A 110,580-nucleotide genomic window follows, 5' to 3' on the forward strand; every position below is an offset into this window, starting at 1 on the left:
GCGGCGCTCACACGGCTTAGGGGTGCCTTGGCCGATGCGCGTTCGGCCGCGCGGGACCATTATTTCGAGCCTGTGCTGCGTGAGCTGCGCCCGTTGCTGGGCCTGCTGTTCGAGGAGGCCCATGTGGCCTTCGACGAAGATACGCTGCTGCCGTGCACCGTTCAGCGCAACGGCCTAGTAGAGGAGATCGAGCGGCTCAGCGGCGGCATGCGCGAGCAGCTCTCGGTGCTGACACGGCTGGCCTTCGCCCGGCTTCTGGCGAGCGACGGCCGCCCCGCTCCGGTGATCCTCGACGACGCTTTAGTCTATTCCGACGATGACCGAATTGAGCGCATGTTCACAGCGCTCCACCGGCAGTCGCGAGACCAGCAGATCATCGTGTTCTCCTGCCGCCAGCGTGCCTTCTCCAGGCTTGGAGGAAATGTCCTGACGGCGACCGACTGGCTGCCCGCATCCACATAGTGTTGGCTGGCATACTGGATCGAATTAGAGGGTGTCGCGTATTGGGCTAATCTCAGAGTCGGGCTGAGATCGAAGGGACAAAACGACCATAGCCGACGTCTGAAACGGACGCTCTCAGGCGATTCCGAGAGCGACGGGCCAAGACCGTGTCTGACCAATTATGGTCTTTAGACAATCCGCGAACTCCTGGACAGTGGTCCGAGGTCGCTTCAGTTCGATGCGCGTGTGCATTGCAACGCGCGGATTGGGGTATGGGGCAAAGACGCGCGAATTGCAGGAGGAGCTGGCGGATCACAGGCTGTGCCTTTACCTTAGACGAGAACCTGGCTTGAGACTGATGGCTGAAGATTTTTTAAGCGCGGCGCATCGCCATTTCGAAGATGCCGAACTCTTGCGGGACCAGGCACGGCTAGACAATGCTGGCCATCACTACGGGATAGCCGGCGAGTGCGCTGTGAAGGCCGTCTGCATGGAGGAAATCGGCAGCCGGCCCTCCAAGCACTTCGATTCGGACGTCAAGAGAGACCTTCGAGATGCGGCGATCGCCAATCTGTCGGGTCTCAAGGGGCAGCGCATCCTGGCGGTGCTGCCCGGACTGTTTGCCGGCTGGTCGGTGCACGACCGCTATACGGCCCCAGGGTACACGCCCTCCGTTCAGGTTGACCAATGGCGTATCGACGCGGAGCAGGTGCTAAAACTCATGCAGGGGCTTTGACGATGGCTGATCCGGTCTTCTACGACGACAGCCTGCCCATCGCGATCAAAGTGGTCCAAGACTTTCTGGGTTCCGATGCGGACGTCACCTACCTCCGCGACGGTCAGGGCCAGTTGCATGTCTTTGTCCCCGAGACGGCCGACGAAGCTCGGGTGGAGGCCCTCGATAAAGCGCTACGCGAGCATCTCGGTCGTTATGCGCCAAGGTTCGGACGGCTAGTTCACCTAGATCAGCCAAGTTCTGAGCCCGTACTCCTGGTGGTGGGACATCAAAGAATCAAATATGTAGAGCGTCGGTTCTCCGGCGTGGACTGGACTTTGAGCCCCGCGCCGGTCGCTGTGGAGCCGCCACGACTGGTGTTCTACAGCATCAAAGGCGGGGTGGGGCGAACCACGGCGCTCTCAGTCCTCGCAACGCAGATCGCGATGCGCGGGGGCTCGGTGCTTTGTCTCGATCTCGACTTGGAGGCGCCGGGTCTGGGCCAAGCGATGTTGCCCGACGAGTTGACGCCGGAGTTTGGTGCACTCGACTGGCTGGCCGAACGCGCGATCCAGGGCCTCAACGCCGAACTGCCCAAGCTCCGCGATCTGATCGGAACCAGTCCGGTCGCCCGAGACTCAGGCCGGATCGATGTTATTCCCGCCTTCGGAGTGCGATGCTTCCAGTCGCCCGGCACCGTCCTGGGCAAGCTTTCGCGATCTTTGCTGGAATCTCCGGAAGACGGCAGGATCACCACCTTCGGGAAGCGCGTTTCGGAGCTGATCGAACGCGCTTGCGAGACACGGCGATACGACGCTGTACTCATCGATGCGCGCGCCGGCCTGTCCGAGATCTCGGCTGCGCCCCTCCTCGCGCTAGGCGCGGACGTGTTGCTCTTCATGGCGGACAGCAACCAGTCGTTCGTCACCTATTCGGCTCTACTAACGTACCTCCAGCGGTTCGCGCCGACCAACCCCGAGGCGGATGACTGGAGACTTCGGTTCAAGACCATTCGCGGACGGGTCGCCAATCCGGGTGACGTCGTGGCCTCGGACCGCTTCCTTGATCGGATCGCCACCGTCTTCGCGGAGGGACTCTATGACGAGGCATCCGATGCAGGCGATCTTGATGCGTTCAACTTCGCGCCCAATGACAGCGACGCGCCGCACTATCCGGTGTTGATCGCCTTCGATCCGCGGTATCAGACATACGAACCGCTGGAATTCGCTGAGCAGACGAATCCGGAGGTAGCGGAGGCGGCTTTTGGCGCGTTCACGCGCTGGTGCATCGAACGGCTGGGGCTAGATCAGAAACCATGACCGCCCGAACAGACGCTGTCTCCGAAGTCCGCGCCGCGATCCGGGGTTTGCCGACGATCGCGCAGTGGTCGGCGACCGAGGAACCCGATCTCAACCTGCTGATCACTCCACGATCGCACGCGCAGGCGATTGATCCCGATGAAATGGTCGTTGAAGGGGACCGCGGCGTCGGCAAGTCCTTCTGGAGCGCCATCCTGACGTTCGACGATGCTCGTCGTCGCGCCGCCCTATCTTACCCCAATCTTCGCCTGGATCAGCTGAGGGTCGAGCTGGGCTTCGCTCAGGCTCGAGGGCGGGAAGAGTACCCTTCTGCGAAAATTCTGACGTCCAGCCTCAAGGATGTTTCGGCCAAGACCATCTGGCGGCTCGTGACCTTGCGAGCCGCCGCACGATCGCTCGACGCGCCGCTTCCACCGGAGATCGTACCTGACAAAGATTGGGCCGACGCCTGTCATTGGTTGGATGCACATGCAGAGGAGGAAGAGCGTCTTCTCGCGAAGTTCAACACCGCACTGAGTCGCGATGGGGCCAAGTTGCTCATCGTCTTTGACGCGCTCGACCGGATCGCCGGCACGGACTGGGGGGCCATTCGTCGCCTGGTCCGCGGCATTCTCGAAGTTGGCCTCGAACTTCGCGACTCCTATTCTTCAATCCGATTCAAGGTATTTTTGCGTAGCGACTTCTTCAACGACGAGGAAATTTGGCGCTTCCCGGATGCGTCCAAGATCAAGGGTAGCGCAGCGCGCTTGAAATGGGCTGCAGTAGATCTCTATGCCCTGTTGTTTCGTTATTTGGACACGGCGAAGGCCGAAGACGCACTGTCGATCCTAGTACCTAAAGTCGACCAATCCGCTCTGTATTCGGATCCCTCTGCCCAGCAGCGCGCCTTCGAGGCTTTGGCCGGAGAGCATATGGGCGGCGTGCGCCGCGGTCGGACCTACACTTGGCTTCCGAGCCACCTATCCGATGCCCGCGGCGAAGCGAGCCCGAGAAGTTTTCTCATGGCGCTGAAGCGGGCTGCTGAGCGGACGAACGATGGCGCGTCTCTGCCACTATCCTACCTGGAAATCCGCGACAGCGTGCAGGACGCCTCCGCTAACCGGGTGAACGAACTGGCCGAGGATCACCCTTGGCTAGGCGAGGTGATGAAGTCGCTCGACGGGTTGATCGTGCCCGCCGAGCGGGCCGAGGTTTTCAGAAAGTTCAAGGGCGCGAAGCTCGAGAAGATGCTGACCGCTCAACTTGATACTGATGGCAGCGACGTTCCAAGAATTCCGACAGAGATCGCCAGTCCTACACTCAACATTCGTGATTTCTACGAACGCCTGCTGCTCGCCCTAAAGCGTCTACATGTCGTCGAGGAGCGGCCGGATCGGCGGATCAATGTGCCGGACCTCTTCCGCGTTGCCGCTCGGATCAAGCGCAAGGGCGGAGTTCCTGTACCGCGCTAGCAGCGGAACAAAACCACATTGCGTGCAAATACTGGCAGCGCTCCGTCGCAGCGCTGCCAGCGCCTCACGTCGGAAGGTCTATGCGGTTCCTTCCAATGCCTCGCCTCGATCCGTACCGACGAACCCAAGGGCAACGAGTTGCACCTCGACAGGCGCTTCCTCGGGTTTGCGGTCCAGCGGCTCACTCGCGAGCCGCTGGAGCTCGGCTAGGGCATGCGCCACGCCACGAAGATTGGTCGGATGCCACCCCGGTCCCGCGTGCCCCGAGACAGGAGGCAAGCGCAAGTCGAACAGCAACCGTGTCGGCACCTCAGCGACGCGACTGGGCTGCATTTCAATCCGTCGGAATTTCCGCTTCTCAAACTCCTCCGTTCGAAGAACCTGGCTGTGGCCCGGACCCGACGCTGCGGTCCGAGTGCCCTTCTTGCCCGAGGTGGCACGGATCTCGGCTGCGATCTCCTCGGGAACAGGTGTGTCGCTCCCCGGCCGGCACCAGAGCTCGACGACCTTTTCCCGCAGCACCGTGCTCGGCGCGCCGGGAACGCCACGGACCTGCGCGTCGGGAGACACCAACGGATCGATGCCTTCCGGCAAGTCCCGGTTGGCGCGCTCGATCGCCACTTCGGCTTCCGCCAACGCCAGGAGAAGAGACAACCCCTTGCGCACCAGGTCGGGATATTCTTTCGACAGGCGCGCCGCGGCGCCGTCCGACTTCGCTTTGGCATCCGCATACACCGCCATCCGGCGATCGTTGGTCACACGCGCTTCCGCCTGGACCAGCTTCTCTTCGAGGCTCTCCAGATAGAGGCCGGCATCGGTGAGCGTGTCCGCGGCAGCGGCCAGCGCCTGCTTATGGCGCGCGCGGGTCGCGTCGTCTGCGACCAACAGCGCGCGGCTCTGACCTGCGAGGGCCGCGTGGTCCGCCTGCGCCGCGTCGCGTGCCTGGCGCGCGGCTTCCACCGCTTTGGCGAGGTCCTCGGGGCGAGGGGCCTTCGAGACAAGTAGGCTCCTGAATGCGGCGAATGCTTTCATGGGGATGATATCCGTGTTGTGGGTGGAACATCGGCGCGGGTGCGCCTGTTCGATGCCGCCGGGGCGGCGACCTCGATCCGGGAATGGCCAACGCTTCGGGCGCAGGAATGCCCCCGCGGGATGCAGGTTGGCCGCTTCGATCATGTGAGGGGGCTGTGCGGGCTGCGCGGATGGGGCGGCCGTGTTGATCAGGGCAGGGGGGCGGTCAAAAGCTCGGAGAGTTTCACGAGGCCCTTGGACGTCACCAGCGCGCGGGTGGAAACGCGCTCTCGGCCCTGGTCGTCGGAATACAGGTGCTCAGCGTGCTCAAGGTAGCCCGCCTGGATCTTGTCCTGATAGGCGATCCAATTTCGATTGCCGGGCCGCTTGTGGATCCACCGCCGGCTGCTCAGCAACGACGTGAGATCGATGGGCCGGATGCCCAGCGTCTTGGCCGCATCCCGCAAGCACATGCTGCCGGTCGCCGCCTCGATCCGCTCCAGCTTCTTCACCTGCGCCCCCTGCGCGGCGAGGAGCGCATCCTTTTCGGCGACCTGCTTTTGTAGATGCCCGAAGACCGCGAGCATCACTTTCGGGTCTGACGGGTCCACGACCAGGCGAGGCGCCGCGTGGGCGATCTCCAACGCCATCCAGCGATCGATGATCTTGGCCCGCATCCCGACGTCGTAGCCGGAGATGAGGATCGTGCATTCCCGCCTCGGGAGGTTGAAGCACGAAAGGGTCCGCCCGCGGGCATCCTTGTAGCTGCCCTCAAAACTGAGGCCAGCACCACCGCCCAACGCCTCCAGCATATTGCGGATGTCCCGCATCACGTTGTCATGGCGCTTCTCGGTGAGCTCCGCGATCTCCAGGCTCGACATGGTGAGCTCGGGTCGGTTCGGTTCCGGGCCCGCCACCGCCGGGAGCATGTGGTCTGCTGTCATGGCTAGGGGTCCTCGCTCTCGGGATGGGAGGGTTCAACACGGGTGCTCGACAGCGCGGTGAGCACTTCGGTGATGCCGGCGCGCAACTGCGCCTCGATCTGCGGCACGTTCTTCTGGAACAGGAGCGGCGCCAGGTCCGGGGGCATCGCCAGCAGCGCCCGTTTGATCTCGGTGCCGATCTGCTCCCAGGCGGACGCCACCGCGACCGTTGGAATGAGCTCGCCGCGCGCCGTGGCGTTCTTCATCGCCTGCGCGTCGGCCTGCTCTTTGGCCAGGCGCGCACGCTCGGCAATCAGATCAGGGGCGCCATCGCCAGAGGCCCGGGCCGCCGCCTGTTCGCGAAGGTGCGTGATGTAGCTGATGCGGCAGGCATCCAGATCGTACTTCCCCGATGCGGCATGCGGAATGACGCCGCGCCGGACCAACTGGGAAATGCGCGACTGCTCGCACCCAAGATGCGTTGCGACTTCACGCTGTGACGCCATGGTGTGCCTCGCTGATTTGATAAGGCCCTAGGGAAACCCTCTGGCTAGGGATGCATCGAGACTAGGAAACACCCGTTGCCCTACCCCCGCCGGAGGGACCCAGAGCAATATTCGTGCGCCATGATTGCAGGGGCGCAATCATCTTGCGCGTGCTGGGAGTGGCCGGCCAAGGTGATGGGCAACACGGTGAGCACGCTCTTAGGTTCGGCGGGACCATCAGCGATAAGGCTGGTCTTCTGCCGGTCGCCCAAGCGTGGGTGTGGCAGGGGATGCCTGTCACTCATTGAGCGAGTGACCGCGATACTTTCCCTGGCGCACCGAGGCGGCCAGCGTCTCTTGTTCAGCCATCCATGCCGTGAGCGTGGATTTCCTGGCGCAGATTGTCCGGCCCATTCGGAAGATCGGGAGGGCACAGGTGGCAATCCGATGTTTTGCCTGGCGGGGGGTGATGGACAGATGCTGTGCTATGGCCGCTATCCCACTCAGAAGATCCGATCCGTCCATCGTTGAGGCCTCCTTGTGCGCAAGTCATGCGAAAGCCGTTGCGAAACGGCCGTGCCGTCCTCAGCTGTCTTCTGCTGTCTTTTCATGGCTTTAGCCGTATTTCCCCGTCTCATGCCTATTCGTTGCGCATGAACAAAAAAGGCCCCCATCAAGGGGGCCTAAGCTATTGTTATTGAATGATTTTGTGTCTCTATTTTCCGTTTTGCATTAGGATGGATGTCGGATCCTGGTGCATGAAATAGCCGACGACGTTGTTGATGACCTCCGTCCACCCGAACTGGCTCGGCTTCAGGGCCCAGGCCTCGACCACGTTGGGGTCCGTGATGGCGTCCATGATGTCGCCAAGCAGGGGCTGGCGCTCGGTCCGCCAACGGCCCGGCCGAGCCGAAGTCTCTCGCGATAGCTTGCGGAAGCGGTCCGACCATTCGGTCAGGCCCAGCGTCGGCGGCGGGCGCAGCGTCGAGAAAAACTCGGAGACCGCCTGCAGCAAACCGGGATGATCGACAACCTTAATCGCCGGCGTCGTCGCCCGGTTCTGCATCGACCCGTGTTCCCGTCAACGCCTCAAGAGCTTCCTCGACCCGCGACCTCACGATGGCCTCTCGCTGGGCGGTGGTTTTCTTGCCGTCCAGCAGCGGCGCAACGTCCGCTGGAATGGACAGGAGCACGCGCTTCACCTCGGTCCCGATCTGTTCCCAGGTGGCGGCGACGTCCGACGCCTTGACCAGCTCGCCGCGGGTGACGGCGTTTTCCATCGCCTTGGCGTCGGCTTGCTCTTTCGCCAGCCGTGCCCTCTCGGCTTCGAGAGTTCCGACACCGCCGGCGGCGGCCTGGCGCCCGGCGGCCTGCGCCCGCAGGTGCTGGATGTAGGCGACGCGGCAGGCGGCGAGGTCATATCGGCCCCGCGCCTCGGCCTTGATGATCCCATCTTTGACCATCCGGGAGACGGAAGGTTGAGACAGATCAAGGTGTTCAGCGATCTCGGCCTGCGTCGCCCACCCCTCATGATGGGCCGCCGATCCTGTGTTCTGCATGCCGACCGCTCAGGCCGCCAACATCTCGTTGGTCCTGGCAAATTCGCCGTGCAGCTTCAGCGCCTCGGCGTCATAGGCCGCTGCGGCCAGTTCCGCTGTGTCGAAATAGCCTACGTGCTTCCGCCGGCCATCGATGCGCAGCTCTGCCCGCCAGCGTCCGCTGCAACGGTCGAAATATATGCCCTTGTAGCCCGAGGTATTGCTTCGCATGAGCCCGCGGTTGCGCAGGTTTTGCGCATGAGTACAGGCCCTCAGGTTGGGCCGCCGATTGTGCAGCCCATTTCCGTCGATGTGGTCAACGTCAATCCCATCCATCTCGCGGAGGGTTAGCAGGTAACGGTGCAGCCGGAGCGCCGTCGGGCGTCCATCCGGTCGGCGGACACCGGTCACCGCATATGCCGTCCATCCTGGCCGCTCATAGGCGGCCCAATTCAATGCGGCAACGAGGGGAGCGTCTTCGACGTCCACAGTTGCTTCCAAGCTCTTGGATAGCTGAACGAAAGCGACACCGTCGCGGATCTGCACAGGCTTCGGGCGCCGCGCCGTCGGTACGAAGCCAAGCTCCGAAAGCCGCGCGTTGGCGGCGCTATGGTCAGGAAGAACAAACATCACAGATATTTATACCCCCCTACAAAATCCCTGTGGCTAGGGATGTCCCCCGCCTCAGAAACACCCATCGGGCCAACCCGTCAGGAGGGACCCAACGAAATAATCTTACAATCCAATGATTATGACGTAATATTATTCCGATAGGTCCGGATGTATCATCAACATTTGTGATGTGTCATCCGCGCTCGGCGAACCGGGAAATCACCCGCTGCACTGCCTCGCCTATCTTGACGGGCATCTGCTCTCGCACCGTCCGCTCAAAGATCCCTTCGAAGTCCAAGCGCTTGGTGTAGGCCATGGTCGGCTGGAACAGGGCGAGAAGGCGGATGCTGGTGTTCTTGCCGGTCCGGCGCCACAGGCCGGCGGGACGGTCGCCACCGCGCGGCTTACCAGAGAAGACGTTCTTGCTTTTCGCCAGCGCCTTGAGCGAGCCACGTGCCACGTTGCCGAAGGCGTTGCGGCGAATGAACGGGGTGGCCAGGGTCTTGGCTCTCTCAGGCGAGCGCGTGCCCCCGCGCACGTTGATGCCGAGGTAGCGCGACTGGACATCCTTGATGAACACCTCGAAGCGAAGGGTGCTCTTGGTGGCCGGGGTGTAGCCCACCGCCTTCATGGTGAAGGGCGTGGGGCGATCCAAGGAGGCCGGGAGCGCGGCCGTCTCGGCAGCCACCGCTTCCCGCATGGTCCACGTCATGCCGGTGGCCAGCGCGTACGGCATCTGCTTCTCGGTTGCGCCAAGCTCCCGCGCCTTACGCTCGAAGTCGCCGAGGTTAAACGTGATTTGCATTCGCAACTATCCGAGCTTGGCCCTTACGAGGCAGTCTTTCGCCTCCAAGAGCTTACGCAGCCCAGCCGACTTCTCGGCACCGTCGGGCAGATTATCGTCCATCGCCCGCGCGAGGTCGCCGATGGGCTTGCTCACCTCCTGCAGATGCGCAGGAAGGTGAGCGTAGGCGAAATGCTTCATGATGGGGTTCGGCATGGTGTCCATATCTCGCTAAAATATCTCAATTAGCTATTGCATGTAATATCTCTATATGAGATATTACTCACATGAAGACGGTCACTTACACCCCCACCGCAGCCCGCGCCCTTCGCAAGCACGCGAACCGCGCGGTGCAGATCCGGGCCAAGATCGAGCAATATGCTTCCGATCCGGCCTCGCTGGCGGCCAACGTGAAGCAGCTCCAGGGCGTCCATGCCCTCCGGCTGCGGGTCGGTGACTTCCGGGTCATCCTTCAGGAGACCGCCTCGGAAGTGACCGTTCTGGACATCGGGCCGCGTGGCGGCATCTATGAGTGAGGAGGCGAACATGGCCATCATGACCAAGACCCCCGGCGGCGAGGAAATCGTGATCCTCTCCCGCGCGGAATATGACAAGCTCATCGCCACCGCCGAAGACCGTGAGGACGTGGCCACTGCAAAGGCTGTTATCGGGCGCATGGAGCGGGGCGAGGAAGAGACCCTCAGCAGCGAGGAAATGGACGCGCTGCTGGCGGCACCCACCCCGCTGGCCTTCTGGCGCAAAAAGCGCGGCCTCACACAGGCGGCTCTCTCGAAGGAGGCCGAGGTATCTCAAGGATTCTTGAGCGAAATCGAGGCCGGGAAGAAGACCGGGGACATCACCACGCTTAAGCGTGTTGCGGTCGCGCTTCGGGTGTCTCTGGATGATCTTGCGGACTGACTGGCAAGGCTTCGCCAGGGGTGCGGATCGCGAGTTGCGTCCGCCGGATCGGGTTATGCGTCGAGCGCAGGGAGCCCCGGTCGTCCTGAAGACTGAACGCTGAAGTGATTTGCGACTTAAGTCAAGCCGCAGGTTCCAGTATTTCAGATGGAATATCCATCTCTCTCATTACCCCGAAGAGGTCCATCAGTATCCGTGCCATCTTTCCATGGATTTCGATGACGGGCACGACGTGGTCGGTGAAGGGGCCCTCGGCAATGCGCACACGGTCCCCCGTCTTGAACTCAGCGTGCGTCCGCATGAACTTCTCACCGTCCGGCCTGGATAGCCCGTTGCGATAGACCTTAATCATCCGTTCCATCGCTGTTGCCCTGATCCTGGCCGGCACGCCGTCGATGCCTACGCAGCCGAGCACGATGGGAATCGCGAACAGCTCGAACCAGCGGCCAGCGCCGGGAGGAAAGCCGGCGAAGACATAGCCGGGGACCAGCGGAAACGACTGAAGCTCCTTTTCGCGCACATAACGACTCACCTTTCGCCACCTCCGGTCCGAGGGGCAATAGGTGGTCACGCCCTTGCGAAGGAGGATTTCCTGCACGGCGAATTCCTTCTGCGGCGCGACGCGCAGCGCATACCACTCCAGCCCCTCCACAAGCTCTAACAACCGCCGCGCCGTCGGTTGCTCGGTCGGAAATCGAAGCACACGGCGCCGCTTCTCCCGACGCTCGCGCTGGGCGGCTTTCACCTTGATCGCGATCTTCTGGTGATCCTTGCCCATCACGCTTCCCCCAATTCCGCCGCGAGCATGTCGAGCAGGATGCCGACGGGACCGGAGGCCGAACCGTCCTCCTCCCGCGTCAGGGCACCCCGGATGGTGTTGATGGTCGCGCCATGCTGGAGCGCCAGGGACAGCAGCACCGATGCATCGCGCGCATGGGCGTCGATCTCGGTGCCAGCGCGGCCGGCGCGCAAGAACACCTCGCCCAGGCGGCCATCCTCATAGGTGCCGACGCCGGCGGAATAGGCGATCCGCCCATGCATGAACTCGACCACCTCGTGGGGGCGGCGCGTCGGAAGGCGGTGGCGATCCATGGTCATCCTGCGAAATTGAACGGCTGAGAGTGATCGACGCCCGCCGGGTTCGATGGGCGACGGCGCGACAAGGCCGGGAACACGGCGAGCACCTCAGCCACCACCTGCGCCGCCCGCTCTGGCGATGGCTTCTGCGGTGCCGGTATCACCTTCGCGGCGAGCATCTGGCGCAGCCGAAATACATGCTCGCGAGCGGGCCGTGCGATATCGCGGACCAAGGTGTGCAGGTCCGGCGGCGTTGGCATCCATCGCGTGCTCAGCCCCGCCTCATTGGAGACGATGCGCCGATACGCCTCGTCCAAGGCGAAGGCCGGCGCGCCTTCGAGAGCATCGAGGTAGGCTTGCGCCCGAACCAACGCGGCACTCTCGTCCAGCTCCGGCGCTGACAGGAACGTGTGCAGCTTGGCGATGAGGGTGCCCACCGCATCAACGGGCGCCGGCTCCAACCACCCGTCCAGGCGGGCGGCCATCTCCTGCACCTTGCGGCGCTGGTCTTCCGTCGGCGCTCGCTCCGCCGGCAGGCACGGCGGAAAATCGGCTGTCAGAGCGTCGAGAGAGGACGTCAGCCATTGCGGTGACGCCCTGCGGGGATCCACCAGCGCGGCGCGTATATCCCGCCCCCCGTTCTGTACCACCACCGCCTGACCAGTCATCGTTCCATCTCCCTTGGTTGAGCCACGTCGCCGGATGACAGAAATCCAGATCGGGAGGCTTGAAGCGCTGATAGGCATCCAGGGCCTGGACCATCGTCTCGACGGTGAGCGTGGGGTTTCGCTTCATCACAGCGCCGAAGGTCCGCAGCGCAGCGTCCTTGCCGATCTTCCGGGGGTAGGCCGCCCAAAACCGATCAAACTCCGCCACCGCGACCGATCGCGCTCGCCCGGTGTGTTCCTGAGGCGAAGCCGAAGGGGAGGGGGAAGAGGGTTGAGTTTCTTTAGAGGGGTCTGGGGAGACCTTTCTTTGCTCGGGAGAAGGGGGGGCATCGTCTTGAATGTCTGAAACGTCTTGTTCAGACGACTTAAGACGCTTTTCAGACGCCACCTTCGCGTAATATCGGGCATTGCGTTCCTGCCGCGCGGTGCGGGCCGGCGCCGCTGCGCTCTCCATCGCCGCGACCGCCTGCACCACCGCATCAGCCTCCATGCCAGCGGCGAGCATGTGGCGGATGGCTTCGGCGATCATGCCCATGGGCCACCCCACTCCTCAGGCGTTCTATCGCGCTTCGCCGAGTTGCAGGTGTCGCAAGCCGTGGCCAAATTCTGAAGGGCGGATCGGCCACCGCGCGAAAACGGCATAACGTGGTCGCAATGCAGATTCCCGCCTTGGGCGCCGCAGTAGACGCAGGCAAATCCATCACGTGCGAAGACCAGGGCGCGTAGCCTGATCCACTCTTTTTCGGGACACTCTTCTCTCCGAGCGCGAGATCGCTCGCGATCCGCCTCCCGCCGGCCTTCAAGCGCCGACCGCTCCGCATCGGCGCGGCCGAGCGCCATCGCCACCTCCGCGACCAGATGCGCGGGTGTTCCGGCTTCGATCAGGCGTGCGATGAGGTCCGCGCTCACTCCGCCGCCTCCTTACCATCCGGCACACGGACGCGTGCAAATTGGTCGTGGAACGACGCCAGCGTCTCCAGTGATTTGGTGAGGCCTGAGATGATTCCGGGGACGTCGGACCAGCTCGGCCAGTCAGCGGCTCGGTGAAGGCCGGTCGTCTTCAGCAATCGATACGCCGCCTTGGCCGGGGGAATCGGGGTGTCGTTCATTCCGCTGCCTGTCCGATGGTGAGAAATTGGCGGATCGCGTCGGCGCCGGCCTGATCGGCCGTGACGCCTTTTTCGGCGGCGAAGCGGGTGAGGTCGGCAGCCAGCGTCGGGTCGATCCGGATCAGCTCGCCGTTGAGCCGGGCGGTTTGCCCGGTCAGCCGCAGCACCCGCCGGCGCACGCCCGTTTCCGTCTCGCGCTCCAACAGCCCGCGTTCGATCAGGCCATTGACCAGACGATGCACGCCGGACTTGTTCCGCAGGCCGAGTGCGGCCGCGATCTGGTCATAGGTGGGCGAGCAACCATCGCTGGCGATGGCGGTGCTGATGACGCGGAGGGCGTCGCGCTGCTTAGGGGTCACAAGCTCACGCTCCCCACGTCTGGGACCATTCCGGCCCGAACAGTCCGTCTGACGCCGGGGTCAGTATCTCCGCCGCCTGCTCGGCGGTGCGTGTGCCGATGTTCCGGTTCGACGGATGCAAGAACCAACGAGGCTCGGCAGTGCCGTCCCGCGCTGTGGCGATGCTCTTGCAGAGACGTTGCCCCCCCCCTGCAGGCATCAACGATGCGCTGGACACGCTTCGGGACCTTCCGCTCTTCGGTCATACCGCACCCCTTGCTGCTTCCTTGGAGGTCCGTTCGTCGAGTTGCCGAAGAGTGGAAGCGGCGGCCTCCAACTCCTTCACGCGCATGCGCTTCAGCTTCAGCGCGGCCGGATCGACTCCACCTCGGCCGACCGGCAGCTTCTCCAGCCGTTCGACGCTATTGCGCCATTCGAGAAAGCAGCATTCCACGGCGGAGGCCTGCTGCTGGAGTATGATGGGCTCGCTCACGGCGCCCGCCTTTCCATCCACCGCACACGGGGGAGGGTCACGCATACGTCGCCGATGGTGCGGCTGATGACGTCCTCGCGCACCCGGGCGACCGGGGACATCGGCGCCGACTCGGACGCCAAAAGGTCCACCAGCACGTAGCTGTCGCCTTCGCGACCGATGCCGACCCCGATGCGGGACAACGTCGCGCGCGCGTCGCTGATAATCCTGGTCGTGGCGGCGGCCGAAAACGGGCCACCCGGCCAGATTGCGACGGCGAGGCCTTCCAGCGGGACCGGTGACGGATGAGAGGCGAAGAGTGCCTGCACCGCGGCCCATTGTGCGCGGCGCACCCGGACGGTGAATTTGTCTCCGCGGCACAGGCTGTGATCGGTCGCCAACACGATGCCGAAGGGGAGGGGCCTCTCGCTCATTGTACCGGCCTCCGAAGATCGGAGCCGAGCATCCGGCGCATCGCCAATTCGCCTACCGGCAGAAAGCCGGGGATCTGGCCTTCCGCATCGACAAAAAACCAATCACCGGTGATGCGCTTCTTCGAATGGGCGAACTGAGCAATGGCTTCGTCAATTGGCGTGCCGACGAACCATGCATCGATGCGGTGTTCCTCGCCTGTCTCGGCGTGGAGATCCTTCACCCGCCTTGCGAGGTTGGTGGAAAAGCCGATTTTCACCACGTTCGGAGAGGTCGCGGGCTTGGCGAAATAGACGAAACCCACCGAATTCGGAGGAAGATCAGGAACGATCAGCGGCGGCATCACGCCCGGCCCCGTTGCGCGCCACACCTGCTCTGCCGCAGCCGATCCGCGTCGGGCCACCATGCGCACGATCCGCCGGGCACAGGCCGGTGCACAGCCCAGCAGCCGCCCCGCAGCATAGAAGGCGTTCCGGTCATCCGGCTCGCCGATGGCCAGCATGGGTTTGAGCAGGTCCGTCACATAGTCGATGCGGGCGTCGGTCGGCGTGATCCGATCAACGAGGGCCTGCATCTGATCTTCGGCTGGCAAGGCTGGCGGATGACGCGGCGTGGACATGCACAAGGCTCCTCGTTCAGGCGCGCGAAAGCGCCCGGCGAAATGCGGGTGGACGTGGTGACGGGTCGGGAAAGCCGCGGCGGTCAGCCGTCGCGGTCAGGCGCCCCGGCGCAGCGGGGTGATCGTTCCGGCATCGACAAGGCGTCGGAGATCGGCTTCTGCCTCGGCAAGTTTGGTGTGGGCCTTGGCGATTTTGGGTAGGATGCGCGCCGCCTCGTGCGTATCGACGATGCCATCGGCCTGGGCTTCGGCCAGATCCGCGACCACACCCGAAGAGCTGCGAGCGACGTCGGCAAGGTGCTGAGCGAACTGTGTGCCCTGGCCCTCAGCCATCGCCTTCGGCACCAGCACGTAACCCGCCAACTCGGCGAGCACTCGCGTCACGATGGGCGCGCCCACGTCCTGCTCAAGATCCGCGATGACGTCGATGGGAGCGTGCATCTCCTCGTGGATCGAGCCGTACCGGGAAAGCCGGGGCGCATCGGCGCGCGATACCCGGGCAGCGCGAGTGACGCCGCCCGCATGTTCCACCAGGTCGCGCACCGCGCCCTTCAGAGCAGCATATCCGTTCATGCAAGGACGCCTTTGGTTTTTGCAGTGCGCGGCGATCGCTGGGCCTGCATGGTGAAGCTCAGGAAATGGCGAAAGAGGTCCGGCGGATCGCCCCGCCGCCGGCCGGGTGTGAAACGGGATCCGTGGCACGAAGCGTCACGGCCGCCGCTGCGACTGAAGGGATGCGTGGGATGCCTGGATTGACGGTGAATATGACCGGCGAACCGGTGGACGGGACCAATCCAGGCTTTCATCAACCCGACGCCCACGCGCACCGGGCAAGGCTCCCCGCCCCGAAACGCTGGTTGATGAATTGGGCAGGCGGCGCTCATCGGCACCCCCTAAATCGAAGGCAGAACTGCAGGGCCTCGCATGCGAGATAGGCCAGCGCATAGGCATAGCCAGCGCGATCATGGAGGAGCAGGGAGCGAAGCCGGGTCATGCGGACACCCGTTCGGCATCGGAGGTCAGCACCACTCGAAGGGCGCTGATGTCCGGGCGGCGGACGGGGCGAAACGCCGTCTGATCGTAGCAAAATTCGACGCCATTCCTCGGAGACACCGGGTTGAGGATCTCCTCCAGGCGGAGGCCCACAGTGTTGCCGACTTCCACGACGTCGCGCACCGTGTAGACGACGCCAACGTGCGGAAGAGCCACCCCAAGCCGGTCGGCGTTCCGACGCCAATGCTCGAAGCTGCTGACGCAAACAACGATAGTGCCGGGAGCCAGCTCGCTCATTCGGTCTCTCCCGCGTCCTGGGAAACCGGAAGCTGTGCAAGAATTGATTGGGGACGACTCGCCGGAAACGAGCCGTCCCCGTCCACCACCGCGCGAGGCTCGCGCACGGAGGCAGATCCATGTTCGACGAGAAGGTCACCGTCAAATTTGATTGCAAGGTATGCGGAGGAACCATCCTCACGCTTTCCGATGGCGAAGCCGATGACTCCACCGTCACATGCAAGGCCTGCGGGCAGGTCCTCGGTACTTGGCGAGATATCAAAGCGAAGGCCCAAGACGACGCCAAGGCGATCCTCGCGGATAGGGCGAGGGACGCGCTCAAGGGCTTCAAGGGCTGGAAGGTGTAGCAGGATGCGGTAGATCTCGATCATGCCGCCGCTCCTTCAACAACAGGGGCCGGCGCAAACGACGCCCAGCCGACAAAGGTGACGAAGGTGCTCGTCGCTCATATCAGCGCGCTCGCTCATGCGACCTTGCTCCTCTTGAGAGCGGACGGCGAGTGAGCCTTCACGATGTCATCGAGCGTGATCGGCAGCCCTCGGTTCCGGGCCGCATTCGCAACCTGCGCCCATCGCCGGGCCGGGATTACCCCTCGAACCTTCATAACGTGGACATGGCTTGGCTTCACCCCGATATCCTCGGCGAACTCCCTGACAGATGGCCAGAGACCGACAATCTCGATAGCGCTTTGGGGTGCAGATGCATCGCTCATGACTACATTGCTACATCAAGTAGCAAATTTGGTCAACTACCCATTGTAGCAAATTTATCGCTACCGTCCGGAGCATGAAAACGCGAGGCGAGCGCTTACGATTCTTGCGCGATCGCGCCGGCTACCGGTCGGCGCGGGATGCGGCGATGCATTTCGATATTCCAGTCTCGACGTTCAATGCGCATGAGCGGGCTGGGACGCCTGGCGGCCGCGACTTCGACGAAGACACCGCTGCGAAATATGCTCGCTGGTTCAGGAGCAACATGCTGTGGCTGTTTCACGGGCGAGGATCGCCTGACGCTCACATCGACAGCAGCGTAGTCGCAGAGGATGAGGAGCGGCCAGACCGGCTCGTTGATGAGCCGATGACCGTCGGCTCCGAGACCGGCCGTCGCGGACTTCCAGGCGATGCGTCCGCGCAGATCGATGTAACGGCGGGCATGGGGGGTGGCGGTCTTACCATCATCTCGGATGGCGTGCCCGGCCGGAAAGGAATGACGTTCGCCGCTGAGCATGTGCGGGATTTCTGGCGACTTCCGAAGGAGGTGACCGCCGCTCTCGGACTGCATGCCGCCGACATCGTCGTCATCCCCGTACAAGGCGACAGCATGGCTGAAACCCTCTCAGAGGGGGACTACGTGTTCGTGGACACGCGGCACCGCCTGCCCTCCCCAGACGGCCTCTACGTGCTGACTGACGATTTTGGCGGGCTGGTTGTAAAGCGACTCGAAGTCTCATCGCATCCTCGCGACGAAGAGGCGACTGTGCGGATCATCTCCGACAACCCCAGGCACGCGCCGAAAGAGCGGCAGCTTTCAGACCTTCAGATTATCGGACGGGTGGTGAGACGTTTCGGCGTGGTCGGGTAGGCGCGATATGGGTCAAAAGCGGGCGCCCTGCGGCCATATAACAAATGACAAGTCAAGCATTTTGTGCGATTCATACGCTATGATGGCAAGCAGGCTACGATTTCAATTCGATGAAAAAAAGGGCGTTGAGGCTCTGACTTATGTTGCCTCGAAGTGGCCTGGCGTTACTGCGTTCTTCGCCTCAAAGGTGCTATTTTTCGCAGAGAAACGGCACCTTAATCGATATTCGAGACCGATTGTCGGCGATACCTTCATAGCTATGCCCAATGGTCCCGTTCCGTCGACCCTTTATGATTTCATCAAGGGTCGTCTTGAGCAGGCTGGAGATCCTGACGCAATCATGGCGGCTCTGCTAATCGAGCGCGACCCCTACCCACGCGTGGCGGCTCAGAGGCAGCCGGATCTGGATGTCCTCTCCGACAGCGATATCGAATGCCTGGATGAGGCAATTGCTTTTTGCCGCGGCCGGAGCTTTGGAGTGCTATCCGGGCTCACCCATCAGGAACGAGCATGGGTAGAGGCGCCACTTAACGGCCCAATGGACTATGAACATATGATCGAGGGAGAAGGTGACGAGCGCGAAACTATCGTCGCCGAGGCCAGAGAGTTCGCGGCCTATGGTGTCCTGTGATCGTCGGCCACGTATACGTTGTTCACACGACGCTTGCGCGGCCGCCGAAAGACAAAATCACGATTTGCATCTGCGCCGGTGAAAATCTATTTTTCTGGATTAATACCAAACCTCAGCGGCATGGTCTTGGGCAATTACCGCTTACAGCTGTGGAGCACGCGGCTTTATCTCACGATTGCTTTCTCGACTGCTCGAGGGCAACGACATTTTCGCCCTACGAATTGAACACATCACAACATCGCGGGACAATCTCTGCTGCATTGGCCCTGCGTATCGTAGAGTCCCTAAGGAATGATCCGCCCAAGACGCTGCCGCGACGCTTTGTGCAACTGGCGATCAATAATCTTTCCGCCATGTTCGATGCCTAGATGCGGTGGCAGCTTCGTTCGACAGTCTTTTTTGTGACTTTCGACCTATCGACTCTCTCAAGCTGTAGCGCAACTATAGCGGGAATAGGGAGGAAGCTAATGACAGCTAAAGCGAGTGGATATTCAATCGGCACTCCAGACATGCCGGTGGTTCTTGGCATGGTTGCGCGAGGCGATCGGAAGCACGACATCGCTGCTTGGTTCGGTGTCAATCAGGGCCGCATCAAACAGGCCGAAAATGGGAAATGGGGCAGCCCGCCTCACACTCCAGCGCATCTTCTGCCGCCAAAGGGGGCGCCCGGCATCAAGGGGCGGCGTTTACGGGGAGAGGCAGAGGCCGCCCTCGATGCATTAAAGAAAGGCCACACGGCAATGGCCGAAGCGTTCTTAATGAAAGCGCTCGCCGAATACGACGCTAACGAGGCATAGCCCTAACCGCACGCGGTTGAACACTGTTCTGATAATCGCCAGGTTGTTCGAGGGATCGCCGGCAAGGCGGCACCCACATCAGGCGGGGCGAAAGACTGATGCCCTTCTCCCAGACGAACCACGCATAGCCTGTGGCCGTAGACGCTTTGGCATCGAGGCGACCTTTCACCATTGGCACGCGCTCGACGAACTGTGCAAATTTCGAAGGCGGGCTGTTGAGAAAAATGCCCTCGTATCTGCCTGAACTTTCAAGAAAAACCGTTCGGGCGAGAATGGCCACGCCACGCCTGGCCACCGTCATGGCCCGCTGCACAAACTCTTCGGCCAAACGGAATGGGGGATTTGTGATGACCCAATCGTGCGAAGCCGCCTCATAGGGGAAGGTGAGGAAGTCCCGCACCTTGCCGTAGCCATAGCCAAATGCGTCGGCCGCATCGACGGTCGCGAAATACTCGCCGAGCGGCCGTGCCATATGGCCGGCACCGCAGGCCGGCTCAAGACAGCTCATGCTCCCGAGGCTATGCTCTCCGATAACATATCGGCATAGCGCTCGCGTAGCCCACGGCGGCGTGGGGAAATCATCGGGGCTATCGGCCGGTTCGGTGCGTTGCGCCATGACAGCGTGCGATGTGTTCTGCATCGAATATCCCCTTTGTCATCCATTGCCCCCTGATTTGGTTAACGCGGAGTGAACAGGCCAACGCCGGACCTTCATGCGCCAGGGCAGCGCTGGAGTGAGTGTAGCAATCCCCATTCCATCGTGTCGAGCACGGCTCCGCAAAATTGCTACGATAGGTAGTTGACACTGCTACAGTGTGTAGTAATCTCATCCTCATCGAAGAGCGATGGGGATCGCAGATGACCACCGAGACCGAAACCTTCCAAACCGAACTCGCCGAGTACCTGGACGGGATGATCCCGCTCCCGGCCCACTGGAGCCCCGAGCAGCGGGCCGAGGCCAAGCGGGCATGCCGGGCGGCCAACGAAGCCCAGCGCCAGCACGAGATGGCCGGCTTCCTCTCCGGGATGCGGATGGTCTCCGAGGTCTCCGCCCGGGTCGCCGAGATGGGTCCCGAGGAAGATGAAGAGGAAGCGGCCTGAGATGGTCGCCACCGTCTCCACCCTCATCTGCATCATCACCACCGCCCTGCTGGTGGTCGCAATCTTCGCTGTTGTGCGCGGCCTGTTCCCCGATGGAGGCCCCGATGTCTGACCAGGATCTGGCCCGCCTGCTCGCCGAGGAAGCTCGGCTCAAGGCCGAGACGCTCCGGCTGATCGCTGAGGCGCGTCGGGAAATCGCCATCTGCAACCGCGGCGTGGCCGCTCGCTCGTTCGTCCTTTCGGGACGCCAGCGCCAGAGGAGCGCCGCATGACCATCGCGAATTCGCCGGGGCTGCGATCCCCCTTAGCAAACTCCGGCGAAGGGGAGGCCGGGATTCCCCCCGGCTCGGCCTCCCAACCTCTCATCATGGACATGGCGAGCGCTCCGCGCGACGGCTCCAGATTCTGGGGCATCGTGAACGGCAACGCGATCCGCATGTTCTGGCATTCGGGGTTCGGCGAGTTCGTCACCCGCTTCAACAGGATGGAGCTGGCTCCCGGCTATACCTTCGAGGACGGCTCGACCTTCCGGGACCATTCGCCCGAAATTTGCCGCCCCACCGCGTGGATGCACATCCCGGCCGCCCTTGGAGAGGAGGGCGACCGTGGGTGACAATTCGAAAATCGAATGGACCGACGCGACGTGGAACCCCATCGTCGGTTGCTCCATCGTCTCGCCCGGCTGCACCAATTGCTACGCCATGAAAATGGCGGATCGGTTGGAAGCCATGACGCCGAAGCCCAATGGTGAAGGCAATGCGCACCTTCTTCATTACCGGGGGACGACTACGCGCGGCGAGTTCATGAACAAGCCGCCCGTGTGGACCGGCAAGGTCGCCCTCGCGCCCGACCACATCCTCACCCAACCGCTGCGCTGGCGCCGCCCGCGGCGGATCTTCGTCAACTCGATGGGCGATCTCTTTCACGAGAGCGTGCCAGACGAGTGGATCGACCGGGTGTTCGCCGTCATGGCGCTGTGCCCGCAGCACACGTTCCAGGTGCTGACCAAGCGCAGCGCGCGGATGCGCGCTTATATCGGCGGCCTTGTGTGCGGAACCGGCTATCGCCCCTATGTGCGGCGGCCCGGCTGGACCGCTAAAGATCCCCGCGACGGCGACGCGGTTCTTCTGCTCGATGCGGATCAAGCTTGGCCTCTTCCGAATGTCCTGATCGGCGTCTCGGTGGAGGACCAGCGCCGGGCCGATGAGCGGCGCGAGGATCTTGCCGCGCTCGCCACCAGCGGATGGCAAACCTTCGTCTCCTACGAGCCCGCCCTCGGCCACGTGGATTGGACCGGCTGGGAATTCCTCTCCTGGCTTATCTCCGGTGGGGAGAGCGGCCCGCGCGCGCGCCCGTCGCACCCCGATTGGCACCGCGCCGCCCGTGATTTCTGCGCCGCGCACGGCATCCCCTACCTTTTCAAGCAGTGGGGCGAGTGGGCGGTGGCGATCGACCGAGAGCGGGATGACCCTGATTGGCGAGCCGATTACAGCCGAAAGTTCGCTGACGACGTCAAGACCCGTTGGCTGAACCTTGACGGCGGCCGCGGCTTCCACGGGGAGAAATTCCACGTCATGCGCCGCGTCGGCAAGCGCGCCGCCGGCCGCCTGCTCGACGGCGTGGAACACAACGGCATGCCGACCACAATCGCGAGGGTCGCATGACCGATCACCCGATCCTCTTCACGGCTTCCATGGTCCGCGGCCTCCTGCGCGAGATCGAGCGCCCAGGCACGGGCAAGACGCAGACCCGGCGCAATGGGCACCTGAAGCGCTTGCGGCGTTTCGGCGCCATCACCGAGTTCGGCCAGAGCGATACGCGCGGATATGACTGGCATTTCCGGGACCGTGGGATGCGCTGGCACGACCTGCGTCACAGCGAACTGCTGGCGGTGCTGCCCTATCAGGCTGGCGACCGCCTGTGGGTCCGCGAGGCGTGGCACGCGGCCCGGTCTCTCAACGGGACAGCCCCGCGCGACATCCCGCGTGATGCCGATATCGAATACGCCGCCACCAAGCGCAGCTATGCGGATATCGGCTTGGTGGGCAAGCCGCGCCCCAGCATGTACCTGCCCCGCTGGGCGTCCCGCATCACCCTCTACGTGACCGACGTGCGAGTGCAGCGGTTGCAGGATATCAGCCGCGAAGATGCCCTGGCAGAAGGAGTGCAGCGCGTCGGCGGCGGAATGCTCCGATGGGAGAATTGGTCTGCAGCCGAAGGCCAGAGCGGAACGTCACCGCAGGCGGCATATGCACTGCTCTGGAACAACATCAACGGCCCCGGCTCCTGGGACGCGAACCCATGGGTTGCCGCCTACACCTTCGTGCCGCGCCTCGGGAATATCGACGCCATGCCGGCCACCGCGGAGGCCGCATAGATGGCGCGCATTGTCCCCATCGGCGGCTGGCCTCCACGCCAGCAACGGACCACCGCAGCGACCCGGACGCGCAAGCCACCGCGCGAGCGCGGGCGCAAACTCGACGCCCTGCATCTGGCGTTCATCCGTCAACTGCCTTGCCTGATCACCGGCATGGTCGGCGACGTCGAGGCGGCGCACGTCCGGCTGTCCCTTCACGCCTGGGGCAAGGACAACGCCGGCACGTCCGCCCGGCCCTCGGATATGTGGACGCTCCCGCTGTCCCATTCCGCGCACCGCGATCAGCACGACATGGGTGAGCTGAAATTCTGGACCGAGGCCGGCATCAACCCTCTGCAGATCTGCCAGCAGCTCTATGGCGTGTCCGCCGCCTTGCGCATGTCGAAGGAGCCGCCCGACGCCATCGTCAGGCACATGACCAACATCATCAAGCGGGCCCGCGCGGAAGCGATTGATCTCGGCCGGGAGGACCCTCGATGAGAGACGAAGAAATCAAGCGCTTCGGCGCCGACATCGCCACCGCCATTCGCACTCGCGGCCAGCAACTGGCGGACGTCGCGCGGCTGCAAGGTCTCGGGTCCGGCGCTGAGATCATCACCTCCACGTTTGAGCATGCGGCACAGGTCGCGGAACTGCGCACCCAGATTGCTCGTATGAGCGCAGGGAGCAGGAAATCATGAGCCCGCGGCATTCATGCATGGGTCCGAACGAGATCAGTTACAGCTTCTGGCTGGTGTTCGACGCCGCCGGCAGCATGCGCTTCTCGCGCGGCGAGCCGTCCGTGTCGAGAGACGAACGGGCCATGGCTTGCACCGCCACTCTGCCGCGCTCGCTTTTCAGCACACCCACCCTCAAGGCGACCATCGGCATTTCGGACGCGGTGCCCAGCGCTTTTCATATCGACGTCGAGGCCGCCGGCGCTGCGCTGCGCCAGGTCGTCGGGTGCGACATCGACCTGCAGGTTATCCGCCATGAGGAGCGCGACACCGATGTCTGAGAAAGCCTTCTTCTTGGTCTGGAACCCGGAAGGTCGCACCCCGCATTACAGGCACCCGAGTCAAGCCAGCGCCCTGGCCGAGGCGAAGCGTCTCGCTGCGCTCAATCCCGGCCAGAAATTTTACGTGCTTCAGCCGCTCGCGATCGCGGCTACGCGCGACCCGGTCGAGATCGTGCACCTGGTGGTCGAGGTCGCCGGCGATGGCATCCCCTTTTGAGGATCTTCCAATGAACGAAGTGCCCCCGGTGGAACCATTTCAGGCGCGCGTCCGGCCTTGGATGCTGGAATGCTTCGGCATCGAGATTTGCGCCGACAAAGTGGAGCGCAACCATCGCTTTCTCGAAGAGGCTCTGGAGCTTGTCCAGGCCTGCGGCTGCACCGAGAGCGAGGCGCAGCAGCTCGTGCGCTACGTCTATGGGCGGCCGGTCGGAGAACTGGCACAGGAAGTCGGGGGTGTCATGGTCACGCTCGCTGCGCTGTGCCTCGCGCACGGTACGGACATGGATGTGGCCGGCGAGAAAGAACTCGCCAGGGTCTGGACGAAGGTCGAGCAGATCCGCGCCAAGCAGGCCGCGAAGCCAAAGAACTCGCCGTTGCCGCAGGAAGCGGCCCCTGCCGCACAGGGTGAGGTGATCAGCGCGCAGAGCGTCCGAGAAGCCATGGATAGCAAGGGCTTCTGGCGGTCTTGTTGCGGCTGCCACGAGTTGAACGAGGGCTACGCCACCGGACGATACAGTCCCGCCCTGAGGTGTCATTTAGGGCTTGGCTGCTTCGAATGCGGCGGCATTGGCGCGGTCTGGGACACGACCGATTATGAGGACATGGCGGCGTTTATGGCGGCCGAGCCCGCGACCGACCCTACGGGCATCGATGCTGTGCAGCTGGTGCGCGAGCACTTCGCGAGAACACAAGAGGCCATGGGCTTTCACGAGAGCGCTCGCATACTGCGGGCCGGGTCGAACTCGCCAATCGAACAGGGCATTGGGTTCGGCAGGGTGCTGATAGGCGTCCGCGCCGCTCTTGCCCATCTCGACATTGCCGACCTCTCAAAGCTGGGAAGCAAGTGACATGGCCCGCATCTATCTCGCGTCGTCGTGGCGCAACGCGTACCAGCCCTGGATGGTGGAACTTCTTCGGCACAACGGCCATCAAGTCTATGACTTCCGCAACCCGCCGCACTCGACCGGCTTCAAATGGGCGGACATCGGCCTGTCGGTGCCATGCACGGCTGAGGATTATAGGGCAGCTTTGCTATCCCACCCCCGGGCCGCCCAGGGCTTCAATGCAGATTTCAGTGCCATGCGGTGGGCTGACACGTGTCTGCTGTTGCTTCCATGCGGTCGATCCGCCCACCTCGAACTCGGCTGGATGGCCGGCGCCGGTAAGCGCACCCTAATCCTGACACGGGATGGCGAAGAGCCGGAGTTGATGGCCCTTCTTGCGGACAAGATCTGCATCAGCCCGCAAGAGGTGCTCGCTGAGCTTTCGGGGTTTTCTGCCCCTCCCAAAGGGGAGGCGTGAGCCATGCGCGTTCTGAACACCGAGGATGGCGCGCTCTGGGCAGCATTTGTCGAAGGCCATGTCGATCTTGCGACCATCTCTGAGGACGACATCCTTGATGCGATCGCCTGCGGTTGCCCGTGGGTGGTGGACGAGGACGATCTGCTGGAATTCGCGATGCTGCCCGTCCGACATTTCTACCTCACACAAGTGAACCCCGCCGGGTTTGACGTCCCCGGCTGGGCTGGTGACGACACCCATTGGCTATGCACTGCCGACGCGCTTGGCGCCCGCGCCGTCACTGGTATTAAAGGGAAGGTGTGAGCCATGTCACGCTACTGGTTTCATATCCCTTGGGGCACCGAGAAGGCACATGCCGAGCGCCTAGTGCGCGGCCTCTCGCGCATGCCCGGGAACTTTACCGCTGTCCTCTGCGAGGTCTGCAAGGGCCATGGCAAGACGCGCTATGAAGAGTGCCAATGGTGCGAAGCGACGGGCCTCACCTATGGCATGCGCTATGGTTCGCCGATGCACACTTCGGTGGTGCACCAAGTGCTAAACGCCGCGTCCGGAGACGAGTGACATGGCACAGCCGAAAATCTATCTCGCCGGTCCCGAGGTTTTCCGCGCTGATGCGATCTTCGAAGGCTACCGCCTCAAGAAGCTCTGTGCAGATCACGGCCTTACCGGTCTCTTCCCTCTCGATGAGCCTGCGCAGGACGCGCTTTCGATCTACCAGGGGTGCATCGGAGCCATCGACCGGTGCAGCATGATGGTGGCCAACATCTCACCCTTCCGCGGCCCCCACATGGATCCGGGGACCGCTTTCGAGATCGGCTATGCGATCGCGAAGGGCATTCCTGTCGTCGGCTGGACGAACTGCCCCGGCGAGATGCACGAGCGCATCGAGCACGAAAGCGCCGAAGGGATGCGGTGGGACAGGGCCGGCCACCAGGTCGAAGAGTTCGGGCTGACCGAAAACCTCATGATCACGGTGTCTATGCTGGCGCTGTGCGATTCCGCCGAAGAGGCCATCCGCGCGGCCGCCAACCACTTGAGCAAGGGGAGGTGACGATGGCGAAGCCTGTGCCGGCATCCACCCTGGCCGAGCGGTTCGGCTTCACGCCCCGCCATTGGATCCGGCTTGCCGCTGCAGGGAAGATCCCGGGTGCTCGCCAGCCGTTTGGCGAGCACGGCAAATGGGTCTTTGATCTCGACGCCGTCATGAAATGGTGGGACGCTCAGCGCGTACAGGTGACCGAATGGCCAATGTCTACAAGCGGGGCAAGACGTGGTGGGGCCGCGCCCAGAAAGACGGCCAGGAGTTTCGACGCTCCCTCGAAACGCGATCTGAAAGCGTCGCTCGCGAGCGTCTTAGGACGTGGCTCGCCGAATTAGACGCCGGCGCCTGGGGCGCGAAGCCCAAGATCACGCTCAACGAGGCGGCCGATACCTTCATCCTTGAGCACGGCCCGACCCTCCGAAAATCGTCGGTGAAGCGCTACGGTACGTCCATCCAGTGGCTCGATGAGAACATGGGCGGCAAGCTGCTCACCAGCATATCCAGCGCCGACCTGAAGGAGTTCGAGACGTGGCGGCGGTCCATGGGCGCGACGGCGCCGACCGTGCGCCGCGACCTCGCCTGCCTCTCCAGCATCTATGGCTTCGCCATCGAAAAGGAATGGGTGGACGCCAACCCGGTCGGCGCTTTTCTGAAGTCGCGGAAGAAGCGCGGCCTGCGCGAGGCACCATCTCGGACGCGGTACCTCACGCGAGCTGACGAAGCCCGCTTGCTCGAAGGCGCGATTCCGCGCGTCCGCGCCGCGATCCTCTTCGCGATCTATTCCGGGCTGCGCTCGGAAGAGCAATGGGGCCTGACCTGGGACCGGGTGGACCTCGATGCCAAGCAGGTGATGATCCCAAAGGAGACGGCTAAGGGGAAGCGCGATCGCACGGTGATCCTGCTCGAGCCAGCGCTTGAGGTGCTCCGTACGCTGCCGCGTCACATCCGATCGCCCTACGTCTTCTTCCACGCCGCCTCGGCGCCGGCGAGCCGGCAGGGCAGGGCGCGCGCGGTAGACATCGACGGGAATCGGTTCGGCCATATGTTGCGGGGGCTGAAGCGCGCGGCAGAGCGTGCCGGAATTTCAGGCTTGATCTGGCACGACCTTCGGCGAACCCATGGGTGCCGGCTGCTCCAGGAACAGGATTGGTCTTTGGAGATGGTGCGGGATCAGCTTGGACATTCGAGCGTCGTGCAGACCGAAAAGGCCTATGCCTTCCTCGAAGTCGAAACCCGCCGATCGCGGGTGGACCGGACAAATCCCGGCACAGGTGAAAGCCCCGCCAACGCAGGAACTCCACCCTTTGCCGATCCGCGTGGGCCCGTACAAAAACCGGCACAGGGAAAGAGGATTTCAAAAAAATAATGAGATGTGCCAATGTCCCGCGACTTCGAACCAGGGGATTTTGATTCCCCCATTCCCAGGTTCGAATCCTGGCGCCCCAGCCAGCGCACGGTGCCTCCCGCAACCGATATCCGCAGACTTTGAGCGCAGTTCGCGCGAGGGCGCCGACAAGCGGCACAATGCGCTGTTCGCCGGGTGCGCAGGCAAGGTGCAGAGCTTGTCTGGCTTGGTTTGTGCATGGTTCGACATCGCTCCGCACATCCGGCGGTGGCGTTCCGGGTATTTATTGCCCCAAATTGGGTCGCTGCGCCGTAGCTTATCACTGCAAAAATTTAAATATATCCAGTCTCAAAGATCAATTTAGCTGCGGAAACTCAAGTCATGATTGGTAGTAATCGGCGGACTATCTCTTTTCGGGGGCGGGCATGAATGAATTGGTAACGAAAATTCGCGTCCACAACGAAGATTTTTTCGTAGCAAGCACGATCGAACGCTGCCCGAAGAGCATGATGCTGCGGGAGTTGGTCAAAAATGCACTGGAGGCCGCGGCATCGGCGCCGCTCGGGGAGCGGCAGGTCGAGATCGCGGCCTGCCGCGTCGACGGCGTGCGCAAGCTCCGCATCTGGAACACGGGCGTGGGGATGAATGCGGAGGAGCTTTTCCGCATGTGCGACATCGCGTCCTCCATCGGCAAGATGCAGGGGCTGGACGGGAATTTCGGCATGGGGGCGAAGGTGGCCTCCCTGCCCTCGAACCACCATGGCGTGCGCTATCGCTCGTGCCGCGAGGGACGCGTCAGTGAAGTGCTGCTGGGCAAGCGCAGCGGCGTCTACGGGCGCGTTCTGCGCCCCGACCCCGTGACCGGCGCGCCGAGCGCGGTGCTCGACGTGACCGACCAGGTGAAGGCGGAGGGCTTGGGCACCGGCAGCGATTGGACCGAGGTGGTCCTGCTGGGCAACCGCGCGAGCCAGGATACCGTTGCCGACCCCTATGACGGGAACCCGAAGGTTCCCAAATGGTGGCTTCAACTGGCCCTTCAGCAGCGCTTCTTCCAGATTCGCGGCGATGTGGACGTGCTGCTCGGCCCGGATTTGCACGATCTTTCAGGCATGCGGCCATTCATTCCGTTCTTGCGCATCGTCGGCGAGAGCTTCGCCCGCTGGGACACGGTGCAGGTCGCGGACGGCGTGAAGGTGCATTTCGGCTATGATCCGGTCCATCTCGAGCGCGCCGAAGTCAATGCGTCCTACAAGGACAGTTTCAGCCGCGGCGTCAGCTTTGCCGGGTTGCTTCATGGTGACGAGCTCTACGAAGTGCGCATGTGGTCGGGGTGGACCGGCGAGGCGCCGAACTACGGCATCAGCTCCGATGCGCGGCATCTTTCGGTGCTGGTCGAGCTTGACGAGGATTATCCGGTCCGGGCGGAAGGGTATCGGCAGTTCCTGCGCTACAAGAACGGCGCGCAGGACCAGGTGCGGATGATGGATTTCGCGGCCATGGTGCGGGCCAATCATCCGGCCTGGCTGCGGGACATGATGCGCAGCGCATCGCCCGACCAGGCCCTCATCGGCAGCGTGAGGCAGCAGCTCGAGAAGCTGATCGCCTCTCTCGGCCTCAAGCGCCTGCGGCCGAAGTTCCGCAGCCCGCCGCCGGTTCCCAAGCCGCCCGCTCCGGCGAGCGACAAGACGAAGGAGCCGCCCGTGCCCGCGTCGGTTCAGCCGCCGGCCCCGCCGAAGCCTGCCGCCGAAGCCAAGCCCACGCCGCCCAAGCCGCCTGAAGCCAAGGCCAAGGAGCCGCCCGAGAAGAAAGACTCTCCGGAGAAGGTGGAGGATTTCGAGGAAATGCCCGAGCTGCTGCTGCTGCGCAGCGCACAAGAAGTGGCGGATCGCAACCTTCAGCACCGTGCGGCGCGGTTCTATCCGGAGTCCCACCAGCTCTACGTGAATCTGCGGTATCCGAGTGCGCAGCAGATGGCCGAGCTTCTGATCGCCTCCGCGCCGCCCGAGGTCGCGCCGGCGCTTGCCCGAGGAGCTGCGCAAGCCGCCGCGGAGAACGCATTGGTGCTGCGCCTCGGGCGCGCGCTGGTCTACGGGCTCGCCAAGCGAAATGCGACCGAGGGGTGGAGCGAGGCGGAACAGAAGCAGGTGCTCAGCAGCGAGGTTCTGACCCTCATTGCCGACGACCTGCACCTCGCTTTCCCGGCCGCCAAGGAGTTTTTCGACACGCGCATCGAGCGCGCAGTAAAGGACGCCGCCGACAGCCGGCGCGCGGTCGTGGAGATGATCGCATCCTGAGATGATCGCATCCTGGAGGGCGATCAGCCCCCGCTGCGCTTGCCTATGGTCGGGCGCAACGGGGGTGTCTCAGCTTTAACGCGGCAGGGCGCAAGCCGAGTGTGCCCCGTGCCACGGCTGGAACCTCATGAGATCAGGACGGTCTCGTTCAGCGGGCCGGCGGATCGATCTTGATCCCCTTCGGGCCGATGGTGATTTCCGTCGAATTCTTCTTATCCTGATAATCCCTGTAAGCGTAATAGCTGCCGAAGCCGACCACTACGACAAGGATGGCGATCACGGCATAAAGGGCACTGCGCGACATGTCCGGCGACTCCTTGGGTGTTCCCAAGGTCAACTCCAAAGCTACGCCTGAGTTCCCTGGCCTCGCTTAAGTTTCTTCGCCTCGCTCGGCATCCGGGCCGGGCGACCCCGATCGGGTGCCCCCGGATGCGTTGCGCTTTCGCCACATCGCCGCCAAAAGCTTGAAGTAGGGTTGAAAGCGTATCAGGATTGGACCCATGACCCGCTTCTTCTCCACTTTTCGCAGCGTCGGAATTTTGTTGGCCGCCGCTGTCGGCGCCGTTCTGCTGTTTACCTTGCTCGGCAGCCTGCTGATCGCGGTGGGCTTGTTCGTCACCGCCCTCGTGGTGGTGGGCGGCATCCGCTACCTGCTGCTCGGCAAGGGCATCGTCGAGGTGCGCACGCAGACCTATCGGGCGGGCGAATACGAGATGATCGACATCACCCCGCCCAAGCCGCCCCGGCAGGGCCGCTGAGCCGACCCGCGACGATCGCCAGCGCCTGCCCGAGGCCGCTGACGAGGCGGTTTTCCCATGCGCGGCCGCGGGTGGCCGGGCCGCCCGGCAGATGGATGAAGACCACAGGCACATGGCGCGGCGCTGCGAGCGCCAGCACGCGATAATATAGCCCGTTGCATAGATATCGCCCCGCGTCGCGGGAGACCGCGACCGGCAGGCCGGCGGCGCGCAGCGCGGCGACGAGGCGGGGCAGGTCGGCGCTGCTGCGGATTTCGCCCGGCCCCTCCGCCAGCCTGCGGCCCGTCATCGCGACGCCGCTGGCATCGGGGAACGAACCGGCGGCGTTGAGCGCCCGCTGCTCGACGCAGACGTTGCGCCGGCGGGATGCGACCCCCAGCAGCACGATGGCGTCAGGCTTCAGGTCGCGGATGCGCGCTTCGGCAAGATCGAGCGCGGCCCAGCGCGTGGGCAGGATTTCCACATGGCGCGCGAGGTCGCTAAGCGCGGGGCGGGCGAGCCGTCCGAGCCGCCGCGCCACCCGCGCGGAAGGATTGTCCGGCACGCCCGGAAACGCTCCGAAGCCGCAGATCAAGATCCGCCGTCGCTCGTCCGGCATGGTCTAGAGCCCCAGCAGCGCCGCGATCTCGTTCGCGGCCAAAGTGGGCGAGAGCGTGCCCTCGGCGACGCCTTTTTCCAGCGCCGGCACGCGCGCCTTGATGGCGGGATCGCTGGCGACGCGCTCCGCCACCTTCTCGTGCAGGAGGGTCCACATCCAGCGCACCTGCTGGGCGCGGCGCGTGGCGGCGAAGGCGCCGGCGGCCTCGCAGCGGGTGCGGTGGTTCATCACCTCCGCCCACAGCCGCTCGATGCCTTCGCCGGTGAGGCCGGAATAGGTGAGGACCGGCGGCGACCAATGGGCGGCGCGTGCGCCGAGCAGATGCAGCGCCGCGCGATATTCCCCGGCCGCCGCGCGCGCGCGGTTCAGATTGTCGCCGTCGGCCTTGTTCACCGCGACGATATCGGCCAGTTCCAGCACGCCTTTCTTGATGCCCTGAAGCTCATCGCCGGCGCCCGGCAGCATGAGCACCAGGAAGGTGTCGGTGAGGTCGGCGACGGCGGTTTCCGACTGGCCGACGCCCACGGTCTCCACCAGCACCACGTCGAAGCCGGCGGCCTCGCATAGCAGCATGGTTTCCCGCGTCTTGGCGGCGATGCCGCCGAGCGTGCCGCTGGAAGGCGAGGGGCGCACGAAGGCGTTGGGGTCGACCGACAGGCGGGCCATGCGCGTCTTGTCGCCGAGGATCGATCCGCCGGTGCGGGTGGAGGAGGGGTCCACCGCCAGCACCGCCACCTTGTGCCCCTGCTGCGTCAGATAGGTGCCCAGCGCGTCGATGGTGGTGGATTTGCCGACGCCGGGCACGCCGGTGATTCCAACGCGGTAAGCATTTCCGGTGCGCGGCAGCAGGCCCTGGAGCAGGATTTCCGCGCGCCGTCGATGATCCGGCCGGCGCGATTCGATCAGGGTGATGGCCCGCGCGAGCGCCGCCCGCTCGCCCCGAACCACACCTTCGGCGAGCTTCGCGTCGTCGTCTTTCACCGGCGTCATGACATCCCCTTCGGCGGTCGCAGCCATTTGCACGCCTCGCAAAAGGCGATGCGGGCTGCGGCGAGCATGCCGGCTCCGCGCCCTGCGCTCAATGGGCGCGGGGCGGGAACATCGCGGCAACGCCCACGTTGTACAAGCATCGTTTCCAACACAGGAGTTCAACCATGAACTGGGATCGTATCGAAGGCAATTGGAAGCAATTCACCGGCAATGTGAAGACCCAATGGGGCAAGCTCACCGACGACGACATTGCCGAGATCAAGGGCAATCGCGAAATCCTGGAAGGCAAGCTGCAGGAGCGCTACGGCCTCGCCAAGGACGAAGTGAAGCGCCAGGTGGATTCCTGGGCCAGCAACAGCCGCATCGACTGAGACGCGGCGTGAGTGAAGTAAGATTGAAAAGGGCGCCACAAGGCTGTGGCGCCCTTTTCGCGTCGCCTCAGGTTCTTGTCCACCTCAGGCGATCTTGACGATGGCGCTCGCATCCAGCCGCGCGAGCGCATCCTTTACGCGCACCCCGTCGATGCGCAGGTCGGGGGCGATTTCCGCCAGCGGCACCAGGGCGAAGGCGCGCTCCATCAGGCGGGGATGGGGGAGTTGCAAGTCGCTGTCGTCGATCCGCGCATCGCCGAATGCCAGAATATCGATATCGATCGTCCTTGGCCCGAAGCGGACCTCGCGCGTGCGGTCGCGCCCCAGCATGCGCTCCACCAGAAGAACGAGATACAGCAACCCGCGTGCATCGACCGGGCAATCCACCGCCACCACCTGGTTGAGATAGGCGGGCTGCGGCACCGGCCCCCAGGGCGGGGTGCGATAGAGCGAGGATCGCGCAGCGATGGTGAGGCCGGCGCGGGCCAGCGTCGCGACCGCGAGCGCGAGCGTTTCGCGCGGTTGCCCGACATTTCCGCCCAGGCAGAGATAGGCGCGCGTCAGGCTCATCTGGCGTCGCGGATGGCTTCCGCGACCCGCGCCGCCTGCACGTGGGCGGCCACGTCGTGCACGCGGATGATCTCGACCCCGGCCATGATGCCGATCACGTTCGAGGCGATGGTGCCCGGCACGCGCTCGGCCGGAAGGCTGTCGATCACCTTGCCGATCAGGGACTTGCGCGAGGTGCCGAGCAGCAGCGGATAACCGAGCACGCGCAATTCCGGCAGGCGCGCGATGGCTGCTAGATTCTGCGGGAAGGTCTTGCCGAAGCCGATGCCGGGATCGAGCACGATGCGGTCCTGGCGGACGCCGGCCCGTGTCGCCAGCTCCAGCGCTTTTTCGAAGAAGCCGAGCAACTCGTCAACGATATCGAGGCTTTCGTCCACCTCGGTGCGGTTGTGCATCAGCACCGCCGCGGCCTCGCTGTCCGCCACCACATGCGCCATGTCGGGATCGCGCGTGAAGCCCCACACGTCGTTGACGATGACTGCGCCGGCGGCAATGGCGCGGCGCGCGACGTCGGCTTTCGAGGTGTCGATGGAAACCGGGATGCCGGCCTCGGCCTTCAGCGCCTCCAGCACCGGGGCGACACGCGCCCATTCCTCATCGGACGGCACCGGCACATGGCCGGGGCGTGTCGATTCCCCGCCGATGTCGAGGATGTCGGCGCCTTCACTCGCGAGGCGACGGGCATTGCCGAGCGCATCTTCCACCGCAAGGCTGCGCCCGCCGTCCGAAAAGGAATCGGGGGTGACGTTCAATATGCCCATGATCAAGGTGCGCGGGCCGAGCAGCAGCGCGCGGCCGCAGGCCTGGAGCACTTTCGGGGCAAGGGGGGCGGTCATGTCGGGCGAAACTCCGTTGCCGGCTCAGGCCATCGGGCTCACGCGACCTGTCGCAGGCCGGGAACGGCGGCGACGATGCGATCCACCAGTTCCGGGCCGGCTTTCTCGCGGGCGAAGGCGACCACCTCGCGGGTGGCATCCTGCACCTGAGACATGGTCATGCCGCTTTCCATCATCTGGTCGGCGACCCGCATCAGGCGGGCCATGCCGCCGAAATGGCCGGTGGCTGCCGGAAAGGCGTCCTCCGCCGGGGGCATCAGCAGTTCGCCCTTCAGGTCGGGGATGGCGGTGACAAGATCGGCGATGGCGGCCGGCGGCGCCTCGCGCGAGAGGAAAGCGAGCACCGCCAATACGGCGGAACGGGCCACCTGCTCGCTTACCCCGACCTTGTCCATGAGCCGAGCGGTCAACTCATCCATGGGCAACTCCTTCTCGCGGTTTCGTCGGGACGGCGCGGCGGGATATTGACCGCGCCGCAGCAAGGGCGCAAGCGCGCAAAAGCATGTCGGACCACTTGCCCGAGGCGTGTTGCCCGCGCGACAAAGCAGGCAGCACGGAATGGGAGGATGGGATGGAGAGTCCTGATTCGGACGGCAAAATCTTTCTCGGCGCTAGCGTCGCAGGAAAGACGGTGCATCCCCAATATCTCAGTTTGCGCCTCGCCAACCGCCACGGCCTTGTGACCGGGGCCACCGGCACCGGCAAGACCGTGACGCTCCAGGGGATGGCGGAAGGCTTCTCCCGGGCCGGCGTGCCGGTGTTCGCGGCCGACATCAAGGGCGATCTCTCCGGCGTCGCGGCCAAGGGAGAGGGCAAGGATTTCCTGCTCCAGCGGGCCAAGGAGGTCGGGATCGCCTATGAGGCCGATACCTTCCCCGTGATCTTCTGGGACCTGTTTGGAGCGCAGGGCCATCCGGTCCGCGCCACCGTGTCCGAGATGGGGCCGTTGCTGCTGGCGCGGCTCATGGGCCTGAACGAGACCCAGGAAGGCGTGCTGAACATCGTGTTCCGCGTCGCCGACGAGGAAGGCCTGCTGCTGCTCGATCTGAAGGATCTGCGCGCGACCCTCGCCTGGGTGGCGCAGAATGCGAAAAGCCTGTCCGCGCAATATGGCAACGTTTCCGCCGCCAGCGTCGGCGCCATCCAGCGCCAGCTCCTGATGCTGGAGAACCAGGGCGCCGACAGCTTTTTCGGCGAGCCGGCGCTGGATATCCGCGACCTCATGCGCATCGATCGTTCCGGCTACGGGACGATCTCCATCCTCGCGGCCGACAAGCTGATGGGCGCGCCGCGCCTTTATTCCTGCTTTCTCCTGTGGCTGCTCTCCGAGCTGTTCGAGCAATTGCCCGAGGTGGGGGACGTGGAGAAACCCAAGCTCGTGTTCTTCTTCGATGAAGCCCATCTGCTGTTCGACGAGGCGCCGAAGGCGCTGCTGGAGAAAGTGGAGCAAGTGGTGCGGCTGATCCGCTCCAAGGGGGTGGGGGTCTATTTCGTCACCCAGAATCCGCTCGACGTGCCGCAGAGCGTGCTCGCGCAGCTTGGCAACCGGGTCCAGCACGCGCTCCGCGCCTTCACGCCGCGCGACCAGAAGGCGGTGAAGGCGGCCGCGGAAACGTTTCGCCCCAATCCCAAGCTGGATACCGCGCAGGTGATCATGGAGCTGGGCAAGGGCGAGGCCCTGGTCTCCACCTTGGAAGGCAATGGCACGCCCACAATGGTGGAGCGCACGCTGATCCGCCCGCCGTCGGCGCGGATCGGCCCGGTGAGTGCGGCGGAGCGGAGCGAGATCTTGCGCCAGAGCCCGGTCGGACATCTCTATGACACGCCGATCGATCGCGAATCGGCATTCGAGAGTCTCAAGCAGCGCGCGGCGGAGAAAAGCGCGCCGGAAGCGCACGTGCCTGAGCCGCGCGCACCGGAAAAGTCTGCCGGGCGCGCCTCGGTGCCGCGCACGGGAACCGCGCCGCCCCGCACCCCGGCCTCCACCCGCATGAGCACGACCGAAGTGGTCGTGCGGCAAGTCGCACGTTCACTCGCCTCGCAGGTGGGAACCCAGCTCGGCAAGGCGATTTTGCGGGGCATCCTCGGCAGCATCAGCCGTTGACGGCCGTACGGCAACGGTTGCGTGCCCGGTGCGATGTGGTAACAATATAGGCGAGTCGAACGTGATTGCGGGGTTACGTTCGGCCGGAGCTGCTTAACCGGCGCCCCGGCCGTGCAGTGGCCGGTGTGCTTCCAAATGGGAGCGCCCCATGAAGGTGTTGCCAACTGCTCGTATTCTTATTGTCGACTCGGACCCCGCACGCCGCGAAATCACAACTGTTGGCCTAAAGGCCCTCGGTGTCGGGGCCGTTACGGAAGTCTCCTCCATCGAAGAAGCGCTGGCCGCTCCGCGCGCTTTTGACGTGATCGTGGTTCAGGCCGCGTCGGTGGATCTGGTGCCGGACCATCCTTTCCGTGATGGGCCGGACGCCATTCCCGGCATCCTGGTCACCGAAGGGCCTTCCACCGTGCTGGCGCGACTTGCCAGCCGCGCAGGCTACGATGCCGCGATCGCTATGCCTCTGCTTCCGCGCCTGCTCTATCGGCGTATCGGCTCCGTGCTTCAGAAGGCGCGCCGCGCGCAACGGCCTGCCCTCGCGAGCCATGAGGATGGTGCCGTACGCAGTCCGCTGCTCGCCGCGAGCTGAAGACTGTTCGCGGGGCGCTTTCTGACGGGGCTTCAATAGCTTGACCTCTCGGCGGGAGGCGGGGCCGCATTTTTGCGGTCCTGCCGCCCCCGCTCCATCTTGCCTCCAGCCGCGGGGCGGCCCAGCATCGCGCCCGAGTCCCCGGCCATATGGCTGCGGGGGGCGATGAGGAGTGGCAGATGGCGCTGGACCGGGTTCTCGATCGGATCGACGCGCAACGCGATGCAAGCCTTGGCCGGCTGAGCGATTTTCTGCGCATCGAGAGCATTTCCACCGATCCCGCCTTCGCCCAGGAGTGCCGCCGGGCCGCGACGTTCGCCGCCGATTCGCTGAAGGAACTCGGCTTTTCCGCAGAAGTTCATGACACCACCGGACATCCCGTCGTGGTCGGCAAGACCCAGACCGGCGCCGCCCGCCGGGTGCTGTTCTACGGCCATTACGACGTCCAGCCGGTCGACCCCCTGGAGTTGTGGAACAGCCCGCCCTTCGATCCGCAGATCCGCACCAGCGCCGACGGCCGCGAACAGATCGTGGCGCGGGGGGCGAGCGACGACAAGGGGCAGATCTTTACCTTCCTGGAAGCCCTGCGCGCCCATCGCGACGTGACCGGAACGCTGCCGGTGGATGTGACGGTGTTGCTGGAGGGGGAGGAGGAATGCGGCTCGCCTAGCCTACCGGCCTTCCTCAAGGCCCATGGAGAGGAGCTCAAGGCCGATGTCGCTTTGGTTTGCGACACCGGCATGTGGGATCGCGGGACCCCGGCCATCACCACGTCGCTGCGCGGCATGCTGCATGCGGAGATCGTCGTCACGGGCGCAAGCCGCGACCTGCATTCCGGCCTGTTCGGCGGCGCGGCCCGCAATCCGCTCCATGTGCTCGCGCGGCTGATCGCGGATGTGCACGATGCCAAGGGCCGCATCACCATTCCCGGCTTCTACGACGATGTGCGCGAGCCGACCGCCGCCGTGCGGGCTCAATGGGAGCGCCTCGGCTTGACCGCCGAAGCCTTCCTCGGCCCGGTGGGCCTGTCCATCTCCACCGGTGAGGCGGACCGGCTGCTGATCGAGCAGATCCAGTCGCGACCCACGTTCGAGGTGAACGGCCTGTTCGGCGGCTATATGGGGCAGGGCACCAAGACCATCATTCCCGCCAAGGCGACTGCAAAGGTCACGTTCCGCCTGGTCGCGGCGCAGGATCCCAAAGCCATCCGCTCGGCCTTCGAGGCGTTCGTGAAGGCGCGCATTCCGGCCGATTGCCAGCTCGACCTGACGCTCGGCGAAGGCAGCCCGGCGGTGATGGTGCCGCCGGACAGCCCCGACCTCGCCAAGGCGGCCGCCGCGCTGGAGGCGGAATGGGGCGTCGCGCCGGTGACCATCGGCAGCGGCGGGTCCATCCCCATCGTCGGCCAGTTCAAGGCGGCGCTCGGCATAGACACGCTGCTGATCGGCTTTGCCCTGGACGATGACCGGATTCATTCGCCGAATGAGAAATACGATCTGCGCTCCTTCCGCCAAGGCACCCGCAGCTGGGCAAGAATTCTCAGCGCCTTGGCTGCGGAATAGCGCCACGCGTGGCTTCCCCCTTGCCCGCATTTCTGGCACGTAACCCGTGAAGCCGGTGCGGGGAACGCCATGACGGATGCTGAAACCGAAGGCCTGGTCGATGCGTGGGCGTTCGATGGCAAGGGGCGCGCCCGCCCGCTGATTTGGGCCGATGTGGAAGCCGGCACCTGCCCCGAGGGCGGGTTCATATGGCTCAATTTCCGCCATCACCATCGCCGCCCCCAGGAATGGTTGCGAACCCGCTCTGGGATCGAGCCCGTCATCATCGATGCCATGCTGGACGATGAATCGCGCCCCCGCTGCTCGATGTTCGCAGATGGCGCGATGCTGGTGCTGCGCGGCATCAATCTGCATCGTAATGCGCTGCCGGAGGACCCGCTTTCGGTCTATTTCTGGGTCGACGCCAAGCGGGTGATCTCATTTCACCACGAGCCGATTTCCGCCCTTGCGGACTATGCGGATTCCCTCAGCCGGCGCCATTGCGCCCATACCCAGGGCGAGATGGTCGCCGAAGTGGCGATGCGCCTCGTGGACCGCCTCGATGCGGTGGTCGCGAGCCTGATGGACGAGGCCGACGAGCTGGAAGATCTCGTCCCCACCACCGGGTCCGGCGACATGCTGCCCAAGCTTGCGGTGCTGCGGCGTGTCTCCATCAAGCTGCGCCGGCACATCGCGCCGCAGCGCGAGGCGCTGAACCATTTTTCGCTGGAGGACGATCCCTGGATCGGCCCGAAGGACCGCAACCGGTTGCGGGACGCCGGGGACCGGGTGGCGCGCTTCACCGAAGAATTGGATTCAATCCGCGAACGGGCCTCCCTGATCCGCGACCAATTGGTGGATCGGCGCGCCGAGCAGATGAACCAATCCATGCTGGTGCTGGCGGTCGTGACCGTGGTGTTCGCGCCGCTGACGCTGATCTCCGGCCTGTTCGGCATGAATGTGGGCGGCATTCCCGGCACGCAGGATCCGGATTCCTTCTGGGTCATCTCCGTGATCCTGGTGATGTTCGCGTCCGGCCTCGTGGTGTTGTTCCGCCGGCTGAAATGGATCTGATGTAAAAGCCCGCGCGGCGGCCTTTGTTCGAGGCTTCGCAGCCCTGAAAAGAAAAAGGGCACCGCGCCAAGCCTGGCCGGGTGCCCTTGCGTTTGGGGTTCTGTCCGAGGGTCTATTTGCCGCCGGCGAACACGCTCGGGAAGGTGCGGCCGCGCACGTCATAGACGCGGGCATAGACCACACCGTCGCGCTCCACCTGCACCAGGACCGGCGCCTGGACCTGCGCGCAATAGAATTCGCCCAGCATGAGCGCGAAATCCGCGCCTGAGGTATCATAGGTGGTCTGGTAGCGCGGGCCGAGTTCCTCCGCCGCCGCATTGTGCGGCCCGCAGACCGCCACCTTGAACTTGCGGCCCTGAGGCAGGGTGCGGCGATGTTCGTCCACATATTCGTCCAGCTCGGCGGCGGCCTGTTTGAACGCGAGGCCCCAATAATCCAGCATGAACTGGCTGTCCGCCCCGCGCACGCCGCCGACCAGATGGTTGTAATAGGTGTATTCGTAGGGATGGAGCTTGGCGAATTCCACCGCCGGGAAGGCGAGGCCGATCACGAACAGTCCGGCCACGACGGCGCGGGCGGGGCCGGCGGTGCGGCCGAGCCGGCTTGCATATTGCCAGATCCAATTGCCGGCGAGGCCTCCGAGCAGGGCCAGGGCCGGGGTGACGAAGACGAAATGGCGGATGCCGTTGTACATCACGGGGCGCGTGACCACGGTGAGCAGGATCGGGAAAGCCGCCGCCGAGGCGATCAGCAGGAGCATGGCCCGCCGTGTGCTCGAGCCCTTGCCGAAGAACGCGCCCAGGCCCGCCCCGGCGGCGCCGATGATCGAGAGGCCGAGGAAGATTTCCGGCATCTGCACGGAGAGCAGCGTCGGCACATAGGTGCGCGGCATGTCCGGCACGAGAACCTGTCGGCCCTCATACAGCTCGCGCCAGGGCACTTCCCAGAAATTGGAATAATAGGCCAGAGCACGCAGGGGATTGAGCGGCTCGACCACCGCCCACGGCCAGACCAGGCCGAGCACCAGATAGGAAAGCGGCAAACCGAGCGCCATCAGCCCGAGAAAGCCGGCGAACCGTTCCAACGCGGGCTTGAACCCAAGATTCCGCCATTCCACAGCCAGAAGCAGCATGAAGGCGAAGCCGGCATAGGCGACGACGATCAGCCCCAGCACCCTGGTACCGCCTGCGAGGCCGAGCGTGAAGCCGAAGAGGGTGACGGTGCGCCAAGTGGGCTTGGCATATTCGTCAAGCGCCCGGACCACGGAATAGAGCAGGCCAGCAACCGCGACCGCGAAGGGGGCATCCTTCGCATTCATGAACATATGGCCGTAATAGAGTGGGCAGATCACCAGGAGGCATAGGGCGATCAGCCCGCAGACCGGGCCGCCGAGCCGGCGCCCGGTGCGCCAGACGATGGCGAAGCCGATGATGCCGACGGTGGCTCCCAGGAGCCGACGGACGCTGAAAATATCGGCCGCCGGTATCCACTTATGGATGGCGGCGGCGATCAGGTCGAACCCACCGCCATAATAATAAAGATTTACGAACGAGAAAACGCGGTCCTGTGAGAGCCGTGAATTGAAATATTTGTACAGCAGATCGCCATATTGCGAGTGGGTGAAATCATCCCATCCCAGGCCATAGTCACCAAAGGTAAAGACGGCGAGCAGAAATAAAGCCGCGATCAGGGCCAAGGCGAAGCGATCAACGCTCGAGGCGGGCAGACGGAAGGCACTTGCGACACGCATGGAGGGAAGCTTCCAACTCTAACGCTGTGCATCAGCTCCGAAAACGTGACCGCCGCGGGGCAGCATGGCGGCTGCCTCCATTCACATCCACGTGAGCACGCGACTATTTCTGTCCAGCACAAGCTATGCAAGAAATTTATGCATTGCGCCGCAGCAATTATCGCGGCTCTACAGTCAAATGCTGCGGAAATAAGCGCGCCGGTTGAACCTTGTGCGAAATTTGCAACTTTCCCGAGGTAATTTCGATAGATCAAGCAAAAGGCCGGAGCTGAATGGCTCCGGCCTCACGGGTCTGGGGATGCGTAGAACGCCACGCGGAACGCCATTTGGCGGACCGCCCGGAGTTAAAGGCGATAAAACTCTCAGGCAGCCTTGCTGTACAGCTCGGCCACATAGTCCCAATTGACCATGTGCTCGAGGAACGCCTTGAGATAGTCGGGCCGGCGATTGCGGTAGTCGATATAATAGGAATGTTCCCACACATCGACGCCGAGCAGCGGCGTTCCGCCGTGAACCAGCGGGTTTTCGCCGTTCGGGGTCTTGGTGACGACGAACTTCCCGTCCTGCAGGGTAAGCCAGGCCCAGCCGGAGCCGAACTGACCAATGCCCGCGGCGGTGAAATCTTCCTTGAACTTGTCGAGGGACCCCATGTCCTCGATGATCTTCTTCTCGATCTCGCCGGGGATCGCACCGCCGCCATTGGGCTTCAGCCACTGCCAGAAATGCAGATGGTTGTAGTGCTGTGCGGCGTTGTTGAAGAGGCCCGCATTCTTGCCGTAGGAGCCCGTTACAATTTCCTCAAGGGATTTTCCCTCGAATTCAGTTCCCTTTAGGAGATTATTACCGTTATTGACGTAAGCGAGATGATGCTTGTCGTGATGATATTCGAGGGTCTCGCGCGACATATAGGGTGCGAGAGCGTCGTAGGAATAAGGCAGGTCGGGAAGCGTGAAAGACATCTGGCGTCTCCGCGTTCGGTCCGGGAGGAGTTCTACGACCCCCCTGCCGGTAACCGGGCAGGGGCAGGCGCCTGAACTGCGACCTAGATAGGCCGGGCAGGGGCGGGGGACAACAGCGCATCGGGCTGAATTGTTTCTTTCTCCTTCTAATGTAAAGACCGGGAGCGCGCCGGTCGTGCGTGGAGTTGGGACTATGTGGCGAATCCTGGTGGCTCTTGGTGTGTTCCTGGTGGTCGCGGGCCTTGTGGTCCTCGCCCTTGGAGCGGCGATTTTCGTGTCCTATTTCGGCAATGCCCTGATCGCCACCGGAGCGGTGAGCGTCTCCAGCGGCATTATCGTCGTCTGCCTCGCCCTGGTGCTCAAGGAAGTGGCGCGGATCAACGCACGCTTCGACGCGCTGGAAGGGCAGGGCGGTTCCGCCGGTGCCGCGCCGCTGGCGCTCGCCGACGACCATGCCGAGCGCGAAGCTCAGGAAGAGGATTACGCGCCGCTCGACGAATACGAGCCGCCGGCTGCGCTGCGCGAGCCAGCCGCCCGCGCCCGCCTGCCCTTCGGCGACGCCGAGCCAGCGCCGGATCTGCGGCGCGGCCGGGTGCTGGATCGGCCCCAGGAGCATGACGCGCCGGTGCCGGAGCGGGTGGTCGCCGAACGGGCGGGCCTCGAACGCGCGCTCGATCGCTCGCTTGAGCGCGCGGCGGAACAGATGCCGGAGCGCGGCGCTTTCGAACGGGCACCGGCGGCGCGCAATCCGCTTGACCGTCCCTCGCTCGACCGGCCGCCGCAGCCCCGCGCCCCGCAAGAGCGCCCCCCACAGGAACGGACAGCCGAGCGCAACCCGCTGGACCGCAACCCGTTCGACCGCATCCCGGCGGATCGCATGCCGTTCGCCTCCTCGCCGGAGCGCTCCCCCGAACTTCCGCTTCCCGAGCGGGCACAGGAACGCGCGCCGCAGGAGCGTCCGCCGCAGCCGCGCATGCCGCAGGATCGCGCGCCGCAACAAGACCGCACCGAACGGGCCCCGCCTCCTCGTGCCCCTCAGGAGCGTCCGGTTCAGGACCGTCCGGTGCGCCCGCGCATCGGCTCGGACCTGTTGCCCGAGCGGCAGGCGGACATCGCGCCCCAGGAGCCTTCCGCCCCGCAGGTTCCAGCGACGACCCGGCCCCCGGCGCGGCGCACCGAGATGCCTGAGCCCACCGTGCTCAAATCAGGCATCGTGGGTGGCATGGCCTACACGCTCTATTCCGACGGCTCCATCCAGGCCGAACTGCCGGACGGCGTGCTGCGCTTCTCCTCGCTGCAGGAATTGCGCGACCACGTTTCGAAATCGTCTCCGCCCAGATGAGGTGAGCGAGCCGGGTGCCTCGGGCATCCCGGCGCCACGCCCTCTCGTGCGGCTATTTCTGCCGGCGCATCGCCTCGGCCAAGGCGGCGGCCAGCGCGCCGTCGGCGGGCTTTGAGGGCTTTTGCTGCGTCGCGCGGCGCACGTCGGCGGGCGAGGCGCTGGATTGCGGCGGGCGCGGGCCCGAGGGGCGGGCGGCGCCGTCGTCCTTGCGCATGGTCAGAGCGATGCGCTTGCGCTTCACATCCACCTCCACAACGCGCACCTTCACCACATCGCCAGCTTTCACCACCTCGTGCGGGTCTTTGACGAATCGGTCCGCCAGCGCCGAGACATGGACCAGCCCGTCCTGATGGACGCCGATGTCCACGAACGCGCCGAACGCGGCCACATTGGTCACCACCCCTTCCAGCAGCATGCCGGGCACGAGGTCCTTCATGTCGTTCACACCGTCCGCGAACGTGGCGGTCTTGAATTCCGGGCGCGGATCGCGGCCGGGCTTTTCCAGTTCGGCCAGAATGTCCTTTACGGTGGGCAGGCCGAAGCGCTCGTCCACGAACAGCTTGGGATCAAGCGCCTTCAGCGCCGCGCTGTCGCCCATGAGCGCGCGCACGTCGCGGCCGCAGGACGAAATGATCTTCTTCGCTAGGCCATAGGCCTCGGGATGCACCGATGAGGCATCCAGCGGCTCGGTGCCGTTGGTGATGCGCAAAAATCCGGCGGACAATTCGAACGTGCGCGGGCCGAGCCGGGCGACGTCCAGCAATTGCTTGCGGCTCTTGAACGCGCCCACCTGGTTGCGATGCGCCACGATGGCTTCGGCGAGCGAGGTGCCGAGCCCGGAAATGCGCGCCAGCAGGGACGGGGAGGCGGTGTTGAGATCGACGCCGACCGCGTTCACCGCATCCTCCACCACCGCGTCCAGGGCCTTGGCGAGGCGGCTCTGGTCCACGTCGTGCTGGTATTGGCCGACGCCGATGGATTTCGGCTCGATCTTCACCAGTTCCGCCAGCGGATCCTGCAAGCGGCGGGCGATGGAGACCGCGCCGCGCAGCGAGACGTCCACATCCGGCATCTCGGCGGCCGCCGTGGCGGAGGCGGAATAGACCGAGGCGCCGGCCTCGCTCACCACCACCGTCTTGGGCTTGGGCGCCGGCAGTGCGGAAAGAACGTCGGCCGCCAGCTTCTCGGTCTCGCGGCTCGCGGTGCCGTTGCCGATGGCGATCAGCTCCACATTGTGCTTGCGGATGAGGTGGGCGAGTTCCGCGCTGGCGCCGGCAATGTCGTTGCGCGGCTGGAAGGGATAGATGGTGGAGGTGGCGATCAGCTTGCCGGTCTGGTCCACCACGGCCACCTTCACGCCGGTGCGAATGCCGGGATCGAGCCCCATGGTGGCGCGCGCGCCGGCCGGCGCGGCGAGCAGCAAATCCTTCAGATTGCGGGCGAACACGCGGATCGCCTCTTCCTCAGCCCGCTCGGTCATGGTGGTCATGAGGTCGATGGAGAGGTGAAGCGAGAGCTTCACCCGCCAGGCCCAGCGGGCCACATCGCGCAGGAAGGCATCGCCGGGCCCGCCAGTGGCGGAGATGGCATAGGCCTGGGCGATCATGCGCTCCACCGGCTTGATGGGGGCGGGATCGTCCGCATCCACGTCGAGATCGAGCGAGAGCACCTCTTCGTTGCGCCCGCGCAGCATGGCGAGCGCCCGGTGGCCGGGCACGGTGGCCCAGCGCTCGGAATGGTCGAAATAATCGCGGAATTTGGCGCCCGCCTCTTCCTTGCCCTCGATCACCTTCGCCTTCAGTACCGCGTTCGCCTGCATATGGGCGCGCAGGCGGCCGATGAGCTCGGCATTCTCGGCGAAGGCTTCCACCAGGATGTCGCGCGCGCCATCCAGCGCCGCCTTGGCGTCGGGCACGTCTGCACTGAGGAAGCGGGCGGCAAGCTCGGCCGGTACGCTGGCGCGGTCGGCGAGGATGGCGTCCGCGAGCGGCCCGAGGCCGCGCTCGCGGGCGATCTCCGCCTTGGTGCGGCGCTTGGTTTTGTAGGGTAGATACAGGTCTTCCAGCTCCGCCTTGGTGGCGGCGGCGGCGATTTTCGCAGACAGCTCGTCGGTGAGCTTGCCCTGGGCGGAGATGGATTTCAGCACGCTCTCGCGCCGCTGCTCCAGCTCGCGCAGATAGGAGAGGCGCTCTTCCAGCGTGCGCAATTGGGTGTCGTCGAGGCCGCCGGTGGCTTCCTTGCGATAGCGGGCGATGAACGGAACGGTCGCGCCTTCGTCCAGCAGCCCCACCGCCGCATTCACCTGCGCGGGCCGCGCCGCGATCTCGCGGGCGATGATCTGGGCGATCTGGTCGGAGGTGGCGGCCATGGGGGCTCCTGCGATGTTCGGGGCGCCCTTGTATGCGGATTCTGGACCGCACGCCAAATCGCCCCGGCCCATGGTCGCAGACCGGGCCGGCTTTGCGAAGCGCGGCGCCGCGGTGCCACATGGCTAGGAAAAGGGCGCGTGGCCTGTGGCCCCGCGCCCTTTTCAACCTACGGTCCGCGCCGGGTCGGTTCCGTACCGGCTCAGTGCTGGCGCGGCGGACGATGGGCGCGCACCCAGCGGGCGCGGAAGATGAGGAATACCAACATCAGGATCGCCACTCCCGCCAGCAGAGTGCCCCAATTGCTGAGGATGTGCATGATGCGACCCAACGTATCGGTGCGTTCCCCCTGCTCCTGGGTGGCCGGCGCGTGGGTGTCGAGCTGGACGATCGGCCCATCGGAGGTGAGCACCGTGAGGTCGCCGCGGCCGAACTGGAACGGCCGGTCGAGATCCGGCGCGGTGGCGCCGAGGGTGCGATACATGATGCCACGCTGGCCGCCGGCGGCGACCGCCTGCACCACGCCGGCGCCGGTGACGCCGGAGATATTCAGCAGCACCTCGCTCGGCCGCTCGCGCAGGACCAGGCGATCTTCCGCAACCGTGACCTTGGAACTGGCGCCGGCCACATTGGTATCGAGCGCGAGGAACGTGCCTTCCGGCCGTGCCTCGGCATCGTCGGCCACCACGTTGAGCCGCGCGCGCTCCGGCGAAATGCCGGCTGCGGCCGCGACCGCGACCATCTGCGGCAACCGCGACGCGCCCGCCTGCAGATAGGCCTGCGGCACGAAGATTTCCGCCTTTTCAGCCAGATACGGCACGATGCCGACGAAATCCTCGGTCTTCGGCGCCGGCTGCAGCATGACCCGGCTGGAGGGCAGGACGGCGACCGGGAACGGCTGCGGGGTCTCGCGGCAGCGGTCGCTCATGGGCTGGCGCTGGAACGAGACGCGCAGCACATTGCGGGCGGTCAGCGCATATTCGGGCACCGCCACCTTGATGGTCTCGGGCTGGCCGTTGGCGGTGAGGTTGCGGGCGCCGAGGAGATAGTCGTTGAGGAACACCGAGGCGATCGGCGCGGTATCGCCCGCTCCTGGCGCCGCCGAGACATCGACAGCGAACGCGGATGGCACGCGCCCGCCGGTGACGACGGTGGCGAGGTCGAAGCCGGCGCTCCAGTCGCCGCGCGCCAGAACGTCGAACGAACCGGGCGTTCCGCCAAGGCGGGAGAGCGGCACTTCGGCGGCATTGACGAGGTCGGGGCTGGCCGCGGTGACGGCGCGCACGCGCGGCACCACCAGCATGCGGCGCCACAGATCGGCGAGAATGCCGGCGGCCGGAGCTCCGGCATTGGCGGCAACGGTGATGACGGGGCGCCCGGCGAGGATCGCGAGGCTGACGTTCTGGTCGGCGCCTGGTTCCGACACGCCGGTCCGGGCATTGCTCCATTTGTCGTAGGTTTCGAGGGCGCTCGGGCTCGCGGTGCGGATCTGCTCGCGCAGGGCGGCGAGGGCATTGGAGATCGCGCCGGACAGGTTTTCATCGACGATGGCGATATCGGCGGCAATGGAGCCCGGGCCATTCACGACCAGCAGGGCACCGATCTCCGCCTCGTTGGCGATGCGGTGCTTGTCCTTGCCGGAAATGGCAGCGAAGGCGGGAACGCCGGCAAAGCCCGGCGGGACGTCGAGCTTGGTCAGATCCACCTCGTCGCCCACCTGGGGCAGGGCGACGATGCGGGCGCGGCGGCCGGCCCGTTCCATCACGCTGGCGATGCGCCAGGCGGTATCGAAAGCATTGCGCGAGAGCGGCGCCGACGGCACGAGCAGGACCGGGCGGGGCGGCAGTGCGCTCCAGGCGGTCACGATGTCGGTCACTGCCGTGCGATCGTAGCTATAGGTGAGGCGGGTCTCCGGCCCGATCTCGAAAATATTGCCGATGGCCCGCTCGTCCGCGCACAATTGCTCGGCCACCACGGAGGCCCACGCGACTCCCAATTCCATGAAACCGGTGCGGCGGGCCGTGGTCGCCACCGGGATTTCGAACAGGACGGCGCTCTTTTCGCCTTTCACCTGCCGGGAGACCTCGGGCGTGCCGTCGATTGACACGAGATAGGTGGTGCGCCCGCCGTCGCCGCGCAGATAACGGCCTTGGAAGTTCAACTGGGCGCTGTTGAGCGGCAGGTTGGCGGGCACCGGGAAAAACACCGAGCGGCGGGCGTCGAGGCCCGACAGGCCGATGGGCTGGAGAATGCCGAGGTCGGCCAAGGTGAGCGAGACCGTGACGTTGCCGTCACCGGCAATCCGCTGCATCGCATAGGCGACCGGATCGGTGGGTGGCGGCGTCAATCCGGGAGGGATGACGGTGGACGGCGGGACGGTCGGCGCCGCCGCAGTTCCCGGGTCCGCAGGCGTTGTCTGGCCCGCAGGGGTGGTTTGGGCAAAGGCGGGATGATCGAGCAGCGGAACCAGCAGTGCCGAGCACACCAGCACCACAGCCAAGCTCCCGCCGATCGCTGCGAGATGTCTCTTCGCGCCCTGTCCCGACATTCCCGCCCGTCCCCTTACCCGAACAGCGTCGCACACGCCCCCGCGACTGTTATCTATTTGCCGCCATCGCGTCACCAAAGCGATAACGCAAGACGCCTTCTTCGCGCCCTGCGGGGAAAAAAATCGCCGGCACGGCACATTAAGCTGCACTGGAGGCGAAGCTCAACCTTCAAAGGCCGAGGGCGCGCGCCCGCACAGCGTATCCACGATCCGCGCCGCGGCCTCTCCGTCGCCATAGGGGTTCAGACGCCTGGCGAAGCTGGCATAATGGGCGGGGTCGTCGAGTAGGCGCGAAACTGCGGAAACGATGCGCGCGCGGTCGGTCCCCACCAGCTCCACCGTGCCCGCCGTCACCGCCTCGGGACGTTCAGTGACGTCGCGCATCACCAGCACCGGCTTGCCGAGCGAGGGCGCCTCTTCCTGCACCCCGCCGGAATCGGTCAGCACCAGCGCGGCGCGGCGCATGAGATAGAGGAAGGGCACGTAATCCAGCGGCGCGATCAGATGGAGGTTCGCCAGATTGCCGAGGCGCTCCAGCACCGGGCCGCGCACGTTGGGGTTGAGGTGCACGGGATAGACGATATCCACGTCGCCCCGCGTGGCGATTTCGGCCAGGGCGTCGCAGATGGCGATGAACCCAGCACCGAAATTCTCGCGCCGATGACCCGTGACAAGGATCAGTCGCCGCGCCTCGCCGTAGCCGGCGAAGCGGGCGTCAAGCTCCGCCCGCAGCGCCGGGTCGGCGTCGATGCGGGCGAGGGTCAGGAACAGGGCGTCGATGACCGTGTTGCCGGTCACCAGGATGCGGCCTTGCAGGTGCTCCGAGCGCAGGTTCGCGGCGGCGGCGGGGGTGGGTGCGAATAAAAGGTCGCACAGGCGGTCCGCCACCTGGCGGTTCATCTCCTCCGGCCAGGGCCGGGCAAGATCGTAGGTGCGCAGGCCCGCTTCCACGTGCCCCACCGCGATACCCCGGTTGAACGCCGCGAGGGCGGCGGCGAGCGCGGTGGTGGTATCGCCATGGATCAGGACGCGATCCGGCTTCGCCTGCTCCAGCACCGGGTCGAGCTGCGAGATGATGCGCGCGCACAAGGCGTTCAGCGTCTGGTTGGGCACCATGACGTCGAGGTCGAAATCCGGCCGGATGCTGAACAGACCGAGCACCTGGTCCAGCATCGCGCGATGCTGCCCGGTGACGCAGACCAGGGAGGACAGCTGCGGCTCCGCCGCCATCGCCGCCACAAGGGGGGCCATTTTGATGGCTTCCGGTCGGGTCCCGAACACGCTCAATATCCGCATCTGACGCCCTTGGTTCGCAACTCCGACGGCGGATCGGGGAGAAAGCCGTGTCAGAGACGCCGCATCCGGCTAAAAGGAAAAAGTCGCGCCTGAAATTTGCACCGGAAACGGACGACGCCGCTCCAGATTCGAAACGCAGAACGCAATTCGCATGAAAAAGACTACTCAATTCTTTACGCGGCGGACCGCGCTGTATGCACTACTCTGTGGTGCCACCATTCCGCTGGTCGCTTCGGCGCTGATTTTGCGCCGCGCGCAGAGCCGGCTGGACGGGAGTTTCCTACAGATCTGGAAAGATGATCTCAAGCTCTCGCAGACCCAATGGGCCGAGCGAATTGCCACATTGCGCGCACTGGAGTGCGAGGACGTGGTCTTGCAATGGACTAGCTTCGGCGACGAATACCGAATGTCCGATGAAAGCGTGCTCGCCTTCATGGACCTCGCGTTCGCGGCCGGGCTGCGGGTGACCGTAGGATTGCCGTACGATCATCGCTATTGGAAAGTCCTGATGGGGCAGGAGCAAATCACCTTAGCCGCCTTCATGACCGAGATGGCCGAGGCTGGAGCGCGTTTTATTTCCAATACACCGTATTCATCCCACCCGGCCTTCGCCGGATGGTATGTTCCCTATGAAATAGATCAGTATAGCTGGAGAAGGCCGGAAGATCGGGCGCATCTGAAATCGTACCTTCTGCGCTTGCGCGACACGCTGGGTACGAAGGGGGCACCGCTCTCCATCTCCACCTTCTTTAGCCAATTGGAGGGAGCCGGCTACCTTACGGACGTCTGGGCGGATGTGCTCGATGCCGGTCTTGTGCGGCTGATGGTGCAGGACGGAGTCGGGGTCTACGGCATGGTGAATTACGAACGGCTTGCGCCCCTGTTCACACTGCTGCAGCAGCGCAAGGCGCCATTCGACCTGGTGCTCGAAGTGTTCACCCAATTGCCGGCGGAGCAACCGGGCGACCTGCGCCTCGTCCCCGCCAATTTCGAGCGGGTTCAAGCGCAACTGGAGGCCGCCGGGCGCATCGGCCCGACCCGCATCCTGGCGTTCGCGGTCTATCCCTACATGGCGGGTACCGATCCCAAGGCACAGGCTCTGGGCGCCGCCTATAAGCAAGCGGTGCTGAGCTGATCTGCTCCATAGCTGAGAGTTTTTCGGGCGCTCGACAAATTTAGGAAATGTTAATACATTGCTGAACTGCGCTTTTTACGCAGATATGTTTCTTTCGATAAGTATTTTCATTAGCCGGCGTTCAATATTTGCGGGTTTCAAAAAAACGTCGTGTTAATATTCGGTTGTGACGCCCCTCCTCTTGCCTGGGAGCCGGAGGTGAAGGGGTCGTGGTGCATCTTCAAGAAAGCCTGAGGAACTGTTCGCTGCGCCCTTCCGCAGCGGACGACGCGAGCCTAAAATAGCCATATGATTCTGCATAATTTCGCCGCACGGCATTGGATTATCGTCGCGATCATTTTGGTCGTCTGCGTCATGGCCTATCTCATGAGCTTCGCATGAGCCTGCGCGCCCCATGAGCCTGCCGGTCGCCCGCGCCGCCGACGATGCTGCGCGCTCTGTGGATCCGTTCGCGGTGGTGTGTGATCGGCCTTGGCTGGTGGCGCATTTTTCCGCACCGCGCCGAATGGTGAGCTGGTCGCTGAACCGGCCTGGCTTCGTCGTGGCGCGCAAGGTGGCGTGGCTGGAGGTGCGCGGCGCCGATCTCGCGCCGGGGCTCGATCCGGAACGCTGGTTCACGGAGCGCCTGGGCGCGGCGGGACATGCCGACGCGGTGGGGATGATGACGGCGCGCAATGTCGCGTGCCACCATCGGGCTCAGGCGGAGGTGGACGGCGTGCGGGCCGATTGCCTCATCACCCTTGGCCTCAACAATGGCGAGCGGGTGGGGCGCCGGTTCGAGGGACCCTGGCTCGGTCCCGGCACGATCAACATGTTGTGCGACGTGTCGGTGCCGCTGCACGATGCCGCACTGCTGGAAGCTGCTAGCCTCGTGACGCAGGCGCGCACGCTCGCCATCATTACTTCGGCTTACCGCCGCTCTGGCATGGCTGAGTCGGTGACCGGCACCGGAACCGATTGCGTGGTGATGAGTGCGCCGCCGGGACCGGATTCCGAACGGTTCGCGGGCATGCACACCGCGGTTGGAGAAGCGGTCGGCGCCGCGAGCCTTCGCGCAACCGAGGCCGCCCTGGTCGCGTGGCTGGCCCAGAACAGCGTCGCCTCAGACGCTTGAGGGGATCAAGGGAGTTCCAAGATGACGGCAGCAAACAAAGGCGCGGCGTCCCGCGCGCAGGCTGAGAAGACATTCGAGAAGCTGCAGGGCCGTGCCGCCGAGCCGGATGTCGCGACGCCCGAATATGAGAAGGACGCCGACGCCGCCCGGGCCAAGATGGCCAAGCTGAAGGCCCTTCGGGAGGCCCGCGAGGCCGCGGAGACTGCCCAGCGCAGCGCCATCCGCGACAAGGCGCGCCGCACCGCGCGCACCCGCGAACAAGCCTGAGCCCACGCTGCCGGCGGCCCGCACCCGCAAACCAATGCGCAGGAAGCGGCTTAATTTTCCAGTTTAGCCTCGGTCGACGATAGATTCAGCAGGTGCGTGTTGGCCATGGCGACGCCCCGCTTGCCGGCCTGCTTGACTTGATACATCGCCCGGTCGGCCGTGCGCATCAGATCGATGCCGGTGGCGCAATGGTCCGGGTAGAGCGCAATGCCGATGCTGGCGCTCACCTCCACCGTGACCGTTTCCTCATGGTCCGGCAGCAGATAGGGCAGTTGCAGCGCGTCGCACAGGCGATTGGCTTGGGCGAGGGCGATCTCCGCGTCGGAAACCCCGTCCATGATCACGGCGAATTCGTCGCCGCTCAGCCGCGCGGCCACGTCCTCGCGGCGAACGCCGTTGCGCAGCCGGTCGGCGATCGCGCACAGCAGGCGGTCACCGACGCCGTGGCCATATTGGTCGTTCACGCCCTTGAACCCGTCGATGTCGAGATAGAGCAAAGCGAAGCGCGTCTCGTCCACCGCCGCCTGGGCGAGCACGCGGTCCAGCCGATCCAGGAACAGGATGCGGTTGCCGAGACCGGTGAGGGCATCGTGGGTCGCCATGTGGCGCACCTGCTTCTCCACGCGGCGGCGCTCGTCGATCTCGGCTTCGAGCTGGCGGTTGCGCTGCGCCAGTTCGTTGAGCGCCGCCTTCAGCTTCAGCTTGGAGATGTGCAGCTCCAGGAACACGGTGACCTTGGAAAGCAGAATCGCGTCGTTGATCGGCTTGGCGATATAATCCACCGCGCCGAAGGTATAGCCCTTCAGGCGGTTGATATCGTCGAGATAGGTCGCTGTGACGAAGACCACCGGGATGTCGCAGGTGGTCGGATCGTTGCTGAGGTAGGAGGCAACCTCGAATCCGTCCATGTCGGGCATCTGCACGTCAAGCAGGATCAGGGCGAAGGTGTGCTCCAGGCACAGCGCCAGCGCCTCGTTGCCGGAATGGGCCTCGAAGATCTCGGCGCGGACGGAATAGAGCAGATGGCGCATGGCCACGAGATTGGCGGTCACGTCGTCGACGACGAGGATCTTCGGGCGGTCGATATCGGTCATGGCCGGCACATCCGGTTGAGGGCCGCCACGAGGCCCGGCAAAGGCGCGCACAGGTCCGCGCCCGCGAGGTCGAGGGCCGCCTGTGGCATGGTGGGGACACGAGCATCGGCGGGATCCTGGACCAGAGCCGTTCCGCCCGCCTCCCGGATGCGTTTCATTCCTGCCGCCCCGTCGGCATTGGCGCCCGTGAGCAGAACGCCCGCCAACCCCGGGCCATAGGCATCGGCCGCGCTCTCGAACAGCACGTCGATCGACGGGCGCGAAAACAGCACCCGATCATCGACAGACAACGAGAAGTGCCTGTCCCGCTCGATCAGCAGATGATAGCCGGGCGGCGCTACATAAGCATGTCCAGCTTGAATCCGGGTACGTTCCATTGCGGTTGTCACCGGCCACGCGCCAGCGCTTTCCAGCAAAGGAGACATCAGATCCTCCATGTCCGCATTGACGTGAATCACCACGATGACAGCGACTTGCAGGTCCGGGCGCAGGCCGGCCATGATTTCTTGCAGAGCAGCAGGCCCCCCTGCCGAGGCCCCAATGACGATGGCCTCCATTGCACCCTCAATATGTCGGTTTCAAGCGGTAGAGTTGCGTCGCGCCATCGATGAGCTGAAAGCGCTCCCGTGCCGGCGCCAGCGCAAGATTCTCCCGCGCGCCGACGCACAAGAACCCGGTCCGGACCAAGCTGTCCGCGAACACCTGGATGGCCCGATTCTGAAGCGGGGTCGTGAAGTAAATCAATACGTTGCGGCATAGGATCAGATGCGCCTCGCAGAATACGCCGTCTGTCACGAGGTTGTGCTCGGCAAACGCGATGTTGCGCATAAGCTGCGAGTCGACTTTGGCAAACTCATAGCGTGCATGATAATAATCCGAAAGGCTGTGGATGCCACCCGCAGCAAGATACCTTCCCGCCGCGTCGCGCAGATCGCGGGCGGGAAAAATGCCGGCCTGGGCCCGGGCGAGTGCGTCGGGCGAGATGTCGGTGGCATAGATTCGGGTGCGCCCGTAGAGGCCGGCCTCGGTCAGCAGGATCGCGAGGCTGTAGACCTCCTCGCCCCGGGCGCAGCCGGCCTGCCAGATGTTCACCTGGGGATAGGAGATCAGGGCCGGGAACACTTCGGTGCGCAGGCGCCCGAAGCTCGCGGCGTCGCGAAAAAATTCCGAGACCGGCACCGAGAGGCCGGAAATCACTTGGGGAAGGCGCGCCGGTTCGTGCAGGATGGCGTCGGTCAGGCGGCTGATGGTGCCGGTGCCGAAGGTGGTGACGAGATTGCGGATGCGTCGGGTCAGCGACGCCTTGCCGTAGCCGCTGAAATCATATCCGTGCCGCCGCCGCATCGCCTCGACGAACAGGTCGACCTCGATCGCCTCCAGTTCGGCTGGCGGTTCTGGCTTCATGGCCGCGCCAGCCACGTGCGGATCATGGAGAGCAGCTTGGGCACGTCGATGGGCTTGGAGAGATAGTCGCTCGCGCCCGCCGCGATGCACTTCTCGCGGTCCCCGCTCATCGCCTTGGCGGTCAGCGCGATGACCGGCAGATCGGCGAAGGCCGGGTTCTTGCGGATTTCGCTCATGGCCTCGTAGCCGTCCATCACCGGCATCATGATATCCATCAGCACGATTTCGGTGTCGGCATGCTCGGCGAGCTGGGACAGGGCCTTGGCGCCGTCGCCGGCCAGGATGACGTTGAGGCCCTGGCCGCGCAGCACCTTGGAGAGCGCGAAGACATTGCGCATATCGTCGTCCACCAACAGCAGCTTGCGGCCGTGGAGGTCGGCGTCTGGCGCGGCCGGAATAGCGCTCGGGGCATGGTGGACGCTGTGCAGGAATAGGCTCACCTCGTCCACCAGCCGCTCAGGCGAGCGGACGCCCTTCATGACGATGCTGTCGGTATGGGCGCGCAGGCGCAGACTCTCCTCCGGCGTCAGCTCCCGCCCGGAATAAATGACCACCGGCACGGTGCTGCCACGGGCCGCCAGTTCCTCGACGAACTGGAACCCCGACATGCCGGGCAGCCCGAGGTCCAGCACGATGCAGTCGACCTCGTGCTGGTCGAGGAAGGCGAGGGCTTCCTCCCCGGTGGTCGCCTCGCGCACCTCGGTGGTGGGACCCGCCACCAGCTTGCGGATCGAAAGGCGCGCGCCGGGATCGTCGTCGATTGCCAGCACCAGGCGCGGGCGGTCGGCGGCGAAATGCATCAGCCGCTCGAGGGCTCCGTTCAGGTCCGCCTGGTTGACCGGCTTGGTGAGGAATCCGACCGCCCCGGCCTCGCGGCCGCGCGGTCCCTCTTCAAGCGCCGATACGAAGTGCACGGGGATGTGCCGGGTCTGCGGATCCCTCTTCAGCGCCTCGATCACCTGCCACCCGTCCATTCCCGGCAGCATCACATCCAGAAGGATGCCGGTGGGCCGGCAGGTGCGCGCCAGTTCGAGCCCGCTTTCCCCGTCGCCGGCGGCGACCACGCGGTAGCCCTTGCGGCGCACGATGCCCATGAGCGAGCGGCAGAAGGTGGCGTCGTCCTCAATGATGAGGATCACCTTATCCCCCGGCGCCATCGATGTGCGGTCGTCAGGAATGAAGAGAGGCCGCGGCCGCGGCGCGACGGAGGCGACGGACGACGGCGATGGCGGCTGGATGCTGGCCTCGCGCTCGGCGGCGGCACGACCCTCGTCATCGGCGGCCACGGGCAGGACCAGGCGGAACGTGCTGCCGGAGCCCTCGGTGCTGGTGACCGTCACGTCGCCGCCCATCAGGTTCGCCAGCCGCCGGGAAATGGCAAGGCCGAGGCCGGTGCCGCCGTACTGGCGGCGGGTGCTGGCATCCACCTGTTCGAAGGCCTCGAAGATGGTGTCGAGCTTTTGCGGGGGAATGCCGATGCCGGTGTCACTCACGGCGATGGCGATCCCGCCGCCGGGGACATCCGCGCACGGCGTGATCGCTACCGCGACCTCGCCCTGGGCCGTGAACTTGAAGGCATTGCCGAGGAGATTGTTGGTGATCTGCTCCAGCTTGCCCTCGTCGGTGACGATGACGGCGGGGACATCCGGCGCGAGCGTGACGGTGAAAGTAATTTCCTTGCCTTCTGCGAGGTGACGGAAGTTGCGCTCCATGCGCCGCGCCAGTTCCGACACGCGCAGCGGCTCGCGCACCAATTCCATCTTGCCGGCCTCGACCTTGGAGAGATCGAGAATCTCGTTGATCAGCCGCAGCAGGTTGGCGCCGCTGTCGTGGATGATGGAAACCGCTTCGATTTGATCGTCGTCGAGATTGCCGCTGCGGTTTTCCGACAGGTCGTGGGCCAGAATCAGCAGCGAGTTCAGGGGCGTGCGCAATTCGTGCGACATGTTGGCAAGGAATTGTGACTTGTATTGATTGGCCCGCGCCAGGTCGTCGGCTTTGGCCTGGGTATCGACCTGAAGCTCGGACAGTCTGGTTTTCTGGGCTTCGAGTACCTCGGCGTTGCGGCGCAGGATGTCGTTGGTGCCCTGCAGTTCCTGCGCCTGCACGCGCAACTCCTCCTCGGAGGCGACAATGCGCTGGGATTGCTCGTGCAATTGCTCGTTGGTCGTCCGCAATTCTTCCTGCTGGCTGCGCAACTCCTCCTCGGCGGCGCGCAGTTCGGCGGTCTGCTCCTGGGTCTGCTTCAGCAGGGCGAGGGTGCGGCGTGCGCGCATGAGGTTGTCGAGGCTGATCGCGGCAAGAGGCGCCAGTTCCTCCACCAACGCGAGGCGGCGCCCTTCGAGCGGCTCAAAAACCGCAAGCTCCAGCACGCCCAGCAACTGGTCTTTGGAGACGATCGGCACGACGATCACCGCACGCGGCGAGGCCTCCCCGGTTCCGGAATGGATGCGGACGTAGTCCTCCGGCACCGGGCTGAGCACGATGGTACCGCGCTCGGCGGCGCATTGCCCGACCAGTCCCTCGCCCAGCTTGTAGGTGGGGCTGACGTGGCGCCGCTCCTTGTAGCCATAGCTGGCACGCAGTTCGAGCAGGGTCGTGTCGGGGTCGAAGCGGTAGAACACGCTCACGCCCGCGCCCACCATGGGCGAGAGTTGGTTGACCAGTTGCTGGGCGAAGTCGCGGGAATCGTCGACCTCCTGGAGCCTGCGCGAGATGCTGGCAAGCGCGGACTTCACCCAATTGTTGTCATAGGTCTGGATCGCCATGGACTTGAACACTTCCAGCGCCCGGCTGATGGTGCCCACCTCGTCGTGGCGGTTGAGGTGCGTGATGACGATGGAATGGTCATGGGCGGCGAGCCGCTCCATCAGCAGCGCCACGTGACGCAAGGGCGCTGCGACGAGCCGCGAGATCATGAAGAGCGCCACCACGGAGGCGCCCAGCGCCAGCAGCAGGGCCGAGAGGTTGATGACGGCGAGGATGCGCTCGCCTTGCTCGAGATCTTCCTGTGCGGCCTGGAGGCGCGCGGTCGTGGTGGCCAGCATCTGGTCGACGGCAGTGGCTATCGCGCGACTGCCGACGTCGGTCGATTCCGCCGAAAGGAAGGTGCCGAGGGCCGCACTCAGCTCATCGCCCTGCCGCCCGGTGCTGATGGTTTGCAGGATCGGCGTCACAACCGGGCCTGCGACCTGCTCGCGCCAGACGGTATCCACCGCATGAGCGCGCTCGAACTGGGCGGCGAGGATGGCGTCGTTCGAAGCCAGGGTCTTCACCATCGCCATTTGCTCGGAGAAGGCCTTGTCCGTCAGTTCGTAGTTCTGGAAATGCTGCTGGGTGGGTGTGAAGGCGGCGCGGATCAGCGCGATCTGGCGGCGGTTAATGTTCCGCGCGGTGGCATTGATCGCATTTATGAATTTGCCGAGTTGCTCTGCGCTGGCGCGCTGCTGGTCCATGCGCCAGACGGTGACGCGGGTTGCAGCGAGGGAGACCAGGAAGCAGGTCAGCAACAATGCAATGATGGCGACGATCTTGCTTTGGACGGACAGGTTCGCGAACCACCCGCTTTTAAGCCCGCTGTCCATCCTTATTCCCCATGCTCGATCTTGACCCGAAACAGATACGGACAATTGGTGAATTTTCCTATTGCGGCGCGGGCTTGACGGATGGCTAACCGCCAGTTCCGGTCGGCTGGGCGTGACGTGCGCCGTCGGGCCTGGGGACCTGGTTGCGGATAAATTGCGGCGCCGGCTCCTCATCGGGCTGCGCAGGGGTGCATTTGCCTATATGAGAGGGCCGTTGGATCGCAAGACAATGGATGGAAGATGAAGGGTGTCAAGAAGGCCGGGCTGACGGATCGGCTGGAGGCGCAGGCGAAGGCGCGTGCGGCGATGCTGGAAAAGTTCAGTACCCGGGTGAAGGAAGATGATCCGGAAGCGGCTGCGCGTCGCGCGGCGCGTGCAGAGCAGGCGGCGGCCCGTGCGGTCCGCGCCGCAGAGCGCGAACGCGAGAATGCCGCCCGTGCGGAGCAGGACGCACGCGAAAAGGAAGAGCGCGAACAGCAGCGTCTGCGTGACGAGGTGCAGGCTGCCGCGGACGCCGAACGCTTGAAGGCGGAAGCCGAGGCCGAGGAAGAGCGTCTGCGGGTCGAGCAGAAGGCCGCACGCGATGCGCGCTATGCCGCGCGCAAGGCCAAGAAGCGCTGAGCAAGAGACCGGTCCTTAAAAGGCCGGCCTGAAAGACGGCGTGCGGCGGTGATCTTGAGCCGCCGCAGCCGCTTGGCCTGCGCTTGGCCTCAGGCAGCCGGTCGCCCGCGCGGCGCAGTCCGGGGCTGCTTCCGGCTGCTTCTAACGCTTGGTTTCGGCCGGTGGGCAGGTCTCCTGCGGCGCCGCGTCGTCGGCGCCGCGCTTCACGATCTGCGCTGGCGGGTCGCTGGCGGGAAAGCTTTCCTCCAGCGCCTCATCGAGCGCGTCGGATTCCGCCTCGCACGTCTCCTCGGCCGGATGCTCGGGCGCGGCCTTTTCAGGGCCCGTGATGGCGTGAGGTCCGCCTATGGCGGGTGGATCGCTGGCCGGGAAGCTGTCTTCCAGGGCCTTGTCCAGCTTGGCATCGGCCTTCTTGTCAGGGCCCGAACCGGTCCGCTGTCCCATGGTCGCCTCCATCGTTCTATGCGCGCGCGCAATGCCATTTGCGGGCCGCGCAGCCACGCTCAAGCATAACGCGGGTGCGGTAACTCTGGTTCCTCAGGGAGACATGAGCAAGACCGCTACCGGCAGATGCGGCAACAGCGCCGAGATTGGCGTGCCCTCCATGAGGTCGAGCGTCCCGCCGCCGCCAAGAGTGTCGTAACGGCCGAGAAGCCCCGGCGGCACGACGAGCCTGGTGTCCTGCCATTGCCTGGCCGCCACCAGCGGCAGCCCCTCCGCGGGATCGAGGAGGGAGGCGCAGAGACGGCTCGCGATCACGACCAGACGAAGATCGCCGTGCCGGCGGGCAAATGCGATCGCCTGGTTCGCGCAGGGGCCGGACACCTCCAGGGGCAGATATTCCCCATGGGCGAACAGATCGGGATGGGTTGCGCGGGCCTTCAACAGCACCGCGATGAGGCGCTGCTTGACCCGCCCGTCGCGCCACTGGGGCAGAAGCGCCGCCGGGCCATCCCCGCCGGCCAGTGCGGCCTGCCGCGTGCGATAGTCAACCGGCCGGCGATTGTCGGGATCGACCAAACTGAAGTCCCAAAATTCCGTCCCTTGATACAAATCCGGCACACCGGGCACTGTATATTTGAGCGTGACCTGGGTCAGGGAATTGAGCGCCCCTACCGGGGCGAGGCGTGCCGCCAGCGCGGCAATGCGCTCCCGCGCCGGCCTGCCGCGCGCGTCGGTGAGGATCAGGCGCAGCAGGGCATCGCAGGCCGCCTCGTAATCGGCATCGGGAAACACCCAATTGGTCTCGCGCTTGGCCTCGCGCAACGCCTTGAGCTGCCAGGACGACATGCGTTCCTGCAGGCCCTCCAGGCGGGCGATGTCGGCCGGCCCGAGGTCGAGCGGCCAGGCGCCGATCAGCGACTGGTAGAGCATGACCTCATCGGCGAGGCTCGGCTGAGGCATGTCCACGAGCGCCTCGCGCAGCGGCGCGGCTGCGGCGATGAGCTCGGCGAGGACGTTCGACCATTCCTGCGGAATTTCGCTCAGCACCGCGAGCCGCATGCGGCTGTCTTCGCCGCGCTTGTGGTCGTGCGTAGCGGTGGCAAGCATTGCGGCCGGAAAAGTCGCGCCCCGCGCCGCCGTCAGCTCGTGGAAGCCCCGCGCCGGCAGCGCCAGCATGGCCGGGTCGGAGCCGACTTCATTGCGCGAAAGCAGCCGCCCGTAGCGATAGAATACCGTGTCCTCCACGGCCTTGGCCGCGATGGGGGCGGTGAGTTGCTGGAATTTTGCGATCGCATAGGCGCGGGTCCCGGCCTGTTCCATGTCGCCGCCGAGAGCGCGCGGCGCTTCCCCGCCGAGCCAGCGGTCCAGAAGGTCGAGCACGGGATGGTCGATGGGCGCTAGGCGTCGGCGCGCCTGAGCCAGGGCCTGGGAGAAATAGGTCCAGTCCTGCGCCGAGCGACCGCTGGCATCAGCATAGGTGCGATAGACCGGGAACGCCACCACCAGCTCGCTCAGGGCGCGGCGGATGGCGGCAAAGGTGATGTCGCGGGTGTCGAGGTCCTGCTGGGCAACCTCGTGCAGGGCGCGCGTGGCGGTCTGCATCTCGGTGCCGAATCCGTCCCGAAGGATCTGCCGGCGAGCCGCCTCCATCTGGGCGGAATAGGTGCTGGCATCTTGCGTCGCCTGGCCCCAGACCTTGTCCAGCGCCTCATCGGCGGTGCCGTCGTGGAGCACGGCGGAGACCTCATCCATGAAGTCGTAGCCGGTGGTCCCATCCATCTGCCAGGCCGCAGGCATGGCCTCGCCGGTATGGAGAATCTTCTCCACCACCACATAGCCGCCTGGCGGCGTCCCCTCCGGGCGTCGCGCCTCCAGGGCTTCGAGCCTGCGCTTGAGCCGACGACAATAGGCCCCGGGATCGGCGATGCCGTCCACATGGTCGATGCGCAGCCCGTCGATGAGGCCGTCGCAATAGAGCTGGAACACCAGGGCATGGACGATCTCGAACGCGTCGCCGCGCTCGACCTTCACCCCCGCAAGGCCGGTGATGTCGAAGAAGCGGCGCCAGTTGAGGTCATCATTCGCCGTGCGCCACCAGGCGAGGCGGTAGTTCTGCTTTTCCAGCAACCCATGCAGCCGCGCGCGGCCGGCTTCGTCCCGGGGGTCGAAGGCGGCCAGAGCGGCGACGGCCAGCCGCTCTCCTTCGCGCGTCAACATCAGCGCGAGCCGGTCCTTTTCCGCCTGGATCTCTGCCTTGGGCGTCGCGGGATTCTCCAACGGGCCGAACCCGCCAGCCAGTTCGCCGACCAGTTCCGGATCGGCGGCCCCGAGCACGTCGCCATAATGGCGTGGGCACAGGGGAAAGACGTGGTCGTGATGGCGGAAGTGAAAGGCGCCACGCGCGGCGTCATAGGCAAGGCGGATCGCACCCGCCGTCAGCGCCTCGCCGTAGGACCGGTCGAGGAACGGCGCCATGACCTTGCCGGTCAGGCGGGTGTCGGCCGGGGTCCAGTCGATGTCGAAGAAATCGCGATAGGCGCTCTCGGGCCCCCATTCCAACACGTCGAGCCATATGCCGTTGTCGGCACCGCCGACGCCCATGTGGTTGGGCACGATATCGAGGATCAGCCCCATGTCGCGCGCCCTGAGCGCGGCCACCAGCCGGCGCAGGGCCGCTTCCCCGCCGAGTTCCGGGTCGAGTGTGCCGTGGTCGACCGTGTCATAGCCATGGCGCGAGCCGGGGCGGGAAGTGAGCAGAGGAGAGGAATAAATATGGCTGATGCCGAGATCGGCGAAATAGTCCACGAGCGGGATTGCGGCATCGAGCGGGAAGTCGCGGTGGAACTGCAATCTCACCGTGGCGCGGGGCGGGGTCATTCGGCAGTCCTCGCGGCGTTGAGCGCATCGAGGCGGCGCGTCGTCGCCGGGTCCTCGAGCAGATGGGCGGCCTGGAGCCCAAGGCGGCGGCGCCAGTTCGGATGCTCCTGCACGGTGCCGGGCAGGTTTGGCTGCTCGGGGAGAGCAAGGGCATCCTCGATCGGTACCACCACCAGCGGGGCGGGGGTGCGGCCGAGGAAATCGAATGCCGCTTCCAGCACCCGCTCGCCCTGGTCGGGTTGTGGCGGTTCCTCGGTGCCCATGGCGGCCCACAGACGGGCCCGGTCTTCCGCCCGGCCGGCGCGCTCGCTCTCCTCGGTCTGGCCTTCGGCCAGCAGGCCGGCGGGTGTGCGCCAGTCGATGTCGCGCCCGCTCCACCAGCCGGTGACTGTCGGCAGATCGTGGGTGCCGGTGACGGCGATGGCATCGCTTGAATAGTCGCGCGACGGCTTGAAGCGGGTGGCCTCGCGCTCGAACCACAGCACCCGCATGCCGAGGATGCCGCGCGCAGCCAGGCGCTCGCGAAAGCCGTCGGGTACGGTGCCGAGATCCTCGCCGATGACGATGCAGCGGTGGCGATGGGATTCCAGTGCCACGAGGCGGGCGAGATCGTCAAAGGGATAGGCGAGATAGGCGCCGTGGGACGGCGGCGCGCCGTCGGGCACCATCCAAAGGCGGGACAGGCCCATGATGTGGTCGATGCGCACACCGCCGGCATGGGCCATCGCGGCCCGCAACATGCCGAGGAAACTGGAGAACCCGGTGGCGACGAAGGCGCGCGGAGAAAAGGCGGTGAGCCCCCAGGTCTGGCCCACGGAGTTCAGCAAGTCCGGCGGGGCGCCGATGGAGCAGCCGATCAGCATTTCCTCCTGGCGGCTCCAGGCCTGGCTGCCGCCCCCATCCGCCCCCACCGCGAGGTCGGAGATGAGCCCGACGTCCATCCCGGAGGACCGGGCGGAATCCTGGGCCTGCGCGAGCCCCCGGTCGGCCACCCATTGCAGGAAGGCGTGAAACCGCACCTCTTGTGCGTTGCGGCGCGCGAAGCCGGCGACGGCGGGACCGCGTGGGTCGCGGAACCCCTCCGGCCAGCCGCGCCAGTGCCATTGCCCATGCCCGTCGCCGAATTGGCGCGCATGGAGGGCCTCGAACACCGCGTGGTCGCGAAGCCCCTGGCCGCCCGCGACGAGGAACGCCTCGAACTCGCTCATCAGTTCGGCCTCCCTCGGCAGGGTGGTCTCGAACAGGTAACGCAGCAGAGCGATCTTCGCGGCGCCGGCCTTGTCCCATTGCACGAGATCTGAGGCTTCGAGCGAGGTGCGCAGCGGGCCAAGATCCAAAGCCGCGATCGCCGCATCGACCGCCGGGCCGCCGAAGATCAGACCCGGATCGGAATGGAGCGGATTGAGGAACAGCCGGCTTGAGGGGGAATAGGGACTGAAATGGGCGGGGTCGGCCGCGAACGGCGCATGCACCGGACTCAGCACCAGAGCCGAGGCACCGGCATTGGCGGCCTTCACGGCCAATTGGGCGAGGGCGGAAAAGTCGCCGATCCCGCCATCACCGTCGCGGCGCAGGCCATAGATCTGCACCGCCAGCCCCCACAGGCGGGGATCGCTGCGGTGGGCCGCATCGGCGAGGCTGAAGGCGCGCAGCGGCGCGACCGCGAGCGTGGTCTGGGCATCGCCGAGGTTCAGCTGGTGGTACCCGGGCATGTCGATGGCAGGAAGGGCGATGGTCCCGTTCTCCACCTCCGACTCCCCCTCCACGAGCCCGCCCCCTTCGAGCGCCACGCGGTAGCGCATGCGCAGGGCGCCCGGCGCGGCGGGGATCCGGATCGGCCTGCCGGCATCGAGGGTGATGAGCGGGGGGAGGGCCTGCGCCTGCGACGCGCACTGGCGCGCCGCGCTTTCAGCGATCGCAGATGGGGTGTCGGCGGGCAAATCGAGGGATTTAAGCAGGCGGCGCAGGACCTCGTGCGGCACCGCTTGCGGGCGGCCGAAGGCGTCGGTCCAGAAAGGCGAAATTCCGGCAAGCCGGGCCAGATCGAGAAGGGCGTCGTCCATGGAACAGGCCTTGATAAGAAGAAATACGCGGGAAGCCGCGCGGGGCGGACGGTGCGGCTAGGGCGGCGGGTCCAGATGGGTCGCGAGCAGGCGCACGCTCAGAGCCGAGACCAGTGTCTCCCCCTCGATCGGGCGCTGTTCGGAAACCATGCCGGCGGCACTGTCCACCAGCAGCCGCCACATGCTGTCCGGCGCCGGCAGGTGGAAGCGGACCGCATGGTCCTTGGCATTCATCATCAGCAGCAAAACGTCGAGGCGACCCGGCGGCACATCGCCGACCATGGCTGCCGGCCCAGCCCGACGCAGGGCTAGGGTGTGCCCGCCGTCCGCATGCCATGCCTCACCGTGCAACTCCACGCCGCTTTCGTCGAACCAGCCGATGTTCCGCACCCCCGGCGCGAGTTCCGCGTGGCCGTGGAGAAAATGAGGCGCGCGCAGGATGGCGAAGCGGCGGCGGATTTCGGCGAGGCGCGCAAAGAAGGCGGTGAGCGCCCGGCCGTCCGGCGCGCGGGCGCGCTCCCAGTCGATCCAGGACACCTCATTGTCTTGGCAATAGGCGTTGTTGTTGCCCTTTTGCGTGCGGCCGAACTCGTCGCCGGCGAGCAGCATCGGCGTGCCTTGGGCGAACATGACGGTGGCCAGCATGGCGCGTGTCACCTGCGCCCGCGTGTCCACGATAGCGGGATCGACGGTCGGACCCTCCACGCCCCAATTGGCGCTGAAATTGGCGTCATGGCCGTCGCGTCCGTCCTCGCCATTGGCCTCGTTGTGCTTGTGCGCATAGGAGACGAGATCGGCGAGAGTGAAGCCGTCGTGCGAGGCCACGTAGTTGACGGATGCCCAGGGCTTGCGAAAGCGCCGGTCGAACTTGTCGCCGGACCCCGACAGACGCGCGGCGAGATCGCCGCTCCGTCCGGGCTCGCGGGACCAGAAGCGCCGCACCCCGTCGCGGCAGGCATCGTTCCATTCGGCAAATCCCGGCGGCATGCAGCCGAGCTGGTAGCCGTCAGGTCCAATGTCCCAGGGCTCGGCGATCAGCTTGCAGCGCGAGAGCACCGGGTCCTGGCGCACCGCGTCGAAGAAGCCGGAGCCGGGATCGAAGCCCGTGCCCTCGCGCCCGAGGGTCACGCCAAGGTCGAAGCGGAACCCGTCGACACGGAAGGCGGTGGCCCAATAGCGCAAGCTGTCCATCACCATCTGCAGCACGCGGGGATGGGAGAGATTCACCGTGTTCCCGCAGCCGGTGTCATTGATGTAATGGCGCTCGTCGCCCGGCACGAGCCGGTAATAGCTGGCATTGTCGAGCCCGCGGAACGACAGGGTCGGGCCGAGTTCATTGCCCTCGCAGGTGTGGTTGTAGACCACATCGAGGATCACCTCGATGCCGGCGGCATGCAGGCGCCGGATGGCCGCGCGCATCTCGTGCAACGATCCCGTGGAGAGGAAGGCCGGCTCCGGCGCGAAGAAGGCGAGGGTGGAATAGCCCCAGTAATTGCGCAGGCCGCGCTCCAGCAGGAAGCGATCCTGGAGAAACGCATGCACCGGCATGAGCTCAATGGCCGTGATGCCGATCTTGAGCAGATGCTCGATGAAGCGTGGATGGGTGAGGGCGGCGAAGGTGCCGCGCTCGTGTGCGCGCACATCGGTGCGGCCCATGCTGAGGCCGCGCACGTGGCCCTCGTAGATCACGGTATCTTCCCACGCCACGCGCGGGGGGCGCTCATCGCCCCAGTCTGTCGCCTCGCCCACCACCACCGCCTTCGGCATGGCGGCGGCACTGTCGCGCCGGTCGATGGAAAGATCGGCCCGCCCGCCGTGGATGCGATAGCCGAACAGGGCGTCGGACCAGCGCAGCGGCCCGGTAAGCTGGCGCGCGTAGGGGTCGAGCAGCAGCTTGGCCGGGTTGAACCTGTGCCCCTGCGGGGGATCGAACGGACCGTGGGCGCGATAGCCGTAGACCAGCCCCTCGAAGGCGCCTGACAGATAGCCGTGCCAGACCTCGTCGGTGCATTCGGGCAAAGCGAGCCGGGCCACTTCGCGCCGGCCGGAGGGTTCGAACAGGCAAAGCTCGATCTTCTCCGCATTGGCGGAAAAGACCGCGAAATTGGTCCCGAGCCCGTCGGGAACGGCACCGAGGGGATAGGGCCGGCCCGTCTCCAGACGATCGGGCAGCGGCGGCAAGGTCATGACCTGTCCTTCGGCCGCAGGAACAGGGCGGCGAGGGGTGGAAGGTTCAAGTTCAGCGCGAACGGCTGGCCGTGGCTCTCCTCCGCGCGCGCCTCCACGGCGCCGAAGTTTCCGACCCCCGAGCCGCCGTAATCCACCGCGTCGGTGTTGAGCACCTCGCCCCACAGGCCACCTGCGGGGACGCCGATCCGATAATCGTACCGCGGGACCGGCGTCATGTTGGCCACCACCAGAACCGGGGCGCCATCATCGGCAAAGCGGAAGAAGGCAAAGACCGAATTGTCGATGTCGTCGCCGACGATCCAGGCGAAGCCGTCGGGCGTCGTATCGCGTTCGTGCAGCGCGGGGGTATCCCGATAAAGGGCATTGAGGTCGCGCACCAGCTTCTGCACGCCGCGATGGAGCGGGTCGTCCAACAGATGCCAGGGCAGTTCCGCGTCGTGGTTCCACTCGGTCGGCTGGCCGAACTCGCAGCCCATGAACAGCAGCTTCTTTCCAGGGTGGGCGAACATGAAACCGACATAGGCCCGCAAATTGGCCATGCGCTGCCACTGATCGCCCGGCATGCGGCCGAGCAGAGAGCCCTTTCCGTGCACCACCTCGTCGTGGGAGACGGGCAGCACGAAGCGTTCGGAGAAGGCGTAGACCAGCCCGAAGGTCATGTCATGATGGTGGTAGCGCCGGTGGATCGGCTCGTAGCCGATATAGTGCAGGGTGTCGTGCATCCACCCCATGTTCCACTTGAAGTCGAAGCCGAGGCCGCCGAGCGCGACCGGCGCGGTCACGCCGGGCCAGGCGGTGGATTCTTCCGCCACCACAATGGCGCCCGGCGCCTTCGCATGGACCGTCTCGTTCAACCGCCGCAGGAACGCCACGGCCTCCAGATTCTCCCGTCCGCCATGGATGTTGGGTACCCATTCGCCCGACTTGCGGGAATAGTCGCGGTACAGCATGGAGGCGACCGCATCGACGCGCAGCCCGTCCACGTGGAAGTGCCGGAGCCATTCCAGCGCGCTGGCGATGAGGAAGCCGGAGACTTCCGAGCGGCCGAAATTGTAGATCAGGGTGTTCCAATCATGATGGAACCCTTCGCGCGGATCGGCATGCTCGTAGAGCGCGGTGCCATCGAACTGCGCGAGGCCATGGGCATCGCTCGGAAAATGTGCCGGCACCCAATCCAGCAGCACGGCGATACCGGCGGAATGGCAGCGATCCACGAAGCGGGCGAAGGCATGGGGTGGTCCGAAGCGAGCAGTGGGAGCAAACAGGCCAAGCGGCTGATACCCCCAGGAGCCACCGAACGGGTGCTCCATCACCGGCAGCAATTCGATGTGGGAAAAGCCCATGTCGGCGACATAAGGGATCAACCGATCCCCCAGTTCTTCCCAGCTGAAGCTGCGCCCGTCGTCGAGATGGCGCATCCATGAGCCGGGGTGCAGCTCATAGATGGAGATCGGCGCCTGCGCACTCTGGCGTTCCGCGCGCCGGCCCATCCAGGCGGCATCGGTCCAGTGGAACGGCGTGGGATCGACGACGATGGACGCAGTGGCGGGAGCGAGTTCCGCTGCCCGCGCCACCGGATCGGCCTTCAGAGGCAACAGGTTTCCGTCCGCGCCCAGCAACTCGAACTTGTAGCGCACCCCCGCCCCGAGGCGTGGGATGAAGATTTCCCATATGCCGGCTGCCTGGCGCAGACGCATGGGATTGCGCCGGCCATCCCAGCCGTTGAAATCGCCGACCACCGACACCCGGCGGGCGTTGGGCGCCCATACCGCGAAGCGCACGCCGTTGATGCCGTCCACTGTGACCACATGCGCGCCGAGTACGTCCGACAGATTGTGGTGCGTACCCTCGCCGAGGAGATAGAGGTCGAGGTCGCCCAGCAGCGGCGGGAACGCATAGGGGTCCTCGCTCTCCTGCAGGCTGCCGTCGCCCCAGCGAATGCGCAGGCGATAGCGCGGAGCTGAGGCCCCGCCCCGGCCTCCGTCCCTGGGCTCGATCTTGCCGGCAAACACACCAGCCGGATGCACCTGCTGAAGCGAGGCAAGACGTGCGCCGGTGACCGGATCTACGGCTTCCACATCCCGCGCCCCAGGCTGGAAGGTCCGCAGCACGAAGCTACCATCGACGCCATGGGGACCGAGCAGCGCGAACGGGTCGCCATGCCGGCCCTGGACCAGGGCCTCCATTGCGCCGGGATCGACGACGAAATCGGGATCGATGCGCTCAGCGACACTCATGATAGGTCTCCAGGCTGGCGCGGCGTGGCGGGACGCCAGCCGCAGCCGTGCGCTCATCGGTGCCGCGGGCTGAACGCGCGGTCTGCGGAGCGGCGCTCACGTCGTCTCCTCCAAAGCCGGCTCGCGCTCGATCTGCGCTGCCCCCGCAAGACGCACGGCGAGGTCGTGCAGGCCCCGCACGGCAAAACCGATCCATGCCGGCCGGTTGGTGGCCTCGTAGCCGACTTCATATGCCGCCTTTTCCAGCAGGAAGAGATCCAGCAACGGGCGGTCGAGGGCGGCGGCGGGGCCCCCGCCCTCGGTATAGCCGCCGAGGAAAGCGCGCTCCGCACGCGTCTTGAAGCGTTCAAGCAGGGCCTGGCGCTCCTGGGGCGTCTCCCAGGCGCGAATGTCGCTGGCGGTGGAATCGATGGCGGCGCGCAGATAGTCCAGAGACCGCAGCAGCCCCGCCACATCCCGCCACGGGCTGGTCTTGGCGCGGCGCTCCTCGATGGTGCGGCGCGGCTCGCCCTCGAAATCGATGATATAGGCATCGCCACCCGCCACCAGGATCTGGCCGAGATGGAAATCGCCGTGGATGCGCGTCATCAGCGCCCCCGTGGCATTTTTCGCCAATGCATCCACGCTGTTCAGAAGCGTTTCGCGGACCGCCAGCAGTGCGCGCACCCGCGCGGCGGTGGCTGCATCCTCGAACGGCTCCTGCGCTGCGAGGACGTCGAGCGCCTGGGTGACTTCGGCACGCGCCTGCACACCCCAGGCCGCAGCGTCGTCCGCGCCGGCTGCCACGGGCGAGAAGGCGGGGTCTTCGCTCGGTCGGGCGAGGACGGCGTGCAATTCCGCCAGCCGCCGCCCGGTCGCGCGGATGAAGGGGGTGAGGCCGCTGACCTGTTCGTCGAACGCGGCGCCCTTCTCCTCTCCATCCGGGGTGGTGGCGCCGAGCGCGCGGCGCAGTTGCTCCACCATCCAGGTCCAACCGTCGCCCTGATTGCGCACATGCCCGAGCAGCAGCGCCACAACGGCGGGCCGGCTCTCGCCGTCGAAGCGCACCACCTCGCCCAAAAGAGGCGCCGTGTTGGCATAGTCCTGCTCAGTCAGATGACGCGCCATTTCGGATTCGGGATGGATGCCGAACACGGTGCGCCGCACCACCTTCAGCACGGCTAGATTTTCAATGATGATCGTGGAATTGGACTGTTCCGCAGCGATCCTGTGCACCGGCGTCTCGGGGGGAATATCAAGGCCCGCCAGCCGGGCCGTGGGGACGAAGCGCAGGTCGCCGCCGTCGGGGATCGGCAGGGCGGTCTCGCTCCGCAGTGCCGCGACCACCGCATGGGGCATGGCATCGAGGGTCAGCGCATCGGTGAGATACCCCACCCGGCGGCCCTGGCGCACGCGGGACAGCGCGAGCTGGATTACCAATGGGGCCGGCTGGAGGTCCTCCCACGCGATGGCGAGCGGCATCATATATTGCTCGGTGCGCCCGCCCACCTCGACATCGATGGCGGCAAGCAGCAGTTCGGAGCGGCCGGCGACGGCCGGCAGCGCCAGGGACCAGGCGATGCGCACGGCCCCGAGCTTCTCGTTCTTGGAGGCAAACCAGCGGCGGCGGCCGATATAGGCTGGCAGTGCCTCGCTCTCGAGCAGGGCCTTGTGACGGTCCCGCGCGACCTCCGGCAGGCCGGAACGCAGGACCAAGGTGACGAATTCGGGCAGTTGTTCCGGTGGGGGCGCGTGCCAGCTGGGTTCGGCGACATCCTTTGCGAGATTGAAGGCATAAAATCCGTAGGCCGGCAGCGTGAGCAGATAGGGCAGGCGTCCAACGGGGGGGAAGGGCGTTCCCCCGACCATCTCCACCGGCACGCGATGCTCGAACTCCACCAGGTCAACTTCCACTGCCTGCAAGGTCTGCGAGAGATTTGCGACGCAAAGGAACGTCTCATCTTGGTATTCACGCAGATAAGCCAGAACCTTGCGATTTCCGGGATACAACAGACGGAAGGTGCCGCGGCCGAATGCACTGTGCCGCTTGCGGATGGCCAGCACCCGTCGCGTCCAGTTGAGCAGTGAATGGGGGTCGCGCAGTTGCGCTTCCACGTTCAGCGCATAATAGCCATAGAGCGGATCCTGGATCGGCGGCAGGACAAGGCTTTCCGGATCGGCGCGGGAGAAGCCACCGTTGCGGTCCGGCGACCATTGCATGGGCGTGCGCACGCCGTCGCGATCGCCGAGATGGATATTGTCCCCCATGCCAATCTCGTCGCCATAATAGATCACCGGCGTTCCCGGCATGGTGAACAGCAACGCATTCATCAATTCGATGCGCCTGCGGTCGCGCTCCAGCAACGGCGCGAGGCGACGCCGAATACCAAGGTTCAGACGGGCCCGACGGTCGGCGGCATAAACGCTCCAGAGATAGTCGCGTTCGGAATCCGTGACCATTTCCAGCGTCAATTCATCATGGTTGCGCAGGAAGATGGCCCATTGGCAGTTTTCTGGGATGGCTGGCGTCTGGCGCAGAATATCCGTGATGGGGAAGCGGTCTTCCTTGGCGATCGCCATGTACATGCGCGGCATGAGTGGGAAGTGGAACGCCATGTGGCATTCATCCCCGTCTGCGCCGAAATATTGCTGGGTGTCCTCCGGCCACATATTGGCCTCGGCCAGCAGCAGGCGGTCGGTGTAATGCGCGTCGAGATGGGCGCGGATCTTTTTTAGGATGACGTGGGTCTCGTCCAGATTCTCGTTGGACGTGCCTTCCCGCTCGATCAAATAAGGCACAGCGTCGAGTCGCAATCCGTCGACCCCGGTGTCCAGCCAGAACCGCATGACGGACAAGATCCGCTCCAGGACTTCCGGGTTGTCGAAGTTCAGGTCCGGCTGGTGGGAATAGAAACGGTGCCAGAAATACTGGCCGGCGACCGGATCATAGGTCCAATTCGACTTTTCCGTGTCGAGGAAGATGATGCGGGTTCCGGCATAACCCTGGTCGTCGTCGGCCCAGACATAGTAATTGCGCTCGGGGGAGCCCTTGGGCGCGGTGCGCGCAGCCTGAAACCAGGGGTGCTGGTCCGAGGTATGATTGATGACCAACTCGGTGATGATGCGAATGCCGCGGGCATGAGCCGCCTCTATGAAGCGGCGCGCATCCTCCATGGTCCCGTAATCGGGCGAAACCCCTTCATAAAGGGAAATATCATATCCGTCGTCGCGGCGCGGCGAGGGATAGAATGGAAGTATCCAGATCGTGTCGACGCCGAGGTCTGCGATATAATCGAGTTTCGACAGCAGGCCGGGAAAATCGCCAATCCCATCGTTATTGGCATCGAAGAATGACTTGACGTGAACCTGATAGATCACGGCGTCCTTATACCAATAAGGATTGCCGCCGCTTGCCGGGTCGATCATTCAGGCCTCCCCGGACAGGCGATAGATGGCGAACGGCAGCGCCGGGTCAAGATGCTGGTGCTGGACCTTGCCGGTCCACTCAAACGCTTGATCGTGCATCAGATCTTCAACATGCACGGTGGCGTCGTCGCCCCGGCCGAGTTCCCACAACGGGATCTCGAAATCGCAGGCCTGGGCCGCGTGGGGGTCGAGATTAATGAGGACAACCAAGAGGTTGTCGCGATCCGGCGTCATCTTGGCAAAGGCCAGCACGTGGTCATTCCAGGCATTGAGGAAAAGGATGTCGCGATGGGTCCGCAACGCCGGATTTTCCCGACGAATGCGGTTCAAGCGTGTGATTTCGGCACTGATATTGCCCTCTACGCCGTAATTTCGGGCGCGAATTTCGTACTTGTCGGAAGAGCGATACTCCTCCTTGCCCGGCACCGGGTCCGCTTCGCACAGCTCGAAGCCGGAGAACATGCCCCAGAGCCCGGAGAGGGTGGCGGCAAGGGCCGCACGGGCGAGGAAGCCGGAGCGGCCCGAGGTCTGGAGATAATAAGGGTTGATATCAGGCGTATTGACGAAGAAATGGGGGCGATAAAAATCGCTTACAGGCGGAGCTGCAAGATTTGTCATATATTGGACCAGCTCGGCCTTCGTGTTCCGCCATGTAAAATAGGTATAGGACTGGGAAAAGCCAATCTTCGCCAGGCGGTGCATGATCTTCGGCCGAGTGAAGGCTTCTGCTAGGAAGACCGCGTCGGGGTGGCGGGCGCGCACGTCGGCGATCAGCCATTCCCAGAACGGGAACGGCTTGGTGTGGGGATTGTCGACCCGGAACAGGCGCACCCCCTGGTCAATCCAGTGCAGCACCACGTCGCGTAGCGCCAGCCAAAGGTCGGGGATCGCATCCTTGGCGTAGAAGTCCACGTTGACGATGTCTTCGTACTTTTTCGGCGGGTTCTCGGCATATTTGATGGTGCCGTCGGGGCGCCAGTCGAACCAGCCGGGGTGTTCCAAGAGCCAGGGATGATCCGGGGCGCATTGAATGGCGAAGTCGAGCGCAATCTCCAGCCCGTGATCCTTCGCGGCCGCGAGCATGCGGCGAAAATCGTCCAGCGTTCCCAGGTGGGGATGCACGGCTTCATGGCCGCCGTCCTTTGAGCCAATGGCATAGGGGCTGCCGGGGTCTTCGGGGGCGGGGGTCAGGGTATTGTCGCGCCCCTTGCGGTTTTTTGCGCCGATCGGGTGGATCGGCGGGAAGTAGAGCACGTCGAAGCCCATGTCGCGGATGCGCGGAAGGTCCGCGATCACATCGTCGAAGGTGCCGTGACGCGTTGGATCTCCCGATGTGGACCGGGGAAAGATCTCGTACCAGCTCGCGAACGCGGCCCGCTCGCGCTCTGCGTCCACCGGCAGATTCACGGGATGGCGTACCGCGAAGGGGCGCACCTCGCTCGCCGTCAGGATCTCCTGGGTCTCCTCCGAAAGCAGCAGGTCGCGGATCGCGTCCGGGCCACCCTCGGCGAGGCGCCGCTTGAGATCCGCGATGCGCCCGCCGGCCGCGCCCGTAGCTGAGGCGGCGGCCACCAGCGCCAGGCCTTCCTGCAGTTCCAGATGTACGTCCAGGCCCGCCTTCACCTTGACGGAAAGCTCATGATGGTAGCTCGCATAGGGATCGCGCCACGCCTCGATGGTGAAGAGGTGGCGGCCGAGCCGCTCCAGGGGAAAGGCGGCGGCGAACCGGTCGTTGCCGAGGGGCGCCATGCGCACCTCGCGCCAGACCGGATCATCGGCCGGGCGCCAGAGCAGCGCCACGGCGATCCAGTCGTGACCGTCCGTCACCACGTCTGCCGTCACGGTGATGCTTTCCCCGACCATGCGGCGCACCGGAAAGGCCCCGCCATCCACCGCCGGAAGGACGTTCTCGATGGCGAGGCGTTGGGCGCGCGCGGCTGTGAGGGCGCCCCGGCGCCCCAGGTCCTCGAGTAGCACGGGCTGAGGCCGGAGGGCGGTCAGGCACGTCACCGCTCCGGGCGACAGCGACAGGACAGTGGAGGTGTCGAAGGGCGTCCCATCGGGTGCGTCGAACACGGCGAAGCCGTCGGTGTGGGGCATCACCATTCCACCCGCAACCTGCGCGGGCCGGTCGAGACGCGCATTGGCCAGTACCAATTCGGCGCCGTCGCCATGCGCCGTCTCGCGCAGCAGCGCGGCGACTGGGGCGCCGGGCGGGGAGATGAGGCGCCAGGGCGACCTAGCCTCTACGGGGCGTGCGAGCCTGCCGTTGGCGGCGATGATCGCTTCGGACAAGTCGAACAACGCATGTTCATGCGCGAACGAGAGATCGGTGGGGACCGATTGGCCCGGGTCGAGCGGATCACGCGCGCCATATTCGAACCCGGCAGGCATCAAAAGCCCGTCGCCTAGCGCTGCCGCCGCTTCCAAAGCGCGGCGATGGGCAAGGTCGAGGGCTGTCGCACCCGGCTCGGCCACCAGGCGGGGTGCGAACGGCGCCTCGGGAAAGGCGATGATGCTACCGAGGCGCTGGAGCACCGCCATTTCTTCCGCAAGCCAGGGCTTACGGAAATCCCACCAGGCCAGCGAGCAAAACCCGCCGTCGAAGCCGGCCGGCAGCAACGCCTCGATCTCCGACCGTGTCAGGCCGGGGGTCCAGGCATGAAACTGGGCGTCGTCGCTCACTGCGCGACCGGCGGCGATGATCGTGTGCCAAACCTCGGCGGGAACGCGCTGGGGGGTATCGCAGCGGAAGCCCGCGATGCCGGCATCAACCAACGCGGCCACCAAATCGGCGAAATAGGCGCCCACCGCAGAGGCCACCGAGCGGTCGGCAAAATTCACCAGGGCCCCCTCGCGTGCCGGTGGCCGGCGCGGATCGGGTGCATCCGGGCCGGGATCTTGCGGGACGAACCAGGACGGCTCCATGGCGGGCAGAAGTCCATCGCGAGCCATGCGGTCGACCACCAGATCGAGGAACAGGTCCAGGCCGCTTTGGCGGGCGTGGTCGGCGAGCGCTGAAATGCCATCGAGCGCGTCGCCCTCATAGGCGAAGCGGGCGTTCAACCGGTCGTGGTCGGCACTGAGGAAGACGTTCGATGCCCGCCCGGCAGCGAAGGGCGAAGCCAGCGCGATGGCATCGAAGCCGAGACCCGCGGCATGGGTGCAGACGGCCGCGAAATCGGCCAGCGGCAGGGGATCGATGAAATACAGGCGAGGTGGCAGGTGGCCCTTGAGTGAACTGGAATAGGTTGCACGCGGTTCGGAGAGGATCAGCATGGGGCTCGTCACTGCGGCGGGAGGACGGGAACAGGTCTCCCGCCGGCATGGCACCGGCTGAGCCCTTCCTTGACGCAAACGCGGGAGAGCAATCGAGGTTCCCCCTATCCCCCGCTTCGAACGGGCGAAATAGCGCAGACTTGGCGGGAGCGGCCGCACGCACCATACGGGAACTGGCGCGGATCGCCTCCGTTGTGCAGGACAGATGGGCCGTCCGAGGGGTGTCATGCCGCGGTCGCGGCAGTCGGTTCAACTTCCCGGGCGACCCAGCGGGAGAAAGCATCCATGGACGCGGTGATCGGGGACGCGGCGACGAAAGCCGGGGCGAGCCAGCGCAACGCACCCTGGTGGCAGCGCGCCGTCATCTATCAGGTCTATCCCCGCTCGTTCCAGGACGGCAACGCAGACGGCGTCGGCGACCTGCCGGGGCTGCTCTCGCGCCTGGATTATCTCGCCGAACTCGGCATCGACGGCATCTGGCTCTCGCCCATCTTTCCCTCGCCCATGGCGGACTTCGGCTATGACGTGGCCGATTATGTCGGCATCGACCCGCTGTTCGGGACGCTTGAGGATTTCGACAGGCTGGTGGAGGGGGTCCATGCGCGCGGGATGAAGCTGCTGCTGGACCTTGTGCCCAACCACACCTCGGACGAACACCCCTGGTTTCGGGAAGCGCGGGCGTCTCGCGACAATCCCAGACGCGACTGGTACATCTGGCGCGATCCGGCGGCGGACGGTGGCCCGCCGACAAACTGGCTCTCGGAATTCGGCGGCAGCGCCTGGGCCTTGGATTCGGCCACGGGGCAATATTACTACCACGCCTTCCTTGATCGGCAGCCGGACCTCAACTGGCGCAATCCCGAGGTCGTGGAAGCGGTTCACGAGGTGATGCGCACCTGGATGCGGCGCGGGGTCGACGGCTTCCGCGTCGACGTCATCTGGCACCTGCTGAAAGATGCCGATTTCCGTGACAATCCGGAAAATCCCGCCTTTGCGGAGGGGATGAATCCCTATGCGCGTCTGCTGCCGGTGCACACGACCGATCTTTTAGAGGTGCATGAGGTGATCGCCGGCCTGCGCGCCGTGGTGGATGAGTTTCCTGACCGGTTGCTGATCGGCGAGATCTATCTGCCCGTCGAGCGCTTGGTGGCCTATTACGGCGCTGACCTCACGGGCGTGCACCTGCCGTTCAATTTCGCGCTGCTCGATACGCAGTGGAACGCACGGGCGCTGGACCGGCTCATTACCGCGTATGAGGCTGCATTGCCCGCCGGGGGCTGGCCCAACTGGGTGTTGGGTAATCACGACCGCCCCCGCATCGCGAGCCGTGTCGGTCCCGATCAGGCACGGGTCGCGGCGATGCTGCTGCTGACGCTGCGCGGCACGCCGACGCTCTATTACGGCGATGAAATCGGGATGGCGAACGTCCCCGTTCCGCCCGAGCGGATACAGGATCCCTATGAGAAGAACGTGCCCGGCCTCGGCCTCGGCCGAGATGGCGTGCGCACGCCCATGCAATGGGATTCAGGCCCCCATGCCGGCTTTTCCAAGGTCGATCCCTGGCTGCCTGTGGCGGCGGATTTTACCGAGGTGAACGTGGCCGCCCAGCGCGGCCATGCCCATTCGATGCTGACCCTCCACCAGCGCCTGCTGGCCCTGCGGCGGAGCCGGGAGGAATTGATGCTGGGTGCCTATCGCGCTCTGGCGGCCGAAGGCGATCTGCTTTTGTATGCGCGCGCGCTGGAGGGGAAGGGGCAGGTGATGGTGGCGCTCAATCTCGGCGCCGATCCCCTCGCCGCCACCTTGCCGGGCGTCTCGGGTACGCTGCTTCTGTCCACGTTCTGTGACCGCGAGAACGAGCACGTTTCCGGCGAGATCACGTTGCGGGCCAACGAGGGGGTGATGGTCGCGATGGAGGCCGGGGTGATGTTGCCGCGCTGAGGCGCCCGGAACCCCGAAGAAAGTCGCCGGGGCGGCTATTGCGCCGCCGGGGCCATCGTTTCCAGTTCGGCGCTGACTTCGATCCAATCCTCTTCGGCCCTCGCCAGAGCTTCAACCAAATCGCCACGGGTCTTGTTCAGGCGGGCGGCATCGTTGGGGAACTTCTCGATCTTGGGATCGGCCAGCCGCTTGTCCACGGCCGCAATGTCCTTTTCCAACTTGGCCACCTGGGCTTCGGCATCCTTCAGGCGCTTGCGCAGGGGAGCGAGTTCCTCGCCATCGTCGTCCGCCCCCGCGATGCGTTCCTTCTTGCCATCGCCGGTCATGCGCCCGTTGGATTTGCTGAGCACCTCGCGGCGATACTGGTCGAGATCGCCATCATAGGGCTTCACCGTGCCGCCGCCGACCACCCACAGTCGCTCCGCGCAGGCTTCCAGCAGATGCCGGTCATGCGAGACCAGGATCACGGCGCCGGGAAAATCGTTGATGGCGTTGATGAGCGCCTCGCGCGCCTGGATGTCCAAATGGTTGGTCGGCTCGTCGAGAATCAGCATGTGCGGGCCGTTGAAGGCCGCAAGGCCAAGCAGCAGACGCGCCTTCTCGCCGCCCGAGAGGGACGACACCTTGGTGTCCGCCGCGGCACCGGAAAACCCCATCTCGGCCGCGCGCGCGCGCACCTTCGCCTCGGGCGCGTCCGGCATCAGCTTGCGCACATGCTGGGCGGCGCTGTCGCCGGGGATCAGTTCGTCAAGCTGGTGCTGCGCGAGATAGGCCACCTCCAGCTTGTCCGCGCGCACCACATTGCCCTTCTGCGGGGCGAGGCGGTCCGCCAGCAGCTTGGCAAAGGTGGACTTGCCGTTGCCGTTGGGTCCGAGCAAAGCGATGCGGTCGTCCTCGTCGATGCGCAGGTCGAGATTGCGCAGGATCGGCTTGTTCTCGACATAGCCGACCTCAACCCGGTCCAGCACGACGATCGGCGGGGAGAGCAGCTTCTCGGGATGGCGGATGGAGATGGCGGCCTGGGTCTCGCCCACTTCAGCGGCGAGCGGCTCCATCTTGGCCAGCGCCTTCATGCGCGACTGCGCCTGCTTGGCCTTGGAGGCCTTGGCGCGGAAGCGCGCCACGAAGGCTTCCATATGGGCGCGCTGACCCTCCTGCTTCTTGCGGGCCTTCTGGTCCAGCAGCAGCCGCTCGCGCCGCTGGCGGTCGAAGGCGGTGAAGCCGCCGCGATAGAGGGTGAGCTTGCCGTTGAAGAAATGCAGGATGTGATCGACGCTGGTGTCGAGCAGGTCGCGGTCATGGCTGATGAGGATGACCGTGCGCGGATAATTCGCGAGATAATCCTGAAGCCACAGCGTGCCTTCCAGATCGAGATAATTGGTCGGCTCGTCCAGCAGCAGCAGGTCCGGCTCGGTGAACAGCAGCGCCGCGAGCGCGACGCGCATGCGCCAGCCGCCGGAGAATTCCGAGCAGGGGCGAGCCTGCGCGCTCTCGTCGAAGCCGAGGCCGGCCAGGATGCGCGCGGCGCGCGAGGGCGCAGAATGGGCGTCGATATCCACCAGCCGGATTTCGATCTCGGCGATCCGGTGCGGGTCGGTGGCGGTCTTGCTTTCCTCCAGAAGGTCAGCGCGTTCGGTGTCGGCAGCGAGCACCCGCTCCAGCAGGCTGTCTGGGCCGGAGGGTGCCTCCTGCGCGACGCGACCGATGCGGGTGCGGTTGGGCAGGCGCACCGCGCCGCTTTCCAGCTCCAGCTCGCCCACCAAGGCTTTGAACAAGGTCGTCTTGCCCGTGCCGTTGCGGCCGACCACGCCCACGCGCGCATTCTCGGGGATGGCCGCCGAGGCGTGGTCGATGAGAAGGCGCCCCGCGATACGGAGCGAAATATCGTCAAGAACGATCATGATCCCGCCTTCTCGCAGGCGCGAAGGCGAAGGGCAAGAAAAAGCGCATTCCAACCTGCACAGCACTGCAGCGCGGTTCCGGTTCGGGCGCGGGGAGGCAGTCCGGCGGCCGGAACCGCCGCACTGCCGCGAAGGTTCAAGCTCGTGGAGGTCGCACGCAAATACCGCACCGTCCTTCCAAACCTCCTCGTGGGTATCGCCAGCATGAACAGTTTTGTGCCTTCAGATCTCCTCCCCGATGCGCCCCGGGGCCATGCGATGCCGTTCGGCGCGCAATTGGAGGCAGGCGCGGTTCGGTTCCGCCTGTTCGCGCCGGTCCAGCAGCGGGTGTTGCTGGTGCTCGACGAGAGGCATGTCCTGCCTATGCATCGGATGACGGACGGCTGGCACATCTGCGTGACCGATGCCGCCGGCGCGGGTACGCGCTATCGTTTCCAACTTGAGGACGGGCTGCTCGTGCCGGACCCCGCCTCACGCCACCAGCCGGAGGATGTCCACGGGCCGAGCGAAGTGATCGATCCCGCCCGCTATGCCTGGCGAGATAGCGACTGGCGCGGGCGGCCCTGGCACGAGGCGATCGTGTATGAACTGCACGTCGGCACGTTCACCTCTGAGGGTACGTTTCGGGCGGCGACGGAGCGGCTCGACGACCTGGTGGAGCTGGGTATCACCGCCGTCGAGATCATGCCGGTTGCGGATTTTCCCGGCGCCCGGAACTGGGGTTACGACGGGGTGCTGCTCTATGCGCCGGACAGTTCCTACGGCCGGCCGGAGGATCTGCGGGCGTTCGTCGACGCCGCCCATGCCCGCGGGCTGATGGTGATCCTCGACGTGGTCTATAATCATTTCGGCCCGGACGGGAATTACCTGCACGCCTATGCCCCGTGCTTCTTCACCGACCGTCACCAGACCCCGTGGGGCGCCGGGCTCAATTTCGATGGGCCAAACAGTGCCGTGGTGCGCGATTTCATGGTCCATAATGCGCTCTATTGGCTCGATGAATTCCATATGGACGGGCTACGGCTCGATGCCGTGCACGCGATCCTCGACGACAGCGCCGACCCGTTCCTGGACGAGCTGGAGCGGCGCGTCAGGGCCGCTGGCGGCGACCGCCACATCCATCTCATTCTCGAAAATGAGGAAAACGACGCGCGCCTTCTCGAGGGCGAACCTTCCACGCAGTTCACTGCGCAATGGAACGACGATCTGCATCATGTGCTGCACACGGCCATCACCGGCGAGTCGCAGGGCTATTATGCCGATTATGCCAGGGACGCCGGGAAGCTGGCGCGCAGCCTGGCGGAGGGGTTCGCCTTCCAGGGCGAGCACATGCCGTATCGCGGCTCGCAGCGCGGTGCGCCGAGTGCGCACCTGCTTTCGACCGCCTTCATCGCATTTCTCCAAAACCACGACCAGATCGGCAATCGCGCGTTCGGCGAACGCATCACCGCCTTGGCCCCGTCCGAGGCGGTGCGGGCGGCGGCGGCGATCTATCTGCTGGCCCCGCAGATTCCCATGCTGTTCATGGGCGAGGAATGGGCGGCGCCCCAGCCGTTCCTGTTCTTCTGCGCCTTCGAGGGCGATCTTGCCGAGGCGGTGCGGACCGGCCGGCGCGCCGAATTCGCGCGCTTCCCGGCGTTCCAAGATCCCGACATGCGCGCACGTATTCCCGATCCCGTCGCCCAGTCCACCTTCCTCGCCTCGAAGCTCGAATGGTCGGACCGCGACCGCCCGGAGCATTTGGATTGGCTGCACTGGTATCGCAACGCCATCGCCGCGCGGCGCGAGCACATCTGGCCGCTGCTGCCACATCTTTCCGGCGAGCGGGCGACCTCGCGCCTCGTGGGGCCTGCCGCGCTGGAGGTGGAATGGCGGTTGGACGACGGGCGCCGGCTCTGCCTTGCCGCCAATGTCGGCGCCACCTGGCAGGATGGGTTTTTCCCGCCCGCCGGCACTCCCATCCTGAGCGAGGGGGCCTTTCAGAAGGGCCAAGCCGCCCCTTGGTCAGTGCGGTGGAACCTAGATGCGCCTCAGGCGCCGTAGATCCAGCCGTAATGGTCGACCAGCCGGTCCCCGGTGAGGCGGAGCACGGCATCGCGGGCGAACTTCGCGGGGCCGGAGAGGTGATACACCGTGCCGTTGGTCCGGGCATCGCGCTGGATGCGGGCGGTGCGGGGCTGGCGGGCTGCCTCATAGGCGCGCAGAGCCTGGGTGACGGAAGTGGCACGCCGCAATTCGATTGCGAGCGCCGCCGCATCCTCGATCGCCTGGGCCGCACCCTGCGCGAGGAACGGCAGCATGGCATGAGCGGCATCGCCCAGCAGTGTGACACGGCCCGAGCCCCAGCGGGGCAGGGGGTCGAGATCGTACAGACCCCAGCATTGGAACCCAGGCGCAGCGGCCAGAAGGCGGCGTACGGGCTCGGCCCATTCGGAGAAGGCGGCATGGACGGTGCTTGCGTCGCCCTCTTCACTCCAGCGAGTGACCGGCCGGGTCTCCTTCACCACCGCCACCACATTGATGGCGCGGCCCGATCGCACGGGATATGTAACCAGATGCGCCTCTGCGCCCAGATATAATTGCACGACGTTGGGCGCGCGACCCTGCTCCACGGGAATGGTGGAGCGATAGGCGACGCGCTCGGCAAACACGGGGCTCGCCGCAAGCCCGATCTGCGGCCTGACCGCCGAGCGGATGCCGTCTGCGCCGACCAATATGTCAGCTTCCAGCGGCACCGCCTCTCCGGCCCGGTTGGCGAGGGCGGATGCCTCGTTCTCTCCAGCTTCGACGCCTTCCAGGCGCGCGCCGAGCAAGATCTCGGCGCCGGCCGCGTATGCGGCCTCGCTGAGCACGCGATGGAGGTCGGCCCTGTGGACCACAAGGAAGGGGGCACCGAACCGGGCGGTTGCGGCATCGTAGGGGCAATGGGCGATCACCGCGTCGCTGCGGCCGTCGCGCACTTCCAGTGCGTCGGGGGCGATGGCGACCGCTTCCAGCGCGGGCAGGAGATCGAGATCGCGCAGCACGCGGGTGGCGTTCGGCGTCAATTGGAGTCCGGCACCCACTTCCTCAAGCGCCTCGGCCTGCTCCAGCACGCGCACGTCGATCCCTTCGCGGCGCAGGGCAATGGCACAAGCCAAGCCCCCGATTCCCGCACCGACGATAATGGCGCTGCGCGCGACAGGGGATGTCATGGGCGATCAGGCGGCAACCGGCCGCTGCTCCCACACGCAGCCCTCGGGCTTGGCCTCGTCGGCGTGGAGCGCCGGATTGTAGCGGTAGAGCGTGGAGCAATAGGAGCACACGGCTTCGGTCTCGTCGCCCATGTCGATGAAGATGTGCGGATGGTCGAATGGCGGCTTGGCGCCGATGCACATGAATTCCTTCGCGCCCACCTCGACGACGGTCACGCCGAGATCGTTGCAGAAATGGGGGATGCTATGGGCTGCCATGGCTATGCCTGTCCGTGTCGTCGCCGGCTGGAATCCGCGCGACATTAGCGCTTCGTTTCCGCCGCTCCAAGCGGAAAGGCCGCCCTTTTGCGGCGGTGCGTACAAAATGCGGCGGTGCCGCAAATGACGTTTTGCGATAGGTCATGGCGCCGTTTTTGCCATCTTTATGCCGCTTCTTCAGCTTAACCAGAGTGCCGATCACGAACAGGGAGGCCGCAGTATGAAGCAGTATGTCGCGCGCGGCCGTCGATCGCCGATCCCTGAAACGACCAGCCGGACCGCGTCCCGCTAGGTTCGTTCGCGCGCCCCAAAACGCGCGCCCTGATGCGCTCCGCCAGATCTTTGACGCCCGTTTCGTGCGCTTCGATCTTCCACGCGCCTGTTCCATTTCATCATCATTCGAGGCCGGTCCAGCGCCTGCGCGGCCGGAAATCACCATGTCACTTTTCGGTTCACACAAGCGCGCGGACACGTTCCGCTCGGTTTTCGCCTTTCTTTGGGGCCATTGGCGGCGCCGGCCGGTGCTGCTTGGCTCGATCATGACCGGCATGATGGTCGCGACGCTGGGCGAAGTCCTGGTGCCGATCTTCGTCGGCCGGCTGGTGGATGGCCTTGCGGCCGCGCAGGCCGGCGGAGAGGGCGCGCGGCTGCTGGCCCGAGAGGTGGCACTGAAGGCCTTTCTCGCCATCCTCGCGCTTGGCGCGGTGACGGTGGTGGTGCGCCATTTCGCCTTCATGGGCATCGTCACGCTGACCTTGCGCATGATGTCCGAGATTGCCTCTGACGCCTTTGCCCGTGTGCAGCGCTTCTCCTCCGATTGGCACGCGAATTCCTTCGCCGGCTCCACTGTGCGGAAGATCTCGCGGGGCATGTGGTCACTTGATTTGCTGAACGACACGATCGTAATGGCGTTGCTGCCCTCGCTTGTGGTGCTGGCGGGATCGGCGCTGGTTCTTGGCCTGTATTGGCCGGTCATGGGCCTGCTCGTGGGTGCCGGCGCCGTGTTGTATGTGGCCATGACGCTGCTGCTCTCCACGGCCTATGTCGCTCCGGCGGCCCGGCTTTCAAACGCCTGGGACACCAAGGTGGGTGGCACGCTGGCAGATGCGGTGAGCTGCAATGCCGTGGTCAAGGGCTTCGGCACGGAGGCTCGCGAGGACGCGCGCCTCGCCGGCGTGCTGAACAAATGGAATGTGCGGACCCGTCGCACCTGGCGCGCGGCCACCTGGAGCGGGACAGCCCAATTGGTGGCGCTGCTCGCCCTGCAGACCGGCATCATCGGCACCGCCCTGATGCTGTGGTGGCAGGGGCAGGCGAGCCCGGGCGACGTCGCCTATGTGCTCACCACGGAGTTCGTGGTGCACGGCTATCTGCGCGAGGTCGGCATGCACGTGCACAATCTTCAGCGCTCGGTCAACGAGATGGAGGAACTGGTGGAGCTGCACAAGACGCCGCTTGCCATCGCCGACAAGCTTGATGCCGTGCCGGCGCGGGTGGAGCGGGGCGCGATCGCCTTCGAGCATGTGCGCTTCCATTACGCAGGCCACGAAAAGCCGTTGTACGACGATCTCTCGCTCACCATCGATGCCGGCGAGCGGGTGGGGCTGGTCGGCCATTCCGGATCCGGCAAGACCACCTTCGTCAAGCTGATCCAGCGGCTGCACGATGTGACCGGCGGGCGGGTGCTGGTGGACGGGCAGGACGTGCGCGAGGTGCAGCAGGGGGCGCTGCGGCGGTCCATCGCGGTGGTGGCGCAGGAGCCAATCCTGTTTCATCGTTCGCTTGCGGAGAACATCGCCTATGGTCGGCCCGACGCCACGCGCGCCGAGATTGAAAGGGCGGCATCGCTTGCAAATGCCAGTGGCTTCATCGAGCGGATGCCACGCGGTTACGGCACGCTGGTGGGCGAGCGGGGAGTGAAGCTCTCGGGCGGCGAACGCCAACGGATCGCGATTGCCCGTGCGTTTCTGGCCGATGCGCCCATCCTGATCCTGGACGAGGCGACCTCCAGCCTTGATTCGGAATCTGAGGCGCTGATCCAGGAGGCCATGGAGCGGTTGATGATCGGGCGGACCACGCTGGTCATCGCGCACCGGCTCTCCACCGTGCGCTCGCTTGATCGCCTGCTGGTGTTCGACAAGGGGCGCATCGTGGAGGAGGGCGACCATGACGCCTTGGTTGCGCGCGAAAACGGCCTGTATCGGCGCCTGTTCGAGCGTCAGGCTCTCGATCTTGTGAAGGGGCTCGCCGCCTGAGCGCGATGCAGGCGGCCCTTGCGCGCGAACGGTGCCCCCGCGCGCCGAGATAAAAATAAGGGGACGGCCGATGCGCCGCCCCCTGACAAAGCCACAAACAGATCCCCATATGCTGCTTATCTGCCGTAAGGTCATCTCGCATGAAAGCGGGGGACAGGGCGGTGGATCGCGGGTGGTTCCTTTCGAGGGTGAAATGAAGATTTTCAAGCGCATGCCGGTCCTGATGGGCGTTCTCGCTCTCGCTTCGGCGGTGACATTGACGGTGGTGGATCATGCCGACGCGCGCCAAGGCGGCGGCTTCGGAAGCCGCGGGGGGCGTACCTTCCAGGCGCCTGCCAGCACCAATACGGCGCCAAGCGCGGCGCCCATTCAACGCTCCATCACGCCCCAGCAGCAGCCCGGCATGAACACCGCCGGCGCGGCCAATGCGGCGCGGCCTGGCGGCATGTTCGGCAGCGGCTTCGGTGGCGCGCTGATGCGCGGCCTGTTGATCGGTGGCCTCGTGGGCATGCTGTTCGGCGGCGGCCTCGGCGGCCTGACCGGTTTCCTCGGCCTGCTGCTCCAGGTGGCACTGGTGGGCGGCCTCGTGTTCCTCGCGATGCGCTTCTTCGCAAGCCGTCGTCAGCAGCGGCCGGCCGGAGCAGGTGCGCCGTTCCCGGGCCCGCTGTCGCGTGACAGCATGTTCGGCGGGTCGCGTCCTGCTGAGATGGGCGCCGGACAGCCGGCTGCCGGGCGCAGTGCCCTAGGCGGTCTTGGCGGCGCGCGCGCGCCGGTCCAGCAGCCGGCGCCGGTCGGCGGCGTGAAGGACGAAGTGGGGATCGGCCCGCAGGACCTCGACGCGTTCGAGCGCCTGCTGAGCGAGATTCAGGGCGCATTTTCCCGCGAGGACCATGGTGCGCTTGCGGACCACACCACGCCTGAGGTGCTCGCCGTGTTCTCCGAGGAATTGCGCGACAATGCCGCTCGCGGCGTGCGCAATGATGTGAGCGATGTGAAGCTGCTTCAGGGCGATCTCGCCGAGGCTTGGCGCGAGGGCAATATGGAGTATGCGACGGTCGCCATGCGGTACTCGATCCGCGACCTGATGCGCGACCGCACCACCGGCGCACTGGCCGCTGGCAGCAGGGACGCCGTCACCGAGACCACCGAGGTGTGGACCTTCGTTCGCCCCCGCGGCGGGGAGTGGAAGCTCTCGGCAATCCAGGACGTGTGACGTTCGATCATTTAGCTTCAAATCGACGGCCGGGATTTTTCCGGCCGTTTTCGTTTGCGCTGCCGCGTTCGCTCTCGCCTGGGTTACTGCGACAGCCTGCCGCACCTCTCTTCTTCTGGTCTTGTGGCGTTGCGCTTCCTAGATGAGGCCTATCGATCCGGGCCCCTCTGGCGCGTGCATGAAGATGCGTGCGTGATGTCGGATCTCTTCCGACATCCTTGCCGGCGAGAGTCCAAATGCCCCGTTTCGGTTTCCTGACGCCCTTTTGCGTGCCCGCTCCGGTGCCGCCTGCCCCTGTCGCGATCAAGGATCGCGGACGGGCGCGGGTGCATGTCCGTGCGCCCATGCTGCTGCTTGTGGCCCGGGCGGGCCGTATCCTTTCCCATCCCGTTTCATCCGTCGAAGGCAGGTGAGTGATCCATGGACTATCTCTTGCAACTGGCAGCCAATCCCGCCGCTTGGGTGGCCCTCGTCACGCTGGTGGCGATGGAGATCGTGCTCGGCATCGACAACCTCATCTTCATCTCGATCCTGACCAACAAGCTCCCGGCCCAGCACCGCTCGAAGGCGCGGCGCATCGGTATCGGCCTTGCACTGATCCTGCGGCTCGCGCTGCTGGGCACGGTGGCGATCATCGTTCAACTGACCACTCCGGTGTTCACTGTGTTCGGCCAGCCGTTCTCCTGGCGCGACATGATCCTGATCGCCGGCGGTCTGTTCCTGGTGTGGAAGGCCACCAAGGAGATCCACCACAGCGTCGATCCTGCGCCGCATGACGATGTTTTCGGCACCAGCAAGGTGACCATCGGCTTCAGCGCAGCTATCGCTCAGATCCTGATGCTGGACATCGTATTCTCCATCGACAGCATCATCACCGCAGTGGGCATGACCGAGCACATCCCCATCATGATCATCGCTGTGATCGTGGCGGTGAGTGTGATGTTGCTGGCGGCCGATCCGTTGGCCCACTTCATCGAGGCCAATCCCACGGTGGTCATGCTGGCGCTGGGCTTCCTCATCATGATCGGCATGACGCTGATCGCAGATGGCTTCGGGGCGCATGTGCCCAAGGGCTATGTCTACGCCGCCATGGCCTTCTCCACCGGTGTGGAGGTGCTGAACATGCTCGTGCGCCGCGCCAAGACCAAAACCCCCACGAATGGCGCCGCGGGGACCCATGCTGAGGGGCGCGCGAGCGGCCGCTGAGTCGGCGCACGCGAATTGAAAAAGAAGCGGCCCGCCTCGCAAGGGGCGGGCCGTTTGCGTTTCCCTCGGCCGGTCAATCAGTCGAAGGCCGGTGCTGCAAGCCGATGGGCGTGGGCGCGGATCTCTTCCGGCCAGGCGGCGGTGAGCTTGGCGAAGCCCGCCGCGTCTCCCGCATAGAAGGCGCGCAACGCCTCCTCGAACTGGGAAAGATTGCCGGCAAGAGCGCTCATGAAGCGATAGCAGGCCTCCTGGGCGGCGCGGCGGCGGGCAGGCGCGCTCTGGTCGCGACGTGCGGCTTCCACAAGCTTGCGCAGCGCGACTGACGCGCCGCCGGGCTGGGCAGCGAGCCAGTCCCAATGACGCGGCAGCAGTGTCACCTCACGGGCGACCACCCCGAGGCGCGGCCGGCCGGGACCACGGGCCGCTTCCACCTCAGGCGGCGCCGGCAGATCGGCATATCGCGCGGCAACCTCCTCGGGCGTGCCGCGCAAATCGAAATCCGCCGGGTGGGCGGTTTCCAGATCGAACACCAGCACCTGCTGCGTCTCGTCTTCAAGGTGCATGCGCTTCACGGCGGACGCGACCTCGGCGGCGGAGCCTTCTGCCAGTCGCCGCGGTCCGGCAAAAGCGATGAACGGCCCGGGGAAGGGAAGGGCGGGGGATGCGGCAGCGGTGCTCATGACGAATTCCTTTCGTCTCGATTTAATACCCGGGTATAATTAACTCGTCAATTGAATCCGGGTAAAAATAATTTGCGCCTCGGCACCGGCTTGCCACAAACTGCGTTTACTCTCCGAAGGGAGAAGAAGATGGCGCGAATCCTTGCCCTGTTCGGCCTGCTGGCGGCCTTCGCCGGCCTCCTGCCTTGGGCCGCGCCCCTGGCAAAAGCCGGTGTGCGCTTAGTCCAGGCACGGGACAATCCGGCACTGCTGTCCGACCTCTCTCTTCGCTCCTTCACGTCCGCCGATGCCAATACGGAAATCACCCAAGCCCTCGCGGATGACGATGGGGAGCTTGCCGCCTCCTATCTGGAACTTGCCGATGCACACGGCCTCGCTGTGTCTGCCGAGCTGCGGGCGCAGGTTGTCGCCGCCAATGGTGGAGCGGCGGCGGCCTGGCGCTCCGCCAAGAATTTCGGCGCCGGTTTCCTCACCGGCACGCCGGCAGACGTCGCCGGCTTTGCGGGCGCCGCCGCCGGCGATCTGACAGCCTGGGGCGACCTGCGCGACGCCACGCGCGAGGGCTGGAAATATGCCAATGGGGAAGCGGTGGACCCGTTGATCCTCGGTCTTTCCGTGGCCGGGCTGGCGCTCACCGCCGGCACTTATGCCACGTTCGGCGCCGGCTTGCCGGTGCGGGCGGGGGTGAGCGCGGTCAAGATTGCCAAGCGCACCGGGCGGCTTTCCGTGGGCATGACCCGCCTTTTGACCCGCGCGGTGAACGAAACAGTGGATTTTGCCGCCCTGCGCCGCGCCGGAGCGAGCCTGGACGCCACCGCGCTCAAGGGCGTGGTCCGTGCCGATGGTCTCAAGCCGCTCGCTCGGCTGATGGGCGATCTCGGCACGGTGCAGGCCAAGGCGGGTTCACGGGCCGCCGTCGCGGGTCTTGCCGTGGCTGAAAACAGCGGCGACCTCTCCCGCCTCGCGCGCCTTGCCGAGGCCAAGGGCGGGCAGACTCTGGCCATCCTCAAGACCCTCGGGCGCGGCGCGCTGGTGATCGGCTCGACGCTCCTGAAACTCGTGTGGTGGGGGCTCGCCGCCGTGGTCTGGCTGTTCGGGTTCATCGCCGTCTTCAACAGCTTCTGCGTGACCCTGGTGCGCCCGATCTGGCGCCGCAAGCGCGTGCGCCGGCTAAGCCCATTCCCCGTCGCGGCGGCCATGCGCCACGCCGCGGCTCCGCCACAGCGGCCGGAGCCGGCGTTTGGCGGCTTCGCTCGGTTTGCGGGCGCCGGCCCGGAAAACGAAGGGCTGCCCCATGTGCCTTCCGACGGTGGTGGCGGACGCGCGGTCGCCCGCTTTGAGGCGGCGGCCCGCGCCGCCGCGTCCCTGTCCGCTGTGTGAGAAATGCTCTGTAATGAGCCGGCTTAAACTGGGATAAACCATTTAGGATCAATGACCTGATTTAGGCTTGGGGAGCGGCGGAAGCTTTTGCTTTCGCTTCACCTCGGGTCGATTTAGGGTCCGTCCCGAACCATTGCTTCGGACCCCCTATGCCTCTCCTTTCCGCCGACGGCCTGGACATCGCCTTTCTGGATGAGGGCTCGGGCCCGCCGATCCTGCTGATTCATGGCTTTGGCTCCACCAAGGAAATCAATTGGGTTCATACGGGGTGGTTCAAGACCCTCATGGAAGCCGGCTACCGGGTGATTGCATTCGATCATCGTGGACATGGCGGCTCCACCAAGCTGTACGACCCCGACCTGTACGACACCCGTTTGATGGCGCAGGACGCCAAGCGGCTCCTGGACCATCTGGCGATCCCGCGCATCGACATCATCGGCTATTCCATGGGCGCGCGGGTGGCTGCGCAATTTGCCCTGGCCGAGCCCGAGCGGCTCAACAGCTTCATCATGGGCGGCCTCGGCATCCATCTGGTGGAGGGCGACGGCCTGCCGCAGGAAGTGGCGGCGGCGCTGGAGGCGCCGAGCCTCGCGGATGTGGAAGATCCGCTCGGCCGCATGTTCCGCGCCTTCGCGGACGCCAATAAGGCCGATCTCAAGGCGCTTGCCGCCTGCATCCGTGGCTCGCGCCAGACCCTGACGCGCCAACAGGTGGCGGAGATCGACCAGCCCGCCCTGGTGGCTGTGGGCACGCGCGATAAGATCGCGGGCGACGCTCACGAACTGGCGGCGCTGTTGCCGAAGGGCGAGGTGTTGGATATTCCCAACCGGGATCACAATCCCGCTGTGGGCGACAAGGTGTTCAAGCAGGCCGCGCTCGACTTCTTCGCCCGGCATGGGTGATGTGCATCGGCCGTCTCGGAACGACGGCTCGCATGTGCTAGAAATGCGTTGAAACGTGATCCACCGGGAGGCAGGAATGCCCCAGTCTTTGTTCAAGGCGCCGCATCAGTCGCTGGCGCGCATCAATACGGAGCGCTTCCAGGACGTGGTCGATCCCGTCTGGGCGCGGATCCGCAACGAGGCGGATCTCGCAGCCGAGCGTGAGCCGCTGCTCGCGGGCTTCTTGATCGGCGCGGTGCTCGGCCAGGGCAGCCTGGAGGCTGTGATCGGAGAGCGCATCGCCGCGCGGCTCGACCATGCCGAGTTGCCCGGTTCCGCCATCCGCGCGGCCTATCACGAGGCGGTCTCCCAGGACCGCACCATCTCCCAAGCGCTGCGCGCCGACATCATGGCGGTGGTAGATCGCGACCCCGCCACCACCCGCGCGCTGGAGCCGGTGCTCTATTTCAAGGGCTTCCACGCCCTGCAGACCCATCGTCTGTCCCATTGGCTGTGGTCCAATAACCAGCGCGATTTTGCCCTCTATCTGCAGAGCCGGGCCTCCTCGGTATTCACCGTGGACATCCATCCCGCGGTTCCCGTCGGGCGCGGCATCTTCCTCGACCATGCCACTGGCATCGTGATCGGCGCCACGGCGGTGATCGAGGATGACGTCTCCATCCTTCAGGGCGTCACCCTCGGCGGCACTGGCAAGGAGACCGGTGACCGCCATCCCAAGATCCGCCACGGCGTTTTGATCGGCGCTGGCGCGAAGGTTCTGGGCAATATCGAGGTCGGCCATTGCGCCCGCATCGCCGCCGGCTCGGTGGTGCTGAAGCCGGTGCCGCCCAAGACCACAGTCGCCGGCGTGCCGGCCAAGGTGGTGGGAGAGGCTGGCTGCGCCGAGCCCGCCCGCGCCATGGACCAGATGTTCGACGACAATATCTTCGCCGGCGCAGACATCTGAGCCGCGCTGTCAGTTCACGCGCATTCCGCGCTTTCGTGGCCGTCGCCTGGCGGCCATTCGACCCTTGGAGGACAAGACTTGGATAAAACGGAACTCGAGCGCGTGCAGCGCTACATGCGCACCTTGTTCGGCAATCCGCAGATCAAGGTGACCGCGCGCCCGAAGAAGACCGATTCGGCTGAGGTTTATCTGGGTGAGGAATTCATCGGTGTTCTGTTCAAGGACGAGGAAGACGGCGACCTCTCCTACAATTTCCAGATGGCGATTCTCGAAGCCGACCTCGATTGAGGCTTCGCGGCCGCGCTTTTTATAGCGCATCCCCTCCGGCCCGGCCGGAGGGTTCTTTTCGGCCTGGACCGCTTCCCACCAATCCACCTTGCCAATTGCCGGCAAGCCATTAAACCGGCGTCATATACAAAATGCCGCGCGGGGTCTTCGTGTCCTTCCTCGATATTGCAGGTGAGCGTTTCCGGATTCAGCTGGACGGCAAGGACGGAGCGCCGCCGCTGGTGCTCGCCCATTCGCTCGGCACCACGCTGGAAATGTGGGACCCGCTGCTGCCCCATCTCGCCTCCCGTTTCCGCGTGATCCGCTATGACGCGCGCGGCCATGGCCAGTCCAGCGCGCCGGACGCGGTCTATTCCATGGGCGATTTCGGCCGCGACCTTCTCAACATCCTGGACCGGCTCGGCGTTGCTGGCCCGGTGGAGTATTGCGGCCTGTCGCTGGGCGGCATGGTGGGGCAATGGCTGGCGCTCAATGCGCCGCAGCGCCTGAAACGGGCTGTGCTCGCCAACACCACCGCCCACGCGGGCCCCCATCGCATGTGGGAAGGCCGCATCAAGGCGGTGCGCCGCACCGGCACCGCGCCGATCGCCGATGCCGTGATCGAAAGCTGGTTTACGCCGAAGTTCCGCGCCGCCCATCCCGACCAGGTGGCGAAGGTGCGCGAGATGATCGTGCACACTGCGCCCGGCGGGTACATGGGCACGAGCTGCGCCATGCGTGACATGGATTTCCGCCCCGGCCTGCCGCACATCGCCACCCCTTGCCTAGTGATCGTGGGCCTGCAAGACCGTTCAACGCCGCCGGAATGGGGCGAGGCGATCGCCGCACACATTCCCGGCGCTGAACTGGTGAAGCTCGACACCAGCCATATGTCGGCTATCGAGGCGCCAGCGGACTTTGCCCGCGAGGTGATCGGCTTCCTCGGCTGAGACCTGCGGGTTTTTGTCGTCGCTCGGGGCGCGCGGAACGCGGCGTGTGATGGTATCTAGACGCTCGTCAGCTTCGCAATGGCGGCAAGGAGCCCACCATGACGGCACAGGCGCACGATCCGCACGACGGCAAACCGGTGCCGGGCCCGGCACCCGAAGTGGCGGCCCAGGCCGTCTTTCCGCAGGGGCACGAGAACCACAATCACGCCAGCCATAACCATGTCGGCCATGACCACGGTGCCGACCACGCGCATGCCACCCCGGCCCCGCACGATGACCACGATCAGTCCGCTGCGGGCGACAGCCATGCTGGTCACGGTGGTCATGGGCACGCAGGGCACGACCACAGCCATGCGGTGCCTAGCTCGCTACGGGCGTTCGCCATTGGCGCCTCGGTCAATTTCGGTTTCGTGATCATCGAGGCGATCTTCGGCCTTCTGTCCGGTTCGCTCGCTTTGCTGGCCGATGCCGGCCACAATCTCTCCGACGTGCTCGGCCTGCTCCTGGCCTGGGGCGCCGCCTGGCTTTCGCGCCGCGCACCGAGCCGGCGCCGCACCTTCGGCTACGGCCGTTCCTCGATCCTCGCCGCGCTCGCCAACGCCATGATCCTGTTGCTCGGAACCGGCGGCATCATCATCGAGGCTGTCGGCCGCTTTAGCGATCCCGCGCCGATCCAGACCGGCGTCGTCATGATCGTTGCCCTGGTGGGCATCGGCGTGAATTTCGGCACCGCCATGCTGTTCATGGCCGACCGGAAGGGAGACCTGAACGTGCGCGGCGCCTTCGTGCACCTGATTGCCGACGCGGCGGTATCGCTCGGCGTGGTGATCGCCGCCCTGGTGATTGCCCTCACCGGATGGCTCTGGCTCGACCCGGTGGTAAGCCTTGCGATCGCAGTGGCGATCATCGCCGGTACATGGGGCCTCCTGCGTGATAGCGTGGACCTCGCCATGGATGTGGTGCCGAGTGGCATTGACCACGATGCGGTGGAGCGCTTCCTGGCCGGCCGCCCCGGGGTGAGCGAGGTGCATGACCTGCATATCTGGGGTCTCAGCACCACCGATTCAGCGCTGACAGTGCATCTGGTACGCCCAGGCGCGACCATCGACGATGCCTTCCTGGCCGAGACCTGCGCCGAGCTCAAGGTGCGGTTCAAGATCGGCCATGCGGCGATCCAGGTGGAGGACGGCACCATCCCCTGCGCCCTTGCGCCAGCCGATGTGATCTAAACCACGATCCGACTGCCAAAAAGAGAAGCCACATGTCCGAAGAGTCGCTCTCCCCGTTCCGCACCCTCCTGGGTGAGGCGGGGGTGATGAGCACGCCCGATCTCACAGCGCCTTATGTGACGGATCAGCGCAAGCTCATCTCGGGACGGACGCCAGCCGTGCTGCGCCCGCGTAGCACGGCTGAGGTGCAGGCGGTGGCCAAGCTCGCGGCGCAGCTCGGCTTCGGCCTCGTGCCGCAGGCGGGTAATACCTCCTATGTCGGCGGCGCGACGCCGGATGACACCGGGCGCCAACTCGTCGTGAGCCTGGAGCGGATGAATAAGATCCGCACGGTGGACCCGCTCGGCTTCACGCTCAGCGCCGATGCTGGCGTGATCCTCGCGGACGCTCACGCCGCCGCCGCGGCGGCCGGCTGCATGCTGCCGCTTGATCTTGGCTCCGAAGGGAGCTGCCGGCTCGGGGGGAATATCGGCACCAATGCCGGCGGCCTCTCCGTGCTGCGCTACGGCATGACGCGCGATCTGGTGCTTGGTATCGAGGCCGTGCTGCCCGACGGGACGCTGCTCGACGATATGCGCGCGCTACGCAAGAACAATGTGGGCTATGATCTCAAACAATTGTTCGTCGGCGGGGAGGGGACGCTCGGCATCGTCACTGGCGTGGTGCTGAAGCTCTGTCCGGCCCCGGTCCTCACCGCCACCGCTTGGGTGCAGCTTGCCCCAAGCGCGCAACTGCCGCAGATGCTGGCCGAAGTGCGGCGAGAGACTTCCGATCTCGTCTCATCCTTCGAATATATCACGGCCAATTCGGTAGCCCTGGTGGAGGCGCTGAAGGGTTCCACTCTCGGCCTGCGCACTGGCGAAGGCGGCGCGGTGCTGTTGGAAGTGTCGTCCTCCTCGGGGCGCATTTCTCCGGAGGATCTGCTGCTTGGCGTGCTTGAGGGGCTGATGGAAAAGGGGTGGGTGGAAGACGCCCTGCTGGCCCAGTCCGAGCGTCAGCGCGCCGATATGTGGTCGCTGCGCGAGAGCATCGCCGAGGCCGAGAAGCATGCCGGCGGTTCCGTGAAGTTGGACATTTCTGTCCCGATCCCGGCGCTCCATAGCTTTCTGGATCAAGCGCGTACAGCAGTGACCGCCTACGATCCCACGCTGCTTCTGTCCGTCTATGGCCACGTGGGCGACGGCAATCTCCACTACAACATCGTGGTGCCGAAGGGCGAGGACAGGCTCGCCTTCACCCGCCTGATCGAAGCGGGGCTCGCGCACGAGCTTTACGCCATCGCGGCCGCGCTGGGCGGCAGCTTCAGCGCGGAATACGGCATCGGTCGACTGAAGCGCGATTTGCTGGAGCGCTACGGCGATCCCACACGCCTCGCCCTCATGGGCCGGGTGAAGGCCGCCTTTGACCCCACCGGCCTGATGAATGCCGGGGCCATGGTCGACCCAAAGGGCTGAAGCTCAGGCCGCGGCCTTTGAACCGCGCAGGCCGTCCAGGGCTTCCTTGGCGATGGGCGAGAGCCCTTCGCCGCCATGGTCCAGATGCTCGAAAATCTTCGAGCGCATGCGCGGGTCCCAGAATTTGTGGATGTGCTCGCGCGTGGAGGCAACGGCTTCCGCATGGTGCTGCGTGGAGAAGGCGGTCGCGATCTGGTTCGCCATGTAGACGAGGCGGTCGTTGGTGCTGGTGCTATGCGACATGTGCGGGCCGTGAGGATGCCCCGAGATCAATGCGCTCGGGATGGGTGAAGAGTTCAAACCCGTCGCTGCGCACGATCGCGGCCAGCGTGATGCCGGCCGCCTGCGCGGTACGGATGGCGAGGGAGGTCGGCGCGGAGACGGCGGCGATGACGGGGGTGCCCAGCACGGCGGCCTTCTGCACCATCTCGATGGAGACGCGGCTGGTGAGCAGGGTGATGCCGCGTGCGGGATCGGCATCGAGCTTCACCACCTTGCCCACCAGCTTGTCGAGGGCATTGTGGCGGCCCACATCCTCGCAGACTGCGAGCAGACCGCGCCCCGGCTCAAAATAGCCTGCGGCATGCACCGCGCGGGTCTCGTGATTGAGGGTCTGGGCGGGCGCGAGGGCGGCCATGGCTTCCAATATGAGGGATGCGGGAAAGACCGGCCGCGCGGTGACCTGAGCGGCGGGCTTGATGGCTTCGGCGAGGCTCTCCACTCCGCACAGGCCGCAGCCGGTTGGGCCGGCCATGGCGCGGCGGCGGGCGCCGAGCACGGCCATCTTCTCCTCGGCGATCCACATGCGCGCTTCGATGCCATCCTCCACCGCGATCACGTCGAGGCTGAGGATATCCGCCGGGCGCGCGATGATCCCCTCGGTGAGGGAGAAGCCGAGGGCGAAATCGGCGATGTCGATGGGGCTTGCCATCATCACGGCATGGGTGGTGCCGTTATAGGTGAGGGCGACCGGTGTTTCCTCCGGCACCGCACGTTCGGAGACGGTGATGCCATCCAGCCGCCACACGTCGCGGCTCACGCGCCGCACGGGCTTGGGGAAATCGGGAATTTCGGACATCTCATCCATGATGCGCGCCAACCGATGATGCTGCCATCAAGGTTGTGCCGAATGGTCCCGCGTTCAAGTGCGGCCATGCCATTGGCAACATTTCCCGCCTGTCGGGGAGAGCAAGGAAGGAAAGACCGACAAACGCGCAAGACCCGCCGCCCGATTTCCCCTTTCCCAGCCCTCTCCCGCATGCGGGAGAGGGGCCTGGGTCCAGGCGGGGAGGGCGCGTCGCGGCGCCGGTCTGCATCTCACTCCGCCGCTTCGGCGATGCGGCGGCTCTGGCGGGAGAGCTCTTCATACTCTTCCTGCCAAGCGCTCGGCCCGTTGGAGGGGGCGACCTGCACGGCCGTCACCTTGTATTCCGGGCAATTGGTGGCCCAGTCGGAGAAGTCCGTGGTCACCACGTTCGCCTGCGTCACCGGATGGTGGAAGGTGGTGTAGACCACACCGGGCTGCATGCGCTCGCTGATCACCGCGCGCAGGGAGGTGCCGCCCGCGCGGCTTTCCAGCTTCACGAAGTCGCCGTCGCGGATGCCGCGGTTCTCGGCGTCGTGCGGGTGGATCTCCAGCACGTCTTCCGCATGCCAGGCGACATTCTCCGTGCGGCGGGTCTGCGCGCCGACGTTGTATTGCGAGAGGATGCGGCCCGTGGTGAGCAGCAGCGGGAACAAGGGGCCGGTGCGCTCGTCGGTGGGTACGTATTCGGTGAGGACGAACTTGCCCTTGCCGCGCACGAAGCCGCCGATGTGCATGATGGGGGTGCCTTCCGGCGCCTTGTCGTTGCACGGCCACTGAACCGAGCCCAGTTCGTCTAGCTTCTTGTAGCTCACGCCCGTGAAGGTGGGCGTGAGGCGGGCGATCTCGTCCATGATCTCGCCGGGATGGCTGTAGTCCATGGGATAACCGAGCGCCTCGGACAGCATGACCGTGACTTCCCAATCGGCATAGCCGTTCTTGGGCGCCATCACTTTGCGGATGCGCTGGATGCGGCGTTCCGCATTGGTGAAGGTGCCATCCTTTTCCAGGAACGAGCAGCCGGGCAGGAAGACGTGAGCGTAGTTCGCCGTCTCGTTCAGGAACAGGTCCTGCACCACGAGGCATTCCAGCGCACCGAGCCCTGCCGAGACGTGGCGGGTATCGGGATCGGACTGGAGGATGTCCTCGCCCTGCACGTACATGCCCTTGAAGGTGCCATCGACGGCGGCGTCGAACATGTTGGGAATGCGCAGGCCGGGCTCGGCGTCCAGCTTCACGCCCCACAGGCTTTCGAACAGCGCGCGGGTGGCGTCGTCGGAGACGTGGCGGTAGCCAGACAGCTCATGGGGGAAGGAGCCCATGTCGCAGGCGCCCTGCACGTTGTTCTGGCCGCGCAGCGGGTTCACGCCCACGCCGTTGCGGCCGACATTGCCGGTCACCATGGCGAGGTTCGCGATCGCCATGACAGTGGTGGAGCCCTGGGAGTGTTCGGTCACGCCGAGTCCATAATAGATCGCCGCATTGCCGCCGGTGGCATAGAGGCGGGCGGCCTTGCGCACGTCCTGCGGATCGACGCCGGTATATTTGGCGACCGCCTCGGGGCTATGGCGCTCGTCGGCGACGAAGGCCGCCCATTCCTGGAACTCGTCCCAGTCGCAACGCTCGCGGATGAAAGCCTCATCCATCAAGCCCTCGGTGACGACCACATGGGCGAGCGCCGTGACCAAAGCCACATTCGTGCCCGGGCGCAGCGGCAGATGGTAATCCGCCTGCACATGCGGGGTGCGCACGAGGTCGATCTTGCGCGGGTCGGCGATGATCAGCTTCGCGCCCTCGCGCAGGCGCTTCTTCATGCGCGAGCCGAACACCGGGTGGCCGTCGGTCGGGTTGGCGCCGATCACCAGGATCACGTCGGTCTCTTCGATGGAATCGAAGTCCTGCGTGCCGGCCGAGGTGCCATAAGTCTGCGAGAGGCCATAGCCTGTCGGCGAATGGCAGACGCGGGCGCAGGTATCGACATTGTTGTTGCCGAAGGCTCCACGGATCAGCTTCTGTACCAGATAGGTTTCTTCATTGGTGCAGCGCGAGGAGGTGATACCGCCCACCGAACGGCGGCCATATTTTTCCTGGATGCGCTTGAACTCGGAAGCGGCGTATTGGATCGCTTCCTCATAGCTCACTTCCTTCCACGGCTCGTGGATGGATGAGCGGATCATGGGCTTGAGGATGCGATCCTTGTGGGTCGCATAGCCATAAGCGAACCGGCCCTTTACGCAGGAATGCCCCCGGTTCGCCTTGCCGTCCTTGTAGGGGACCATGCGCACCAGCTCGTCACCGCGCATTTCCGCCTTGAAGGTGCAGCCGACACCGCAATAGGCGCAGGTGGTCACCAGTGAATGCTCGGGGGTGCCGATCGCGATCATAGATTTTTCGTTCAGCGTCGCGGTGGGACAGGCCTGCACGCAGGCGCCGCACGAGACGCACTCGGACGAAAGGAAGGTCTCGTTCATGCCCGGCGACACGCGCGAGCCGAAGCCGCGGCCGGAAATGGTCAGCGCGAAGGTCCCTTGCACCTCTTCGCAGGCCCGCACGCAGCGATTACAGACGATGCACTTCGACTGTTCGTAGGTGAAATACGGGTTGGATTCGTCCTTGCCCAGCTTGGTGTGGTTCTCGCCCTCATAGCCGTAGCGCACGTCACGCAGGCCGACGACGCCGGCCATGTCCTGAAGCTCGCAATCGCCGTTGGCGGAGCAGGTCAGACAGTCCAGCGGATGATCGGAGATGTACAGCTCCATCACCCCCTTGCGGATCTGCTTCAGCCGCTCGGTCTGGGTCTTCACCACTATGCCGTCCGCAACCGGGGTGGTGCAGGAGGCCGGCGTGCCGTTGCGGCCCTCGATCTCCACCAGGCAGAGGCGGCAAGAACCGAAGGCATCCAGCATATCGGTGGCGCAGAGCTTGGGGATCTGGTTCCCGATCTCCATGGCCGCGCGCATGATGGAGGTGCCTTCAGGCACTTCCACCTTCATGCCGTCAATGGTCAGCGAGACAAGCTTCTCGGACTTGGAGAGCGGCGTGCCATAATCAATTTCATGCACGAGGGACATTGAGTTCCTCCTATTCCGCGGCCACGGGAAGCTTCGGTGCGACGCCGAAATCTTCCGGGAAATGGGTGAGTGCGCTGATGACCGGGTAGGGCGTGAACCCGCCGAGCGCGCAGAGCGAGCCGAGCTTCATGGTGTGACAAAGGTCGGTGAGGATCGCGAGATTGGCCTCGCGTCGATCGCCGTTGATGATCTTGTCGAGGGTTTCCACCCCGCGCGTGGAGCCGATGCGGCAGGGCGTGCACTTGCCGCAGCTCTCGTGCGAGCAGAATTCCATGGCGAATTTCGCCATGTGGGCCATGTCCACCGTGTCATCGAACACAACGATGCCGCCATGGCCGATCAGCGCATCCTTGGCCGCGAACGCCTCATAGTCGAATGGCGTGTCGAACTGCGACACCGGCATATAGGCGCCAAGCGGTCCGCCCGCCTGCACCGCCCGCACCGGACGCCCGGACGCCGTGCCGCCGCCGATCTCGTTCACCAATTCGCCGAGCGAAATGCCGAAGGCGGTTTCGAACAGGCCGCCGAACTTGATGTTGCCGGCGAGCTGGATCGGCATCGTGCCGCGCGAACGGCCCATGCCGAAATCGCGATAATACTGGCCGCCCTTGTCCAGGATCACAGGGACGGTGGCGAGCGAGATCAGATTGTTGATGACGGTGGGCTTGCCGAACAGGCCCTTGTGGGCCGGCAGCGGCGGCTTGGCGCGCACCACGCCGCGCTTGCCTTCCAGGCTGTCCAGCAGGGCGGTTTCCTCGCCGCACACATAGGCGCCGGCGCCCATGCGCATTTCCATGTCGAAATCATACCCGGACCCGGCGACATTCTTGCCGAGCAGCCCGTTGGCGCGGGCGATGGCGATGGCCTTCTCCATCACCACCAGGGACAGGGGATATTCCGAGCGGCAATAGACGAAACCCTTGGTCGCGCCAACGGCGAGGCCTGCGATGGTCATGCCCTCGATCAGGCAGAACGGGTCGGCTTCCATGATCAAGCGGTCGGCAAAGGTGCCGCTGTCGCCTTCGTCGGCGTTGCAGACGATGTAGCGCTGGTCGGCCGGCGCTGCCGCAACCGTGCGCCACTTGATGCCGGTGGGGAAGCCCGCGCCGCCGCGCCCGCGCAGGCCGGAGAGGAACACTTCTTCGACCGTCGCGGAAGGGCCGATCTCAACCGCCTTGGCAAGGCCGCGATAGCCGCCATGGGCCTTGTAGTCTTCAAGCGACAGCGGATCGATGATGCCGCAGCGGACAAAGGTGAGGCGGGTCTGCTTCTTGAGATACGGGATCTCTTCCACCAGACCGACGCAGAGGGGATGGGCGGCACCGTCGAGCAGGCCGGCATCCAGCAGCGCTTCGACTTCGGACGGCTTCACCGGGCCATAGCCGATGCGCCCGGCGGGGGTCTCAACCTCCAGCAACGGCTCCAGCCAGAACAGGCCGCGCGAGCCGTTGCGCACGATCTCGACCGAGAGTCCGCGCGCCGCGAAGGCGTCCTGCAGCTTCAAGGCGATGCGGTCGGCGCCGCAGGCGATTGCGGTGGCATCATTGGGGACGAAAATGCGGGGGCTGCTCATCGGTCGGTCTCCGCGACCAGTTCGTCAATGGTTTCGCGGTCGAGGCGGCCCACAAGGCGGCCGTCGATCATGGCCGAGGGGGCGCAGGCGCACAGGCCGAGGCAATAGATCGGTTCCAGCGTGACACGGCCATCGGTGGAGGTTTCGCCCATGGAAACGCCGAGGCGCTCCTGGGCATATTCGGCCAGAGCGTCCGAGCCCATGGACTGGCAGGCTTCCGCTGCGCAGAGCTTCAGCACATGGCGCCCCGGCGGCTCCCGGCGGAAATCGTGGTAGAAGGTGACGACCCCGAACACTTCGGCGCGCGAAAGGTTCAGGCTTTCCGCAATCATCGGAACGACGGGCTCGGGCACAAAGCCGAACGTCTCCTGAATCGCGTGCAGGATGGGCATGGTGGCGCCAGCCATATGCTGGTGCGAGGAGATGATCTCGGAGGCGCGTTCTGCGCTCCACGATTCGTAGCCGACCATCGGCAACACCCTTCCCTGGCCCGCTGGAAGCGGTTTCCTTGTGATAATTCCAGAAAGAATGGCAGCTTGCGGCGTCGGATCAAGCGAGCTGTGGGATGTTGCGATAGAACATCTCTATCGTTGGCGGTCGATGAAATCGCCGTAAGTGTTGCAATCTATCACTTGTTTGCCCCGCCCCCTCGTCGCGAGGGCCAGAGTTTTTGGTATATTGATTGCGTTTCTCTATCTTGGAGTGACCAGGGGAGATGCGTTGGCACTCTAAATGCTGCAATGCAGCATGAAGCGCAGGCGCCTGCATCTTATGGCATGCACGCTCGAGCGGCTGCAGCCCCACTCACACGGTTTTGAACAGCGCGGTCTTATAGGGGCACTTTGGGAGATCGGTTCACCGGGCGCGTCGGTGCGGTGCAAGGCGGGGAAGATAAGGTCGCGTTGCAGTGTGGCGGGCGGGATCCGGAGGACCGTCGATCTAGCACACCGCGACTGCGGCGGGACGCAAGCCCCGCGCTGGCGGAGGGCCAGGCGTTGTCGGTGGTGGGGTGGGTCCTGCGCTGCAGCCCCCCGAAGCGGCCAAAACCAGCCTGTGCCGAAAGAGCTTCAGGTCTGCCGCCACCCTCTGAGTTTGCCCGCGCGTCGCGCAGGCTGGCCGATGGTGATCTACGGAATTTGGCTAAGTGTGCGCCGTCTCGATGCTCAGACACTGGGTCTTGAGGCTGTTCCTCGACGTCACCGCCGGGGGTCTCGATCCGCGCGCGGGGCTCAGCCGAACTTGAACAGCACCCCATAGCCGCCGCGGGGGTAGTTCCACTCGATGTCGCCGGTCGGCTCTGCGATGACGCGGCAGGTGCCGCATTCGACGCAGCCGTCTACGGTCACTTCAACCTGTCCGCTTTCGGTGAGGTCATAGCAGCGCGCCGGGCAAGCCTTCAGCAGCGCCAGCAGGGGCGCGGGAGGCACGGTGTGGGGCCGCACCTTGATATGGGCGCGTCCGGCATCCACGAGATAGCGATTGTAGAAAAGCTTGTCTTCGACGCGGACGGATGGATCGCTCATCGTTCCAACTCCAGGGTGAGACGGTGTGAATTTAGTTCGATTTCAGAAGGCCGTGTTCCGCCGGGCGGTCGTTAGCGCCAAGCGCGGGCGAAGCGGAAAGCGTCGCCAAACAGGCCGAGCCACGAGCGGGCGGCCACGAAGGAGCGCAGGGTGGTCTTCTCCTTTTCCATCTTGGGCGTACCGTCGACGCGCAGAAAGTTCTGCATCGCCTTAGATACGAGCTGGGGATAGGTGAGGAAGAAGTTCTGCGACTGAACATGCATCAGCGCTGGCATGTCCTTGTATTTCTTGAGGTCCTTGATGACGAAGGAATCGTCGAGCAAGGTTTTGTAGAGCGCCAGGTTTTGCTTGGTCATGGGCTCGCGGCGCGATTTGATCTGGAAAATCGTTTCCGCGGCGATACGGCCGGAGGTCATGGCGAGGTTCGAACCCTCGCGATGGATAGCATTGTTGAGCTGGGCGGCATCGCCCACCACCACCCAGCCATCGCCATAAAGCTGCGGGATCGCCTTGTAGCCGCCCTCCGGGATCAGATGGGCGGAATATTCCTTCACTTCGGAGCCTTCGATCAGCGGCGCCACAGAGGGATGGCTCTTGAACCGCTCCAGCAGGCCATAGGGGGTCTCGCCGGACTTCTGGAAGTCCGCAACCAGGCAGCCGATGCCCAACGAGACGCACTCCTTGTTCGCATAGATGAAGCCCATGCCCGTCATGCCCCGCGAAATGGTGCCGACGGCCTCGATCACAGTTCCTTCGTCGCCCTTGAGATTGAAGCGGGCTTCGATGGTCTCGCGCGGCAGAAAGTGCATTTCCTTCACGGCCAGCGCCACATTATCGGGCTTGGGCCGTTCGCGCAGACCCGCGCGGGTGCCGAGCAGGCCGTTCACGCCCTCGGCCAGCACCACCACATCGGCATGAATCTGACCGTCCTTGCGGTCGGTCCGCACACCGATGACCTTGCCATAGGCGTCCTGCACCAGCTCGGTCACCGTGGTCTCGCACAGCACGACCGCGCCGGCCTCCTTGACCTTGGAGGAAAACCATTTGTCGAATTGGGCGCGGATGATGGTGTAGCGGTTCGGCTTTTCCTCGTTGAATTCGTCGGACTTGTAATGCAGCCCGGTGTGCGAGCGGTCGTCCATCATCCAGAAGCGTTGCTCCACCAGATGGCGCTCGAGCGGCGCCTCCTCGCGGAAGTCGGGGATCAGCTTCTCCAGCATGTCGGCATAGAGGATGGCGCCCTGAACATTCTTGGAGCCGGAATATTCCCCGCGCTCCAGTTGCAGCACTTTCAGGCCGCGCTGGGCAAGGGTCAGCGCGGCGGCGTTGCCGGCCATTCCCGCGCCAACAACGATCGCATCAAACTTTTCTTCGATCATGGCACGCTCCTCCTTCAGCTTGCGATCCGGTCGCGCGAATGGGGCGACAGGCGGGCACGAAAGGCCTCGGTCAGCGCCGGCAGGAGCCGGATCGCGTCGGTGACGATGCCCACATGGGCGTATTGGAAGATCGGCGCATTGGGGTCGGTGTTGATGGCGACGATCATGTCCGCCCCTTCCACGCCAACGCGATGCTGGATCGCGCCGGAAATGCCGGCGGCGATATAAAGTTTCGGCCGGATGGTCTTGCCCGTCTGGCCTATCTGCCGGTCGGAGGTGACCCAGCCCTTCTGGACCAACGGTCGCGAGCAACCATATTCGGCCCCGAGCACACCGGCGAGCTGGCGCACCAGCTGGAAGTTTTCCGGCGAGCCGAGCCCGAGGCCGCCAGCCACCACCACGTCGGCATAGGCGAGGTTGGATTTGGCGGAATCGCGATCCGGCATGAAGGACAGGACCTTGGTGACGATGTCATCCTCGATCATGCCAAGCGGATGGGTGATAATCCGCCCCGCCATTTTCTCAACCCGCTCCGGCATGGACATGACGCGCGGGCGCACCGTCGCCATCTGCGGCCGATAATTGAGCGTGTAGATGGTGCAAAGGAGCGAGCCGCCGAAGGTGGGGCGGGTCGCCGCGAGGGAGCCATCCGCGTCCACGTCCAGTTCGGTGCAGTCGGCGGTCAGACCGGTCAGCAGCGTCGTCGCCACCGAGCCGGCGAGATCGCGGCCGAGCGTGGTGGCGCCGAGCAGCAGGATTTCCGGCTTGTAGGTGTTGACCACGTCGGTGAGCGCCTTGGTATAGGCCTCGTTGCGATAGTCGGTCAGCAGGTCGTCGGCCACCACATAAGCAAGGTCGGCGCCGTAGCAGAAGGATTCTGCGGCGGCCGAACGCGTAGCTTCGCCCTCGGGCCCGATCACCACCGCAGCCAGCTCAACTTTAAGCTTGTCGGCGAGGATACGTCCCGCGCCCAGCAATTCCCAGGAGACGGGATGAACCACGCCGCGCTCCTGCTCGATGAACACCCACACGTGCTTGTAGGCCTTGAAGTGCTCGGGGAGCTCCTTCTTGGTTGCCGCGCGGCCTGCGGCCGGGGCGGGCGCTTTGGTCGGTTCGCTCATCGCCATGGTTCCTCGTCTATCGCTCAGTATCCGCGCGCCAGGGTCGCAAGCTCGGCTTCGAGCTTGGGCTGGCGCTTGAAGATGTCGTCGATCAAAGCTTCGGCCGGCGGGCCGCTGGAGATATCCACCATCGCCACCTTTTCCGCGCGCGGCGGCGGTGCGAACACGCGCTTCACGATGGTCGGCGACCCACGCAAACCGCATTTGGTGATGTCTTCCACACCCGCGTCCTGCGCGCTCCATTTCACGATGGTGGCGCGCGCCGCACGCAGGGCATCTTCCATGCCGCCGCGCCGGATCTCATTGGTGGCTTCCAGCATGGTGATGAGACAGGGCAGCCGGGTCTTCAGGACCTGAACGCCACCTTCCGAGCGCCGCTCGGCCTCGATGGTGCGCGCTTCCAGGTCCAGCGTATTGATCTTCGCGACATAGGTGAGTTGCAGCAGGCCGAGCCGTTTGGCTATGCCCGGTCCCACCTGGGCGGTGTCGCCGTCGATGGTCTGCTTGCCGGTGAAGATGAGGTCGGGCGCGCCAAAGGTCTCGCCGATCTTGCGCACCGCCGTGGCCAGTGCATAGGTGGTGGCCAGTGTATCGGCCCCGGCGAAGAAACGGTCGGTGAGCAGAACCGCGCGGTTGGCGCCGAAGGTTAGCGCCTTGCGCAAGCTGTCCTCGGCTGAGGGCGGACCCATGGTCAGCACGGTGACTTCGCCGCCGAACTTGTCGCGCAGGGCCAAGGCCGCTTCGAGCGCGAATAAATCGTACGGATTGATGATGGTCGGCACCCCCTGACGCATAATGGTGTTGGTCACGGGGTGGACGCGGATCTGCGCCGAGTCTGGAACCTGCTTGATGCAGACGACGATGTGCATTCGGTTGCTCCGAGCCTGTCTGACAGCCCGAAGAGGACAAACGCAAGTGTCGTACCAATTGCGATGACAAATAAAATCTAATTATATTTCAATAAGATATTCTGGAGCGTCGGATATGTCGCCGGGGCAGGTCATGTGCTGCTGACAAAACCGGGCCGTGTGCGTCGGGAATGCGACAGCGGGGTAGCGAGACCGGACGAAGCGTGTGGCAGTTCGCCAGCTTGGACATGCAAAAGCCGGCTGTCGCGGCCCTTTGGGCAGAGAGTCAGCCGGCTGGATGCGTGGTGGATCTTATTTGAGGACGTTCAGCGAAACGATGGTTTTCGGCTTGGGCGGGGCCACCGCATCCTTCAGCACCTTGAACACGCGCTGATCGATGGGCGAGGACGAGACGAAATCCGCATAGGCCTGTTCAAGTACCGTTTTGCAGCGTTCGGTCACGACCTCTTCCGGTTCACCGGAGAAATCCTCGCTCACCAGATATTGGCCCATGCGGCGCAAGATATGCAGTCGCGCCACGTTGACAACGAGGGGATCGTATTCAACGCCCAGCAGCGCGAAGAAATCCTCTGCCGAGGACGCCTTGTTCAATTGATCGAGCACGCGGGGCGTGCTGCTCGCGGATCCTGCGGAACTGCTCATCGCCTATCTCCTTCGATCACAACCTGCGGCGGACATGGCCCGCAGCCTCACGGCGCCGTCTGGCATGCCTTGGGAAAAGCAATCGGCGTGCCATTCTCAAGAGATGGAGATAAGCGATTGATTGATTGAGATTTTCTAATGCCGGGTGATGTCGCACTTGCGACACGATCTGCGACACGACAAGGGCCGTACCGGGGCCGCGCCAGTGAATCTGCCAATTGCCGCAGGGGTGAGCCACAGGCGCCGATGGCGTAGCGCATCAGGGCCGTTTGCGCAGCCGCACCACCACGTCGATTCCCGAAACTTCGAATCCTTCGGGGATCTCGGGCAGCCTCCCGATGACAACACTGTCGTGCGGGATATCGCACAATATGTTCTCGCCCTCGATATAGAAATGATGATGCCGGCTCGGATTGGTATCGTAGAATGCGGTTGCGCCATCGATGCCGATGCGTCGAAGAAGGCCGGCCTCAGTGAAATGGTTCAGTGTGTTGTAGACCGTGGCGAGCGACATCGGCACGCGCGCTTTTTGGGTTTCCTCGTGCAGAATGCCGGCGGTGATGTGCCGATTGCCTTTCGAGAACAGCAGCCTACCGAGCACAATGCGCTGACGTGTCGGCCGCAGGCCAGCGCGCCGCAGCATGCCGCTGCAATCGATCCAGGAACGATCTTCCTGTTTGCTGCGGCGCCACATCAGCCGCAGTTCCTGATCCAAGTCGAGATCTGCCGGCTCGCAGGATTGGGGGGCGTGCATGTCTTCCATCGTACGCTCCAGGGTCAGGAAGGTTGGGAGGAAGCGGGGACGGCGTTCGCCAGGTCCGCTTGCGCCATGGTGCGACGGCGTTCCGCCATCCGGCTCTCGCCGCTCTCGTCACTGAAGCAGACGGCGAAATCATTGCATTGGGTGCATACCGGCGCGGCGCACATGACGAAGCCGTCGTCCTCGCACAGCATCCGGTAGAGTAGTCGCTTCCAACGCATGTTGTTTGTGTTGCGCGCGGCAACAGAGGCAAAATGGCGCGTAATAAGCCGGGTCAACTCGGAGCGCGTGCGCAGGCCGAGATCCTCCCACAAATGGTTCGGCTCCATTGCTCGGCGGGCGATCATCGCGGCGAGCCAGCGGGTGGTGTCGCAATCGGAGGAGGATTTCGCACGCAGCAGGTCTCGCACCATGGCGATCTCTTCATCGGGTGGCGCGTCGGTTTGCGTCCACCACATCGCGGCACGAGGCCGAGCGCGGGGAAACCAATGTGCGAGCAAAGCGGAAAGCTCGGCCTGGGAAAGGCCCGCGTGCTCCGCCACGGGTCCGCCCTCCATGGCGGCGGCGGCAAGAATCGAGGCCAGGATGTGCCGGTCGAAGCTGATATCGTCTGCGATGACGGCCTCGTTCGGCGATATGCCGGTCAACAGGCGATAGGCCGCGATGCCTGGATGTTCGCCGGCATCCCGCCCCGGCAGGAGCTGTGCCAGGGGACGCAGGAACCCGAGGGCCGGGTCGATCATATCCTCTCGCGATGCCGTTAGGGTCACGTTGCGCTCCAAAGGCCGTCGGTGAGCCCTCTCGTGGTCGTCTCCGGCCCGGTTCGCGGTGCATTGGATGCACCGGCTGCTGTTATTTTTAGAGGTGTGATGCCGGCCCCGGTGGGGCCGGCATCTTGAGAAGTTGCCTCAGGCGGACATTGCGGCGAGTTCTTCGGCGGTCTTGCCGACGACGCTCTCGTCCACGGCCTTCATGATGCCGTGCTCCATGAGCATGTCTTCCAGCTCGTCCATGGTGATGGGGGTCGGGATGATGCCCTTGCCGCCGTTCGCATGGATCTTCGTGGCGAGCGAGCGGTAATGGCCGGCCTGCACGCTGTCGGGAGCATATTCGAGCACGGTCATGCGGCGCAGCTCGGCGTGCTGCACGATGTTGTCGCGCGGCACGAAGTAGATCAGATGGGTGCCGAGCTTCTTCGCCATGGCTTCCGCCAGTTCCAGCTCCTTGTCGGTCTGGCGCTCGTTGCAGACGAGCCCGCCCAACCGCACGCCGCCGGAATTGGCGTATTTGAGAATACCCTTGGAGATGTTGTTGGCCGCGTACATGGCCATCATCTCGCCGGACATGACGATGTAGATTTCCTGCGCCTTGTTCTCGCGGATGGGCATGGCGAAACCGCCGCACACCACGTCACCGAGCACGTCGTAGGAGACATAGTCGATGTCTTCGTAGGCGCCGTTCTCCTCCAGGAAGTTGATGGAGGTGATGACGCCGCGACCGGCGCAGCCGACGCCGGGCTCAGGCCCGCCGGACTCGACGCAACGGATGTCGCGGTAGCCGACCTTCATGACCTCTTCCAGCTCCAGGTCCTCGACGCTGCCGGCGGCAGCCGCGAGGCTGAGGATGGTGTCCTGCGCCTTTGCGTGCAGGATGAGGCGGGTCGAATCCGCCTTCGGGTCGCAGCCGACGATGAGGATCTTGTGACCCATCTCGGCCAGGGCCGCGAGCGTATTCTGGGAGGTGGTCGACTTGCCGATGCCTCCCTTACCGTAAAATGCGATTTGTCGTAGTGACGACATGATAGGTTTCCTTCGAACCGATTGCCAATGACCACCACGCTCTTGGCGTGTGTGTTCCTCGCTCACAAACAGCTCGCCGGTTACGGGAAGGAGCGCATCGCTCGTCGTCGCGTCTGCGTGCACTCAGCCCTCACTCGCCGTGCAGAACTTCTTCAGCAATCCGCGTGCCAAGCCGAGATATTCTGTAATCGACTGATTTTTAAACGAAAAATATGAGAGAATGCTTGTCGCTCACTGTGTCTTGAATCGGACAGCAGCCCTTTCGCTGTCACAAACGAAACAAGAGCCTGGTGCGTCGCGGGGGCCCGCAAGCCCGCGCGAACCCGCACGAATACAGGGCTCGGCCATAAGGAACGGAACTTGCTAGACCTCGGGATGAAGCGCGGCCCCAATCGAGCCGTGACACGCAGCGAGGGTGACATGCAAATTGGTGTCGAAACATCAAAGGCCGTGGATCAGCGGCGCGTGTTCGTTGTCGACCAGGACGAGATCACGCGCGCGGCGCTGCAGTTCATGCTGCACGACGAGATTGAGACGCATGAACTCGCCACCCCGGAAGAAGCCTACGAGAAGGGCGTCGGCTGGCTGAAGCCGGATGTGGTTCTGCTCGGCGTCTCCTTCCTCAGCGAGCGCGGCACTGATCTGGTGGCAGACCTCAATGCCAAGTTTCCCGGCGTGCGCATCCTCATCGTCTGCGAGAAGGCGCAGGAGGCCACAGCCGTCGACGGCATCAAGGCCGGCGCCCATGGGGCCCTGGTGAAGCCGCTGACGCTGGAGGCGGTGCGAAAGAAGGTGGATACGATCCTCGGCCGCGGCGGCGCGCAGCCCATCGTTCAGCTTGGCTTCATGCGATAGGAGTGGCCGTGACCGCCATTGTCTTCTTTCAGAAGCCGGGCTGCGGCACCAATGCGCGTCAGATTTTGATGCTGGAGCGCGCCGGCTATCGTGTGGAGGCGCGCAACCTGCTGACCGAGCCATGGACGGGGGAGCGCCTGCTCGGCTTCTTTGGCGAGACGCCGGTGCCAAGCTGGTTCAACCCGGCCGCGCCGCGCATCAAATCCGGCGAGATCCTGCCGCAGATGTTGGATCCGGCCTCCGCCCTCGCCTTGATGCTGGCGGACCCGCTGCTGATCCGCCGGCCACTGGTGGAGCAAGGTACCGCGCGCTGTGCCGGCTTCGACCGCGAGCCGGTCACCTCTTGGCTGCGGGATGACGCGGCTCTGAGTGCTGCCCAGGGCTGCAGCCGACCGGACGTGCCGGGCGGGTGCACCGAACCCGCCCAGTCGGAAGCGGCGTCGCAGCCATGAACGTTGCGGCCCTTGAGGCGATGAGCCCGGCGGAGGTGACCCTCGCCTATCACGCGCGCACCAAGCACACCCTTCCCCGCTACGCGCCGGGACCGGAGACGCTGGATTGGGACTCGCAGCCTGATCCCTTCCGCACTTTCGCAGATGCGCCGCGTATCCTCTTGCCGCTCGGGGCGCATCTGCTGGCGACCCGGTTCGGTGAGATCTATGGAACGCCGCCCGCACCGGCGGAGCTGGACCTTCAGGGGCTCGCCCTGCTGCTTGAACTCTCGTTCGGCCTTGCCGCCTGGAAGGAATTAGGCCCGGACCGCTGGGCGCTGCGCTGCAACCCCTCCAGTGGCAATCTCCACCCCACCGAGGTCTATGCGCTCACCGCCAATATGCC

114 protein-coding genes (2 of these 114 only partly in view) are annotated in these 110,580 nt (G+C 65.1%); 53 read left to right on the plus strand and 61 right to left on the minus strand.

The window, feature by feature from the left end; translation table 11 throughout:
- The 4 genes from V5F77_RS02520 to V5F77_RS02535 form a co-directional block, all read left to right on the plus strand.
- Positions 1 to 462: the end of an AAA family ATPase gene (locus tag V5F77_RS02520; RefSeq protein ID WP_429003746.1), read on the plus strand. 2,169 nt of this gene lie to the left of the window's left edge; 462 of the gene's 2,631 nt are visible here — the last part of the coding sequence; its start codon lies beyond the left edge, outside the window; its stop codon occupies positions 460 to 462.
- A 337-nt stretch (positions 463 to 799) separates the two neighbouring features.
- The gene (locus V5F77_RS02525; RefSeq protein ID WP_429003747.1) at positions 800 to 1,177 is read left to right on the plus strand and encodes a hypothetical protein; all 378 of its coding nucleotides are present in this window, start codon (positions 800 to 802) and stop codon (positions 1,175 to 1,177) included.
- Positions 1,178 to 1,179: 2 nt separating this feature from the next.
- The gene (locus tag V5F77_RS02530; RefSeq protein ID WP_429003748.1) at positions 1,180 to 2,475 is read left to right on the plus strand and encodes a KGGVGR-motif variant AAA ATPase; all 1,296 of its coding nucleotides are present in this window, start codon (positions 1,180 to 1,182) and stop codon (positions 2,473 to 2,475) included.
- Complete coding sequence (locus V5F77_RS02535; protein WP_429003749.1) at positions 2,472 to 3,926, plus strand: hypothetical protein; 1,455 nt, start codon at positions 2,472 to 2,474, stop codon at positions 3,924 to 3,926. Before V5F77_RS02530 ends, V5F77_RS02535 begins: the two co-directional genes overlap by 4 nt.
- Positions 3,927 to 4,004: 78 nt before the next feature.
- On the opposite strand, the gene V5F77_RS02540 is transcribed toward V5F77_RS02535, so the two are convergent.
- From V5F77_RS02540 to V5F77_RS02580, 9 genes are all read right to left on the minus strand, one after another.
- Complete coding sequence (locus tag V5F77_RS02540) at positions 4,005 to 5,102, minus strand: hypothetical protein (RefSeq protein WP_429003750.1); 1,098 nt, start codon at positions 5,100 to 5,102, stop codon at positions 4,005 to 4,007.
- A 44-nt stretch (positions 5,103 to 5,146) separates the two neighbouring features.
- The gene (locus V5F77_RS02545; protein ID WP_429003751.1) at positions 5,147 to 5,866 is read right to left on the minus strand and encodes a Rha family transcriptional regulator; all 720 of its coding nucleotides are present in this window, start codon (positions 5,864 to 5,866) and stop codon (positions 5,147 to 5,149) included.
- A 17-nt stretch (positions 5,867 to 5,883) separates the two neighbouring features.
- Positions 5,884 to 6,366 carry a hypothetical protein gene (locus tag V5F77_RS02550; RefSeq protein WP_429003752.1) on the minus strand — a complete coding sequence of 161 codons (483 nt, stop codon included), beginning with the start codon at positions 6,364 to 6,366 and terminating at the stop codon, positions 5,884 to 5,886.
- A gap of 276 nt (positions 6,367 to 6,642) precedes the next feature.
- Entirely contained in the window at positions 6,643 to 6,870 is a 228-nt protein-coding gene (locus tag V5F77_RS02555; protein WP_429003753.1) for a DNA-binding protein, read from the minus strand.
- 190 nt (positions 6,871 to 7,060) lie between these two features.
- A complete protein-coding gene (locus tag V5F77_RS02560; RefSeq protein WP_429003754.1) occupies positions 7,061 to 7,411 on the minus strand; it encodes a phage terminase large subunit family protein in 351 nt (116 codons plus the stop codon).
- Positions 7,380 to 7,904, minus strand: a complete 525-nt coding sequence (locus tag V5F77_RS02565; protein ID WP_429003755.1) for a hypothetical protein — start codon at positions 7,902 to 7,904, stop codon at positions 7,380 to 7,382. The genes V5F77_RS02560 and V5F77_RS02565 overlap by 32 nt, the downstream gene beginning before the upstream one ends.
- A 9-nt stretch (positions 7,905 to 7,913) precedes the next feature.
- Entirely contained in the window at positions 7,914 to 8,513 is a 600-nt protein-coding gene (locus V5F77_RS02570; protein WP_429003756.1) for an AP2 domain-containing protein, read from the minus strand.
- A 175-nt stretch (positions 8,514 to 8,688) separates the two neighbouring features.
- Positions 8,689 to 9,300: a hypothetical protein gene (locus V5F77_RS02575; RefSeq protein WP_429003757.1), complete on the minus strand. Its 612-nt coding sequence runs from the start codon at positions 9,298 to 9,300 to the stop codon at positions 8,689 to 8,691.
- Positions 9,301 to 9,306: 6 nt separating this feature from the next.
- Complete coding sequence (locus V5F77_RS02580; protein ID WP_429003758.1) at positions 9,307 to 9,495, minus strand: hypothetical protein; 189 nt, start codon at positions 9,493 to 9,495, stop codon at positions 9,307 to 9,309.
- Positions 9,496 to 9,566: 71 nt separating this feature from the next.
- Here V5F77_RS02580 and V5F77_RS02585 point away from each other — a divergent pair, with 71 nt between their 5' ends.
- On the plus strand, positions 9,567 to 9,815 hold the full coding sequence (locus V5F77_RS02585) for a type II toxin-antitoxin system RelE family toxin (RefSeq protein WP_429003759.1): 249 nt from the start codon (positions 9,567 to 9,569) through the stop codon (positions 9,813 to 9,815).
- 10 nt (positions 9,816 to 9,825) lie between these two features.
- On the plus strand, positions 9,826 to 10,197 hold the full coding sequence (locus V5F77_RS02590; protein WP_429003760.1) for a helix-turn-helix domain-containing protein: 372 nt from the start codon (positions 9,826 to 9,828) through the stop codon (positions 10,195 to 10,197).
- Between the two features lie 121 nt (positions 10,198 to 10,318).
- On the opposite strand, the gene nusG is transcribed toward V5F77_RS02590, so the two are convergent.
- The 12 genes from nusG to V5F77_RS02650 form a co-directional block, all read right to left on the minus strand.
- Positions 10,319 to 10,975 (minus strand): transcription termination/antitermination protein NusG, encoded by a 657-nt coding sequence (gene nusG / locus V5F77_RS02595; RefSeq protein ID WP_429003761.1) that lies wholly within the window; start codon positions 10,973 to 10,975, stop codon positions 10,319 to 10,321.
- Positions 10,975 to 11,289 (minus strand): TSCPD domain-containing protein, encoded by a 315-nt coding sequence (locus V5F77_RS02600; RefSeq protein WP_429003762.1) that lies wholly within the window; start codon positions 11,287 to 11,289, stop codon positions 10,975 to 10,977. The genes nusG and V5F77_RS02600 overlap by 1 nt, the downstream gene beginning before the upstream one ends.
- A gap of 2 nt (positions 11,290 to 11,291) precedes the next feature.
- On the minus strand, positions 11,292 to 11,759 hold the full coding sequence (locus V5F77_RS02605; protein WP_429003763.1) for a hypothetical protein: 468 nt from the start codon (positions 11,757 to 11,759) through the stop codon (positions 11,292 to 11,294).
- The gene (locus V5F77_RS02610; RefSeq protein ID WP_429003764.1) at positions 11,716 to 12,477 is read right to left on the minus strand and encodes a hypothetical protein; all 762 of its coding nucleotides are present in this window, start codon (positions 12,475 to 12,477) and stop codon (positions 11,716 to 11,718) included. Before V5F77_RS02610 ends, V5F77_RS02605 begins: the two co-directional genes overlap by 44 nt.
- Positions 12,468 to 12,851 (minus strand): HNH endonuclease, encoded by a 384-nt coding sequence (locus V5F77_RS02615; protein ID WP_429003765.1) that lies wholly within the window; start codon positions 12,849 to 12,851, stop codon positions 12,468 to 12,470. Before V5F77_RS02615 ends, V5F77_RS02610 begins: the two co-directional genes overlap by 10 nt.
- Complete coding sequence (locus V5F77_RS02620) at positions 12,848 to 13,051, minus strand: hypothetical protein (RefSeq protein WP_429003766.1); 204 nt, start codon at positions 13,049 to 13,051, stop codon at positions 12,848 to 12,850. The genes V5F77_RS02615 and V5F77_RS02620 overlap by 4 nt, the downstream gene beginning before the upstream one ends.
- Positions 13,048 to 13,410 carry a LexA family protein gene (locus V5F77_RS02625; protein ID WP_429003767.1) on the minus strand — a complete coding sequence of 121 codons (363 nt, stop codon included), beginning with the start codon at positions 13,408 to 13,410 and terminating at the stop codon, positions 13,048 to 13,050. The genes V5F77_RS02620 and V5F77_RS02625 overlap by 4 nt, the downstream gene beginning before the upstream one ends.
- 241 nt (positions 13,411 to 13,651) lie before the next feature.
- Positions 13,652 to 13,882 carry a hypothetical protein gene (locus tag V5F77_RS02630; RefSeq protein WP_429003768.1) on the minus strand — a complete coding sequence of 77 codons (231 nt, stop codon included), beginning with the start codon at positions 13,880 to 13,882 and terminating at the stop codon, positions 13,652 to 13,654.
- Positions 13,879 to 14,295, minus strand: a complete 417-nt coding sequence (locus V5F77_RS02635; protein WP_429003769.1) for a hypothetical protein — start codon at positions 14,293 to 14,295, stop codon at positions 13,879 to 13,881. The genes V5F77_RS02630 and V5F77_RS02635 overlap by 4 nt, the downstream gene beginning before the upstream one ends.
- Positions 14,292 to 14,912: a GIY-YIG nuclease family protein gene (locus V5F77_RS02640; protein WP_429003770.1), complete on the minus strand. Its 621-nt coding sequence runs from the start codon at positions 14,910 to 14,912 to the stop codon at positions 14,292 to 14,294. The genes V5F77_RS02635 and V5F77_RS02640 overlap by 4 nt, the downstream gene beginning before the upstream one ends.
- Before the next feature lie 96 nt (positions 14,913 to 15,008).
- Entirely contained in the window at positions 15,009 to 15,485 is a 477-nt protein-coding gene (locus V5F77_RS02645) for a hypothetical protein (protein WP_429003771.1), read from the minus strand.
- 417 nt (positions 15,486 to 15,902) lie between these two features.
- Positions 15,903 to 16,202: a hypothetical protein gene (locus V5F77_RS02650; RefSeq protein ID WP_429003772.1), complete on the minus strand. Its 300-nt coding sequence runs from the start codon at positions 16,200 to 16,202 to the stop codon at positions 15,903 to 15,905.
- A gap of 119 nt (positions 16,203 to 16,321) precedes the next feature.
- On the opposite strand from V5F77_RS02650, the gene V5F77_RS02655 reads away from it, so the two are divergent.
- The 5 genes from V5F77_RS02655 (at position 16,322) to V5F77_RS02675 (ending at position 19,211) form a co-directional block, all read left to right on the plus strand.
- Positions 16,322 to 16,549, plus strand: coding sequence for an ECs_2282 family putative zinc-binding protein (locus V5F77_RS02655; RefSeq protein ID WP_429003773.1), 228 nt, complete (start codon positions 16,322 to 16,324; stop codon positions 16,547 to 16,549).
- A 511-nt stretch (positions 16,550 to 17,060) separates the two neighbouring features.
- A complete protein-coding gene (locus V5F77_RS02660) occupies positions 17,061 to 17,783 on the plus strand; it encodes a S24 family peptidase (RefSeq protein WP_429003774.1) in 723 nt (240 codons plus the stop codon).
- Between the two features lie 79 nt (positions 17,784 to 17,862).
- The gene (locus V5F77_RS02665) at positions 17,863 to 18,414 is read left to right on the plus strand and encodes a Panacea domain-containing protein (RefSeq protein ID WP_429003775.1); all 552 of its coding nucleotides are present in this window, start codon (positions 17,863 to 17,865) and stop codon (positions 18,412 to 18,414) included.
- Entirely contained in the window at positions 18,411 to 18,782 is a 372-nt protein-coding gene (locus tag V5F77_RS02670; RefSeq protein WP_429003776.1) for a hypothetical protein, read from the plus strand. The genes V5F77_RS02665 and V5F77_RS02670 overlap by 4 nt, the downstream gene beginning before the upstream one ends.
- Before the next feature lie 99 nt (positions 18,783 to 18,881).
- A complete protein-coding gene (locus tag V5F77_RS02675; protein ID WP_429003777.1) occupies positions 18,882 to 19,211 on the plus strand; it encodes a hypothetical protein in 330 nt (109 codons plus the stop codon).
- On the opposite strand, the gene V5F77_RS02680 is transcribed toward V5F77_RS02675, so the two are convergent.
- Positions 19,198 to 19,683, minus strand: a complete 486-nt coding sequence (locus V5F77_RS02680) for an SAM-dependent methyltransferase (protein WP_429003778.1) — start codon at positions 19,681 to 19,683, stop codon at positions 19,198 to 19,200. The two genes, V5F77_RS02675 and V5F77_RS02680, sit on opposite strands and share 14 nt — an antisense overlap.
- 386 nt (positions 19,684 to 20,069) lie before the next feature.
- Between V5F77_RS02680 and V5F77_RS02685 the strand changes: the two genes are divergently transcribed.
- The 16 genes from V5F77_RS02685 to V5F77_RS02760 all read left to right on the plus strand — a co-directional run bounded on the left by V5F77_RS02685 (position 20,070) and on the right by V5F77_RS02760 (position 29,888).
- Positions 20,070 to 20,312, plus strand: a complete 243-nt coding sequence (locus V5F77_RS02685) for a hypothetical protein (protein ID WP_429003779.1) — start codon at positions 20,070 to 20,072, stop codon at positions 20,310 to 20,312.
- 104 nt (positions 20,313 to 20,416) lie between these two features.
- Positions 20,417 to 20,584, plus strand: a complete 168-nt coding sequence (locus V5F77_RS02690; protein WP_429003780.1) for a hypothetical protein — start codon at positions 20,417 to 20,419, stop codon at positions 20,582 to 20,584.
- Positions 20,581 to 20,925 (plus strand): hypothetical protein, encoded by a 345-nt coding sequence (locus V5F77_RS02695; protein ID WP_429003781.1) that lies wholly within the window; start codon positions 20,581 to 20,583, stop codon positions 20,923 to 20,925. Before V5F77_RS02690 ends, V5F77_RS02695 begins: the two co-directional genes overlap by 4 nt.
- Positions 20,918 to 21,976, plus strand: coding sequence for a phage Gp37/Gp68 family protein (locus V5F77_RS02700; RefSeq protein WP_429003782.1), 1,059 nt, complete (start codon positions 20,918 to 20,920; stop codon positions 21,974 to 21,976). The genes V5F77_RS02695 and V5F77_RS02700 overlap by 8 nt, the downstream gene beginning before the upstream one ends.
- The gene (locus tag V5F77_RS02705; protein WP_429003783.1) at positions 21,973 to 22,689 is read left to right on the plus strand and encodes a hypothetical protein; all 717 of its coding nucleotides are present in this window, start codon (positions 21,973 to 21,975) and stop codon (positions 22,687 to 22,689) included. The genes V5F77_RS02700 and V5F77_RS02705 overlap by 4 nt, the downstream gene beginning before the upstream one ends.
- Positions 22,690 to 23,169, plus strand: a complete 480-nt coding sequence (locus V5F77_RS02710) for a hypothetical protein (protein WP_429003784.1) — start codon at positions 22,690 to 22,692, stop codon at positions 23,167 to 23,169.
- On the plus strand, positions 23,166 to 23,369 hold the full coding sequence (locus V5F77_RS02715; protein ID WP_429003785.1) for a hypothetical protein: 204 nt from the start codon (positions 23,166 to 23,168) through the stop codon (positions 23,367 to 23,369). Before V5F77_RS02710 ends, V5F77_RS02715 begins: the two co-directional genes overlap by 4 nt.
- The gene (locus tag V5F77_RS02720; RefSeq protein WP_429003786.1) at positions 23,366 to 23,686 is read left to right on the plus strand and encodes a hypothetical protein; all 321 of its coding nucleotides are present in this window, start codon (positions 23,366 to 23,368) and stop codon (positions 23,684 to 23,686) included. Before V5F77_RS02715 ends, V5F77_RS02720 begins: the two co-directional genes overlap by 4 nt.
- Positions 23,679 to 23,903, plus strand: coding sequence for a hypothetical protein (locus tag V5F77_RS02725; RefSeq protein ID WP_429003787.1), 225 nt, complete (start codon positions 23,679 to 23,681; stop codon positions 23,901 to 23,903). Before V5F77_RS02720 ends, V5F77_RS02725 begins: the two co-directional genes overlap by 8 nt.
- Positions 23,904 to 23,964: 61 nt before the next feature.
- Entirely contained in the window at positions 23,965 to 24,753 is a 789-nt protein-coding gene (locus V5F77_RS02730) for a hypothetical protein (protein WP_429003788.1), read from the plus strand.
- Between the two features lies 1 nt (position 24,754).
- A complete protein-coding gene (locus V5F77_RS02735; protein WP_429003789.1) occupies positions 24,755 to 25,207 on the plus strand; it encodes a hypothetical protein in 453 nt (150 codons plus the stop codon).
- A 3-nt stretch (positions 25,208 to 25,210) separates the two neighbouring features.
- Positions 25,211 to 25,510, plus strand: a complete 300-nt coding sequence (locus V5F77_RS02740; protein WP_429003790.1) for a hypothetical protein — start codon at positions 25,211 to 25,213, stop codon at positions 25,508 to 25,510.
- 3 nt (positions 25,511 to 25,513) lie between these two features.
- Positions 25,514 to 25,768, plus strand: coding sequence for a hypothetical protein (locus V5F77_RS02745; protein WP_429003791.1), 255 nt, complete (start codon positions 25,514 to 25,516; stop codon positions 25,766 to 25,768).
- 1 nt (position 25,769) lies between these two features.
- Complete coding sequence (locus tag V5F77_RS02750) at positions 25,770 to 26,258, plus strand: nucleoside 2-deoxyribosyltransferase (RefSeq protein ID WP_429003792.1); 489 nt, start codon at positions 25,770 to 25,772, stop codon at positions 26,256 to 26,258.
- A gap of 190 nt (positions 26,259 to 26,448) precedes the next feature.
- The gene (locus V5F77_RS02755) at positions 26,449 to 27,615 is read left to right on the plus strand and encodes a tyrosine-type recombinase/integrase (protein ID WP_429003793.1); all 1,167 of its coding nucleotides are present in this window, start codon (positions 26,449 to 26,451) and stop codon (positions 27,613 to 27,615) included.
- 404 nt (positions 27,616 to 28,019) lie between these two features.
- The gene (locus V5F77_RS02760) at positions 28,020 to 29,888 is read left to right on the plus strand and encodes an ATP-binding protein (protein ID WP_429003794.1); all 1,869 of its coding nucleotides are present in this window, start codon (positions 28,020 to 28,022) and stop codon (positions 29,886 to 29,888) included.
- A 148-nt stretch (positions 29,889 to 30,036) separates the two neighbouring features.
- Here the strand turns inward: V5F77_RS02760 and V5F77_RS02765 are convergent, their stop codons facing one another.
- On the minus strand, positions 30,037 to 30,192 hold the full coding sequence (locus V5F77_RS02765) for a hypothetical protein (RefSeq protein ID WP_429003795.1): 156 nt from the start codon (positions 30,190 to 30,192) through the stop codon (positions 30,037 to 30,039).
- Positions 30,193 to 30,388: 196 nt separating this feature from the next.
- Here V5F77_RS02765 and V5F77_RS02770 point away from each other — a divergent pair, with 196 nt between their 5' ends.
- Complete coding sequence (locus V5F77_RS02770; RefSeq protein WP_429003796.1) at positions 30,389 to 30,646, plus strand: hypothetical protein; 258 nt, start codon at positions 30,389 to 30,391, stop codon at positions 30,644 to 30,646.
- Here the strand turns inward: V5F77_RS02770 and V5F77_RS02775 are convergent.
- Both V5F77_RS02775 and meaB read right to left on the minus strand, forming a co-directional pair.
- Positions 30,612 to 31,244 (minus strand): pyroglutamyl-peptidase I family protein, encoded by a 633-nt coding sequence (locus tag V5F77_RS02775; protein ID WP_429003797.1) that lies wholly within the window; start codon positions 31,242 to 31,244, stop codon positions 30,612 to 30,614. The genes V5F77_RS02770 and V5F77_RS02775 overlap by 35 nt on opposite strands.
- 3 nt (positions 31,245 to 31,247) lie before the next feature.
- Positions 31,248 to 32,261 (minus strand): methylmalonyl Co-A mutase-associated GTPase MeaB, encoded by a 1,014-nt coding sequence (gene meaB / locus V5F77_RS02780; protein WP_429003798.1) that lies wholly within the window; start codon positions 32,259 to 32,261, stop codon positions 31,248 to 31,250.
- A 137-nt stretch (positions 32,262 to 32,398) separates the two neighbouring features.
- Between meaB and V5F77_RS02785 the strand changes: the two genes are divergently transcribed.
- Positions 32,399 to 32,605 (plus strand): CsbD family protein, encoded by a 207-nt coding sequence (locus V5F77_RS02785; RefSeq protein WP_429003799.1) that lies wholly within the window; start codon positions 32,399 to 32,401, stop codon positions 32,603 to 32,605.
- A gap of 84 nt (positions 32,606 to 32,689) precedes the next feature.
- Here V5F77_RS02785 and folK read toward each other — a convergent pair whose 3' ends face one another.
- From folK to V5F77_RS02800, 3 genes are read right to left on the minus strand one after another with little or no spacing between them, the layout of a single operon-like run.
- Positions 32,690 to 33,175, minus strand: coding sequence for a 2-amino-4-hydroxy-6-hydroxymethyldihydropteridine diphosphokinase (gene folK, locus V5F77_RS02790; RefSeq protein WP_429003800.1), 486 nt, complete (start codon positions 33,173 to 33,175; stop codon positions 32,690 to 32,692).
- Positions 33,172 to 34,011 carry a dihydropteroate synthase gene (folP, locus tag V5F77_RS02795; protein ID WP_429003801.1) on the minus strand — a complete coding sequence of 280 codons (840 nt, stop codon included), beginning with the start codon at positions 34,009 to 34,011 and terminating at the stop codon, positions 33,172 to 33,174. The genes folK and folP overlap by 4 nt, the downstream gene beginning before the upstream one ends.
- Positions 34,012 to 34,049: 38 nt before the next feature.
- Positions 34,050 to 34,430, minus strand: a complete 381-nt coding sequence (locus V5F77_RS02800; protein ID WP_429003802.1) for a DUF2267 domain-containing protein — start codon at positions 34,428 to 34,430, stop codon at positions 34,050 to 34,052.
- Between the two features lie 152 nt (positions 34,431 to 34,582).
- Here V5F77_RS02800 and V5F77_RS02805 point away from each other — a divergent pair, with 152 nt between their 5' ends.
- The 4 genes from V5F77_RS02805 to V5F77_RS02820 all read left to right on the plus strand — a co-directional run bounded on the left by V5F77_RS02805 (position 34,583) and on the right by V5F77_RS02820 (position 39,316).
- Positions 34,583 to 36,115 (plus strand): helicase HerA-like domain-containing protein, encoded by a 1,533-nt coding sequence (locus V5F77_RS02805; protein WP_429003803.1) that lies wholly within the window; start codon positions 34,583 to 34,585, stop codon positions 36,113 to 36,115.
- Between the two features lie 148 nt (positions 36,116 to 36,263).
- Positions 36,264 to 36,701: a hypothetical protein gene (locus V5F77_RS02810; RefSeq protein WP_429003804.1), complete on the plus strand. Its 438-nt coding sequence runs from the start codon at positions 36,264 to 36,266 to the stop codon at positions 36,699 to 36,701.
- A gap of 179 nt (positions 36,702 to 36,880) precedes the next feature.
- Complete coding sequence (locus V5F77_RS02815; RefSeq protein WP_429003805.1) at positions 36,881 to 38,263, plus strand: dipeptidase; 1,383 nt, start codon at positions 36,881 to 36,883, stop codon at positions 38,261 to 38,263.
- 69 nt (positions 38,264 to 38,332) lie between these two features.
- Complete coding sequence (locus tag V5F77_RS02820) at positions 38,333 to 39,316, plus strand: zinc transporter ZntB (RefSeq protein ID WP_429003806.1); 984 nt, start codon at positions 38,333 to 38,335, stop codon at positions 39,314 to 39,316.
- Between the two features lie 112 nt (positions 39,317 to 39,428).
- Here V5F77_RS02820 and V5F77_RS02825 read toward each other — a convergent pair whose 3' ends face one another.
- Both V5F77_RS02825 and V5F77_RS02830 read right to left on the minus strand, forming a co-directional pair.
- Positions 39,429 to 41,066: an ArnT family glycosyltransferase gene (locus V5F77_RS02825; protein ID WP_429003807.1), complete on the minus strand. Its 1,638-nt coding sequence runs from the start codon at positions 41,064 to 41,066 to the stop codon at positions 39,429 to 39,431.
- 362 nt (positions 41,067 to 41,428) lie between these two features.
- Positions 41,429 to 42,025 carry a superoxide dismutase gene (locus V5F77_RS02830; protein ID WP_429003808.1) on the minus strand — a complete coding sequence of 199 codons (597 nt, stop codon included), beginning with the start codon at positions 42,023 to 42,025 and terminating at the stop codon, positions 41,429 to 41,431.
- A 193-nt stretch (positions 42,026 to 42,218) separates the two neighbouring features.
- Here V5F77_RS02830 and V5F77_RS02835 point away from each other — a divergent pair, with 193 nt between their 5' ends.
- Entirely contained in the window at positions 42,219 to 43,367 is a 1,149-nt protein-coding gene (locus V5F77_RS02835; RefSeq protein WP_429003809.1) for a hypothetical protein, read from the plus strand.
- Positions 43,368 to 43,419: 52 nt separating this feature from the next.
- Here the strand turns inward: V5F77_RS02835 and V5F77_RS02840 are convergent, their stop codons facing one another.
- The 3 genes from V5F77_RS02840 to wecB form a co-directional block, all read right to left on the minus strand.
- Positions 43,420 to 45,735, minus strand: a complete 2,316-nt coding sequence (locus tag V5F77_RS02840) for a Tex family protein (RefSeq protein WP_429003810.1) — start codon at positions 45,733 to 45,735, stop codon at positions 43,420 to 43,422.
- Between the two features lie 200 nt (positions 45,736 to 45,935).
- Positions 45,936 to 48,281, minus strand: coding sequence for a hypothetical protein (locus tag V5F77_RS02845; RefSeq protein ID WP_429003811.1), 2,346 nt, complete (start codon positions 48,279 to 48,281; stop codon positions 45,936 to 45,938).
- A 162-nt stretch (positions 48,282 to 48,443) separates the two neighbouring features.
- Positions 48,444 to 49,577, minus strand: coding sequence for a non-hydrolyzing UDP-N-acetylglucosamine 2-epimerase (wecB, locus tag V5F77_RS02850; RefSeq protein WP_429003812.1), 1,134 nt, complete (start codon positions 49,575 to 49,577; stop codon positions 48,444 to 48,446).
- 151 nt (positions 49,578 to 49,728) lie between these two features.
- Between wecB and V5F77_RS02855 the strand changes: the two genes are divergently transcribed.
- From V5F77_RS02855 to V5F77_RS02865, 3 genes are all read left to right on the plus strand, one after another.
- Positions 49,729 to 50,712 carry a DUF4434 domain-containing protein gene (locus tag V5F77_RS02855; RefSeq protein WP_429003813.1) on the plus strand — a complete coding sequence of 328 codons (984 nt, stop codon included), beginning with the start codon at positions 49,729 to 49,731 and terminating at the stop codon, positions 50,710 to 50,712.
- Between the two features lie 394 nt (positions 50,713 to 51,106).
- Positions 51,107 to 51,826: an adenosylcobinamide amidohydrolase gene (locus V5F77_RS02860; RefSeq protein WP_429003814.1), complete on the plus strand. Its 720-nt coding sequence runs from the start codon at positions 51,107 to 51,109 to the stop codon at positions 51,824 to 51,826.
- A 21-nt stretch (positions 51,827 to 51,847) separates the two neighbouring features.
- On the plus strand, positions 51,848 to 52,093 hold the full coding sequence (locus V5F77_RS02865; protein WP_429003815.1) for a hypothetical protein: 246 nt from the start codon (positions 51,848 to 51,850) through the stop codon (positions 52,091 to 52,093).
- A gap of 50 nt (positions 52,094 to 52,143) precedes the next feature.
- Here the strand turns inward: V5F77_RS02865 and V5F77_RS02870 are convergent, their stop codons facing one another.
- Genes V5F77_RS02870 through V5F77_RS02885 form a run of 4 tightly spaced genes read right to left on the minus strand, consistent with a single transcriptional unit; the run spans position 52,144 to position 58,175 of the window.
- The gene (locus V5F77_RS02870) at positions 52,144 to 53,187 is read right to left on the minus strand and encodes a response regulator (protein WP_429003816.1); all 1,044 of its coding nucleotides are present in this window, start codon (positions 53,185 to 53,187) and stop codon (positions 52,144 to 52,146) included.
- Entirely contained in the window at positions 53,184 to 53,744 is a 561-nt protein-coding gene (locus V5F77_RS02875; protein ID WP_429003817.1) for a chemotaxis protein CheB, read from the minus strand. Before V5F77_RS02875 ends, V5F77_RS02870 begins: the two co-directional genes overlap by 4 nt.
- A 7-nt stretch (positions 53,745 to 53,751) precedes the next feature.
- Positions 53,752 to 54,591, minus strand: coding sequence for a CheR family methyltransferase (locus tag V5F77_RS02880; protein ID WP_429003818.1), 840 nt, complete (start codon positions 54,589 to 54,591; stop codon positions 53,752 to 53,754).
- Positions 54,588 to 58,175, minus strand: coding sequence for a response regulator (locus tag V5F77_RS02885; RefSeq protein ID WP_429003819.1), 3,588 nt, complete (start codon positions 58,173 to 58,175; stop codon positions 54,588 to 54,590). The genes V5F77_RS02880 and V5F77_RS02885 overlap by 4 nt, the downstream gene beginning before the upstream one ends.
- Positions 58,176 to 58,415: 240 nt before the next feature.
- On the opposite strand from V5F77_RS02885, the gene V5F77_RS02890 reads away from it, so the two are divergent.
- A complete protein-coding gene (locus V5F77_RS02890; protein ID WP_429003820.1) occupies positions 58,416 to 58,796 on the plus strand; it encodes a DUF6481 family protein in 381 nt (126 codons plus the stop codon).
- 141 nt (positions 58,797 to 58,937) lie between these two features.
- Here the strand turns inward: V5F77_RS02890 and V5F77_RS02895 are convergent, their stop codons facing one another.
- The 7 genes from V5F77_RS02895 to V5F77_RS02925 form a co-directional block, all read right to left on the minus strand.
- A complete protein-coding gene (locus V5F77_RS02895; RefSeq protein ID WP_429003821.1) occupies positions 58,938 to 59,240 on the minus strand; it encodes a hypothetical protein in 303 nt (100 codons plus the stop codon).
- Between the two features lie 93 nt (positions 59,241 to 59,333).
- Entirely contained in the window at positions 59,334 to 62,117 is a 2,784-nt protein-coding gene (treY, locus tag V5F77_RS02900) for a malto-oligosyltrehalose synthase (protein WP_429003822.1), read from the minus strand.
- Positions 62,114 to 64,180 (minus strand): 4-alpha-glucanotransferase, encoded by a 2,067-nt coding sequence (gene malQ / locus V5F77_RS02905; RefSeq protein ID WP_429003823.1) that lies wholly within the window; start codon positions 64,178 to 64,180, stop codon positions 62,114 to 62,116. The genes treY and malQ overlap by 4 nt, the downstream gene beginning before the upstream one ends.
- A gap of 57 nt (positions 64,181 to 64,237) precedes the next feature.
- Entirely contained in the window at positions 64,238 to 66,367 is a 2,130-nt protein-coding gene (gene glgX / locus V5F77_RS02910) for a glycogen debranching protein GlgX (protein ID WP_429003824.1), read from the minus strand.
- Entirely contained in the window at positions 66,364 to 68,607 is a 2,244-nt protein-coding gene (gene glgB / locus V5F77_RS02915) for a 1,4-alpha-glucan branching protein GlgB (RefSeq protein ID WP_429003825.1), read from the minus strand. The genes glgX and glgB overlap by 4 nt, the downstream gene beginning before the upstream one ends.
- Positions 68,608 to 68,703: 96 nt before the next feature.
- Positions 68,704 to 72,012, minus strand: a complete 3,309-nt coding sequence (gene treS, locus V5F77_RS02920; protein ID WP_429003826.1) for a maltose alpha-D-glucosyltransferase — start codon at positions 72,010 to 72,012, stop codon at positions 68,704 to 68,706.
- Positions 72,013 to 75,291, minus strand: a complete 3,279-nt coding sequence (locus V5F77_RS02925) for an alpha-1,4-glucan--maltose-1-phosphate maltosyltransferase (RefSeq protein ID WP_429003827.1) — start codon at positions 75,289 to 75,291, stop codon at positions 72,013 to 72,015.
- 285 nt (positions 75,292 to 75,576) lie between these two features.
- Here V5F77_RS02925 and V5F77_RS02930 point away from each other — a divergent pair, with 285 nt between their 5' ends.
- The gene (locus tag V5F77_RS02930; RefSeq protein ID WP_429003828.1) at positions 75,577 to 77,232 is read left to right on the plus strand and encodes an alpha-amylase family glycosyl hydrolase; all 1,656 of its coding nucleotides are present in this window, start codon (positions 75,577 to 75,579) and stop codon (positions 77,230 to 77,232) included.
- 35 nt (positions 77,233 to 77,267) lie between these two features.
- On the opposite strand, the gene V5F77_RS02935 is transcribed toward V5F77_RS02930, so the two are convergent.
- Positions 77,268 to 79,133, minus strand: a complete 1,866-nt coding sequence (locus V5F77_RS02935; RefSeq protein ID WP_429003829.1) for an ABC-F family ATP-binding cassette domain-containing protein — start codon at positions 79,131 to 79,133, stop codon at positions 77,268 to 77,270.
- A gap of 204 nt (positions 79,134 to 79,337) precedes the next feature.
- Between V5F77_RS02935 and treZ the strand changes: the two genes are divergently transcribed.
- The gene (treZ, locus tag V5F77_RS02940; RefSeq protein WP_429003830.1) at positions 79,338 to 81,176 is read left to right on the plus strand and encodes a malto-oligosyltrehalose trehalohydrolase; all 1,839 of its coding nucleotides are present in this window, start codon (positions 79,338 to 79,340) and stop codon (positions 81,174 to 81,176) included.
- Here treZ and V5F77_RS02945 read toward each other — a convergent pair.
- Positions 81,164 to 82,327, minus strand: coding sequence for an FAD-dependent monooxygenase (locus V5F77_RS02945; RefSeq protein WP_429003831.1), 1,164 nt, complete (start codon positions 82,325 to 82,327; stop codon positions 81,164 to 81,166). The genes treZ and V5F77_RS02945 overlap by 13 nt on opposite strands.
- Positions 82,328 to 82,333: 6 nt before the next feature.
- Positions 82,334 to 82,585, minus strand: a complete 252-nt coding sequence (locus V5F77_RS02950; protein ID WP_429003832.1) for a zinc-finger domain-containing protein — start codon at positions 82,583 to 82,585, stop codon at positions 82,334 to 82,336.
- Between the two features lie 437 nt (positions 82,586 to 83,022).
- Between V5F77_RS02950 and V5F77_RS02955 the strand changes: the two genes are divergently transcribed.
- The 3 genes from V5F77_RS02955 to V5F77_RS02965 all read left to right on the plus strand — a co-directional run bounded on the left by V5F77_RS02955 (position 83,023) and on the right by V5F77_RS02965 (position 87,259).
- On the plus strand, positions 83,023 to 84,840 hold the full coding sequence (locus V5F77_RS02955) for an ABC transporter ATP-binding protein (RefSeq protein WP_429003833.1): 1,818 nt from the start codon (positions 83,023 to 83,025) through the stop codon (positions 84,838 to 84,840).
- A 193-nt stretch (positions 84,841 to 85,033) separates the two neighbouring features.
- Positions 85,034 to 86,053: a Tim44 domain-containing protein gene (locus V5F77_RS02960; RefSeq protein WP_429003834.1), complete on the plus strand. Its 1,020-nt coding sequence runs from the start codon at positions 85,034 to 85,036 to the stop codon at positions 86,051 to 86,053.
- A gap of 420 nt (positions 86,054 to 86,473) precedes the next feature.
- Entirely contained in the window at positions 86,474 to 87,259 is a 786-nt protein-coding gene (locus V5F77_RS02965) for a TerC family protein (RefSeq protein ID WP_429003835.1), read from the plus strand.
- Between the two features lie 77 nt (positions 87,260 to 87,336).
- On the opposite strand, the gene V5F77_RS02970 is transcribed toward V5F77_RS02965, so the two are convergent.
- Complete coding sequence (locus V5F77_RS02970; protein WP_429003836.1) at positions 87,337 to 87,939, minus strand: DUF2239 family protein; 603 nt, start codon at positions 87,937 to 87,939, stop codon at positions 87,337 to 87,339.
- A gap of 129 nt (positions 87,940 to 88,068) precedes the next feature.
- Between V5F77_RS02970 and V5F77_RS02975 the strand changes: the two genes are divergently transcribed.
- The 7 genes from V5F77_RS02975 to V5F77_RS03005 all read left to right on the plus strand — a co-directional run bounded on the left by V5F77_RS02975 (position 88,069) and on the right by V5F77_RS03005 (position 95,067).
- Positions 88,069 to 89,319, plus strand: coding sequence for a hypothetical protein (locus V5F77_RS02975; protein WP_429003837.1), 1,251 nt, complete (start codon positions 88,069 to 88,071; stop codon positions 89,317 to 89,319).
- A gap of 149 nt (positions 89,320 to 89,468) precedes the next feature.
- A complete protein-coding gene (locus tag V5F77_RS02980; RefSeq protein ID WP_429003838.1) occupies positions 89,469 to 90,221 on the plus strand; it encodes an alpha/beta fold hydrolase in 753 nt (250 codons plus the stop codon).
- Positions 90,222 to 90,297: 76 nt separating this feature from the next.
- The gene (gene cysE, locus V5F77_RS02985; RefSeq protein WP_429003839.1) at positions 90,298 to 91,167 is read left to right on the plus strand and encodes a serine O-acetyltransferase; all 870 of its coding nucleotides are present in this window, start codon (positions 90,298 to 90,300) and stop codon (positions 91,165 to 91,167) included.
- 78 nt (positions 91,168 to 91,245) lie between these two features.
- Positions 91,246 to 91,455, plus strand: coding sequence for a DUF3126 family protein (locus V5F77_RS02990; protein ID WP_348847713.1), 210 nt, complete (start codon positions 91,246 to 91,248; stop codon positions 91,453 to 91,455).
- A 149-nt stretch (positions 91,456 to 91,604) separates the two neighbouring features.
- Positions 91,605 to 92,384, plus strand: coding sequence for a 3-oxoadipate enol-lactonase (pcaD, locus tag V5F77_RS02995; protein WP_429003840.1), 780 nt, complete (start codon positions 91,605 to 91,607; stop codon positions 92,382 to 92,384).
- Positions 92,385 to 92,482: 98 nt separating this feature from the next.
- A complete protein-coding gene (locus V5F77_RS03000; protein WP_429003841.1) occupies positions 92,483 to 93,613 on the plus strand; it encodes a cation diffusion facilitator family transporter in 1,131 nt (376 codons plus the stop codon).
- 32 nt (positions 93,614 to 93,645) lie between these two features.
- Complete coding sequence (locus V5F77_RS03005; RefSeq protein WP_429003842.1) at positions 93,646 to 95,067, plus strand: FAD-binding oxidoreductase; 1,422 nt, start codon at positions 93,646 to 93,648, stop codon at positions 95,065 to 95,067.
- Between the two features lie 3 nt (positions 95,068 to 95,070).
- On the opposite strand, the gene V5F77_RS03010 is transcribed toward V5F77_RS03005, so the two are convergent.
- From V5F77_RS03010 to nifH, 13 genes are all read right to left on the minus strand, one after another.
- Entirely contained in the window at positions 95,071 to 95,310 is a 240-nt protein-coding gene (locus V5F77_RS03010) for a formate dehydrogenase subunit delta (protein ID WP_429003843.1), read from the minus strand.
- A complete protein-coding gene (gene fdhD, locus V5F77_RS03015) occupies positions 95,300 to 96,154 on the minus strand; it encodes a formate dehydrogenase accessory sulfurtransferase FdhD (protein ID WP_429003844.1) in 855 nt (284 codons plus the stop codon). Before fdhD ends, V5F77_RS03010 begins: the two co-directional genes overlap by 11 nt.
- A gap of 230 nt (positions 96,155 to 96,384) precedes the next feature.
- Positions 96,385 to 99,222 carry a formate dehydrogenase subunit alpha gene (gene fdhF, locus V5F77_RS03020; RefSeq protein ID WP_429003845.1) on the minus strand — a complete coding sequence of 946 codons (2,838 nt, stop codon included), beginning with the start codon at positions 99,220 to 99,222 and terminating at the stop codon, positions 96,385 to 96,387.
- Positions 99,223 to 99,232: 10 nt separating this feature from the next.
- Positions 99,233 to 100,795, minus strand: a complete 1,563-nt coding sequence (locus V5F77_RS03025) for a formate dehydrogenase beta subunit (RefSeq protein ID WP_429003846.1) — start codon at positions 100,793 to 100,795, stop codon at positions 99,233 to 99,235.
- A complete protein-coding gene (locus V5F77_RS03030; RefSeq protein ID WP_429003847.1) occupies positions 100,792 to 101,265 on the minus strand; it encodes a formate dehydrogenase subunit gamma in 474 nt (157 codons plus the stop codon). Before V5F77_RS03030 ends, V5F77_RS03025 begins: the two co-directional genes overlap by 4 nt.
- A 759-nt stretch (positions 101,266 to 102,024) precedes the next feature.
- Positions 102,025 to 102,318 (minus strand): ferredoxin family protein, encoded by a 294-nt coding sequence (locus V5F77_RS03035; RefSeq protein WP_429003848.1) that lies wholly within the window; start codon positions 102,316 to 102,318, stop codon positions 102,025 to 102,027.
- Between the two features lie 71 nt (positions 102,319 to 102,389).
- Positions 102,390 to 103,697: an FAD-dependent oxidoreductase gene (locus V5F77_RS03040; RefSeq protein WP_429003849.1), complete on the minus strand. Its 1,308-nt coding sequence runs from the start codon at positions 103,695 to 103,697 to the stop codon at positions 102,390 to 102,392.
- A 14-nt stretch (positions 103,698 to 103,711) separates the two neighbouring features.
- Positions 103,712 to 104,818, minus strand: a complete 1,107-nt coding sequence (locus V5F77_RS03045; protein ID WP_429003850.1) for an electron transfer flavoprotein subunit alpha/FixB family protein — start codon at positions 104,816 to 104,818, stop codon at positions 103,712 to 103,714.
- A gap of 23 nt (positions 104,819 to 104,841) precedes the next feature.
- Positions 104,842 to 105,687: an electron transfer flavoprotein subunit beta/FixA family protein gene (locus tag V5F77_RS03050; protein ID WP_429003851.1), complete on the minus strand. Its 846-nt coding sequence runs from the start codon at positions 105,685 to 105,687 to the stop codon at positions 104,842 to 104,844.
- A 291-nt stretch (positions 105,688 to 105,978) separates the two neighbouring features.
- Positions 105,979 to 106,329 (minus strand): nitrogenase stabilizing/protective protein NifW, encoded by a 351-nt coding sequence (nifW, locus tag V5F77_RS03055; RefSeq protein WP_429003852.1) that lies wholly within the window; start codon positions 106,327 to 106,329, stop codon positions 105,979 to 105,981.
- A gap of 259 nt (positions 106,330 to 106,588) precedes the next feature.
- Positions 106,589 to 107,023: a Fur family transcriptional regulator Irr gene (irr, locus tag V5F77_RS03060; RefSeq protein ID WP_429004033.1), complete on the minus strand. Its 435-nt coding sequence runs from the start codon at positions 107,021 to 107,023 to the stop codon at positions 106,589 to 106,591.
- Positions 107,024 to 107,106: 83 nt separating this feature from the next.
- Positions 107,107 to 107,832 carry a nitrogen fixation protein NifQ gene (locus tag V5F77_RS03065; RefSeq protein ID WP_429003853.1) on the minus strand — a complete coding sequence of 242 codons (726 nt, stop codon included), beginning with the start codon at positions 107,830 to 107,832 and terminating at the stop codon, positions 107,107 to 107,109.
- Positions 107,833 to 107,997: 165 nt separating this feature from the next.
- A complete protein-coding gene (gene nifH / locus V5F77_RS03070) occupies positions 107,998 to 108,888 on the minus strand; it encodes a nitrogenase iron protein (RefSeq protein ID WP_429003854.1) in 891 nt (296 codons plus the stop codon).
- Between the two features lie 420 nt (positions 108,889 to 109,308).
- Between nifH and V5F77_RS03075 the strand changes: the two genes are divergently transcribed.
- The 3 genes in view from V5F77_RS03075 to V5F77_RS03085 are tightly spaced (at most 8 nt apart) and all read left to right on the plus strand, a layout consistent with a single transcriptional unit that may run on beyond the window.
- Positions 109,309 to 109,743 (plus strand): response regulator, encoded by a 435-nt coding sequence (locus V5F77_RS03075; protein ID WP_429003855.1) that lies wholly within the window; start codon positions 109,309 to 109,311, stop codon positions 109,741 to 109,743.
- A gap of 8 nt (positions 109,744 to 109,751) precedes the next feature.
- Positions 109,752 to 110,195: an ArsC/Spx/MgsR family protein gene (locus V5F77_RS03080; RefSeq protein WP_429003856.1), complete on the plus strand. Its 444-nt coding sequence runs from the start codon at positions 109,752 to 109,754 to the stop codon at positions 110,193 to 110,195.
- Positions 110,192 to 110,580: the 5' portion of a nitroreductase gene (locus tag V5F77_RS03085; RefSeq protein WP_429003857.1), read on the plus strand. 1,243 nt of this gene lie beyond the right edge of the window; the window shows 389 of its 1,632 coding nt (coding positions 1–389); the start codon lies at positions 110,192 to 110,194; its stop codon lies beyond the right edge, outside the window. Before V5F77_RS03080 ends, V5F77_RS03085 begins: the two co-directional genes overlap by 4 nt.

It is taken from the genome of Roseixanthobacter psychrophilus (assembly GCF_043195195.1).
In the GTDB taxonomy this organism is placed as follows: domain Bacteria; phylum Pseudomonadota; class Alphaproteobacteria; order Rhizobiales; family Xanthobacteraceae; genus NCEH01.

Excerpts from the sequence above, each read along its gene's own strand:
- V5F77_RS02525 (WP_429003747.1), top strand. The coding sequence starts at position 800 with ATGGCTGAAGATTTTTTAAGCGCGGCGCATCGCCATTTCGAAGATGCC.
- V5F77_RS02530 (WP_429003748.1), top strand. The coding sequence starts at position 1,180 with ATGGCTGATCCGGTCTTCTACGACGACAGCCTGCCCATCGCGATCAAA.
- V5F77_RS02535 (WP_429003749.1), top strand. The coding sequence starts at position 2,472 with ATGACCGCCCGAACAGACGCTGTCTCCGAAGTCCGCGCCGCGATCCGG.
- V5F77_RS02540 (WP_429003750.1), bottom strand. The coding sequence starts at position 5,102 with ATGATCGAAGCGGCCAACCTGCATCCCGCGGGGGCATTCCTGCGCCCG.
- V5F77_RS02545 (WP_429003751.1), bottom strand. The coding sequence starts at position 5,866 with ATGCTCCCGGCGGTGGCGGGCCCGGAACCGAACCGACCCGAGCTCACC.
- V5F77_RS02550 (WP_429003752.1), bottom strand. The coding sequence starts at position 6,366 with ATGGCGTCACAGCGTGAAGTCGCAACGCATCTTGGGTGCGAGCAGTCG.
- V5F77_RS02555 (WP_429003753.1), bottom strand. The coding sequence starts at position 6,870 with ATGGACGGATCGGATCTTCTGAGTGGGATAGCGGCCATAGCACAGCAT.
- V5F77_RS02560 (WP_429003754.1), bottom strand. The coding sequence starts at position 7,411 with ATGCAGAACCGGGCGACGACGCCGGCGATTAAGGTTGTCGATCATCCC.
- V5F77_RS02565 (WP_429003755.1), bottom strand. The coding sequence starts at position 7,904 with ATGCAGAACACAGGATCGGCGGCCCATCATGAGGGGTGGGCGACGCAG.
- V5F77_RS02570 (WP_429003756.1), bottom strand. The coding sequence starts at position 8,513 with ATGTTTGTTCTTCCTGACCATAGCGCCGCCAACGCGCGGCTTTCGGAG.
- V5F77_RS02575 (WP_429003757.1), bottom strand. The coding sequence starts at position 9,300 with ATGCAAATCACGTTTAACCTCGGCGACTTCGAGCGTAAGGCGCGGGAG.
- V5F77_RS02580 (WP_429003758.1), bottom strand. The coding sequence starts at position 9,495 with ATGCCGAACCCCATCATGAAGCATTTCGCCTACGCTCACCTTCCTGCG.
- V5F77_RS02585 (WP_429003759.1), top strand. The coding sequence starts at position 9,567 with ATGAAGACGGTCACTTACACCCCCACCGCAGCCCGCGCCCTTCGCAAG.
- V5F77_RS02590 (WP_429003760.1), top strand. The coding sequence starts at position 9,826 with ATGGCCATCATGACCAAGACCCCCGGCGGCGAGGAAATCGTGATCCTC.
- nusG (WP_429003761.1), bottom strand. The coding sequence starts at position 10,975 with ATGGGCAAGGATCACCAGAAGATCGCGATCAAGGTGAAAGCCGCCCAG.
- V5F77_RS02600 (WP_429003762.1), bottom strand. The coding sequence starts at position 11,289 with ATGGATCGCCACCGCCTTCCGACGCGCCGCCCCCACGAGGTGGTCGAG.
- V5F77_RS02605 (WP_429003763.1), bottom strand. The coding sequence starts at position 11,759 with ATGGCCGCCCGCCTGGACGGGTGGTTGGAGCCGGCGCCCGTTGATGCG.
- V5F77_RS02610 (WP_429003764.1), bottom strand. The coding sequence starts at position 12,477 with ATGGGCATGATCGCCGAAGCCATCCGCCACATGCTCGCCGCTGGCATG.
- V5F77_RS02620 (WP_429003766.1), bottom strand. The coding sequence starts at position 13,051 with ATGAACGACACCCCGATTCCCCCGGCCAAGGCGGCGTATCGATTGCTG.
- V5F77_RS02635 (WP_429003769.1), bottom strand. The coding sequence starts at position 14,295 with ATGAGCGAGAGGCCCCTCCCCTTCGGCATCGTGTTGGCGACCGATCAC.
- V5F77_RS02640 (WP_429003770.1), bottom strand. The coding sequence starts at position 14,912 with ATGTCCACGCCGCGTCATCCGCCAGCCTTGCCAGCCGAAGATCAGATG.
- V5F77_RS02645 (WP_429003771.1), bottom strand. The coding sequence starts at position 15,485 with ATGAACGGATATGCTGCTCTGAAGGGCGCGGTGCGCGACCTGGTGGAA.
- V5F77_RS02650 (WP_429003772.1), bottom strand. The coding sequence starts at position 16,202 with ATGAGCGAGCTGGCTCCCGGCACTATCGTTGTTTGCGTCAGCAGCTTC.
- V5F77_RS02655 (WP_429003773.1), top strand. The coding sequence starts at position 16,322 with ATGTTCGACGAGAAGGTCACCGTCAAATTTGATTGCAAGGTATGCGGA.
- V5F77_RS02660 (WP_429003774.1), top strand. The coding sequence starts at position 17,061 with ATGCATTTCGATATTCCAGTCTCGACGTTCAATGCGCATGAGCGGGCT.
- V5F77_RS02665 (WP_429003775.1), top strand. The coding sequence starts at position 17,863 with ATGATGGCAAGCAGGCTACGATTTCAATTCGATGAAAAAAAGGGCGTT.
- V5F77_RS02675 (WP_429003777.1), top strand. The coding sequence starts at position 18,882 with ATGACAGCTAAAGCGAGTGGATATTCAATCGGCACTCCAGACATGCCG.
- V5F77_RS02680 (WP_429003778.1), bottom strand. The coding sequence starts at position 19,683 with ATGGCACGGCCGCTCGGCGAGTATTTCGCGACCGTCGATGCGGCCGAC.
- V5F77_RS02685 (WP_429003779.1), top strand. The coding sequence starts at position 20,070 with ATGACCACCGAGACCGAAACCTTCCAAACCGAACTCGCCGAGTACCTG.
- V5F77_RS02690 (WP_429003780.1), top strand. The coding sequence starts at position 20,417 with ATGTCTGACCAGGATCTGGCCCGCCTGCTCGCCGAGGAAGCTCGGCTC.
- V5F77_RS02695 (WP_429003781.1), top strand. The coding sequence starts at position 20,581 with ATGACCATCGCGAATTCGCCGGGGCTGCGATCCCCCTTAGCAAACTCC.
- V5F77_RS02705 (WP_429003783.1), top strand. The coding sequence starts at position 21,973 with ATGACCGATCACCCGATCCTCTTCACGGCTTCCATGGTCCGCGGCCTC.
- V5F77_RS02710 (WP_429003784.1), top strand. The coding sequence starts at position 22,690 with ATGGCGCGCATTGTCCCCATCGGCGGCTGGCCTCCACGCCAGCAACGG.
- V5F77_RS02715 (WP_429003785.1), top strand. The coding sequence starts at position 23,166 with ATGAGAGACGAAGAAATCAAGCGCTTCGGCGCCGACATCGCCACCGCC.
- V5F77_RS02720 (WP_429003786.1), top strand. The coding sequence starts at position 23,366 with ATGAGCCCGCGGCATTCATGCATGGGTCCGAACGAGATCAGTTACAGC.
- V5F77_RS02725 (WP_429003787.1), top strand. The coding sequence starts at position 23,679 with ATGTCTGAGAAAGCCTTCTTCTTGGTCTGGAACCCGGAAGGTCGCACC.
- V5F77_RS02730 (WP_429003788.1), top strand. The coding sequence starts at position 23,965 with ATGCTGGAATGCTTCGGCATCGAGATTTGCGCCGACAAAGTGGAGCGC.
- V5F77_RS02735 (WP_429003789.1), top strand. The coding sequence starts at position 24,755 with ATGGCCCGCATCTATCTCGCGTCGTCGTGGCGCAACGCGTACCAGCCC.
- V5F77_RS02740 (WP_429003790.1), top strand. The coding sequence starts at position 25,211 with ATGCGCGTTCTGAACACCGAGGATGGCGCGCTCTGGGCAGCATTTGTC.
- V5F77_RS02745 (WP_429003791.1), top strand. The coding sequence starts at position 25,514 with ATGTCACGCTACTGGTTTCATATCCCTTGGGGCACCGAGAAGGCACAT.
- V5F77_RS02750 (WP_429003792.1), top strand. The coding sequence starts at position 25,770 with ATGGCACAGCCGAAAATCTATCTCGCCGGTCCCGAGGTTTTCCGCGCT.
- V5F77_RS02755 (WP_429003793.1), top strand. The coding sequence starts at position 26,449 with ATGGCCAATGTCTACAAGCGGGGCAAGACGTGGTGGGGCCGCGCCCAG.
- V5F77_RS02760 (WP_429003794.1), top strand. The coding sequence starts at position 28,020 with ATGAATGAATTGGTAACGAAAATTCGCGTCCACAACGAAGATTTTTTC.
- V5F77_RS02765 (WP_429003795.1), bottom strand. The coding sequence starts at position 30,192 with ATGTCGCGCAGTGCCCTTTATGCCGTGATCGCCATCCTTGTCGTAGTG.
- V5F77_RS02770 (WP_429003796.1), top strand. The coding sequence starts at position 30,389 with ATGACCCGCTTCTTCTCCACTTTTCGCAGCGTCGGAATTTTGTTGGCC.
- V5F77_RS02775 (WP_429003797.1), bottom strand. The coding sequence starts at position 31,244 with ATGCCGGACGAGCGACGGCGGATCTTGATCTGCGGCTTCGGAGCGTTT.
- meaB (WP_429003798.1), bottom strand. The coding sequence starts at position 32,261 with ATGGCTGCGACCGCCGAAGGGGATGTCATGACGCCGGTGAAAGACGAC.
- V5F77_RS02785 (WP_429003799.1), top strand. The coding sequence starts at position 32,399 with ATGAACTGGGATCGTATCGAAGGCAATTGGAAGCAATTCACCGGCAAT.
- folK (WP_429003800.1), bottom strand. The coding sequence starts at position 33,175 with ATGAGCCTGACGCGCGCCTATCTCTGCCTGGGCGGAAATGTCGGGCAA.
- folP (WP_429003801.1), bottom strand. The coding sequence starts at position 34,011 with ATGACCGCCCCCCTTGCCCCGAAAGTGCTCCAGGCCTGCGGCCGCGCG.
- V5F77_RS02800 (WP_429003802.1), bottom strand. The coding sequence starts at position 34,430 with ATGGATGAGTTGACCGCTCGGCTCATGGACAAGGTCGGGGTAAGCGAG.
- V5F77_RS02805 (WP_429003803.1), top strand. The coding sequence starts at position 34,583 with ATGGAGAGTCCTGATTCGGACGGCAAAATCTTTCTCGGCGCTAGCGTC.
- V5F77_RS02810 (WP_429003804.1), top strand. The coding sequence starts at position 36,264 with ATGAAGGTGTTGCCAACTGCTCGTATTCTTATTGTCGACTCGGACCCC.
- V5F77_RS02815 (WP_429003805.1), top strand. The coding sequence starts at position 36,881 with ATGGCGCTGGACCGGGTTCTCGATCGGATCGACGCGCAACGCGATGCA.
- V5F77_RS02820 (WP_429003806.1), top strand. The coding sequence starts at position 38,333 with ATGACGGATGCTGAAACCGAAGGCCTGGTCGATGCGTGGGCGTTCGAT.
- V5F77_RS02825 (WP_429003807.1), bottom strand. The coding sequence starts at position 41,066 with ATGCGTGTCGCAAGTGCCTTCCGTCTGCCCGCCTCGAGCGTTGATCGC.
- V5F77_RS02830 (WP_429003808.1), bottom strand. The coding sequence starts at position 42,025 with ATGTCTTTCACGCTTCCCGACCTGCCTTATTCCTACGACGCTCTCGCA.
- V5F77_RS02835 (WP_429003809.1), top strand. The coding sequence starts at position 42,219 with ATGTGGCGAATCCTGGTGGCTCTTGGTGTGTTCCTGGTGGTCGCGGGC.
- V5F77_RS02840 (WP_429003810.1), bottom strand. The coding sequence starts at position 45,735 with ATGGCCGCCACCTCCGACCAGATCGCCCAGATCATCGCCCGCGAGATC.
- V5F77_RS02845 (WP_429003811.1), bottom strand. The coding sequence starts at position 48,281 with ATGTCGGGACAGGGCGCGAAGAGACATCTCGCAGCGATCGGCGGGAGC.
- wecB (WP_429003812.1), bottom strand. The coding sequence starts at position 49,577 with ATGCGGATATTGAGCGTGTTCGGGACCCGACCGGAAGCCATCAAAATG.
- V5F77_RS02855 (WP_429003813.1), top strand. The coding sequence starts at position 49,729 with ATGAAAAAGACTACTCAATTCTTTACGCGGCGGACCGCGCTGTATGCA.
- V5F77_RS02860 (WP_429003814.1), top strand. The coding sequence starts at position 51,107 with ATGAGCCTGCCGGTCGCCCGCGCCGCCGACGATGCTGCGCGCTCTGTG.
- V5F77_RS02865 (WP_429003815.1), top strand. The coding sequence starts at position 51,848 with ATGACGGCAGCAAACAAAGGCGCGGCGTCCCGCGCGCAGGCTGAGAAG.
- V5F77_RS02870 (WP_429003816.1), bottom strand. The coding sequence starts at position 53,187 with ATGACCGATATCGACCGCCCGAAGATCCTCGTCGTCGACGACGTGACC.
- V5F77_RS02875 (WP_429003817.1), bottom strand. The coding sequence starts at position 53,744 with ATGGAGGCCATCGTCATTGGGGCCTCGGCAGGGGGGCCTGCTGCTCTG.
- V5F77_RS02880 (WP_429003818.1), bottom strand. The coding sequence starts at position 54,591 with ATGAAGCCAGAACCGCCAGCCGAACTGGAGGCGATCGAGGTCGACCTG.
- V5F77_RS02885 (WP_429003819.1), bottom strand. The coding sequence starts at position 58,175 with ATGGACAGCGGGCTTAAAAGCGGGTGGTTCGCGAACCTGTCCGTCCAA.
- V5F77_RS02890 (WP_429003820.1), top strand. The coding sequence starts at position 58,416 with ATGAAGGGTGTCAAGAAGGCCGGGCTGACGGATCGGCTGGAGGCGCAG.
- V5F77_RS02895 (WP_429003821.1), bottom strand. The coding sequence starts at position 59,240 with ATGGGACAGCGGACCGGTTCGGGCCCTGACAAGAAGGCCGATGCCAAG.
- treY (WP_429003822.1), bottom strand. The coding sequence starts at position 62,117 with ATGACCCCGCCCCGCGCCACGGTGAGATTGCAGTTCCACCGCGACTTC.
- malQ (WP_429003823.1), bottom strand. The coding sequence starts at position 64,180 with ATGGACGACGCCCTTCTCGATCTGGCCCGGCTTGCCGGAATTTCGCCT.
- glgX (WP_429003824.1), bottom strand. The coding sequence starts at position 66,367 with ATGACCTTGCCGCCGCTGCCCGATCGTCTGGAGACGGGCCGGCCCTAT.
- glgB (WP_429003825.1), bottom strand. The coding sequence starts at position 68,607 with ATGAGTGTCGCTGAGCGCATCGATCCCGATTTCGTCGTCGATCCCGGC.
- treS (WP_429003826.1), bottom strand. The coding sequence starts at position 72,012 with ATGATCGACCCGGCAAGCGGCGGCAATCCTTATTGGTATAAGGACGCC.
- V5F77_RS02925 (WP_429003827.1), bottom strand. The coding sequence starts at position 75,291 with ATGCTGATCCTCTCCGAACCGCGTGCAACCTATTCCAGTTCACTCAAG.
- V5F77_RS02930 (WP_429003828.1), top strand. The coding sequence starts at position 75,577 with ATGGACGCGGTGATCGGGGACGCGGCGACGAAAGCCGGGGCGAGCCAG.
- V5F77_RS02935 (WP_429003829.1), bottom strand. The coding sequence starts at position 79,133 with ATGATCGTTCTTGACGATATTTCGCTCCGTATCGCGGGGCGCCTTCTC.
- treZ (WP_429003830.1), top strand. The coding sequence starts at position 79,338 with ATGAACAGTTTTGTGCCTTCAGATCTCCTCCCCGATGCGCCCCGGGGC.
- V5F77_RS02945 (WP_429003831.1), bottom strand. The coding sequence starts at position 82,327 with ATGACATCCCCTGTCGCGCGCAGCGCCATTATCGTCGGTGCGGGAATC.
- V5F77_RS02950 (WP_429003832.1), bottom strand. The coding sequence starts at position 82,585 with ATGGCAGCCCATAGCATCCCCCATTTCTGCAACGATCTCGGCGTGACC.
- V5F77_RS02955 (WP_429003833.1), top strand. The coding sequence starts at position 83,023 with ATGTCACTTTTCGGTTCACACAAGCGCGCGGACACGTTCCGCTCGGTT.
- V5F77_RS02960 (WP_429003834.1), top strand. The coding sequence starts at position 85,034 with ATGAAGATTTTCAAGCGCATGCCGGTCCTGATGGGCGTTCTCGCTCTC.
- V5F77_RS02965 (WP_429003835.1), top strand. The coding sequence starts at position 86,474 with ATGGACTATCTCTTGCAACTGGCAGCCAATCCCGCCGCTTGGGTGGCC.
- V5F77_RS02970 (WP_429003836.1), bottom strand. The coding sequence starts at position 87,939 with ATGAGCACCGCTGCCGCATCCCCCGCCCTTCCCTTCCCCGGGCCGTTC.
- V5F77_RS02975 (WP_429003837.1), top strand. The coding sequence starts at position 88,069 with ATGGCGCGAATCCTTGCCCTGTTCGGCCTGCTGGCGGCCTTCGCCGGC.
- V5F77_RS02980 (WP_429003838.1), top strand. The coding sequence starts at position 89,469 with ATGCCTCTCCTTTCCGCCGACGGCCTGGACATCGCCTTTCTGGATGAG.
- cysE (WP_429003839.1), top strand. The coding sequence starts at position 90,298 with ATGCCCCAGTCTTTGTTCAAGGCGCCGCATCAGTCGCTGGCGCGCATC.
- V5F77_RS03000 (WP_429003841.1), top strand. The coding sequence starts at position 92,483 with ATGACGGCACAGGCGCACGATCCGCACGACGGCAAACCGGTGCCGGGC.
- V5F77_RS03005 (WP_429003842.1), top strand. The coding sequence starts at position 93,646 with ATGTCCGAAGAGTCGCTCTCCCCGTTCCGCACCCTCCTGGGTGAGGCG.
- V5F77_RS03010 (WP_429003843.1), bottom strand. The coding sequence starts at position 95,310 with ATGTCGCATAGCACCAGCACCAACGACCGCCTCGTCTACATGGCGAAC.
- fdhD (WP_429003844.1), bottom strand. The coding sequence starts at position 96,154 with ATGGATGAGATGTCCGAAATTCCCGATTTCCCCAAGCCCGTGCGGCGC.
- fdhF (WP_429003845.1), bottom strand. The coding sequence starts at position 99,222 with ATGTCCCTCGTGCATGAAATTGATTATGGCACGCCGCTCTCCAAGTCC.
- V5F77_RS03025 (WP_429003846.1), bottom strand. The coding sequence starts at position 100,795 with ATGAGCAGCCCCCGCATTTTCGTCCCCAATGATGCCACCGCAATCGCC.
- V5F77_RS03030 (WP_429003847.1), bottom strand. The coding sequence starts at position 101,265 with ATGGTCGGCTACGAATCGTGGAGCGCAGAACGCGCCTCCGAGATCATC.
- V5F77_RS03035 (WP_429003848.1), bottom strand. The coding sequence starts at position 102,318 with ATGAGCGATCCATCCGTCCGCGTCGAAGACAAGCTTTTCTACAATCGC.
- V5F77_RS03040 (WP_429003849.1), bottom strand. The coding sequence starts at position 103,697 with ATGATCGAAGAAAAGTTTGATGCGATCGTTGTTGGCGCGGGAATGGCC.
- V5F77_RS03045 (WP_429003850.1), bottom strand. The coding sequence starts at position 104,818 with ATGAGCGAACCGACCAAAGCGCCCGCCCCGGCCGCAGGCCGCGCGGCA.
- V5F77_RS03050 (WP_429003851.1), bottom strand. The coding sequence starts at position 105,687 with ATGCACATCGTCGTCTGCATCAAGCAGGTTCCAGACTCGGCGCAGATC.
- nifW (WP_429003852.1), bottom strand. The coding sequence starts at position 106,329 with ATGAGCAGTTCCGCAGGATCCGCGAGCAGCACGCCCCGCGTGCTCGAT.
- irr (WP_429004033.1), bottom strand. The coding sequence starts at position 107,023 with ATGTGGCGCCGCAGCAAACAGGAAGATCGTTCCTGGATCGATTGCAGC.
- V5F77_RS03065 (WP_429003853.1), bottom strand. The coding sequence starts at position 107,832 with ATGATCGACCCGGCCCTCGGGTTCCTGCGTCCCCTGGCACAGCTCCTG.
- nifH (WP_429003854.1), bottom strand. The coding sequence starts at position 108,888 with ATGTCGTCACTACGACAAATCGCATTTTACGGTAAGGGAGGCATCGGC.
- V5F77_RS03075 (WP_429003855.1), top strand. The coding sequence starts at position 109,309 with ATGCAAATTGGTGTCGAAACATCAAAGGCCGTGGATCAGCGGCGCGTG.